The sequence below is a fragment of the Janthinobacterium saanense genome, from assembly GCF_014200675.1.
Lineage (GTDB): Bacteria > Pseudomonadota > Gammaproteobacteria > Burkholderiales > Burkholderiaceae_D > Janthinobacterium.
This window is the reverse complement of the sequence record NZ_JACHCI010000003.1, coordinates 346,029-444,386: the sequence shown is the minus strand read 5'-3', so window position 1 is coordinate 444,386 and position 98,358 is coordinate 346,029. Positions and strand designations below refer to the sequence as shown.

Annotated in this window: 97 protein-coding genes (1 of these 97 cut by a window edge); 37 read left to right on the top strand and 60 right to left on the bottom strand. The window is 59.2% G+C overall.

From position 1 onward, the window contains the following. The first annotated feature begins 193 nt into the window (after positions 1–193). From HDE72_RS07070 to HDE72_RS07055, 4 genes are read left to right on the top strand one after another with little or no spacing between them, the layout of a single operon-like run. Positions 194–784: a phage baseplate assembly protein V gene (locus HDE72_RS07070; RefSeq protein ID WP_183738292.1), complete on the top strand. Its 591-nt coding sequence runs from the start codon at positions 194–196 to the stop codon at positions 782–784. A gap of 5 nt (positions 785–789) precedes the next feature. After that, a complete protein-coding gene (locus tag HDE72_RS07065) occupies positions 790–1,056 on the top strand; it encodes a GPW/gp25 family protein (RefSeq protein WP_409254951.1) in 267 nt (88 codons plus the stop codon). A gap of 28 nt (positions 1,057–1,084) precedes the next feature. Further along, positions 1,085–1,666, top strand: a complete 582-nt coding sequence (locus HDE72_RS07060; RefSeq protein WP_183738288.1) for a hypothetical protein — start codon at positions 1,085–1,087, stop codon at positions 1,664–1,666. A 37-nt stretch (positions 1,667–1,703) separates the two neighbouring features. Then, positions 1,704–2,549, top strand: coding sequence for a DUF817 domain-containing protein (locus HDE72_RS07055; RefSeq protein ID WP_183738286.1), 846 nt, complete (start codon positions 1,704–1,706; stop codon positions 2,547–2,549). On the opposite strand, the gene HDE72_RS07050 is transcribed toward HDE72_RS07055, so the two are convergent. Continuing rightward, on the bottom strand, positions 2,546–3,442 hold the full coding sequence (locus tag HDE72_RS07050; RefSeq protein WP_183738284.1) for a LysR family transcriptional regulator: 897 nt from the start codon (positions 3,440–3,442) through the stop codon (positions 2,546–2,548). The genes HDE72_RS07055 and HDE72_RS07050 overlap by 4 nt on opposite strands. Before the next feature lie 94 nt (positions 3,443–3,536). Between HDE72_RS07050 and HDE72_RS07045 the strand changes: the two genes are divergently transcribed. Beyond that, complete coding sequence (locus HDE72_RS07045; protein WP_183738282.1) at positions 3,537–4,916, top strand: MFS transporter; 1,380 nt, start codon at positions 3,537–3,539, stop codon at positions 4,914–4,916. A 5-nt stretch (positions 4,917–4,921) separates the two neighbouring features. Here the strand turns inward: HDE72_RS07045 and HDE72_RS07040 are convergent, their stop codons facing one another. Next, entirely contained in the window at positions 4,922–5,677 is a 756-nt protein-coding gene (locus HDE72_RS07040) for a hypothetical protein (protein ID WP_183738280.1), read from the bottom strand. Between the two features lie 285 nt (positions 5,678–5,962). Between HDE72_RS07040 and HDE72_RS07035 the strand changes: the two genes are divergently transcribed. Then, the gene (locus tag HDE72_RS07035; RefSeq protein WP_183738278.1) at positions 5,963–6,502 is read left to right on the top strand and encodes a hypothetical protein; all 540 of its coding nucleotides are present in this window, start codon (positions 5,963–5,965) and stop codon (positions 6,500–6,502) included. Between the two features lie 65 nt (positions 6,503–6,567). Here HDE72_RS07035 and HDE72_RS07030 read toward each other — a convergent pair whose 3' ends face one another. The 11 genes from HDE72_RS07030 to HDE72_RS06980 form a co-directional block, all read right to left on the bottom strand. Continuing rightward, positions 6,568–8,724, bottom strand: a complete 2,157-nt coding sequence (locus HDE72_RS07030) for a peptidase domain-containing ABC transporter (RefSeq protein ID WP_183738277.1) — start codon at positions 8,722–8,724, stop codon at positions 6,568–6,570. A 16-nt stretch (positions 8,725–8,740) separates the two neighbouring features. After that, a complete protein-coding gene (locus tag HDE72_RS07025) occupies positions 8,741–9,889 on the bottom strand; it encodes a pepsin/retropepsin-like aspartic protease family protein (protein ID WP_183738275.1) in 1,149 nt (382 codons plus the stop codon). 122 nt (positions 9,890–10,011) lie between these two features. Further along, positions 10,012–10,374 carry a hypothetical protein gene (locus HDE72_RS07020; protein WP_183738273.1) on the bottom strand — a complete coding sequence of 121 codons (363 nt, stop codon included), beginning with the start codon at positions 10,372–10,374 and terminating at the stop codon, positions 10,012–10,014. Positions 10,375–10,619: 245 nt separating this feature from the next. Continuing rightward, a complete protein-coding gene (locus HDE72_RS07015) occupies positions 10,620–11,930 on the bottom strand; it encodes an HlyD family secretion protein (RefSeq protein ID WP_183738271.1) in 1,311 nt (436 codons plus the stop codon). Between the two features lie 1,113 nt (positions 11,931–13,043). Further along, positions 13,044–14,192 carry an SGNH/GDSL hydrolase family protein gene (locus HDE72_RS07010; RefSeq protein ID WP_183738269.1) on the bottom strand — a complete coding sequence of 383 codons (1,149 nt, stop codon included), beginning with the start codon at positions 14,190–14,192 and terminating at the stop codon, positions 13,044–13,046. Between the two features lie 105 nt (positions 14,193–14,297). Continuing rightward, positions 14,298–16,865: a TonB-dependent receptor gene (locus HDE72_RS07005; RefSeq protein WP_183738267.1), complete on the bottom strand. Its 2,568-nt coding sequence runs from the start codon at positions 16,863–16,865 to the stop codon at positions 14,298–14,300. Between the two features lie 96 nt (positions 16,866–16,961). After that, a complete protein-coding gene (locus HDE72_RS07000) occupies positions 16,962–17,942 on the bottom strand; it encodes a FecR family protein (protein ID WP_183738265.1) in 981 nt (326 codons plus the stop codon). Then, positions 17,939–18,466, bottom strand: a complete 528-nt coding sequence (locus HDE72_RS06995) for a sigma-70 family RNA polymerase sigma factor (protein ID WP_311735201.1) — start codon at positions 18,464–18,466, stop codon at positions 17,939–17,941. Before HDE72_RS06995 ends, HDE72_RS07000 begins: the two co-directional genes overlap by 4 nt. 11 nt (positions 18,467–18,477) lie before the next feature. Further along, positions 18,478–18,669 carry a hypothetical protein gene (locus HDE72_RS06990; protein WP_183738263.1) on the bottom strand — a complete coding sequence of 64 codons (192 nt, stop codon included), beginning with the start codon at positions 18,667–18,669 and terminating at the stop codon, positions 18,478–18,480. A gap of 154 nt (positions 18,670–18,823) precedes the next feature. Next, entirely contained in the window at positions 18,824–19,072 is a 249-nt protein-coding gene (locus HDE72_RS06985) for a hypothetical protein (RefSeq protein WP_183738261.1), read from the bottom strand. A 53-nt stretch (positions 19,073–19,125) separates the two neighbouring features. Next, positions 19,126–19,593, bottom strand: a complete 468-nt coding sequence (locus HDE72_RS06980) for a GNAT family N-acetyltransferase (protein WP_183738259.1) — start codon at positions 19,591–19,593, stop codon at positions 19,126–19,128. 111 nt (positions 19,594–19,704) lie between these two features. Between HDE72_RS06980 and HDE72_RS06975 the strand changes: the two genes are divergently transcribed. After that, positions 19,705–20,688 carry an SMP-30/gluconolactonase/LRE family protein gene (locus HDE72_RS06975; protein WP_183738257.1) on the top strand — a complete coding sequence of 328 codons (984 nt, stop codon included), beginning with the start codon at positions 19,705–19,707 and terminating at the stop codon, positions 20,686–20,688. A 144-nt stretch (positions 20,689–20,832) separates the two neighbouring features. Here the strand turns inward: HDE72_RS06975 and HDE72_RS06970 are convergent, their stop codons facing one another. Then, on the bottom strand, positions 20,833–21,681 hold the full coding sequence (locus tag HDE72_RS06970) for an HNH endonuclease (protein WP_221291187.1): 849 nt from the start codon (positions 21,679–21,681) through the stop codon (positions 20,833–20,835). Between the two features lie 237 nt (positions 21,682–21,918). Between HDE72_RS06970 and HDE72_RS06965 the strand changes: the two genes are divergently transcribed. Together HDE72_RS06965 and HDE72_RS06960 are read left to right on the top strand one after the other, a co-directional pair. Continuing rightward, the gene (locus HDE72_RS06965) at positions 21,919–22,959 is read left to right on the top strand and encodes a MerR family transcriptional regulator (protein ID WP_183738255.1); all 1,041 of its coding nucleotides are present in this window, start codon (positions 21,919–21,921) and stop codon (positions 22,957–22,959) included. Between the two features lie 61 nt (positions 22,960–23,020). Next, complete coding sequence (locus HDE72_RS06960) at positions 23,021–24,097, top strand: hypothetical protein (RefSeq protein WP_183738253.1); 1,077 nt, start codon at positions 23,021–23,023, stop codon at positions 24,095–24,097. A gap of 5 nt (positions 24,098–24,102) precedes the next feature. On the opposite strand, the gene HDE72_RS06955 is transcribed toward HDE72_RS06960, so the two are convergent. Then, complete coding sequence (locus tag HDE72_RS06955; RefSeq protein ID WP_183738251.1) at positions 24,103–25,311, bottom strand: D-amino acid dehydrogenase; 1,209 nt, start codon at positions 25,309–25,311, stop codon at positions 24,103–24,105. Between the two features lie 10 nt (positions 25,312–25,321). Then, positions 25,322–25,771, bottom strand: coding sequence for a winged helix-turn-helix transcriptional regulator (locus HDE72_RS06950; protein WP_183738352.1), 450 nt, complete (start codon positions 25,769–25,771; stop codon positions 25,322–25,324). 88 nt (positions 25,772–25,859) lie between these two features. Here HDE72_RS06950 and HDE72_RS06945 point away from each other — a divergent pair, with 88 nt between their 5' ends. Next, a complete protein-coding gene (locus HDE72_RS06945) occupies positions 25,860–27,047 on the top strand; it encodes an MFS transporter (RefSeq protein WP_183738249.1) in 1,188 nt (395 codons plus the stop codon). Here HDE72_RS06945 and HDE72_RS06940 read toward each other — a convergent pair. From HDE72_RS06940 to HDE72_RS06925, 4 genes are all read right to left on the bottom strand, one after another. Further along, positions 27,044–27,739: a Crp/Fnr family transcriptional regulator gene (locus HDE72_RS06940; protein WP_183738247.1), complete on the bottom strand. Its 696-nt coding sequence runs from the start codon at positions 27,737–27,739 to the stop codon at positions 27,044–27,046. The two genes, HDE72_RS06945 and HDE72_RS06940, sit on opposite strands and share 4 nt — an antisense overlap. A 110-nt stretch (positions 27,740–27,849) precedes the next feature. Further along, positions 27,850–28,536: a response regulator gene (locus tag HDE72_RS06935; protein ID WP_183738245.1), complete on the bottom strand. Its 687-nt coding sequence runs from the start codon at positions 28,534–28,536 to the stop codon at positions 27,850–27,852. Continuing rightward, entirely contained in the window at positions 28,536–29,768 is a 1,233-nt protein-coding gene (locus HDE72_RS06930) for a GAF domain-containing sensor histidine kinase (protein WP_183738243.1), read from the bottom strand. Before HDE72_RS06930 ends, HDE72_RS06935 begins: the two co-directional genes overlap by 1 nt. Positions 29,769–29,830: 62 nt before the next feature. Further along, positions 29,831–30,412 carry a DJ-1/PfpI family protein gene (locus tag HDE72_RS06925; RefSeq protein ID WP_183738241.1) on the bottom strand — a complete coding sequence of 194 codons (582 nt, stop codon included), beginning with the start codon at positions 30,410–30,412 and terminating at the stop codon, positions 29,831–29,833. A 205-nt stretch (positions 30,413–30,617) separates the two neighbouring features. Between HDE72_RS06925 and HDE72_RS06920 the strand changes: the two genes are divergently transcribed. Next, complete coding sequence (locus HDE72_RS06920) at positions 30,618–30,917, top strand: antibiotic biosynthesis monooxygenase family protein (RefSeq protein WP_183738239.1); 300 nt, start codon at positions 30,618–30,620, stop codon at positions 30,915–30,917. 141 nt (positions 30,918–31,058) lie between these two features. Here HDE72_RS06920 and pncB read toward each other — a convergent pair whose 3' ends face one another. The 5 genes from pncB to HDE72_RS06895 all read right to left on the bottom strand — a co-directional run bounded on the left by pncB (position 31,059) and on the right by HDE72_RS06895 (position 34,962). Continuing rightward, the gene (gene pncB / locus HDE72_RS06915; RefSeq protein WP_183738237.1) at positions 31,059–32,249 is read right to left on the bottom strand and encodes a nicotinate phosphoribosyltransferase; all 1,191 of its coding nucleotides are present in this window, start codon (positions 32,247–32,249) and stop codon (positions 31,059–31,061) included. 79 nt (positions 32,250–32,328) lie between these two features. Next, positions 32,329–33,192 (bottom strand): cysteine hydrolase family protein, encoded by an 864-nt coding sequence (locus HDE72_RS06910; RefSeq protein ID WP_183738235.1) that lies wholly within the window; start codon positions 33,190–33,192, stop codon positions 32,329–32,331. Between the two features lie 73 nt (positions 33,193–33,265). Further along, the gene (locus HDE72_RS06905) at positions 33,266–33,514 is read right to left on the bottom strand and encodes a hypothetical protein (RefSeq protein ID WP_183738233.1); all 249 of its coding nucleotides are present in this window, start codon (positions 33,512–33,514) and stop codon (positions 33,266–33,268) included. Positions 33,515–33,603: 89 nt separating this feature from the next. Beyond that, on the bottom strand, positions 33,604–33,858 hold the full coding sequence (locus HDE72_RS06900) for a hypothetical protein (protein WP_183738231.1): 255 nt from the start codon (positions 33,856–33,858) through the stop codon (positions 33,604–33,606). A 498-nt stretch (positions 33,859–34,356) separates the two neighbouring features. Next, positions 34,357–34,962 (bottom strand): FMN-dependent NADH-azoreductase, encoded by a 606-nt coding sequence (locus HDE72_RS06895; RefSeq protein ID WP_183738229.1) that lies wholly within the window; start codon positions 34,960–34,962, stop codon positions 34,357–34,359. 146 nt (positions 34,963–35,108) lie between these two features. On the opposite strand from HDE72_RS06895, the gene HDE72_RS06890 reads away from it, so the two are divergent. Together HDE72_RS06890 and HDE72_RS06885 are read left to right on the top strand one after the other, a co-directional pair. Then, complete coding sequence (locus HDE72_RS06890) at positions 35,109–36,026, top strand: LysR family transcriptional regulator (protein WP_183738226.1); 918 nt, start codon at positions 35,109–35,111, stop codon at positions 36,024–36,026. A gap of 52 nt (positions 36,027–36,078) precedes the next feature. After that, positions 36,079–36,306, top strand: a complete 228-nt coding sequence (locus HDE72_RS06885) for a hypothetical protein (protein ID WP_183738225.1) — start codon at positions 36,079–36,081, stop codon at positions 36,304–36,306. Positions 36,307–36,310: 4 nt separating this feature from the next. Here HDE72_RS06885 and HDE72_RS06880 read toward each other — a convergent pair whose 3' ends face one another. From HDE72_RS06880 to HDE72_RS06870, 3 genes are all read right to left on the bottom strand, one after another. Further along, a complete protein-coding gene (locus HDE72_RS06880; protein WP_183738223.1) occupies positions 36,311–36,619 on the bottom strand; it encodes a MerR family transcriptional regulator in 309 nt (102 codons plus the stop codon). 3 nt (positions 36,620–36,622) lie between these two features. Then, positions 36,623–37,552, bottom strand: a complete 930-nt coding sequence (locus HDE72_RS06875) for a DnaJ C-terminal domain-containing protein (protein ID WP_183738221.1) — start codon at positions 37,550–37,552, stop codon at positions 36,623–36,625. A gap of 87 nt (positions 37,553–37,639) precedes the next feature. Then, positions 37,640–38,575 carry an aromatic alcohol reductase gene (locus HDE72_RS06870; RefSeq protein WP_183738219.1) on the bottom strand — a complete coding sequence of 312 codons (936 nt, stop codon included), beginning with the start codon at positions 38,573–38,575 and terminating at the stop codon, positions 37,640–37,642. A gap of 179 nt (positions 38,576–38,754) precedes the next feature. On the opposite strand from HDE72_RS06870, the gene HDE72_RS06865 reads away from it, so the two are divergent. Beyond that, the gene (locus tag HDE72_RS06865) at positions 38,755–39,645 is read left to right on the top strand and encodes a LysR family transcriptional regulator (RefSeq protein WP_260176551.1); all 891 of its coding nucleotides are present in this window, start codon (positions 38,755–38,757) and stop codon (positions 39,643–39,645) included. Here the strand turns inward: HDE72_RS06865 and HDE72_RS06860 are convergent. From HDE72_RS06860 to HDE72_RS06850, 3 genes are all read right to left on the bottom strand, one after another. Then, a complete protein-coding gene (locus HDE72_RS06860) occupies positions 39,642–40,271 on the bottom strand; it encodes a beta/gamma crystallin-related protein (protein ID WP_183738216.1) in 630 nt (209 codons plus the stop codon). The genes HDE72_RS06865 and HDE72_RS06860 overlap by 4 nt on opposite strands. Position 40,272: 1 nt before the next feature. Next, positions 40,273–41,244 carry a beta/gamma crystallin-related protein gene (locus tag HDE72_RS06855; protein ID WP_183738214.1) on the bottom strand — a complete coding sequence of 324 codons (972 nt, stop codon included), beginning with the start codon at positions 41,242–41,244 and terminating at the stop codon, positions 40,273–40,275. Between the two features lie 86 nt (positions 41,245–41,330). After that, complete coding sequence (locus tag HDE72_RS06850) at positions 41,331–42,200, bottom strand: beta/gamma crystallin-related protein (protein ID WP_183738212.1); 870 nt, start codon at positions 42,198–42,200, stop codon at positions 41,331–41,333. Between the two features lie 249 nt (positions 42,201–42,449). Between HDE72_RS06850 and HDE72_RS06845 the strand changes: the two genes are divergently transcribed. Continuing rightward, positions 42,450–43,844: an MATE family efflux transporter gene (locus HDE72_RS06845; protein WP_183738210.1), complete on the top strand. Its 1,395-nt coding sequence runs from the start codon at positions 42,450–42,452 to the stop codon at positions 43,842–43,844. A gap of 229 nt (positions 43,845–44,073) precedes the next feature. Beyond that, positions 44,074–46,287: a S9 family peptidase gene (locus tag HDE72_RS06840; protein WP_183738208.1), complete on the top strand. Its 2,214-nt coding sequence runs from the start codon at positions 44,074–44,076 to the stop codon at positions 46,285–46,287. 72 nt (positions 46,288–46,359) lie between these two features. On the opposite strand, the gene HDE72_RS06835 is transcribed toward HDE72_RS06840, so the two are convergent. The 3 genes from HDE72_RS06835 to HDE72_RS06825 form a co-directional block, all read right to left on the bottom strand. Next, the gene (locus HDE72_RS06835) at positions 46,360–46,545 is read right to left on the bottom strand and encodes a CsbD family protein (protein WP_183738206.1); all 186 of its coding nucleotides are present in this window, start codon (positions 46,543–46,545) and stop codon (positions 46,360–46,362) included. Between the two features lie 172 nt (positions 46,546–46,717). After that, the gene (locus HDE72_RS06830) at positions 46,718–47,386 is read right to left on the bottom strand and encodes a class I SAM-dependent methyltransferase (RefSeq protein WP_183738204.1); all 669 of its coding nucleotides are present in this window, start codon (positions 47,384–47,386) and stop codon (positions 46,718–46,720) included. 51 nt (positions 47,387–47,437) lie between these two features. Continuing rightward, the gene (locus HDE72_RS06825; protein ID WP_183738202.1) at positions 47,438–49,489 is read right to left on the bottom strand and encodes a M13 family metallopeptidase; all 2,052 of its coding nucleotides are present in this window, start codon (positions 49,487–49,489) and stop codon (positions 47,438–47,440) included. Between the two features lie 155 nt (positions 49,490–49,644). Here HDE72_RS06825 and HDE72_RS06820 point away from each other — a divergent pair, with 155 nt between their 5' ends. Both HDE72_RS06820 and HDE72_RS06815 read left to right on the top strand, forming a co-directional pair. Further along, complete coding sequence (locus tag HDE72_RS06820) at positions 49,645–50,472, top strand: HDOD domain-containing protein (RefSeq protein ID WP_183738200.1); 828 nt, start codon at positions 49,645–49,647, stop codon at positions 50,470–50,472. Between the two features lie 180 nt (positions 50,473–50,652). Then, on the top strand, positions 50,653–50,943 hold the full coding sequence (locus HDE72_RS06815) for a flagellar protein FliT (protein WP_183738198.1): 291 nt from the start codon (positions 50,653–50,655) through the stop codon (positions 50,941–50,943). Positions 50,944–51,009: 66 nt separating this feature from the next. Here HDE72_RS06815 and HDE72_RS06810 read toward each other — a convergent pair whose 3' ends face one another. Further along, complete coding sequence (locus HDE72_RS06810) at positions 51,010–52,089, bottom strand: type IV pilus assembly protein FimV (protein ID WP_183738196.1); 1,080 nt, start codon at positions 52,087–52,089, stop codon at positions 51,010–51,012. Between the two features lie 157 nt (positions 52,090–52,246). Between HDE72_RS06810 and fumC the strand changes: the two genes are divergently transcribed. From fumC to HDE72_RS06795, 3 genes are all read left to right on the top strand, one after another. Continuing rightward, complete coding sequence (gene fumC / locus HDE72_RS06805; RefSeq protein WP_183738194.1) at positions 52,247–53,641, top strand: class II fumarate hydratase; 1,395 nt, start codon at positions 52,247–52,249, stop codon at positions 53,639–53,641. A gap of 102 nt (positions 53,642–53,743) precedes the next feature. Continuing rightward, the gene (locus HDE72_RS06800; protein ID WP_183738192.1) at positions 53,744–53,959 is read left to right on the top strand and encodes an RNA-binding S4 domain-containing protein; all 216 of its coding nucleotides are present in this window, start codon (positions 53,744–53,746) and stop codon (positions 53,957–53,959) included. A gap of 123 nt (positions 53,960–54,082) precedes the next feature. Then, positions 54,083–54,373 carry a hypothetical protein gene (locus HDE72_RS06795; RefSeq protein WP_183738190.1) on the top strand — a complete coding sequence of 97 codons (291 nt, stop codon included), beginning with the start codon at positions 54,083–54,085 and terminating at the stop codon, positions 54,371–54,373. A gap of 7 nt (positions 54,374–54,380) precedes the next feature. On the opposite strand, the gene bufB is transcribed toward HDE72_RS06795, so the two are convergent. From bufB to HDE72_RS06755, 8 genes are all read right to left on the bottom strand, one after another. Then, complete coding sequence (bufB, locus tag HDE72_RS06790; protein ID WP_183738189.1) at positions 54,381–56,021, bottom strand: MNIO family bufferin maturase; 1,641 nt, start codon at positions 56,019–56,021, stop codon at positions 54,381–54,383. Between the two features lie 17 nt (positions 56,022–56,038). Continuing rightward, positions 56,039–56,329, bottom strand: a complete 291-nt coding sequence (locus HDE72_RS06785; protein WP_183738187.1) for a BufA1 family periplasmic bufferin-type metallophore — start codon at positions 56,327–56,329, stop codon at positions 56,039–56,041. Positions 56,330–56,567: 238 nt separating this feature from the next. Further along, positions 56,568–56,768 (bottom strand): YjfB family protein, encoded by a 201-nt coding sequence (locus HDE72_RS06780; protein ID WP_183678546.1) that lies wholly within the window; start codon positions 56,766–56,768, stop codon positions 56,568–56,570. Positions 56,769–56,826: 58 nt separating this feature from the next. Beyond that, a complete protein-coding gene (mobB, locus tag HDE72_RS06775; RefSeq protein WP_409254952.1) occupies positions 56,827–57,414 on the bottom strand; it encodes a molybdopterin-guanine dinucleotide biosynthesis protein B in 588 nt (195 codons plus the stop codon). A gap of 33 nt (positions 57,415–57,447) precedes the next feature. After that, positions 57,448–58,866 carry an alkaline phosphatase family protein gene (locus HDE72_RS06770; protein WP_183738183.1) on the bottom strand — a complete coding sequence of 473 codons (1,419 nt, stop codon included), beginning with the start codon at positions 58,864–58,866 and terminating at the stop codon, positions 57,448–57,450. Positions 58,867–59,006: 140 nt separating this feature from the next. Next, positions 59,007–59,645 (bottom strand): general secretion pathway protein GspB, encoded by a 639-nt coding sequence (locus HDE72_RS06765; protein WP_183738181.1) that lies wholly within the window; start codon positions 59,643–59,645, stop codon positions 59,007–59,009. Between the two features lies 1 nt (position 59,646). Then, the gene (locus HDE72_RS06760) at positions 59,647–61,257 is read right to left on the bottom strand and encodes an ExeA family protein (RefSeq protein ID WP_183738179.1); all 1,611 of its coding nucleotides are present in this window, start codon (positions 61,255–61,257) and stop codon (positions 59,647–59,649) included. 63 nt (positions 61,258–61,320) lie between these two features. Next, entirely contained in the window at positions 61,321–61,773 is a 453-nt protein-coding gene (locus HDE72_RS06755) for a hypothetical protein (protein WP_260176549.1), read from the bottom strand. A 464-nt stretch (positions 61,774–62,237) separates the two neighbouring features. On the opposite strand from HDE72_RS06755, the gene HDE72_RS06750 reads away from it, so the two are divergent. Continuing rightward, positions 62,238–62,447, top strand: a complete 210-nt coding sequence (locus HDE72_RS06750; protein WP_183738175.1) for a PEP-CTERM sorting domain-containing protein — start codon at positions 62,238–62,240, stop codon at positions 62,445–62,447. A gap of 68 nt (positions 62,448–62,515) precedes the next feature. On the opposite strand, the gene HDE72_RS06745 is transcribed toward HDE72_RS06750, so the two are convergent. Then, positions 62,516–62,800 (bottom strand): hypothetical protein, encoded by a 285-nt coding sequence (locus HDE72_RS06745; protein ID WP_183678560.1) that lies wholly within the window; start codon positions 62,798–62,800, stop codon positions 62,516–62,518. Between the two features lie 350 nt (positions 62,801–63,150). On the opposite strand from HDE72_RS06745, the gene HDE72_RS06740 reads away from it, so the two are divergent. From HDE72_RS06740 to HDE72_RS06690, 11 genes are all read left to right on the top strand, one after another. After that, a complete protein-coding gene (locus HDE72_RS06740; protein ID WP_183738173.1) occupies positions 63,151–64,032 on the top strand; it encodes a glucosamine kinase nucleotide-binding domain-containing protein in 882 nt (293 codons plus the stop codon). Further along, complete coding sequence (locus HDE72_RS06735) at positions 64,026–64,760, top strand: GntR family transcriptional regulator (RefSeq protein ID WP_183738172.1); 735 nt, start codon at positions 64,026–64,028, stop codon at positions 64,758–64,760. Before HDE72_RS06740 ends, HDE72_RS06735 begins: the two co-directional genes overlap by 7 nt. After that, a complete protein-coding gene (gene nagA, locus HDE72_RS06730; protein ID WP_183738170.1) occupies positions 64,757–65,875 on the top strand; it encodes an N-acetylglucosamine-6-phosphate deacetylase in 1,119 nt (372 codons plus the stop codon). The genes HDE72_RS06735 and nagA overlap by 4 nt, the downstream gene beginning before the upstream one ends. Next, positions 65,865–66,878, top strand: a complete 1,014-nt coding sequence (locus tag HDE72_RS06725) for an SIS domain-containing protein (protein ID WP_183738350.1) — start codon at positions 65,865–65,867, stop codon at positions 66,876–66,878. The genes nagA and HDE72_RS06725 overlap by 11 nt, the downstream gene beginning before the upstream one ends. A 127-nt stretch (positions 66,879–67,005) precedes the next feature. Beyond that, positions 67,006–68,265 carry an ABC transporter substrate-binding protein gene (locus tag HDE72_RS06720; RefSeq protein ID WP_183738168.1) on the top strand — a complete coding sequence of 420 codons (1,260 nt, stop codon included), beginning with the start codon at positions 67,006–67,008 and terminating at the stop codon, positions 68,263–68,265. An 11-nt stretch (positions 68,266–68,276) separates the two neighbouring features. After that, complete coding sequence (locus HDE72_RS06715) at positions 68,277–69,146, top strand: carbohydrate ABC transporter permease (protein ID WP_183738166.1); 870 nt, start codon at positions 68,277–68,279, stop codon at positions 69,144–69,146. Between the two features lie 13 nt (positions 69,147–69,159). Beyond that, positions 69,160–69,996 (top strand): carbohydrate ABC transporter permease, encoded by an 837-nt coding sequence (locus HDE72_RS06710; RefSeq protein ID WP_183738164.1) that lies wholly within the window; start codon positions 69,160–69,162, stop codon positions 69,994–69,996. Between the two features lie 45 nt (positions 69,997–70,041). Beyond that, on the top strand, positions 70,042–71,370 hold the full coding sequence (locus HDE72_RS06705; protein WP_183738162.1) for an MFS transporter: 1,329 nt from the start codon (positions 70,042–70,044) through the stop codon (positions 71,368–71,370). 24 nt (positions 71,371–71,394) lie between these two features. Then, the gene (locus tag HDE72_RS06700) at positions 71,395–72,504 is read left to right on the top strand and encodes an ABC transporter ATP-binding protein (protein WP_183738160.1); all 1,110 of its coding nucleotides are present in this window, start codon (positions 71,395–71,397) and stop codon (positions 72,502–72,504) included. Between the two features lie 173 nt (positions 72,505–72,677). Beyond that, positions 72,678–73,997, top strand: coding sequence for a tetratricopeptide repeat protein (locus HDE72_RS06695; protein WP_183738158.1), 1,320 nt, complete (start codon positions 72,678–72,680; stop codon positions 73,995–73,997). Positions 73,998–74,116: 119 nt separating this feature from the next. Continuing rightward, positions 74,117–75,313: a DUF5009 domain-containing protein gene (locus tag HDE72_RS06690; RefSeq protein ID WP_183738156.1), complete on the top strand. Its 1,197-nt coding sequence runs from the start codon at positions 74,117–74,119 to the stop codon at positions 75,311–75,313. A gap of 3 nt (positions 75,314–75,316) precedes the next feature. Here the strand turns inward: HDE72_RS06690 and HDE72_RS06685 are convergent, their stop codons facing one another. From HDE72_RS06685 to HDE72_RS06670, 4 genes are all read right to left on the bottom strand, one after another. Further along, positions 75,317–76,447, bottom strand: coding sequence for an acyltransferase family protein (locus HDE72_RS06685; protein WP_183738154.1), 1,131 nt, complete (start codon positions 76,445–76,447; stop codon positions 75,317–75,319). Positions 76,448–76,507: 60 nt separating this feature from the next. Then, on the bottom strand, positions 76,508–79,246 hold the full coding sequence (locus HDE72_RS06680; RefSeq protein ID WP_260176548.1) for a TonB-dependent receptor: 2,739 nt from the start codon (positions 79,244–79,246) through the stop codon (positions 76,508–76,510). 144 nt (positions 79,247–79,390) lie between these two features. After that, the gene (locus HDE72_RS06675; RefSeq protein ID WP_183738152.1) at positions 79,391–80,704 is read right to left on the bottom strand and encodes a glycoside hydrolase family 18 protein; all 1,314 of its coding nucleotides are present in this window, start codon (positions 80,702–80,704) and stop codon (positions 79,391–79,393) included. A 117-nt stretch (positions 80,705–80,821) separates the two neighbouring features. Next, positions 80,822–83,542 carry a TonB-dependent receptor gene (locus tag HDE72_RS06670; RefSeq protein ID WP_183738150.1) on the bottom strand — a complete coding sequence of 907 codons (2,721 nt, stop codon included), beginning with the start codon at positions 83,540–83,542 and terminating at the stop codon, positions 80,822–80,824. A 386-nt stretch (positions 83,543–83,928) separates the two neighbouring features. On the opposite strand from HDE72_RS06670, the gene HDE72_RS06665 reads away from it, so the two are divergent. Together HDE72_RS06665 and HDE72_RS06660 are read left to right on the top strand one after the other, a co-directional pair. Continuing rightward, positions 83,929–84,669, top strand: coding sequence for a GntR family transcriptional regulator (locus HDE72_RS06665; RefSeq protein ID WP_183738148.1), 741 nt, complete (start codon positions 83,929–83,931; stop codon positions 84,667–84,669). Between the two features lie 35 nt (positions 84,670–84,704). Beyond that, positions 84,705–85,250, top strand: a complete 546-nt coding sequence (locus tag HDE72_RS06660) for a GNAT family N-acetyltransferase (RefSeq protein WP_183738146.1) — start codon at positions 84,705–84,707, stop codon at positions 85,248–85,250. A gap of 189 nt (positions 85,251–85,439) precedes the next feature. On the opposite strand, the gene HDE72_RS06655 is transcribed toward HDE72_RS06660, so the two are convergent. From HDE72_RS06655 to rpsP, 7 genes are all read right to left on the bottom strand, one after another. Further along, positions 85,440–85,775 (bottom strand): DUF3579 domain-containing protein, encoded by a 336-nt coding sequence (locus HDE72_RS06655; protein ID WP_183738144.1) that lies wholly within the window; start codon positions 85,773–85,775, stop codon positions 85,440–85,442. Between the two features lie 290 nt (positions 85,776–86,065). Next, complete coding sequence (locus HDE72_RS06650; RefSeq protein ID WP_183738142.1) at positions 86,066–87,025, bottom strand: CobD/CbiB family protein; 960 nt, start codon at positions 87,023–87,025, stop codon at positions 86,066–86,068. A 121-nt stretch (positions 87,026–87,146) separates the two neighbouring features. Then, on the bottom strand, positions 87,147–87,806 hold the full coding sequence (locus tag HDE72_RS06645) for a CoA pyrophosphatase (protein ID WP_183738140.1): 660 nt from the start codon (positions 87,804–87,806) through the stop codon (positions 87,147–87,149). Between the two features lie 83 nt (positions 87,807–87,889). Beyond that, positions 87,890–88,273: a 50S ribosomal protein L19 gene (rplS, locus tag HDE72_RS06640; protein WP_099415880.1), complete on the bottom strand. Its 384-nt coding sequence runs from the start codon at positions 88,271–88,273 to the stop codon at positions 87,890–87,892. A gap of 129 nt (positions 88,274–88,402) precedes the next feature. After that, positions 88,403–89,149 carry a tRNA (guanosine(37)-N1)-methyltransferase TrmD gene (trmD, locus tag HDE72_RS06635; RefSeq protein WP_183738138.1) on the bottom strand — a complete coding sequence of 249 codons (747 nt, stop codon included), beginning with the start codon at positions 89,147–89,149 and terminating at the stop codon, positions 88,403–88,405. Between the two features lie 50 nt (positions 89,150–89,199). Next, positions 89,200–89,757: a ribosome maturation factor RimM gene (gene rimM / locus HDE72_RS06630; protein ID WP_221291184.1), complete on the bottom strand. Its 558-nt coding sequence runs from the start codon at positions 89,755–89,757 to the stop codon at positions 89,200–89,202. A gap of 15 nt (positions 89,758–89,772) precedes the next feature. Further along, entirely contained in the window at positions 89,773–90,024 is a 252-nt protein-coding gene (gene rpsP / locus HDE72_RS06625; protein ID WP_076567307.1) for a 30S ribosomal protein S16, read from the bottom strand. A 300-nt stretch (positions 90,025–90,324) separates the two neighbouring features. Between rpsP and HDE72_RS06620 the strand changes: the two genes are divergently transcribed. Continuing rightward, complete coding sequence (locus tag HDE72_RS06620) at positions 90,325–90,759, top strand: TM2 domain-containing protein (RefSeq protein WP_260176547.1); 435 nt, start codon at positions 90,325–90,327, stop codon at positions 90,757–90,759. Positions 90,760–91,012: 253 nt separating this feature from the next. Next, positions 91,013–91,645, top strand: coding sequence for a glycine zipper 2TM domain-containing protein (locus HDE72_RS06615; protein WP_183738136.1), 633 nt, complete (start codon positions 91,013–91,015; stop codon positions 91,643–91,645). A gap of 67 nt (positions 91,646–91,712) precedes the next feature. On the opposite strand, the gene HDE72_RS06610 is transcribed toward HDE72_RS06615, so the two are convergent. The 5 genes from HDE72_RS06610 to alaS form a co-directional block, all read right to left on the bottom strand. Then, on the bottom strand, positions 91,713–93,503 hold the full coding sequence (locus HDE72_RS06610; RefSeq protein WP_183738134.1) for an acyl-CoA dehydrogenase: 1,791 nt from the start codon (positions 93,501–93,503) through the stop codon (positions 91,713–91,715). 91 nt (positions 93,504–93,594) lie between these two features. Continuing rightward, positions 93,595–94,527, bottom strand: a complete 933-nt coding sequence (locus HDE72_RS06605) for an electron transfer flavoprotein subunit alpha/FixB family protein (RefSeq protein ID WP_183738133.1) — start codon at positions 94,525–94,527, stop codon at positions 93,595–93,597. A gap of 39 nt (positions 94,528–94,566) precedes the next feature. Further along, positions 94,567–95,316 (bottom strand): electron transfer flavoprotein subunit beta/FixA family protein, encoded by a 750-nt coding sequence (locus HDE72_RS06600; protein WP_183738132.1) that lies wholly within the window; start codon positions 95,314–95,316, stop codon positions 94,567–94,569. A gap of 254 nt (positions 95,317–95,570) precedes the next feature. Beyond that, positions 95,571–95,798 (bottom strand): sulfurtransferase TusA family protein, encoded by a 228-nt coding sequence (locus HDE72_RS06595; RefSeq protein ID WP_065308091.1) that lies wholly within the window; start codon positions 95,796–95,798, stop codon positions 95,571–95,573. A gap of 244 nt (positions 95,799–96,042) precedes the next feature. Continuing rightward, on the bottom strand, positions 96,043–98,358 hold the 3' portion of the coding sequence (gene alaS, locus HDE72_RS06590; protein WP_183738131.1) for an alanine--tRNA ligase. Its footprint extends 297 nt past the window's final position; only the last 2,316 of its 2,613 coding nucleotides appear in the window; its start codon lies off the right edge, out of view — the gene reads right to left on this strand; it ends in the stop codon at positions 96,043–96,045.

Sequence of the window (98,358 nt, the reverse complement as noted above, 5' to 3'; positions counted from 1 at the left end):
GCGCGGCTATGCAAGGCTTGGGTCATGTGAAGGCTGCTGATTGAGGTTGTCTGACAGTGTACGCAAAACGTATCTGGCTTTGAAGAGCGGCCAGTGACGAGATGGTACATAATCACACGACTCTAGACAACTAAGCCCCATATCAACCCGCCCCCGCGTGCATCCCCACGCGGACTTCGGCAACATGCCATGCATGAACGCCGACCTGTCCGACATCCTCCGCTTGCTGCAAAACCTGATCCGCCTGGGCACCATTGCCGAGGTCGATGGCGCAAAGGCGCGCGTCCAGCTCGGGCCGAATCTCACTACTGAATGGCTGAAATGGGCAACGCCGCGCGCCGGTAGCACACGCACCTGGTCAGCGCCTACCGTGGGCGAACAGGTGATAGTGCTGTCGCCAGGCGGCGACCTGACGCGCGGCACCATCGTGCCGGCGCTGTACTCCAAGGAATTTGACGCGCCCGAAACCAGCGACACCATCCACACCACCTATTACCCTGACGGCGCCGTGGTGCAATACGACCATGCGTCCCACGAACTGACTGCCACCCTGCCAGGCGGCACCGCCACCATCACGGCCGACAAGGTCACGTCGAACGCGCCCAGCACCATCTGCACGGGCGATTTGACCGTCATGAAAAATCTGATCGTCATGCAGGGTGCTACCGTCAAGGGCAGCGTCAAGGCTAGCGGCGACGTGCTGGCTGGCGACATCAGCCTGGCCAAACACACGCACGGCGGCGTCAAGGCCGGTGGCGACAAGTCGGGCGGGCCACAATCATGATGGGCATGAACGCCAGCACCGGGCGCAGCCTGACGGGCCTGGCCCACTTGCGCCAATCGATAGCCGACATTCTCACGACGCCTATCGGCTCGCGTATCCGGCGCCGCCGCTACGGTTCGGAAGTACCCGAACTGATCGACCAGCCTTTGAGCGAGGCCACGCAACTGCGCATCTACGCCGCCACCGCCTTTGCGCTGCGCCGCTGGGAACCGCGCCTGTCGCTGTCCAATGTGCAGCTCAACCTCTCCCGTCCCCCAGCTTCGCCCTTATAATGATAATTAATTAACAACACTTCCTAATATGCGCTTCCCTACCCTGGTCTTCACCCTAGTCACCCTAACCGCTTGCTCCCAAGACCCCGAACCAGCCCCTGCAGCCCCTACCGAAGTACCTGCAGCACCCGCACCCACGCCTGCCCAGGCACCGCCACCAACTGCAATCGAACCCCCAACAGAATTCAAAGCCCAGCCACTTTCACCGGGCGAGGAAAAACGCCTTATCAAAGCTGCGCAGAGCCAGAAAACAGATGACGGCGCAACCGTCTTACAAGTACTACAGCACGCAGAAAAGATGCGCCCAAGGAAATTCAAACTGGCGGGCTTTGACATCTTCTACCAGCACGATGGCAAGCCATCGAGCGTCGGCATTTGCTACTGGATAGGTTCGCATCGCCTTGATGACGATAAATACTGTGATATTGGCTATACAATATCCGCCGACCACCAGACTCTGAAAGCCGACGTCGGCTTAGTCACGCCAGAGGAAGAGCTAGAGTTATCGGTTTCCAAACTCAATCGTGGCCGTGATAGATTCCTGAAAGAGGTCGACGAGCGCTATGAAAATGAATGCATAGACTACGACACCAAGAAGAAACTTTGCTAACCTTCATTAAGTAGCACCCTGCCGCTAAGTCCCCCCCATGCTCACCGCCCTAGACACCCACCTCTTAAACACCACACCCCGCCACCGCCTGCGCGGCTTACCCCGCTTCCTGGCCGAATTTCTCTACTTCGGCATCAAGGAGGCGCGAGCCTGCCTGTTCGTGGGTCTGTTTTTTTCTGCGGTGTTCCTGGTGCCGCGTGCCGGCCTGTTTGGCTTGCCGCGCTATGACGTGCTGTTGCTGGTGGCGCTGGCGATACAGGCGGCGATGGTGTGGAGCGGACTGGAAACCTGGGATGAGTTGAAAGCCATCAGCCTGTTTCATGCGGTCGGTTTCGCGCTGGAGGTGTTCAAGGTGTCGGGAACGATACAGTCGTGGAGCTATCCCGATTTTGCCTACAGCAAGGTGTTCGGCGTGCCCCTGTTCTCCGGCTTTATGTATGCGGCCGTGGGCAGCTACATCATCCAGACCTGGCGCCTGCTCGATATGCGGATTCGTCACCATCCGCCGTACTGGATGGGCGTGCTGATTGCGCTGCTGATCTACGCCAACTTCTTTACCCATCACTACATCGGCGACTATCGCTGGTATCTGGCTGCCTGCGCGTTGGGCTTGTACGCGCGCACTAGCGTGGTATTTCGCCCGCTGGACCGCGACCGCAGCATGCCTTTGCTGCTCGGTTTCGTGCTGGTCGGTTTCTTTATCTGGCTGGCCGAAAACATCAGCACCTTCTGGGGTGTATGGCGCTATCCAAACCAGCTAGGCGCCTGGTCGGCGGTGCATGTCAGCAAGTGGAGTTCATGGTCGCTGCTGGTGGTGATGACGTTCACCATCGTGGCCCACCTCAAGCATATCAAGGCCAGCGTCCACGTTGCTGAATCTTAGGATTGGCCATCAGGCGCGCGGGGTGTCAAATCCCCTGCCCCAAACTCCCCTTCCACCACCTCCGCCACAAACTCGATCACCGCCCTCAGCAACGGTGCATGCCGCAAATCAACATGCACCACCAGCCAGATATCCCTGAAGAATGCCTCGCCATCGAACGGCAAGCGTTGCAGCTCAGGGTCGCTGTCCCCGATAAACGTCGGCAAGTTCGCCACGCCTATTCCTGTGCGAACGGCGACGTGCTGGGTGGTGATGTCGCTGACCTCGCAGACTATCTTGCGTTTTCCAATGGCCGCGAGCAGCCATTTCTGGTTGGGCATGTCGGCGAATTGGGCATCGAAACCGATGAATTCCCAGTTCGCTGGCTCGTCCAGATACGGGTAGTTCCGGCTGGCATACAGGGCAAATGGCATGCTGCCCAGTTTGCGCACCACATTACCCGGTTCGGTCGGCCGAAACAGGCGCACGGCGATATCGGCTTCGCGCCTGTTAAGCGACACGCTTTGCGCCTGGCTGGCGAGCGATAGCTGTATGTCCGGGTGCAGGCGCCTGAAGGCAGGCAGTTGTTTTGCAAAGAAATTGTTGGCCAGCACGGGAGGCACGCTGAGCGTCACCTTGCCCACCATGGGAGCCTGTTCTGCACGCGCCACCCGCTCTACGGCAAAGGCGGCCGCGTCCATCTCCTTGGCGATGATGTAGATTCTTTGCCCCAGCACAGTCAGCTGGCATGAGCGTGGCAGTCGATCCACCAGACGCACCTGAAGCTCCGCCTCAAGCGCACCTAGGCGGCGGCTGACAGTAGCGTGATCGACCTTCAGCACGCGCGCGGCAGCAGACAGGCTACCGGCCTGTGCAACGGCAAAAAAGCAGCGGAGGTTTTCCCAGTCAAACATCTGTGCGTTTTCTCCAGTTTGCTATGCAAATATAGGGAATATTCGCACAGATCAAATATTCTTACACTGTGACCCATATTCCATAGAGGTCACCATGTTCAAGCCATCTCCCTATCATCCCCGTTTTATCCAGATCGCCACCTGCCTCGGCTTCGTACTTGTCTTGATCGACGTCAGTGTCGTCAACGTTGCGCTGGAAGCCCTGCGTACCGCCTTCCATGCCGACCTGACCGGCCTGCAATGGGTCGTCAATGCCTATGCGCTGGTCTTCGCGGCATTATTATTGATGGCCGGCGCGCTGGGCGATCGCCTGGGCGCGAAGCGCGTCTTCATGGCCGGTTTTGCGATCTTCACGCTGGCATCGGTGGGCTGCGGCGCCGCATCGGGCCTGCCCTCGCTGATAGCCTGGCGCCTGGTTCAAGGACTGGGCGCGGCACTGCTGGTGCCCAACTCCCTGTCGCTCTTAAGGCAGGCGTTTCACGACGACCAGCAGCGCAGCCGGGCGATAGGCTGGTGGGGCGCCGGCGGCGGCATCGCCCTGGCTGCCGGACCGGTCATCGGCGGCCTGTTGATCAGCGCGCTGGGCTGGCGCAGCATATTTTTGATCAACCTGCCGGTCGGCCTGATCGGCTTGTGGATGACCTACCGTTATGCGCCAGCCTCGCCCACCCAAGCCGGCCGCAGCCTGGATATGCCCGGCCAAATGACGGGAGCGCTCACCCTGGCAACATTCACGTTTGCCTTGACGCAAGCGAGCAGCCTCGGCTGGCAAAGCCCGGTTATTGTGGGGGCACTGCTGCTGTCGATCCTGCTTGGCAGCCTGTTTATCTGGCTGGAGGCACGCCATCCCTCGCCGATGCTGCCACTGGCATTGTTCCACGATGCGGCAGTCAGCAGCGCAACCGTGATCGGATTGATCGTCAACCTGGTGTTTTACGGCATGGTATTTAGCTTCAGCCTGTTCTTTCAATCGGTGCAGCATAGGACACCGCAGCAGACCGGCCTGGCTTTTCTACCGATGATGGCCATCCTGATGGTGATGAACATTATTGCTGGCAGGCTGGTCAGCCGTATCGGCACACGCTGGCTGGCCGTTACCGGCCTGCTGATCTCTGCCATCGGCTATCTGCTGATGCTGCCGGCGCTGGCGGCACAGTCCTATTTGCCACTGGTCTTGCCCATGCTGCTGGCCGGCAGCGGCATTGCGCTGACGATACCGACCATCACCCATGCAACCCTGGCGGCCGTTCCCAATACGCAGGCCGGTATTGCATCGGGCCTGTTGAACGCCGCGCGCCAGGTGGGTGGCGTGATCGGCGTGGCCGTCTTCGGATTTTTTGTCAGGCAGGGGGAAACAACGCTATTCATGCATGGCATGCATCTGGCCCTATACACTGCCGTGGCATTGCTACTGACCGGTGCAGCCGTGGGATTGGGGGGATTCAAGCGGCACCAGCAAATTCCATCGCTATAAGCCCATCAAAACTTTATCGGACACTTCGACATGCTAGCCTGACCAAACCCGGCCCACCCCGCCTTGGCGGAACCGTTCTCGGCAATACTGGCCTTGTCAGCAAAAAACACACAATACTCGCCCATTGCCGTTGTCACACGGTAGATGCGCTTGGGGTCGTTGGGGGCACTGAACAACTCGATGCGGGCAGCCTCGTTCCACTTGGGGCCCACTGCCGCATGCGCCTCTGCAAATCCTCTGGCCAGGCGCGAACTGGCGGTGTCTGGTGGCGCGGTAAATTCTTGTTTATGTTCCGCACGCAACTGACGGTCTATCGCGCCAACTGCCTTCAAAGCCCGCTGCAGCATGTCGGCAGGCGGCGTACTGGCTGCTGGCTGCGCAAGCAGCGCACGCTCTTCAGGGCTGTCCGCTATCACCGCTGGCGCCGTCTGGGCGGAAGGTGGAACAACCGGGCTGGCTGGCTGCGGTGTGGCGATGGAAGGCGCTGGCGTATGCTGAGGAACTAGCCTGGGCTCCGGGCGTGGATCAAGCTTGGGCTCAACGACGATCTTCCTGGGAATAAATACGGACGGTGTTGGCTGCAGCAGTTGTAGCCACACCCGATTGTCGGGCACTGCGGGTATCTGCGACGGCCGGGTGAACATCCAAAGCAGCCCCAGATGCAGCAATACGACGCATGCAATACGGAACACGGCCTGACGCGGCCAGCCTCCCCCTCTATCGCCAAATACGACTGGGCTTACCGTGGAGAACAGCTTCATTAATGGTCCGGACTCGACTAAACATGATGCTGGATAGTATGGCATTTTCATTGAGGCAATACTATCCAATTATCACCTTCGGACTGTGAGGAGACGCTGCCATATCTGATAGCAAGCAGGTCGAACTTCAACTGACACTAGTTATCAATTGCGCTATAGTTGCATCCCTTAACGCCATTGTCCGGAAACAGCCTGTCGTCTTGTGGCTACACGCACTCTGGCCTCGCGGAATTTTTTATTCATGCACGTACTTATGGTGCTTAGCTCCTCATCCGAAGGGAATTTATGAAGTTTGCAGTCCAAGCCGTACTGGGTTTATCGCTAGTCTTCACCGCCCCCGCCTTTGCCGCCACCACGGTGCCTGCAGCGCAAGCGACGGCAGCCAATCCGGCCCATGTCAAGGCCGTGCAGGATCTGCTGGGCGCGATGCAGATTGAAAAAGTCTTGAAAGGCGTCGCCGCACGTAGCCGCTACCCTACCGAAGCACAGAAGCAGGCCGTGTTCGCCAAGCTCGACAAAACGCCGCCGGCAGAGGTGTACCAGCGCCTGGCGCCTACGCTGACGAGCGCGATTTCCGTGGACACCGCTATCGAGATGACCCGTTTCTATAACACCGCTTACGGCAAGCAGGTCATCTACAAGAAGTACAACTCCGGTGCGCAGCTCATCATGGCGGGCATGACGGCGGCAGTAGCGCCGGAAGAAAAGAAGGAGCGCAAGCGCCCCGCGTATGTCAAGGCAAGCAAGGAACTGGCAGATGCCGAGCCGGCGATCGAGCATGAAGCGTTCAAGCTGCTGCAAGTGATTAATAAGGAAAAGCGATAAAGCGATAGGCCGATGCGTGTTCCTCTAGCGCATCGGCAGCTCCATACAGTTCACGGACTGAATTTTTATGCAACCATGGAATGGCATATCTGATCCTGGCTCAGCGCGCACCCATCACTGCTGACATCTACCGGCTTTATATAAACTGCACGCGTTTCGATTAACTTTCCTTCACTCAAAGTTACTACACGATCGGCCGAATCAATTGTTTCTTTACGATGAGCTATCATGATACGCATTAGTTTTTGTTGCTGCAGCACTTGATTCACTTTTTGTTCGTTATCTACATCGAGATGACTCGTTGCCTCGTCTAATGCAAGTATCTTCGGTTTTTTATAGAGTGCCCGGGCCAATAAAACACGTTGTTTTTGCCCACCAGAAAGACTAGTCCCCATATCTCCGACCAAAGTATGATACCCCATCGGCATGGCTATAATTTCGTCGTGTATTGCAGCTAGTCTAGAGCAGCTTTCCACCTTTTCCTGCGTCATTTGTGGATCAAAGAAACTGATATTATCCCGTATCGATCCAGCCAGTAATACATCATCTTGCATGACCGTTCCCACAAGCTGGCGATATGAACGCAAAGATAGCTGGCTCAAAGGTAATCCCCCGACTAAAACTTCACCTTCGGTTGCCGCGAGCAAACCCAGAATAATTTTACAAAGAGTCGTTTTTCCACTGCCACTAGGACCAACAATTGCAATGCTTTGGCCTGCTGGAATCGTAAGGTTTACCCCATCAAGAACATAAGGTTCTCCTTCTGCATACCTGAAGCGAATATCTTTTAAAGTTATTGTCGCATCAATGCCTGATAAATCACTTTCAGGTGCAGTTTCCACTTCGGATCTCTCAAGAACAATATCAGCAAGCCGCTCTGTATGCATCTCAAGGACTTTAACATTGAAGAAAAGATCAATCAGGTTAAAAATCCTTCCAGAAAATGTCGATGAATAACTTGCAAACGCCATTAGCATACCAATTGTTAGTGTATTAGATATTACCTGTCCAGCCCCAAAATAAAATACACCCAGACTTTGGGCACCGAATATGGCAGTATTACTTAATTTAAAAAAAACTGCGAGTTTTTGTGTCTTGATATCCCGATTTTGAATATCCATTTTCAGATTAAGCCAATTAGCCAGACGTTGTTCCTCCCGTCCAAAAAGTTTAAGCGGCGTAATGGCACGTAATGTTTCTATGAAATGGCTATTTTCTTTTGAGGACAAAATAAGGCGTTCCTGTGAAGCTTCACGAAACGGAAGATAAAATACCCACCGCAAGGTGGCGTATATCATAATAGTTGCAATAATGAATGAAGATAGCAAAGGGCTATATAAGAACATCATCACCATGGCAAGAAGAGCCATGACACTGTCCAGTAAGCTCTCTACTAACAGATTGGTAAGCGTATTCTGTATTGCTCCCATACTGCCGAAACGGGAAACGATCTCGCCCAGATAGCGTTTTTCAAAATATGAAACTGGTAAATTAGCAAGATGAGAGAAAACTCGGGCTCCCCATTGGAAACTAATGTCCATACTCCAACGCATCAAGAACCAACTTCGTGCTAGGGATATACCCGTTTGAATTAGCATCATCAAGGTAAACCCGATGACTAGTACAGTCAACAACTCTCGATCAGCACTAAGAATAACATCATCGATAACGAACTGATTAAATATCGGTGCTGCAAGAACAAACATTTCAAGAGCAATCGCCAAAATAACAGCCTGTACAACTGCACGACGCAATCCGATAATGGGCCCAATTAATTCTCGAATAGCAATTTTTTTTGGAACAGGCTTCTGAGAAAAACTGGGCGTAGGAGTTAACTCCAGCGCAACCCCAGTGAAATGTTGCGATGCATCATCAAGAAAAATACAGCGTTCACCTAAAGCTGGGTCGAGCAAAACAAGATTAATATTACCTCGAAAGTCTTTTGTTATTTTTTTTAATACTACAAAGTGATTGAGATCCCAGTGAAGTATACAAGGTAGTTTTATTTTCGGAATTTCCGCCAGCTCGGCACGCAGCGGTCTGATAGATAAACTCAAAGCGCTTGCATGCCTCATCAATTGAGCAAGAGTTATACCTTTTAAACTGACTGAAAATTTCTGACGAAGATCCGTAAGACTGGTGTGATGACCATAATAACTGGCAATCATGGCCAAGCAAGCTAGTCCACATTCGCTTGCCTCAGACTGCAACTGTATCCTCATTTTTTATTTTTCTTAATTAATTTAAACAAAATTGACTATTTTTAAAATCAAAAGTGAAGTTATGGCCAGCAAAGAATTTTATTCCTAGTGTAACTTTAAAAGTATCATTAGAAAAAGGAGTTCGAACAATCGTATGAGGGGATGTTACTTTACTCAAGGAAATATTATCTTCAAATTCCTCTAGCGGTGTAGTGTTACCAGCCGTATCGATCCCAAGAATATTTAACATTTTTCCATTTTTCCATGGCATGATATCTTTCCCATGCAACAAGACATCGACATTGGCGCCGGTATCTATACGGGCTTTAAACCATTCATTATCAATCATGATATCCACTACCAATCCGGCGGGTATCCGATTTTTATCAAGCGCCATTTCCATGGGAGAGCAATTATCTTTTTTATAATTTAATGAGTTAAACTTTATTACCCCTGAATGTAAATCGACGTTGACGGTGTCAAATCTGAGTAAAAAATCATAGCCAAATAATCCGACCGCATTGATATCTAATTTGGGCAATCCTTCTTTTTTCTTTGCCATCAAATTATTTATTTTAATATCTCCAATAGAAACTTCTTTTGCCGTCGAAAATGCAACAACATCGTTCTTCCCCAATGCCGAAGGACTATTAGCTGGAATATCCAATACATCCAATGTATCTGCGGCAACACTTCCCGCCGGTAGGCTCAGCGTGGCGCCAGTGTCAAAAATAACATCGACAGGCGCGTCATTAACAAGAATCCCAATAAAGACACGTGACTCGACAGCCATGTCTTTTGGTTCATTTTTTGTTCTGGAAGATTTATTTTTTATCTGAATTTGATATTTTTTATTAAAATGCCATGGATTTGTCGGTTTGAGTGATTCTAGATTTTTTACCGCATCAAAGTTTTGGCTTACACCATTTTTATTCGCATATTCTTGCATCCCATTTTCTTTCACCCTATGAGCATAAACTCCCGCATCCCCCAGGCCCATCGCCGGCGCTGCCCAAATAAGGTGGCATTCTAAAGAGGGACATGGTGAGACTTCCTCCAATACATTGGACCATTGGAATTTTTTCAATCGCGACAATAATTGGTCTTCTTCTTTAGCGGCAAATGAAAAATTTGAAAAAACAAATAAAACTAAAAACAACAACGCCGACTTTTTATTTTTTATCATTTATTAATTTGTTTAAAAAATTACTTTAAAGTAAAAAATGAAAATCATATTGAAATATAAGACATATTTGGTGCTCAAGAAAAATCACACTCGAGCACCATCTCAATCACTTTTTAATCACGTTATTCATCGTCATCCGTTGTTATGAACATCTTTTTCTGATTGCCACCGCTGCCACCGCTGCCGCTGCCGCTGTCACTGCTATTATTTCCGCCATTGTTATTTCCGCCATTGTTATTTCCGCCATTATTGCCACCATTATTAACAGTTATACAAGAGGCCAATCCCCCGTTAGTAGTGACCTGAACACCGGCAATTGTTGCAGTAACATTACCACTGACCGCAATCGGAATTGTACCTGGAGGGCAATTAGCCGACGAACCAGTCGGGCCCGAAGTTGCGCTTCCACCGCCCTTTACTGGCGTAGGAGCTGCCGGTCCACCACCACCAATCAGATCAAAAATTTCATTTTCGATTACATACATAATATCCAACCCCTTTACATTTTAAATATTGACATACCATTCGGCATGGATGATTTTCCGTCCTTGACTCAATTAACGGCACGGCCTTCGCATTCCTGGTTCAATAATTCCTGAACCTTCTCATTACGAATCTTTATATATTTTCCCTGATTTTTATTTTAGAAAAATAATTTTATATTATAATTGCGAATTGATTGTTTTCAATAGAACAAAAAATACCACAATATACGATCGCAAAAATATGGCTATCTTTTTGCAATCGCAAGAATTGGCTCCGCAATCCATTCCCAAATTTTTCGCCGCTCTTGAACAATATCTGCTTCTAATGTCATCGCAGGCTTTAAATCTTGGATTTTTCCATATGCCAAGACGCCCTGCTGTTCCAACTTCACTTTAACTCGGTACAAACCCTCAGCGCCGCCGTATCCAGATGTGTTTCTTGATGCGTTACTTAATATGGTACTAGCCAAACTAGGGGGTAATTCATTTGGAGCAAATGGCGTCTTACTAATATCACCTACTATTCCCTTATAGAGGCCGAATTTTTCATAAGGAAATGCATGAAAACGTATTAACACAGTTTTCCCTGGCGATATGAATCCTGCAGTACGACTTGGAACGTAAAGTTGAGCTTCTAATAGCGACTTTCCCGATGAAGATGGAATAAGCATTGCTAGTGTTTGTCCAGTATTAACTACTTGACCGTGCTGACAAATAATTGTGGCTACAATACCTGTTTCTGGGGCTGTAATAAAATTAGACTTACGATCATTGTTTTCTACGATCTGCTGCTCAAGATTCGCCAAGCTCCCCTCAAACTGAGCCTGTTCGCTTCCAATCGTGCGTGCCAGTGTCCGATCTTCATTAGCCAAATCCTGCATATTCTCTTGAATCTGTAAACGATCGCGCTTTAAACTAGAAAGATGTGAAACTGCATCAATCATATCTCCTTCTTTTTGTTGCAATTGAAGTCCTGAAATAAATCCATCGGTCTGCAATGTTTCATATTTTGACATGCTGGACTGTGCGAGATAAACGCGGCGTTCAGCCAATGTTATTTCCTGTTGAATCTGCAACATCTCAGATTCCAGTGTTTTTAGTTTTTTTTTGATTGAATCTCGTTTTTCACTTAAATTAAGCAGTGTGAGTCGAAGTTCTGCCTGCAGACTTATTTTTCGGCTGGATAATTGCTGAGCTACCAAAGCAGAGACCTCACCATGATCACTTTGTCGCTCCGTCGAAATCTCAAACAATGGTTGACCAGCCTTGACCTGTTCGCCTTCATTAACTAGAAATTTCATTACAACACCGCTACTTAATGCAAAAACACCAATATTTCCACCGACAGGTACAGTAATTCCTGTTACTCGATCTTTTCTTGTAACACTGCCACACGTTACATAAATAATAAATAAAAAAATAATTAATAAGGATATAGCTGTGGCTAGCCAACCCGAAATAGGTTGTGAAAGCCTGATTGCACCACGGCTGAGCTGATTCTGAGAAGACGTTACCTCTGGCCTAAAAAAGAATATTTCCTGCTTTTTTTGATGCATGTAACTTATGCCCAAGAAAAAAATTTAATATATCAACTTAATAAGATATGAACATGGTGATATTTTTCAAATCCATTCTGATTGAAGTATTGCAAATAGAAACCCAATTTGACAATGAACAAAATATTACAAATTGGCAATGTCATATTTTTATACGCACCGGAATTGCCAATTAAGAAATTTAATTGATATTATGATCATTATTTTTTTAGATATACAAATGTGAAAAATTTAAAATTTAAAATTTTATTTGGCAAAAACAAATAAACCATCGAAGATTCCAATAGTTTTTTTTAATTTACCTAATTTTTTATTCTCAAGCCCACGTTTCCTCTGGAACCAATTAAAGAACAAACTATCAGGCCATTGTCTAAGGCGTTAAACGTTGTTTTTTGGGAATGGGAGCGATGCATTCGACTTAGAACGTCTAACAGCCGACCTTGCCGCGATCGGTGGAATTGGGTCTTGAGGACGAACGGGATGCAGATAAAGGCGGCACGCTCGTCAATGCGAGCACGTCCGCCTTTGGGGAAGGGACTTGTGCTGGTAGCAAAGGTTGAATCAACGCCCACAAGTCGTCAGGAAGAAGTGCTTTGGCCATGGTGCGGCTCCCGAAAACAATGTCAGGTGGGTTTGACCAGCTTCGGGGCCGTTTGTTTCTCTGAAATACGTTTTGTTAGGCGTTTTAAAAGGAACACTAAGGCTACTGCACTTTCGCTCACCAGCCCCTAGAAAACATACCTTGCACTGATAAGAAAATTTAGTGCGGATTTCAAGTCGCCGGTATCAATATCAAAGTCCGATATCGCCTGCGGATTTATTCGACCACACCATAAAGCTATAGGGAAAACACCAGCCGCGGCATCGCGATGTGGAAGTCGAGTGGCCTGCTCGATTAGAAAGCTACGGAAATTGCCGGTCAAGCTACCAGAGTGCACAGCGGGTACATTCATGGAGATGCATGCCAATACAACTAAGATAGAAGCCATATGCACGCATCTTCGTCCAGTATAGAACAGTGATGCAGAAAGTCAGAAGAACTGCTGGTTTTCCCCAAGAGAGGCGCTTAAGACAGCGTTACTGACCGATTTCCCGCAAGCCCTCACTATTAAATCAAAGCTCACATGCCTTCAACACCAGCCCCGCATACCGCTCACCCATACGCCGGTGCGTAGCCGCATCCGGATGCAAATTATCCGGCAGCGGCAATTCTTGCGCATCCGCCTCGCCATACAATTCACGCCCATCAAGGTAAAACAAATGTGCATCGTTCACCGCGCGTAGCTTGACGATTTTTTCCAGTTCGGCGCGGATCACATTGAGGGTCAGTTTGCCGGAGGCCCGTTCGGCCGGGTTGCCGGCGGCGTAAAAACTCAGCTTGCCGTTACTGAGCGCAGTCATATCGGGCAGGCTTGGGCCGGGCGTGTCTTCGTGGATCGGGCACAGGATCGGCGAGATGATGTGCAGCGGCGTGTTCGGGTGGCCTTCGCGGATGGTGTCGATGAAGCCGTGCACGGCCGGGCCGAAAGCACGCAAGCGCATCACGTCCAGATTGACCAGGTTGATGCCGAGCTTGATGCTGATGATGTCAGCCCTGGTATCGCGGATCACGCGGGCCACAAAAGGGTCGAGCAGCGCGCTGCCGCCGAAGCCCAGGTTGATCAGCTCTACCTTGCCCTGCGCGGCCGCAATCGCTGGCCAGGTGGTGCTGGGGCTGGCCGCGTCCGTGCCGTGGCTGATCGAGCTGCCGTGGTGCAGCCACACCTTGCGGCCATCGTCCGCGATCGGCTCTATCGGCGCATCGGTGCGCAGCGCCAGCAGCTCCGTCGCCTCGTTATAGGGCAGCCAGATCTCGATACGCTTTTCGTAACTCGGCAAACTGTCAAAGCGCACCGTGCCGGCCGGCCCGGTTTCCGTTTTCATCGATCCGGCCGCCATGTCGATGGTCATGACCTTGCCACCGCTGACGCTCTGTTGCGCCACCAGCTGGCCGTCGACGATCAAGTCATACAGCCCGTCAGGGCGCGCCGGCGCGCCCACATACACGCGGCGCGTACAGACGGCATCGAGTTCGATCACGGTCGCTTCGCTGCGAAACACCAAGCGCACGCCGGCTGGCTGGGCTTCCACCATCGCCAGTTGCGGGTCGCTGCACTGCTGGCGCGCCCATGCGGGCAAGCGATGCGGCAGCACGCCCTGGGCGGTCGCTTCGAGCTCGATGGCGCCGCGTAAAATATCGGTGGTGATGGGATGGTTTTGCATGCTGCCTGCCTATGGAAAGTCGATGGGTATGGTTGCGCGCGCATTATAACTTTCCATCGGCAGGCCAGCTGGCAGCCTCAATAAGGCAACCTCAATAAGTCCGCTTCAATAATCAAGCGAATACGTCAGGCCGATGCTGCGGCCACGGCCACGGTAGTCCAGTGCCTGGGCGGCGATCAGGCTGCCGTACAGGATTTTTGAGCGCTGGCCCCAGGTGGTGGTGTAGTCGCGGTCCAGCAGGTTTTGCACGCCAAAGCTCAACGTCCCTTTCGGCAGTTGGTAAGCTCCCAGCAAGTCGAACAGGGCGTAACCGGTCAGGCGCTTGCCGCTGGCGTCGGCCACCGCGAATACCTGCGTGCCCTGCAGGCGCAGCGCCAGCCCGGACTGCTTCCAGCCCACATGCGAAGTCAGTTTCGATGGGCTCGACACCGTCACGTCGCGCTTGTTCCAGTCGCCATTGCTTTGCTGCTGCGTGATAATGGCCAGCCAGTTGGCGCCCGCATCCCAGTGTTCATTGACGCTGAAATTGAGCTGTCCTTCCAGGCCGATATTGCGTACTTTCTGATTCACCACGCTGATGTCAAACGTGCTGCGGTTGACTTCAATCGCCTTGTCCGACTGCGAATAGAACAGCGCCACCTGGGCCGACAATGGCCCACCGCGATGGCGCCAGCCTGCTTCGAGCTGGCGCGTCTTGATGCCGCTCATCGGCGAGCCGCTGACGTTGATGGAATTGAGCAGATTCCAGCTGCCCGCCGCGCCGCCCACCAGCGCGTAATTGCCCTGGCCGTAGTATTTGGCCGGGTCGGCCAGTTCAAAGCCTTCCGAATAATTGGTCCACAATTGCTGTTGCGGCGACAGCTTGTACAGCAGGCCCGCGTTCAGCAAGCTGACGTCGTAGTGGTTCTTGCCACCGGGGATGGCTTGCGCCGAGCGGCCGATGCCGACAGCGATCAAACGCTGCTGCGCCGCCTGCACGAAGTCGTCGACGTCGATATTGGCGCGCTGGTGGCGCAGACCAGCCGACAGCGACAGGACGTTGCTGATGCGCCAGTCAAGCTGGCCGTACAGCGCATAGATGTCGGTCTTGAAGCCAGGGTAGCGGCCCAGTTCTGCAACTGGGTTGAACACCAGGCCACCGCTTTGCAGCGCTTGCGCCGTGTTGAACAAGACTTGATTGCCTTCGAATTTCTCGTGGTCGTAATCGAGACCATAGGTCAGTTTCAGCGCATCGAACTGCCTGGCGAAGACGGCTTTCAAACCCGAGGTATCCGTATTCTGGTGCGAGGCGGCATAGTTCAGCGAGCGCCCGGGTACGCCGCCCGCCACAAAATTGTCGATGCCGGGAAACGGATAAAAGTCCAGCTGTTCACTGCGCGTATAGGCTTGCAGATAAAAGTCCTGGCCACCCACAATATTGGCCGCATGGTAGTCTGCCGACAGCATATGGCGCTTGGTGCGCGGCTTGACGCTAGACGAAAAACCATCGCGCACATCAAGCAGGGCCGGATTGACAGGCGCCGCCGTCAGCTGGATCGCACCGCCCAGGCTCGGCCCCAGATACAGCGCCTTGCCCGGCTGGAAACCCGAGTCGTAGACCTGCGCCAGCAGTTTCAAGTCCTGGCCGGGGGCCAGCTTGATATCGAGGTTGCCAAGGATATCAATCGACTGGTTGTATTGCAGGTCGGTCTGGGTGATGTCGGGGATCACGGCCTTGCCATTGCCATCGTAACTGGCGCCTGTCTTGCCATACACGAAGCCCAGGCGGCCAAACACGTTTTCATTGCCGCCAGCGACCGATTGCGCCACATGCCAGTCCAGGTCTTCGCCATTGCGCAAGCCACTGCGCGCGCCCGCTTCGCTGGTGAAGGCCAGCGCGCTTGACGCCGCGCGCTTGGTGACGATGTTGATCACGCCGCCGGTGGCATTGCCGCCATACAGGGCGCTGGCGCCGGACAGCACTTCGATGCGCTCGATATTGAATGGGTCGATGGAATCGAACTGGCGGCTCAGTGCGCGCGAGCCATTGAGCGACACGCCATCGATCATCACCAGCGCGCTGCGTCCACGCAGGTTCTGGCCAAACGCCGTGCGGCCTTGCGGGCCGATATCGAGACCCGGCACCAGGTTGCCCAGCATTTCCTTCAGCGGTACACCGGCACGCGCCTGGGCGGCGATGCTGTCGCTGCCGATGATCCAGGCCGTGCTGGGAATTTCGGTGATCTGGGTCGGCGTGCGCGCTCCCACTACCAGCACTTCGCTCAGCACGGGGGCGGCTACCGTCGACAGCGGCGCAGCAGCATGCGCCACAGGCTTGCTGGCGGCGCGCTGGACCAGGAAACTGCCATTGATCTGTGCCGTGGCGCTCAAGCCGCTGCCCTGCAATATCGCCTCAAAACCCGATTGCACGCTGTGGCTGCCATTCAAGCCTGCCGATACCTGGCCCTGGACCAGGGCCGGATCGAAGGCCACGATCACGTCGGCCTGCTGCGCGAATTTGTTCAGTACGCCGCTCAAAGGGCCACTGGCGATACTGTATTGTCTGTGTGCCGCGGCGGCGACGGGCGCTTGCGCGTGGGCTGCCGCCGCCATGAAGAGCGGCGCGCCAGCGGCGCACAGCAGTGTGAGTCTGGCCGCCAGGCGCAGCGGGTGGAGTGTGTTTTTCGAGGTCATGTCGGTTCCTGTGGATGAGTGCATGCAATTGGCTCGCTACAGTAACCATGACGAAGCAGAACGGCGCAGGGACAGCAGTCAGGCAAAAATAATTGATTATTTTTTCGGCTTGACCGATACCACCGTCAGCAGCGGCGTGTAATGTTCGACCGTGATCGGCAGCAGCGCCTGCAAGGTGGCCAGCGTGCGGTCGCCATCGTCGAGCGCAAATACGCCGGATATGCGCAGGGCATCCATTTGCGCCGCGTCGTAACGCAGCAGGCCACGGCGGTAGCGCGACAGCTCGGCCAGCACCTGGGACAACGGTGCATTGTCGGCCACCAGGCGGCCGCGCACCCAGCTGGCAGCCTGTTCGCCATCCACCGCTTGCGGCGTACTGACGGCGTGGGCGCTGATGCGCACGCGCTGGTCCGGCAAAACGGTGCGCGACGAACTGCCATCGGCGCTGCCGGCCAGCACTGCCGATTCCAGCACCGTCACCACGGTGGCGCCAGATTCCCGCCGCACCAGGTAGCGCGTGCCGAGCGCGCGCGCCTCGCCATCCCCGGTATGCACGGCGAACCGCTGCGACGCTGGGTCGGCAATATGCGCCACCTGCACCAGCACTTCACCGGCCAGCAAGTCGACGCGGCGTTCATGGCCGTCGTAGCGGATGTTGACGGCGCTGCCGCTGTTCAAGGTCAGCGTGCTATGGTCGGCCAGTTCCACCACCCGCCGTTCGCCTGCCGCCGTGCGGTAGTCGGCGTTCCAATACTGCGCTTGCGGCAGTTGCGATAACAGACCGCCACCGGTGAGCAGCAGCGCTACGGTCAAGGCCAGCTTGATAGCCTTGCGCCGTGGCGGGCGCTGGCTCTCCAGCGCAGCGCGTGCCGGTTCAGCCGGCAAGCCGTCGAAACGCGAAAAGATGCCTTCCATACGGTGCGCCGCCAGCGCGTTTTGCGGGTGCTGCGCGCACCAGTCGCGGTAGGCGCGGCGCTCTTCCTCGCTGGCCAGGCCCGAGCTCAATTGCGTCAGCCACAGTATGGCCTGGTCCACCGCCGCGTCGTCGGGTTCCGGCTGTGCGCTGTTGGCCATCATGCGGCTGCCGGATACAGCAAGCGGTAGCAGTGGCCGAGCGCGCTGGCCAGGTATTGCTTGACCATGCTGGCAGAAACGCCCAGTTCGGTGGCGATCTCTGCGTGGCCCAGGCCATCGAGGCGGCTCAGCAAAAATGCGCGGCGCGGCTTGACCGCCAGACCATCGAGCATGGTGCTGATGGCGTCCAGCGCCTGCACGGCCTGCATGATCTGTTCAGGGGAGTCGGCGCAAACGGGGTCGTCGCCCTGCAAACGGTACAAGGCGTCGAGATAAGTCTGTTCCAGCAGGCGGCGGCGCTGTTCGTCGATCAGGATGCGCGTGGCCGTGGTGACCATGAAGGCGCGCGGCTGTTCCAGCTGGCGGGGATCGGGCAGCAGTAAAATACGGGCGAACGCCTCCTGCACCAGATCGGCTGCGCGGTGCTGGCATCCGGTCTTCTTGCGCAGCCACGCTGAAAGCCAACCATGATGGTTGTGGAACAGCAGGCTGAGAAACTCGTTGCGCTGGATGCTGTCGGCGGACACGCCCACCTCACTCAGGGATTTTGATTGCTGCGTTCATCGGGTCCCTGCCACTGCGCCCGCATGCGGCGAACCACCACGACAAGCGGCGCGGCCAGGCCCACCCAGCACAGCCAGTCCCACACACCATCGCCCAGAATGCCGGCGGCCAGGCCGCCCAGGCTCAATGCCGCCAGCAGCAGCGGCCAACCCCAGGTACCGTTCATGTTTTTCCTTCCCATCCATCGGCCAAGGTGGCCTCGTTGCGGCGCACGACCACCGCTCCGCCAGCCGGAGCGATGTGGAAGGGAATTATAAATGAGAATCATTACCAACAATAAAAATATTGCTGGCATTCAGGCAGCACTGGCGTGACTGGTTTTACGCCTGTCTGCGGCTCAGGGGAACGTATTCACCCGGTAGATGAGCCACTTCCAGGGCGTCCGCAAAGGCCAGCAAAAACTTGGCGGCGCCGTGTTCAGAAAGCAACAAGGAGGCGCCCTTGTGCCGCAGTATCTGCTGCACTTCCTGCAGATGCGCCTGGTATTCGGCGGAACTGCCATACGAGGCCTGGTACATTTCCAGCGCTTCCATCGCCTTGACGGCCAATATGAATTCGGGATTGTCCATGATGTTTCCTCCTCATTGCGTGGGAAAGGCCATCATACGCCGCATTGCATGCTTTACAGCGCCAGCTTGTAGCCTTCATGACTGGCCACAAAACCCAGCCGCTCGTAAAAGCGGTGCGCGTCGGGGCGGCCCTTGTCGGTGGTCAGCTGCACCAGATGGCAGCCGCGCGCGCGGCACTGGGCTATCGCCCACTCGAACATGTGCTGGCCCAGGCCTGCGCTGCGGTGCGTGGCGGCGATGCGCACGGCTTCGATCTGGCCGCGCCAGGCGCCACGGCGGGCGATGCCGGGAATGAAGCTCAATTGCAAAGTACCGACGACGGCGCCATCCTCGACGGCGACCGCCAGCTGCTGGTTCGCGTCCGCGACTATGGCCTGGAAGGCGTCGATATAGCAGGCGGCTGGCGGCGAGCCGGCTGCGGTGACGGTCTCGCGCTGGGCGCCCAGCGGGTCGTCGGCCAGCAAGCCGATGATGGCGGCCAGATCGCTGGCTTGGGCAGTGCGGAAAATGATGTGGTCCATGATCGCTCCGGCAAAAACACGATTGTACGGCGGGCATGGATCAAGCGCCTGCCGTGTCGGCGGGGAAGTCCGGTAACATGCCACCTTTGTATCAAGAAGATGGAGTTGCCCATGCCCCGTTCCCGCTATGCCCTGCGCTGGCTGCGCGCCGCCGCGCTGGCCCTGCCGCTGGTCGGCCTCACCGCCTGCGCCAGCCAGCCCGCCCGCGAGACCCTGTTCCTGGCCACTACCTTGACGGCGCCGCACTCCTTCACCAAGGGTATCGAAGGCCCGGCCGTCGATGCGGACGGCAATGTCTACGCCGTCAATTTCGCGCGCCAGCAAACCATCGGCAAAGTCAGCCCGGATGGCAAAGGGGAAGTCTGGCTGACACTGCCCGGCACCAGCATCGCCAATGGCATCCGCTTCGGCAGCGACGGCCAGATGTATTTGGCCGATTATGTCGAGCACACGATTTATAAAGTCGACCCGCTCACGCGCGCGCTGTCCATCCACGCGCGCGAACCGCGCATGTCGCAGCCCAACGATATCGCCATCACCGCTAGCGACGTGCTGTATGCCAGCGATCCGAACTGGAAGGACAACACAGGCCGCGTGTGGCGCATCGACACTGACGGCACGGTGACCCTGGCGCTGGGCACCATGGGCACGGCCAACGGCATCGAAGTCAGCCCCGACGGCAAGACCCTGTACGTGAATGAAAGCGTGCAGCGCAATCTGTGGGCCTACACTATCGCCGCCGATGGCAGCTTGGGCAACAAGCGCTTGCTGATCAAGTTCGACGATTTCGGCATGGATGGCATGCGCGTGGACGTGGACGGCAACCTGTACGTGACGCGCTACGGCAAGGGCACGGTGGTCAAGCTGTCTCCCGCAGGCAAGGTACTGCAAGAGATCATCGTACCGGGCGCGAAACCCAGCAACATCGCCTTTGGCGGCCCCGATGGCCGCACCGCCTATGTGACGGAAGTGGTGCAAGGCCGGCTGCTGCAATTTCGCGTCGACCGGCCCGGCCTGGAGTGGGAACGGGGGCAGCAGCGCAAGGTGCATGCCGCTGCCGCCATCGCTGTACCAGCCAGTATCAGCGGGGAATAACGCGCTCGTTCTTCAAGCGCTCGAACAGGGCAAAGAGCGTGACTTCCCAGCACCCAAGCAAACTCTAGGGTCGTACCCTCAGGGTACGACCCTGGTACTTTCGCTGTTGGGGGAAAACGGCCTAGCCCCTGGCACGCATCCTTATTAAAAGCCCGCTCGAATACGATGCTTACGTAGCGCCTCGCTATTCGGATGCAGACCTTTTTGAGCAGGCAGTAAGAGATGCTGACCATACATTTGTGCATATTCGGTGGCATGCAATCCCACCGCGACAATAAGTCTCATGTCGTCGTCAATCGCAATCAAACCTAAGTCAAACAAGGTATGTAAATCGGCGCGCAAGAGCAAGCCATTGGTGACATGATTCGTGTGATCGCCAAGATATGGCATGATATGGGCAGCTTCCAGCACGGCCGTCACGTGACTACCCGTGACCGCACAACGCCCTTCGTAGGCTGATAGCAAATCTCGTCGGAATCGTGGCTGGCCCTGCCGCCGCACCAGCGCAGCAAAGATACGCCGCCGACCATCTTCTTCATTCGATGGATCAAAGGTGCCAGCTAACGGTAACTGGTCTGCGACCGCTTGCAAATAAGGCGCCTCGCGATGCAAAATAAAATCTGCGGGTTCTCGCCCTGAGCGTGCAATATGAATGAAGCATCCTTCATAGCGAAACGCCGCACCATCGTGCTCATATTTCCGATCGCGATAAAACACCAGCAGCTCCAAACCACGCTGTACATGTTCCACTATCAGCGGATCTTTCGTGCCCCTAGTCTGCCCTTGCCAATACAATGTGTCTTGATTGAGTTGATCCACATACTGGGTACGGTCGCTGGTCTTATTTTTTGTGATGAACAGTAAAACGGATGCAAAACCCGCTGGCTTAAACACGCCCGTGTTAATCGTCGCATCGTTAGTGTCGAGGGTTTTTTTGAGGTGCTCGCGTGTGTACAAGCGGCCAGGGATCAATAAAGGAGAAACTTGACGCAAGCTTGGTACTTGAACTGCCTCAATGAGAGGGCCAACGAGGTCTACTTCGACTGTGTCTATTAACTCTAATGCAGGGCTTGTCTTGCTAGCGCTCGGATTCAAATTTCCCCTATCATCATGAAGTTGCCAATTTTTAACAATTGTACACCTTGCATCTAATTTATTGTTGAGTCCGCTTGACCCTCACGCAACGTCAGACTCCATGCTGTCTGTACGCCCACAGAAAAGGAGTATTCCATGCTGTTGAAAATCGGTGAACTGGCCAGGCGCACGGGCTTGACCGTGCGCACCCTGCACCACTACGACAGCATCGGCCTGCTCTCGCCTTCGGGGCGCACGCAGGCTGGCTACCGGCTGTACCAGCACAGTGACATGGCCCGGCTGCATCGGATCATGGCGCTGCGCAGGTTTGGCCTGTCGCTGGCCGAGATAGCAACTTCACTGGCCGGTCCGGGCCTGCCGCTGGCGTCTATCGTGGCGAAACAGATCGCCGCGCTCGATCACCAGATTGCGCAAGCCGATACCTTGCGCGGCCGTTTGCAACTGTTGCAGCAGCAACTGGCGCAGGGGCAGGAACCGGAACTGGCCGACTGGCTGACCACGATGGAGCTGATGACCATGTACGACAATTATTTTTCACGCGAAGAACTGCAACAGATACCGATGCTGAGCGATGCCAAGGTGGAACAGGAATGGAAGGCGCTGGTAGCACGTGTGCAGGCCGCCTTGGCACAGGGCGCCACGCCAGACGATGCCACCGCGCAAGCGCTGGCCACCGAATGGATGGTCAAGGTAGTGCAGGACACCAAGGCCCACGCCGGCCTGTTTGCACGCCTGAACACCATGCATGAAACGGAAACGGTGCTGCAGACGTCAAGCGGCATCGATCATGCGTTGATGCAATTCATTATCGCGTCCTTCAATGCCTCGCGCGTGGCGCTGTATCGCCCCTTCCTCGACGATGCCGAATTTATGTTCCTGAAGGCAAACTATGGCAAGCGCGCGTCGGAATGGCTGCCCCTGTTTGCCGCCATCCGCACGGCCATGGATGCGAATGCGGCGCCCACCGACGCGATGGTGCTGGAATTGGCCAGGCAATGGCTGGACTTGTTCCAGTCGTATGCGGGCCGCGACCCTGCCACGCAGTTGAAGTTCCGTATGGCGCACCAGCAGGAAGCACGTTTGATGGATGGCAGTTTCGTCACACCAGCCATGCTGCAATTCCTGACGCCTGCGATGGCTTTGCTGGCGCAGCAAGCGGGAGCATGCCAGTCGTGAGTGCTCATGGTGAATGCAGCATGTAAAATCGGCCATCATTCACGATAGCAAGGAAATACCGATGCGCCGCCTCTTGTTTGCCCTACTCTGCCTGCCCGCTCTTCCCATGATCGGCCAGGCAGCCGCCACGCCTGACAATGGCGAGCTGACTGGCGTCTGGCAAGGCAAGCTGGGAAACTCTGAGATCACCGCCTGTTTCAATTTTCCCAACACCTACGACAACAAGGGCAACTATTACTACACGCGCCACAAGACTTCGATCAATCTGAGCCAACCAGAAGGCAAGAAGCCATGGGTGGAAAGCGTGGATGCGGAAAACCGCAGCGGCAGCTGGGAATTGGATAAGCCGCAGGATGGCAAGCTGAGCGGCACCTGGCATCCCCCATCGAATGGCAAGAGCTTGCCGATTTCCCTGATACTGGTGCGCCCGCCAGCCGGCAAGGAAGAGCCCTGCTCCAGCACCGCCTACAACCTGGCGCTGGAAGATTTTCCTGCTTTGACCACCAGCCGGCCCATGTATCTGGACAAGCGCAAAGACGTGTCCTTCCGCAGCCTGCGCATCGCCGACTCGATCACCGTCGAGCTGACGGGGCCGGGCAAAGGCGTTGCCGCCATCAACCAGCAGCTGCGCACCGAGCTGCCGCAAAACAAGCATGACCTGGCCGACTATTTCGAGCGGCGCCGCAATTTCCTGGGCACTTATGGCATCGCGATGGACGATGAAGTGCACGCCGAGCCCACCTTCTGGTCGGCGCGCTATGTAACGATCAATTTTTACCGCTGGGCGGCAGGCATGGGCCGCAACGGCATCAGCATGCGTTTTCGCACCTGGGATTTGCAGAGTGGCAAGGAAGTCGATGTGTGGCGCTGGTTCGGCAGCAAATCGGAAGAAGGCAGCTACGACGTGAGCGCCCTGCCCCTCAGGCTGCGCCAGACCCTGTTCAAGGGTGTGACCGTCAGCGACGATTGCAAGACCGATTACATGGGACGCGGTCTGTACCACCTGAGCCTGACGGACACGGGGGTGAAGTTCTGGGAAGAATCCTATGGCAGCGGTTGCGAGCAGGAATTCAGCCTGCCTTATGCCAGGATCGCGCCTTTCCTGACGCAAAAAGGCAAGGCGGCATTGCTGCCATAATCAGCTTAGTCCAGCGACGCCGCCACCTGCGCCGCCACGGTTTCGGCGGTGGCGGCTGCCAGGGTCCAGCCCAGATGGCCGTGGCCCGTGTTGTAGAACACGCCCGGCGCCTTGCCTGCCCCTACCTTCGGCAGCATGTCGGGCAACATGGGGCGCAGGCCGGCCCAGGGCACGACCTTGCGCGTGCTGACGTTGGGAAAACATTGCTCTACCCATTGCAGCAAGGGGCGGATGCGGTCGGCGCGGATGTCGCGGTTGCTGCCATTAAATTCTGCCGTGCCGGCCACGCGCAAGCGGTCTACGCCAAGGCGGCTGCTGACCAGCTTGGTCGCATCATCGAGCAGGCTGACGACGGGCGCGGCGGCCTGGCTGGCTGCATCGTCCAGCTGCACGGTGATGGAATAACCTTTCACGGGATACACATTCACATGGTCGCCCAAGGACGCCGCCAGCTTGCGGCTGGCCGTGCCGGCGCAGATGACGACGGCGTCGAACACGCTGGCGTCTTCGTTGGTAGTGATGCAAACACGCTTGTTTTCACTGGCCACCGCCGTCACCGTGCTGCCGTAACGGCAGCGCACACCAAGCCGCAGGCAGGCGGCGGCGAGGCCGCTGGTAAATTTGTGGATGTCGCCGGTGGAATCGCTTTCCGTGAAATAGCCGCCATAAAAGTCGCCCCTCAAGGCTGGTTCGATGGCGTGCATTTCTGCTGGCGTGACGGGATGGCGCAGCAAGCCGCCCTGGGCCAGCAAACGCGACACGCGCGCCGCCCGCTCGAAGCCGGCACGGTCGCGGTAGATATGCAGGATGCCGGCCTGGCGATGATCAAAATCAATACCCTCTTCCGCCGCCCAGGCAAACAGATGTTTGCGCGCCGCAATCGCCATGCGCACGGTGGCCACCGTGTTGTCTTCATAGGACGGCATGGCAGCCAAGAATTCCGCGAACCAGCTCAGCTTGTGCCAGCCAGGGCGAGGGTTGAGCAGCAGGGGCGCGTCGCGGGTCAGCATCCATTTCAGGGCGTTGACGATGGTGGCCTTGTGGTTCCACACCTCCGCGTGCGAGGCCGACAATTGCCCGCCATTTGCGAACGAGGTTTCCATCGCGGCATAACGGTGCCGCTCGATCAGGGTTACATGCACGCCCCGTTTGGCCAAGGCATAAGCAGTGGTCACGCCCGTGATGCCACCGCCGATCACCGCCACCCTGCTCATGGCCTGGTCCTCATGGTTTCAACTTGTGCACGAAGGTATCGCCAGCCTGCAGCACGCGGCCGTCTGGCGAGAGCACCTGCAGTGTGCTCACGGGCGTGCCGGAATTGCGTTCCAGCAAAGTCGAATGCGCTTCGCCCACCTCGAACAGCTGGTCCTCGCTCCACTGGCGCAGCCCCACCACGATGGGAAACAGGCCCAGGCCTTTTTCAGTGAGCACATATTCCTGATAGGCCGTGCCATCGGACGCCGGTGCACTGCTAAAGATACCCTCTTCCACCAGGGTATGCAGGCGGTCGGCCAGGATGTTGCGGGCCACGCCCAGGCTCTTCTGGAATTCACCGAAGCGGCGCATGCCATCGTAGGCGTCGCGCACGATCAGCAGCGACCAGCGGTCGCCGATCACGTCGAGCGCGCGCGCCACGGGACAGGGATCGGTTTTCAGACTCTTGCGCTTGGCCACTGGGTTCTCCTTCAGTTGTGGTTGCATTTTAAAACTATTCGACATAGACTCCAACTAGTTTCATTTTAAAACTAGATTATTCCAAACTATGCGCGATACCGACCCCACCACTAAAACCCTGCCCGCTACCCTGATCTGGCTATTCGCCGCCGCGAGCGGCTTGAGCGTGGCCAATGTGTATTACGCCCAGCCGCTGCTGGCCACCCTGGCCCAGGAATTCGGTTTGACGCAGGCGGCCAGCGGCATGGTCATCACGGCCACCCAACTGGGTTGCGCGCTGGCCTTGCTGCTGCTGGTGCCGCTGGGCGATATGTTGAACCGGCGCCGATTGACCCTGGTCCAGCTCGTGCTGCTGTGCCTGGTCTTGCTGGCGCTGGGCAACGCCACCTCCACTGCCGGCTTGCTGGCCGGCATGCTGATGACAGGTTTGCTGGGCACGGCCATGACGCAGGGCTTGATCGCGTATGCAGCCAGCGCGGCGGCAAGCCATGAGCGGGGCAGTGTCGTCGGCATGGCGCAAGGCGGCGTGATGATAGGCTTGTTGCTGGCGCGTACCTTGTCCGGCATGGTGGCCGATATCGCTGGCTGGCGCGCCGTGTATCTGGTCTCGGCCGGCATCTCGCTAGCCTTGCTGATCTTGCTGTGGCGCATGCTGCCGGCGTCCCCGCAAGCTGAAAAACGCCTGTCGTATGGTGCGCTGCTGGCCTCGATGGCAAACATGCTGGCCCATAACAAGGTGCTGCAGGTGCGCGGTGTGCTGGCGCTGCTGATGTTTGCCGCGCTGAGCATCTTCTGGAGCACGCTGGTGTTTCCGCTGAGCGCGCAAGGTTTCAGCCACAGCGCCATCGGCGCCTTTGGCCTGGTGGGCGTGGCGGGTGCGCTGGGAGCGGCGCGCGCGGGGGCGATGGCGGACAAAGGCCGCGCGCAATGGACTACGGGCGCAGCCTTGATCTTGCTGCTGACTGCATGGCTGCCGCTGGGCTTTACCACGCAATCGCTGTGGGCTTTGATTGTCGGCATCGTCGCGCTGGACCTGGCGGGCCAGGCCATCCACGTCACCAACCAGAGCCTGATCTTCAGGCAAGACAGCGATGGCCATAGCCGCCTGGTGGCGTGCTATATGCTGTTTTATGCGGTGGGGAGTGGCGTGGGCGCGATCGCCGCCACCAGCGTGCAGGCGCTGGCCGGCTGGTGGGGCGTATGCGGCTTGGGCGCGGCCGTCAGCCTGGTCGCCCTGGTATTTTGGCGGCTGACCTTGCCGCTTGAGAAAGCTTAGTTGAGCAGCGGCGTGGCCGCGCCGTGGCGATAGCTTTTCAAGGCGTCGGACTGGATCTGTATCAATGAACCGCTGACCTTAATCAGATGCAAGTCCGTCAACTGGTGCAGCACGCGCGAGAGGGTAGCGGGCGCCAGGTTCAGAAACGATGCCAGCAAGCTTTTCTTCAAATCCAGCTTGACCTCGTTCGTGCGCTGCTGGTCCGATGCCTGCAGCAAATACTCGACCACTCGCTGGGTGGCGTTTTGCACCGAGCAGCGCTCCACATTGCGGATAAAGCCCATCAAGTGATGCGACAGGCTGTTCATCATCTGGCGGGCAATGCGCGGCGACTGGTCCAGCAGGCGCAGCAAGGCGTGCGGCGGGATGCGCAACAGCAAGCAATGCTCGAGCGCTTCGGCGCAGAAGGGATACGGCTCATCGAGGAAAATCATGGCTTCGCCAAAACTTTGTCCCGGACGTATCAGTTCCAGCACTTTGTCCGTGCCTTCCAGCGAAAACACGCTCAGCTTGATGAGGCCAAACACCACCACATAAGCGCCTTCCGCCACCTCGCCCTTGCGGAACAGGACTTTGCCTTTTTCCACTTCGACGCGCACCACGTCGTGGCGCAATTGTTCAAGTTGGGATGGCGAAATATGGCGGAACAGAGCCTGGCTCGACAGCAAGCCGTCGACGTTGACCTTATGCATGACACTCTCTTCTGTAGATTGGCGAATAGCCAAGTGTAGTGTGTCAGCAGCGTCAAGGCCATACGTCAAAGGAACTAGGATGATCCAGGCAAAAACGCCATCGAGATCAATTATTTGCCCAATCCCCGCTCCACGGCATAGACCGCGATCTGCACGCGGCTGCTGAGCTTCAGCTTTTTGAGGATGTTTTGCACGTGGATCTTGACCGTGCTTTCCGCCACGTCGAGCTCGCGGGCGATTTCCTTGTTGCTGAGGCCGCGCGCCAGGCAAGCCATGGCTTCGCGTTCGCGTGGCGTCAGTTTGTCGTAGTCTTCTTCGGGCGCGGCCTGGCCGGCGCGAAATTGCGACACCAGCTTGGCCGTCATGGCGTCGGCGATCACCGATTCGCCGGCGGCGGCGCGGCGTATCGCCTGGCCCAGCTGTTCAGCCTCGATATTTTTCAGCAGATAGCCACGCGCACCTGCGCGCAAGGCCGCGCCCAGGTCGCTGGCGTCTTCCGACACGGTCAGCATCAGCACCACCGTGTGCGGCCATTGCTGCAAGATGTGCTGCAAGGCTGCCAGACCCGAAACACCGGGCATGTTCAAGTCCATCAGCACCACGTCGGGCTGTAATTCCCCCGCCAGCCTGACGCCGTCGAGTCCGTTCGATGCCTCGCCCACCACCTTGAATTGCGGGTTGCGCTGCAGCAGCAGCTTGACGCCGCTGCGCAGCAAGGTATGGTCATCGACCAGCAAAATGTTAATTGTTGCGTTCACTATATCCGTATCTATGTTGATGCTATGTTGGGGGTTCATCAGGCGGCCAGGCGCCGCGCTTCAGGCAAGGCCAGCGACACCGTCGTGCCTTCGCCGGGCGTGCTGGCTACGGTCAATTGCGCGCCCAGGCGTTCCGCCCTTTCCTGCATGATGCGCAAGCCGATCTGCACTTCGGCATGATTGCCGCGCAGGCCGGCCTCGAAACCGTCGCCATCGTCGCACACGCGCAGCGCGAAATCGCGGCCATTGTCCACCCGCAGCAGCACGTGGGTCGCTTGCGCATGCTTGCGGATATTCGACAGCGCTTCCTGCACGATGAACAGCACCTGCAATTGCTGTTCCGGCGCCAGCGGCGCGCCATGACCACGCACGTCCAGCGCACCGGTAATGCCGGTCTGCTGTTCGAAGCGCGCCAGCACTTCGGCCAGTTTTTCCTGCAAGTCGCTGCCTTGCCAGCGGGTACGGAAATTGACCAGCAATTCGCGTACATCCTGATAACTTTGCTCGACACCCATGCGCATCAGCGGCAACACTTCGGCCGCTTCGCCCAGTTCTCCCCGGCGCACGGAATCGTCCAGCATCTGCACTTGCAGGCTGATGAAATTCAAGCTTTGCGCTATGCTGTCGTGCAAGCCTTCAGCCAGCAGGCTGCGTTCGCGGGCCACGGCACATTCTTTTTCACGCGCGATCAAACGCTGGTTTTCAATCGCGATGCCCAGGCTTTGGGCCAGAGTTTCCAGCCAGCCATGTTGCTGCGCACCCAGCTTTTGCGGCCGCGCAAAATGCAGGGAAAAACTACCGACCACCTGCTCGCGCACGATGATGGGAATCACGGTAATCGCACTAAAACCTTCATCCTGGCAACGGAAGCGCTGCTCCGTATCGCCAGGGCGAAATTCGCGGATCTGGATCACGCCTTGCGCCACGGCCGCGCCGCACAGGCAATCGTTATTCGGCATGCAATGCTCTTCTTCCACCATGGCGTCAGAGATACCCTCGTGCACGATCATGTGCACAGTGTCTTGCTGCGTATCGAGGATGCGCACGGTGCCGCCTTCAGCCTGGGCGAATTGCATCACGTGGCGCAAAAAGCCACGGCACAAGGCGTCGATGGCGTGCTGGCCGGCCAGCAAGGTGGAAATATCGTGCAGGGTGGCAAAGTGCCGCTGCTGCGCGGCGCTCAGGCCAGAGGGACTTTGTGCCTGGCGGCGCAAGCGCCAGCGCGAAGCGGGAAGTTGTTTGCGGGAAGGATTGCTACGCGGCGCTTGCATGAAAACTCATCAAAAAGAAACATACCCGCCAGGCATAGACAGCGTGGCGGGCCAGGAAATAATTACAAACGAATTTCGGTACCCAGCAGCTTGACGAACTGCGCCAGCCACGCCGGGTGCGCCGGCCAGGCGGGCGCCGTCACGAACTGGCCATCGGTGACAGCCTCGGTGACGGCGATATCGGCATACTCGCCGCCAGCCAGCTTGACTTCCGGCGCGCAAGCCGGGTAGGCGGAAATGCGCTTACCGCGTATCACATCGGCGGCAGCCAGCAATTGCGCGCCATGGCAGACGGCAGCAATCGGTTTACCCGCTTCGGCAAAGTGGCGCACGGCGGCGATCACCCGGTCGTTCAGGCGCAGGTATTCGGGCGCGCGCCCGCCGGCGATCATCAGCGCGTCGTAGCGGGCCGGATCGATTTCATCAAAGGCGGCATTGAGCGTGAACAGATGGCCAGGTTTTTCCGTGTAGGTCTGGTCGCCTTCGAAATCATGGATGGCCGTCTTGATGGTGTCGCCACTCTTCTTGCCAGGGCAGACGGCATGCACGGTGTGGCCCAGCATCAGCAGTGCCTGGAACGGCACCATCGTTTCATAATCCTCTGCAAAATCGCCCGTCAAAAACAGAATTTTCTTCGCTGCCATTTGGTTCTCCTATGAAAGATCATCCTTGGGTTAGCCCGTGCAAGATACATCGCAAGACGTATCTTACCGCCACTTGCGTGCCAGTTACGAGAATATCAAGATATTTATCTAACAATCCCCGCACGATGGCCTCACAGCCAACTCTCACGCTGAAGCTCAAAGCATGGCAAGATAAGCGCTCTCATCCTCAACAGCGGAACTTTCCATGATTTTTGAAATTGCCCATCTCCAGATCAAACCCGATACCCACGCCGCCTTCGAAGCGGCTGTCGCCAAGGCCGTGCCGCTGTTCCAGAACGCGCGCGGCTGCCAGGCCGTGCACCTGGAGCGTTCGATCGAAAACAGCGAAGGCTACCGCCTGGTAGTGAGCTGGGCCACCCTGGAAGACCATACCGTGCACTTCCGCAACAGCGACGCCTTCCCCGCATGGCGCGGCCTGGTCAGTGAATTCTTCGCCGCCCCGCCGCAGGTGGAACATATGCACACCGTGCTGACCGGTTTTTAAATAAAGAAAACAGGCGTTACAACACCTTACAGTACCGTCGCGAGCGGAAGGGAGAGGTGGCTAAGAAGCGCAACCGTACGAAGGTACGGTGAGCATCGCAGGCCGCCTATACCGACGCGCAGCAGGTACTGTCAGGTGTACTCATGCAGCTGGGTGATGGAATACCTGGCGCAGGTAAGCTAAGAAAGTTTCATCCTTGCACAGGGTCTTGCCCGGCGAATCAGACAATTTCGCCACTGACTGGCCGTTGCAGCGCATCAGTTTCATGACGATGTTGAGCGGCGTCAAGCCAACGTCATTCGTGAGATTGGTGCCGATACCAAAACCCGTCATGATGCGGTCGGCGAAATGCTGGTACAGGGCAAAGGCCTTGTCCAGGTCCAGGCCATCGGAAAACACCAAACGCTTGGTATTGGCGTCGATGCGCAAGGCCGCGTAATGGGTCAGCGCCTTTTCACCCCACTCGACCGGATCGCCCGAATCGTGGCGCAAGCCGTCGAACAGCTTGGCGAAATACAGATCGAAGTCAGCTAAAAAGGCGTCCATACCGACCACGTCCGTCAGGGCGATACCCAGGTCGCCGCGGTATTCCTGCACCCAGTCTTCCAGCGCCGCTTTCTGGAAATCGCGCAGGCGCACGCCGAATGACTGGAACGATTGCATGTATTCATGCGCCATGGTGCCGATCGGCACGATGCCCAGCTTTTTCGCCAGGTAGACATTCGAGGTGCCCTTGAAATACTCGGGCACGGCCTGCGCCAGTGTCAACACCACTTCGTCGTGCCAGGCGCCCGAAAAACGGCGGCGCACGCCGAAATCGGAAAATTCAAACGGATGCTTGCGGCGCGGCAATTTGCCGAATTCCTTGACGGCGACGACCTTGGCCGCCAGGCGCTGACGCCCTTCGCGCATGGCTGCGTCCAGGTCGAAGCGGCGGAAATACAGTTCGTTGATGATGTACAGCACGAAAATCTCGAAACCCATCACATGCACTTGCGGGCCGGCCGCATGCACGACCAGGTCATCGCCATCGGTGCTCACTTCGATGAATTTGCGCTGGAAGCGGAAGACGGTCAGGAAGTCGACGAAATCGCTCTTCATGAAACGCAAGGTGCGCAGATAAGCCAGTTCGTCTTCGGCAAACGACATCGAGCACAGATGGTCGAGCTGCTCTTCCAGCTCATGCTTCAATTCAGCCAGCGGGAACACGGGCGTATTGCGACAGACAAATTCGTATTCGGTATGGGTGTTCGGATGACCGTGCAGCAAAGCTTGCCACATTGTAAATTTATACAGATCGGTTTCCAGCAAACTGCGCACTATCGGGGTCATGTGTAATTTTCTCCAACTTCCTCAAGCCAAGATAGTACGCCACTGCAAGAATTTCAGCAGAGGCTGCCATGCAAATGCGTCATCCCGCTGCATTTTTCTGCAGTTCAGGCAAGACCTCCGCTGCCGTCGCCAGGCGCGCACCACGCGCCTGCATGGCCGCCAGGAAGTCGCGCTGCTGGACTTCGAAGCCGGTCACCGGGCTCATGCAATCGCTCAGGAGCACCAGCCGCGATAGCGCCTGCTTGCCCTGCTGCTGTTCCAGGTAGTCGGCGATATGCTCGGTGCTGGCCTTGACGCAATGGCTGGCCGCCTCGCCGCACACATAGATGCGCTCGGCCGGGATCAAGGTGTCGAGGAAAGCCAGATTCAGCTGCGTGGCCGGATCTTCGCTATCCGGTACTTCCGCCATGACGGCCGAGTAATGTTCGGTCCACGGATTAGCTCCCTTGCTGAGCTTGGCGACTATTTGCAGCTGCGCCACTTCCCAGCCGTTGTAGGCGGCGCGCACGGCCGCGTGGATATTCTGGCCCCAGGAGCCGATCTCGCAATGCACGGGCCACACCATCAGCTGGTAGCGCCCAGCGGTTTCCAGCGCATCGAGATAGGCCAGCGCGCGCGGCAAGGCTTCCGGCCGGCGCGGCTGGTAGCGGCCGCTGCGCACATCGGCGGCGACGATTTGCGTAAATGGCGCCACCACACCGCCATCGCCCGTAGACCAGAAGGTGGGATGGGCGATATCGTAGCGGTGATGGGCGTCCAGGGTCACGCTGATCTGCGTCAGGCCAGCGCCGCCTTCTTCGATCAGGCGCGCCACGCGCAGCATGTCGGCATGTGCGCCGGGCACCGGCAGCGCAGGCGCGGCGCCTTCAGGCAGCCAGGCGGCGGGCAAGTCGCAAAAATCGTTTTGCGGGTCGATGACGAGCAGGTGCAGCGAGCGTTTCATGGTGATCCTCGGGCATGGCGGAAATAAGATGATAAGGGCAAGCTTGGCGCCGCGCCTAGTGTCCGGACAAAGATCAATACTGGTGTGGCTGGCGCAGCCGCTCCAATACCGCCAGGCCCTCGGCATGCGCGGCCTGCTCCGCCTCCGCTTCGGTGGTGAAAACGTGATCGGCCATTACCCGGTGCTTGGGAAACACATTGTCGCGATGCATGGGACTGCCTGAGGGTGTAAAGATGGCGACGTAAGCGCCCCACTGGCGGGTACCACGCAAGGGTTCCGCCGTGTAATCGACTTCATAGTGATCAACAAATGCTATCGGCACAGCACGCCTCCCAGCTGCCTTCCACTGCAGACTACCACGTCTGGGAAACAGTTTCAGTGCAAGGCGCTATGGTGACGAGCCAGGCGGTGTCAGGGATGGAGGTAATAACGGCGCCGGCGGCGCTCGACCAGCGTCACGGCCACCTCGCTGGCCACGGCTATGGCGTCAGCTTCCGTGGTGAATTGATGGTCGGCCGAGACCCTGCGTTTTTTCAGGATATTGGTCCTGTGCATGGGATTGACCGAAGGCGCGTAGACAGCCACGTAAGCGCCCCATAGCTTGCAGCCGCGCAAGGGCTCGGCCATGTAATCCACTTCATAAAAATCAACATGCTTTATTGGCACGATGTTTGCTCCAAAAAATGACCGGCTAGTTCGTCTCTAAAAACTGGCCCGCTGGTGGGTTGGAAACCATGCGATCGCGCTTGCTCAGGATACTTAGCTCAGCTATTTATTTTTTATGACGCGGCACAACTGGGAAAATCGACGATCAGTCCGCCTTGCTACATGAACACACAAGCGCACACAAGCGTGTTGCTTAAATGCATGTAGAAAGTATAAACGATGTAAAAAAAATATTGCAACGCAAGCGGCTATTGAATCAGCCCTTACACCGGTCTGTAAGCTTGCGCTGGATCAATGATTGCAGCAATGTGGTAGCGACGGGAGATGGCGGCGCGGCACGCGCCTGTGGGAAATTTCGGGGCAATACTGCCCTGGCCAGCTTAAGCATGAGGATCTTTCATGGCGAACTGCTCGCCGGACTGATGCGGTGCGCATCGCCGGCAAGCTTATGTCAACCATGCAAGGCTGGCAATCCTCCTAAAGAACTAGTGGATGGCTTCAGGCGGCCAGTGCAGCGATCGAGGCACGGGTCTTGGCCAGTGCATTGGCCAGCGCTTCGTCACCGCGCGATACGCCTTCAGTCTGGATGAAGCTGACGTCGGTAATGCCGATGAAGCCCAGCGCCGTGCGCAGATAGGTGCTCAGGTAATCGTACGATGCCGCCGGGCCTTCGCTATAGATGCCACCGCTGGAGGTAAAGACGTAGGCTTTCTTGCCAGCGACCAGGCCAACCGGGCCCGTCGCCGTGTACTGGAAGGTGCGGCCCACGCGCACGACATGGTCGATCCATGCTTTCAGGGTCGACGGCACGGAGAAGTTGTACATCGGCGCAGCCAGTACCAGCACGTCGGCGGCCAGCAGTTCGTCGACCAGGGTATCGGACAATTTTACGGCGAACGCCGCTTCAGCGCCGCGCTGCTCGGCCGGGGTAAAGAAAGCGCCTATCACTTCTTCCGTCAGATGCGGCACTTGCTGTACAGCCAGATCGCGTTCGACGACGGTACTGCCTTGTGCTGCCAGTTTGGCGACGAATTCGCCCGACAATTGACGCGACAGGGAACTGTTGTTACGTGCGCTGCTATTGATGTAGAGAACCTTGGACATGAATCGCTCCTTCAGAGAAAGTGGATGTGGAATGCCGCAATTGCTGCACTTGCACATATCATAGTTCGGGTCTACTATCGATGAAACCAGTTAAATTTAAATGCTTAGCATCGAATTTGTAGATATCGTATGGGAATGGAGTGGCCATGAGAGAACCAGGACAACCTTCGCTGGACCAGTTGCGCGTGTTCGTCGCCGTCATCGACGCGGGCGGCTTTGCGCATGCGGCACGCCAGCTGCACCGCACGCAATCGGTGATCAGCTACACCATCGCCAACCTGGAAGAGCAGCTGAACGTGGTGCTGCTCGACCGCACCAAGCGCAAGCCCACCCTGACCGATGCGGGCCAGGCGCTGCTGGCCGATGCACGCGCCGTGGCATTGAAAATCGACGCCATGCGCGCGCGGGCCAAAGCCCTGGCGGGCGGGCTGGAAGCGGAAGTGTCGGTAGTGGTGGACGTGATGTTTCCCACCTGCGTGCTGGTGCGCATACTGGAAACCTTCCAGGCAGAGTTCCCTACCGTCGCGCTGCGCCTGCGCATCGAAGCCATGGGCGCCGTGTCGCAGCAAGTGCTCGATGGCCATTGCCATATCGGCGTGGGCGGCTGGATGTCGGCCAATTCGGACGCCATCGAACGCCTGGCCATCGGCTATGTGCGGCTGATGCCGGTGGCCGCGCCCGCCCACGCGCTGGCGCAAATGGAAGGACCGATCCCGATCAGCCTGGCGCGCGAGCACGTGCAACTGGTGCTCAGCGACCGCAGTGCGCTGACGGAAGGGCAAGACTTTGGCGTGCTGGGCTTGCGCAACTGGCGCCTGGGCGACCTCGGTTCCAAGCACGCCCTGCTACGGGCAGGCCTGGGCTGGGGCAATATGCCCGAAGCGATGGTGCGCGAAGACCTGGCCTCGGGCCGTCTCGTGCATTTGCCGCTGATCGTCGACAAGAGCGCCAACTACCCGATCTATTTGATACAGCGCACCGGCACCCCGCCCGGCCAGGCTGGAAAATGGTTGACGGAGCGGTTTGCGGAGCAGTTGCCGCTGCTGCTGGCACAGGGGTATTAGAAGCGTCGTGCGAAGGGTAGAATCCGGGATCAGACACAATGGAGACAATCACATGGCCGGCATCGACGATTTCGTCAACAAGCAAAAACCTGGCGCGCGTTTCGTCATCACGGCGCAAATGCTGCGCATGACGCCGCAGCAATTCGACACTGTGGCGCAGGAATGGATGGAAGACGGCGGCCCCGGCTTTGACGTGGCAGGCATACCGCACCGGGTGGTCGTCGATGGCCAGTTTTACATCGGCAGGATCACCGTGCAGCGGCACGGCGATCCCGACTAGGGCTTTACTCCACGCCGAGCACGTGCAGGCGCCGTTTCAGGCGCGCCACTTCGTCGGACAGATCGACCACCAGCGCCGCCAGGTCGGCATTCGCATCGAACACCGATTCGATTTCGCGCAGGCGGCGCGCGCGCACCAGGTCCAGGCTGGTGAAACGCCAGGCAGTGAGCTGCCCAGGCGGCCCATGGTGCAGCAGCACGCCCGTCTGCACACGCTGCACCACCCAGTCTGGCTCGACGGCGCAGGCGCGCGCCAGTTCGTCCAGGCTCAGGGCCGAGTCTTCCAGTAGCACGCCGATTACATTGCTCGTCATGATTTATGCTCCCAGCTTCTGGCGCGGATTGAAAGCCATCTCGCGCGCCATGGTTTCATACAGTTCGCGTGCCTTCGCATCGTTGGCCGGCGGCAACACCACTTCCAGCAGCAGATATAAATCGCCGGGCTGGGCTGCGGGTATGCCGCGCCCTTTCAGGCGCAGCTTGCGCCCCGTTTGCGAATTGGGCGGCACCGTGACGGACACCGTGCCCGATGGCGTGGCCACCTCGATGGATCCACCCAGCGCCGCTTCCCACGGCGTGACGGGCACCGTTTCAAAGACATCGCGCCCTTCGGCCTTGTAGCGCGCATCGTTCTGGAAGCGGATTTCCAGATACAGGTCGCCGGCCGGCGCGCCACCACTGCCCGGATTTCCCTGCCCCTTCATGCGCAGCTGCTGGCCTTCCGTCACGCCTTTCGGTATCGTCACTTCCAGCGTGCGTTCGCGCGTCACCACGCGGCCTTGCCCATCGGCTTCCGGCACGCGCAGGACGATGGTGCGTTTGGCGCCATGGTAGCTGTCGTGCAGGCTCACTTCGATGGCAGCGTGGCTGTCTTCGCCCTGCATCTGGAACTGGCTGTTGGTGCGCCCACGCCCACCCACATGGGCAAACAGGTCGGCAAAGAAATCGCTGTCGTCGGCACTGGACGATTCGTAGCCCGAGCCCCAGTTCGGCGGCGGCCGGAACGATCCGCCCTGCCCGCCCTGGGCATGTGGCTGGCGTCCCAGTTCATCGTAGGCGGCGCGCTTTTCCGCGTCGCCCAGCACGCCATACGCCTCGTTCAATTCCTTGGTGCGCTTGTCCGCGTCGGGCTCCTTGCTGACGTCGGGATGGTATTTGCGCACCAGCTTGCGGTAGGCCTTCTTGATATCGGCCTCGCTCGCCGTTTTTTCGACGCCTAGTTCCTTGTAATAGTCCTTGTAATCCACCGTGCATGCTCCCCATGGTTGACCCGCCTGTGGAAAGAGTACACGAATTGGCTGGAACACTGCTTGCGCACAATACAAGGCCAGGGATTAAGGCATGGCTTGCTGGCGCGCAGCCAGCCACGCCCGGACGTCCGTGGTAGGGATGCCGTTTTGCGCATTGTAGGTCGCCGCCTTGTCCCACCACATGCCGTCTCCCCGTGCGAAGGCGGTCCGGTAACGCAGCATGACATCGTCCGGCCGCTGCGCCAGTTGCAAGGCCAGCTTTTCACGGCTTAGCAGTTCGCGCTCGAAAGGGCGCCCCGTCACGTCTTCGACGATGTCCGCCAGCTGGCCATATGAAACCGTGTCGCTGGCAACGTAAATCACCTGATTGCGTATGCGCGGCTGCTGCAGCAGGATGTCGGTCGTCAGACGGCCGATGTCTTCCGGCGTCGTCACCGTCACCCTGGTTTCCCATGTTCCCAATCCCCGTACGAGGCCGGCATCAAAATCGACCAGGCCCGTGCCTGGTTCGAACAGGAAGCTGGTGAACATGCCGGTCGAAATGATCACCCACTCGGTGCCCGTTTGCGACCGCAGCAGGCCGCGCACATCGTACTGTTCATCGAACACGGGCTGGCCGCTGCCCTTGCCGATGACGTCGTAGTCCACCCCGAACTGCCATGGAAAATAGCGGCGCACCCTGGCGGCAATTGCAGCTTGCGTCAGCCTGGTCTGCGTGCCCGCGCCTGCCACGAATCCCGTGCAATTGATCACCGTATGAAATTGCCCCAGCAGCGCGATCAAATCGGCATTGCTGCGCCCGGCCAGATCGAAGGGCAACAATTGCACCCCCGTCGCATCGAGTTCGCGCTGGCGCACAAGCTGCATAGGCGTGGGCGAGACCAGCGATTGTGGCGTCACCAGCACGGACAGCGGCGTTTGGGTCGTTTGCAGGCGCGGCGCCAGGCTGCGCAAGACCGCCATACCCAGCTCGCCGGCGCCCAGTACCAGGGTGTTTTCCATCTCGGTGTTATTTTCCATCTGCGATTTCCTTTTCATGGTGTGCAAGCGATTAGTCTGGTTTTTGATTCAGTCTGCACAGTATAAAATTGGCCTGCACTCTGCATAAGTCCCCAAACGCTGCTTTCAGAATTGCAAAATACGGGATAATCTACGCATTTATCAGCCTAAGGGAGAGCGCCTTGGACAGAATTCGTGCCATGCAAATATTTTCCCGCGTAGTGGAATCGCACAGCTTCGCCGGGGCCGCCAAGAGCTTGTCGATTCCCCGTTCTACCGTCAGCCGGACGATCCAGGACCTGGAGGCGTTGCTCGGCGCCAGCCTGTTGCAGCGCACGACGCGCACGCTCAGCCTGACGCCTGGCGGCAGCCTTTACTATGACCACTGCCTGCGTGTCTTGAATGAGGTGGAGGCCGTTGAAGCCCGGTTTTCCACCCATGCGAACCAGCCCAGGGGCAAGCTGCGCATCGACATGACAGCGTCGTTCGCGCGCCAGATAGTCTTGCCGGCGATTGCGCAATTCCAGGCCAGGTATCCCGAGATTGACGTCGTGCTGACGCTGGGCGACCGGACTGTCGACCTGATACAGGAGGGTGTGGATTGCGTGGTGCGTAGCGGCGTGCCCGAGAATTCGGCCCTGCTGGTGGCGCGCAAGGTGGGCAGTTTTGAGTGGCTGGTCTGTGCCTCGCCCGGCTATCTGGCGAAAAATGGCAGGCCGCAGTCTCTGGAAGACCTGCAGCAGCACCAGCTGATTGAATTTCACTCGGGACGCAGTGGCCGTTCGGTCGACTGGCGATTCATCGTCGACGGTGAAGAGCGCACGATCGCCGTGAGGGGCAAGCTGGCGGTGAACGATACCGACGCTTATCTGGCATGTGGCCTGGAGGGGCTGGGCCTGATACGCATCGCCGATTACCTGGCAGCGCCGCACTTGCGCGCCGGCCGCCTGGTGCAGGTGCTGGAACAGTACGCGGGACCAGCCGTCCCGCTGTCGGTGATTTACCCGCAGAGCCGGCACCTGTCGTCGACGGTGCGGGCGTTCGTGGGCTGGATGGGCGACCTGCTACGCGAGGTGGGGCGGCGTACTTAAGGTACCCTGCGCACCGAGGAAATGCGGCGCTCCATGCCGTGCAAGCGGCCGTAGTTGCCCGGCCCCATGATCATGCAGCGGCCATGGTAGTTGGCGTCGACGCAGAATTCCCAGCGGCCGTAGTTGATGACGACGGAAACGGTACGGTCATTGAAGCCGTAGCGGCTCAAGTCGCGCGCTTCACGCTCCAGGCGCACGGGCCGGCCGCGCATGCCGGCATCGGGAAACAAAAGCACGGCGCCACGCATGTCATCGGGCGGCCGTGGCTTGGGAGGTGGCGGCGGAGGTGGCCTATGGCCGCCGTGGCCAGGCTTGCCCACTTCACGGACAGAAGAAATGACATCGTTCATGCCCGGCAGGCTGCTGTAGTAGCCCTGGCGCAGCACGCGGCAACTGCCCCGGTAATTGGCGTCCCGGCACACTTCCCAGGAGCCTGAGCGCACGATGATGCTCGACGCCCTGTCGTTGAAACTCATGCGCGACAAGTCGCCCACGTCGGAGCGCAAGGTGACGGCGCGGCCACGAAAATCGCTGTCCTGGAACAGGGTCATTTCGCCTGCATCGGCAGCCAACGGGGCCAGTAAAGTGGCGGCGCACAGCAGCGCCGGTCGAAAAGATGCCCGCATGTCAGCGCACCCGGCGCACGGAAGAAATCTGGTTCTCCATGCCGTTCAGGCGGCCATATTGGCCAGGTCCAATGATTTCACAGCGGCCGTTGTAGTTCGAGTCGACGCAGACTTGCCATTGGCCGTCATTGACGACGATCGACGAGATCCGGTCATTGAAACCAAACTGCACCAGGTCATCGGCATTGCGGTCCAGCGCCAAAGGTTCGCCGCGCATGTCGCGGTCTGGAAACAGCAAAATAGCGCCGCGCTGCTGATACTGCGGATACTGGGGCTGCTGCGGATATTGTGGGTATTGCGGCTGTTGCGGATACTGTGGCTGATCATACTGCTGGCGGCGCCCTTCGCGTTCATCAACCATGCGCGCCGACGACACCTTGCCGGACAGGCCGCGTCCCAGGTCGTCGTAGCGGCCTGGCCCGAAGATGCGGCACACGCCGTTGTAATTGGCATCGCTGCACAACTGCCAGTAGCCGTTGTAGATGACGATGCTGGTGGTGCGGTCGTTGAAGCCGATATTGACGAAGTCGTCGGTATCGCGGTTCAGGCGCGCCGAGCCGCCATTCTGGCCGGCGCCCGAATACACTTCCAGCATCGAGCCACGGCCATAGCCGCCGCCATTGCCACGGTCAGGATCGCGGCCCGGGCGGCCCGGATTGCCTCCCATTTCACGCACCGAAGAGAGGGCGTCGTTCATGCCTGGCAGCGAAGGATATTCACCCGGTTCGAGCACCTTGCAATTGCCGCGAAAGCCACCGTCGGTACACACTTGCCAGCTGCCTGAACGCACCACGATGCTCGATGCCTTGTCGTTGAAATTGTAGCGCGACAGATCGTCCGTGGTTTCACGCAAGGTCACGGCGCGGCCACGGAAATTCGAGTCTTCAAATAAAGTGATTTCACCGGCAGAAGCGCCGAGATGGATCAGCAAGGACGCTGCGCATAGCAGGCTACGTTTTAAAGGGTACAGCATCTTAACTCCGTTTATGTATATTCATTGCGCATGCAGCGCGATCGCCCGCGTGCGCCTGTGTTCTTTGAGTGTGGCCGGGCAGTGCCTTAATCGATGCGGCGCAGCGAGGAGATACTCTTGTCGAGGCTATTCAGGTCAGGGTAGCTGCCGGGCCCCATCACCTCACACTTGCCGTTGTATTGGGAACCCTCGCACATCTCCCACGTGCCTTCATGGATGACTATCGAGCTGGCCTGGTCATTGTAATTCATGCTTACCAAATCACGGACGTCGCGGTTGACGGACAGGCCTGGGCCCCGCATGTCGCTGCGTGCATACAACACCACCAGGTTATCGCCGCCGCGCGGCCGGTTGGCTTCGCGCGGATCGACCAGCCGCGCCGACGACACACGGCCATTGAGGTCGCGGCCCAGGTCATCGTAGCTGCCGGGACCGAAGACGCGGCAACTGCCGTTGTAATTGGCATCGCTGCAGAGCTGCCAGTAGCCGCGTTCGACGCGGATGCTGTTGGCGCGGTCATTGAAACCGATGGCGACCAGGTCGTCGCGGTCTGCATTCACGGGCGCAGATGCACCCCGCTGGTCGCGGTCGGAAAACAGCTCCAGTGCCGGGCGTGAACCGCCGCCACTGCCGCCGCCATCGCGTCCCGCTTCACGCACGGATGAAATCTTGTCGTTCATGCCATCGAGCGAACTGTAGTCGCCTGGCCCCAGGGTGCGGCACTGGCCGTTAAATTGCGAATCCGTGCACACTTCCCAGGTACCCGAACTGACGCGGATGCTGGACGCCGTGTCATTGAAATTGATGCGCGACAGATCATCGCTGGCGTCGCGCAGCACCACCACGCGGCCACGGAAATTGACATCGGTGTAGAGACTGATTTCACCTGCCTGCGCGGCGGCGTGGGATAGCAGGATGGCGGCACATACCAGAGCGTGTTTCAGTGTACGGTTCATCGGCGGGTCTCCTGTGATAAGAACATGGCAACTAGACGCCAGTGTAGCTGTCGCGCCAAAAAAACGGTGTAACAAAATATGCGAAATACACAAGAAATTGTTACTAAAAGCAATAATTGACGCTCTGACAGCGCCATACCTCTCAAGACCAGGCCCCGCCCTTTCCGCCTGCGCGGGGACAAGTTGCTGCAATGTCAGTAAAATGCCCTGTTCCTTCACGTCTTTCCAGCTTAGTCAGGTATCGTTTCAATGCCCCATACCACCTCGTTTACCGCCCCCGCCATCCGCAATGAAGTATCGTCCTTGTGGAAGCTGGCCTGGCCCATCCTGATCGGCCAGCTGGCCACCGTCGGCATGGGCGCGGCCGACGTGGCCATGACGGGCCACACCAATCCCGAAGAACTGGCGGCCGTGTCGCTGGGCGCGGCCATCTGGTCCATCGTGCTGGTGACGGTGAGCGGCATCATGATGGCGATCAATACCTTGGTGGCGCATGAAATCGGCGCCGCGCGCCACGACAAGGTGCCGCACATCGTGCGCCAGGCACTGTGGAAGGCGCTGGCCGTGGGCCTGGTGGCCTGTTTGCTGACGAATATGGCGGCGCTGGTGTTCGACCATCTGATGCTGGAACCGGCCGTGGCGGCCAAGGCCAAGCTGTTTGTGCACATCATCAGCTGCGCGCTGCCGCCGTTTGCCGCCTACCGCGCGCTGTATGGCTACAGCACCAGCATCAACCAGACCAAGCCGGTGATGGTGATCGCGCTGGCCGCGCTGGGCTTGAATATCCTGGTCAACTACCTGCTGATCTACGGCCACTGGGGCATGCCGAAGATGGGCGGCGTGGGCTGCGCCGTGGCCACCACCACCTGCGTGTGGATGATGCTGGCCGCGATGGTGCTGTGGATACGCCACGCCCCCGTCTACCGCCCTACATATCCGTTCAGCCACTGGGAAGCACCGCAGGCGGCCAGCATCGGCCCCATGCTGCGCCTGGGCCTGCCGATAGGCGTGACGTATTTTGCGGAAGTGAGCGCCTTCGGCATCATCAGCCTGCTGGTGGCGCGCTTTGGCGTGATCCAGGTTTCGGCGCACCAGATCGCCCTCAATTTTTCGTCCGTCGTGTTCATGGTGCCGCTCACCTTCGGCATCGCGCTGGTGACGCGCGTGGGCCACGCCGTGGGCGAAAACAATCTGCGCCGGGCGCGCTTCATTTCCTGGGTCGGCGTGGCCATGTCGCTGACGGCGGCCGTGGTCTCGGCCATCCTGATCACCGTGTTCCGCCACCAGATCGCGCAAGCCTATACCTCCGATCCGCAAGTGCAGGCGCTGTGCGCCAACCTGCTGCTGTTTGCCGCCCTGTTCCAGCTGTCCGACGCGACCCAGGTGGCCGCCTCGTGCGCCATCCGCGGCTACAAGGTAACGCGCCCGCCTATGCTGATACAACTGCTGGCCTTCTGGGGCGTCTCGCTGCCTATCGGTTATGTGCTGGGCCTGGCGCCGCAAGGCTTCTTCCTGTCGCCAGCCGCACCGATGGCCGCCACCGGTTTCTGGATAGGCCTGGTGCTGGGCCTGACGGTGGCCGCCGTGCTGCTGACCTGGTATCTGAACCGGCTATCGCTGCGACGCCTGCACGCAGGGGCCTGAACGCGAAATGGGCGGCGCAATTAAGGTGTGAATTAAGGTGTGAATTAATGCGCGCCGCCTTGACAGCTAAGAATACAAAATATCGCCACTCCTGAGGTTTCGCCGAAGTAAAGAAGGCAATCACGGCCTTATTCCGTGCCCTGCCCTATCGCATTAAATGCCGCGCTCTGGTATCGTTTGTGGTCAGGCCCGAGGCTTGACACCTCCTTTTACCATCACCGAGACATCCATGCGTTTTCTTCTTTGTTTTCTGGCCGCGATGGCCAGCGTTCCTGCGGCAGCTGAAAAGCTGACCCTGGAACGCATCCATGCCGATCCGGCGCTGTCCGGCCCCGGCGTGCGCAATCTGAAGGTCTCGCCCGACGGCGAACGCGTCACGTTCCTGCGCGGCCGTGCCGACAACCAGTTCCAGCTCGACCTGTGGGAATTCAAGCTGAAAGACAAGAGCACGCACCGCCTGGTCGATTCCAAGGCGCTGGTGCCGAATGAAACCATCTCGCCCGAAGAACAGGCGCGCCGCGAACGCGAGCGCACGGCCAGCCTGAACGGCATTCTCAGCTACAGCTGGTCGCCCGATGGCAAGCAGCTGCTGGTGCCGCTGGCCGGCAATCTGTATCTGGTCGATGCGGCCAAGCCGGACCAGGCGCGCCTGGTCGCCAAGGGCAATGTGCTCGATCCGAAAATCTCGCCGAAAGGCCGCTACGTGTCCTTCGTGCGCGACCAGAATCTGTTCGTGATCGACCTGAAAACCAATGCCGAACGCCAGCTGACCACCGATGGCAAGGGCACTGTCCATAACGCCGAAGCCGAATTCGTGGCGCAGGAAGAAATGGGCCAGCGCACCGGTTACTACTGGGCGCCGGACGATAGCGCGATTGCCTACAAACGCTACGACGAAGCGCCAGTGCCGGTAGTGCGCCGCTTTGAAATCTTCGCCGACCGCACCGATGTCGTCGAACAGCGCTACCCTGCCGCTGGCGACCCTAACGTGCTGGTACAACTGCGCATCGTCTCACCGGAAACGGGCGTACAGCGCCAGATCGACCTGGGCACGAATCCCGATATTTACCTGGTGCGCGCCGACTTCAGCGCCGACAGCAAGTCGCTGGTGTATCAGCGCCAGTCGCGCGACCAGAAAACGCTGGACCTGGTGGCAGTCGATGCGGCCACCCTGGCGCAACGCACCTTGCTGACGGAAACCTCGACAACCTGGGTCAGCATCAATGACGACCTGCGCTTCCTGTCCAACGGCACCTTTTTGTGGTCGTCCGAGCGCACTGGCCGCAACCATCTGTATTTGTACGACATGAGCGGCAAGCTGCTGCACGCTGTCACCAGCGGCGAGTGGGGCATCGACAATCTGCTGGCCGTCAATGAAAAGACCGGCAAGGTCTACGTGTCGTCCAACCGCGACGCCGTGATCGACAAGCAAACCTACGCCCTGGCGCTGGACGGCAGCACGGCCGACAAGCCGCAGCGCGTGACCCGCGCCGACGGCTGGCATGACACGACCTTTGCCCGCAATGGCGCGGTCTTTGTCGATACCTATTCCGATCCATCGACGCCGCCGCAAGTGAGCATCCGCCGTCCTGACGGTTCCATGGTGGGCTGGCTGGAAGAAAACGCCCTGAACGCCGATCATCCTTACGCCAAATACAAGGCCGACCACCTGCCGACCGAATACGGCACGCTGAAATCGAACGATGGCCAGACCCTGTATTACTCGCTGGTGAAACCGTCGAACTTCGACGCTTCGAAACACTACCCGGTCTTCCTGTCGACCTATGGCGGCCCGCATTCGCAGCACGTGGCTCGCCGCTGGGGCAACACCTTTGACCAGTACATGGCGCAGCAGGGTTTTGTGGTGTTCCGTCTCGATAACCGTGGTTCTTCGCGCCGCGAACGCGCTTTCACCGACGCCATCTACCATAACCTGGGTGCAGCGGAAGTGGCCGACCAGGTGGTCGGCATCGACTGGCTGGCCAAGCAAAGCTTTGTCGATCCGAAGCGCATCGGCGTATTTGGCTGGAGCTATGGCGGCTTCATGACCTTGCGTTTGCTGTCGGCTGCCTCGGACAAGATCGCCATGGGCGTGTCGGTAGCGCCCGTGACCGACTGGTCGCTGTACGACACCCACTACACGGAACAATTCCTCGGCCTGCCGAAGGAAGACGCAGACGGCTACCAGAAGAGCACCGTGTTTGCCCACCTGGACGGCTTGAAGTCGCCACTGCTGCTGATACATGGCATGGCGGACGATAACGTGCTGTTTACGAACACCACGCGTCTGATCGATGCGCTGGTGAACCGTGGTGTACAGTTCGACCTGATGACCTACCCGGGCGCCAAGCACGGCATTTCGTCGCGCGCAGGCCAACGCCATGTGTACGCGAAGATCGCCGGCTTCTTCAAGAAAAACCTGGGTACGGAGGCAGCGAAGTAAGCTGCTGTCGCCCCAAATAAAAACCGCCGCCTGTCTCGCGACAGGCGGCGGTTTTTTTCATGCGTGCCGGACTTATGGCTTGCGCGTGACGGTGTCGACCGCATCTTTCACGTCGCCAACTTTCTTTTGCACTTTGCCTTCAGCCTGGTTAGCCAAGCCCTTGGCTTGTTGCTCCTGGCTGCCGACCAGTTTGCCAGCTTGTTCCTGAATTTTGCCGCCGACTTCTTTCAGTTTACCTTCGACTTGATCTTTGTTCATGGTGAACTCCTCGTTGTAGTTGGTACATCTGTGGGTATATCTCTGTCCAGCCCAAGGGCCGGTACCGCGGCTCACACGCTGCTTGCTGCGTGTCGATGTGTCCATACTACGCTTGAGGACCTGAAAGTTCTGTTCGGTTCCTAACACATGCCCAAATGTATTTATTTTCGGTTTACTCACCCTTGCGCCATACGCTGGCCAGCCACGGCTGCTGTTCGCGCGGCAAGCCGGCGGGACGGTAATAATGTTCGAGCAAGGTAAAACCGGCCGCCTGCAGATGGGCGAACCAGGTGGCTTCATCGTAATAACTGCCGTAGCGCGGGCCATTCCAGCCTTCCTGGTTCTGGCCGCGCGGGTTGGAACTGAAGAGCACGCCACCGGGCTTCAAACAGCCGTGCAGCGCCCGCAGCACGCCAGGCAAGGCGGCGCTGGGCACGTGGAACAGTACGGCGTTGGCAAACACGCCGTCGAAGTGGCTGGCGGGCAGGTCGAGGTCAACAAAGTCTTGCTGCCAGACGGTGCAACCGCTATACGCGCGCGCCATCTCGACAAAGCGCTGCGAGCCATCGACGCCGGTGGCGTGGTGGCCCAGCGCGGTGAACGCTTTCAGGTCGCGCCCCGGGCCACAGCCCAGGTCGAGGATGGAAAACGGCGCGCTGCGCCCATCAGCTTGAATCGCGTTCAGCAGCGCATTGATATTCTGGCGCACGTCGTGGTCGCGCGTGCCTTCAAAGAACTGCTCGGCGCTGGCGTCGTAATGGGCCAGCGTGCGCTCCGTGATAGCGTGCAGCGCATCTTGCGTTTCCTGCTGCGAGGGGGATAGGGAGGGCTGGTCGTTCATGGTATTCCTGTCTGAGGTTTTCCTGTTGCATCAGCCCTCCATTTTAGCGTGCTACCAGACTCTTACGCGCTGCTCCGGCGCCAGGTACAGGCGCTGGCCCTGCCTGACGTCGAAGGCCGGGTACCAGGCATCGAGATTGCGCACGGTGGCGGCGCGGTATTGCGCCGGTGCGTGGCCATTCGTCAGTATCTGCTGGCGTTCGGCCGCTTCACGCGCCTTGTTGCGCCAGCTGATGCCATAACCGGTGAAGAACTCGCGGTCCGCGCCAGGCTGGACCGGCTTGCCTTGCTGCGACAGGGTAAACGCATCGTAGGCAGCCGACAGACCGGCCAGGTCGGCCAGGTTTTCACTGAGGGTCAGCTGGCCATTGACGGCCAGGTCGGGGAAGGGCTGGTAGGCAGAGAACTGCGCCACCAGCTGTTTCGAAGCAGCCTGGAAATGGGCCAGGTCGGATGGCGTCCACCAGTCGCGCCACTTGCCCTGGGCGTCGAACTGCGCACCCTGATCGTCAAAACTATGGCTGATCTCGTGGCCGATGGTGGCGCCGATACCGCCATAGTTGGCTGCATCGGAGGCGTTCGGATCAAAGAATGGCGGCTGCAAAATGGCGGCCGGGAAGTTCAGCGCATTTTGCAGCGGCAGGTTGACGGCGTTGACCAGTTGCGCCGGCATCGCCCATTCGGTGCGGTCGACCGGCTGGCCCAGCTTGGCCAGTTGCTGCTGATAGTGGAACTGCTCGGCGCGCTGCGCATTGCCCAGCGCATCGCCGCGCACCACTTGCAAGCCCGCATAGCCGGCCCAGTGATCGGGGTAAGCCACGCCCACGTACAGGGTCTTGAGTTTTTCCTGCGCCTGCGCCTTGGTGGCGGGCGCCATCCAGTCCAGCTTGTCGATGCGGCGCGAGAAGGCGGCCACCAGCTTGCTGACCATCTCCTGCACTCTTGCCTTCGATTCAGGCGAGAAATAGCGTGCCACATACAGCTTGCCGACGGCGTCGCTGAGCGCGTCATTGGTAGCGGCCAGCGCGCGTTTGCTGCGCGCCGATTGCTGCGGCGTGCCGCTCAGGGCGCGGCCATAAAAGGCGAAGTGCTGATCGGCGGCGGCGCGCGGCAAGGTGGTGGAGAAATGGTTGATGGCGTGGAAGGCCAGGAAATCCTTCCAGGTCGCCAGCGGCACGGTGGACGCCAGTGCAGCGCTGCCCTTCATGGCGCTCGGATGCCAGACGATGAAGTCTTTTTGTCCCGACAATCCTGCACCGTCAAAGAAGGCGGCCCAGTCCAGGCCCGGCGCCTTGCTGGCGAAGTCCTGCGTGCGCCAGACGTTGTTGCCCTTGGCGACATCGGCCGAATCTTCGCGGCTGGCGTGGCCGGCGGCGATCTTTTGTTCCAGCGCAAACACGCGCGCGGCGCGGCCTTGCGCATCGCTGTAACCGGCCAGCTTGAACAGGGTAGCGATATGTTTCTGGTACTCGCCGCGCAATTGCTGCATGCGCGGGCTGTTGTCCAGATAGTAGGCGCGGTCAGGCATGCCCAGGCCGCCTTGCAGCAGGTAGGCCACGTTGCGCGTGGTGTCGTTCAAGTCTTGCGCCACCCACAGGCCAAACAGGTTTTCAGTGAAGAAGTTCGTCGAGTTGAGCGGATCGACATCGGCGCGCAAGCTCGCGCCCAGCGCACGCGCCAGGCCAGCCTGGTCGTGCAGGGCGTCGATTTTCTTCAGCAGCGGTTTCAAAGGCGCCCAGCCTTTCGCTTCGATAGCTGCTTCGTCCATATAGGAGCGGTAAAAATCGCTGATCTGGCGCGCTTCGGCGTTTGGATTTTGTTGGCTCTCCAGTCCTTCGACCAGGCCGATGATGCGTTTATTGGTCTCGTCGGACAGCGTGGCAAACGAGCCCCAGCTGCTGCGGTCCGCGGGAATCTGCGTGTTGCGCACCCAGTCGCCATTGACGTAATTAAAGAAGTCGTCACCGGGCAAAACAGCTGCTGGCGCTGTGGCGGCAAGGGCTGTGGCAGGCGCAACAGGAGCAGCATGGGCCGGCACGGCCAGGGCAAGCGCCAGGGCGGCGGACAGTGGTGCAATACGCCAGGATGGGCGGGTAGCGGGCATGGAATTCCTTTCGGGGATATCGGCAAAATCGTGGCTGAAATCATAGCTTGTTTGGCGACAAAAAGCGTTGTCGATATATTTTGCATCCGAACAAAAAAACGGCATATAGTTTCATGACAGCCACACCGATTGCCGCGCGAACAAAGGAGAGTGCCATGCAACTTGAAGCGCTGTTTCAACACCCTCACGCCTTGCCCACTGCCCCAAAAATCGTCGATGAACTGGTGCGCAGCTTCGACAACCCTTCCATTTCCACCGAAGAACTGGCCCGCAAGCTGGGCGCCGACCCGGCCCTGAGCGCCAAACTGCTGCGCCTGGCCAACTCGGCCTATTACCACGTCTCGCGCAGCATAGGCACGGTGGAAGACGCGGTGCTGATGCTGGGTTTTGTGACCGTGCGCACCCTGGTCATCAGCTCGGGGCTGGTCAGCGGCTTCAAGGTCGTGCCGGGCTTGAACCTGCAGCAATTCTGGCGCTACAGCCTGCATAGCGCCGTCTCGGCCCGCTGGATCGCCAGGCAGACGGGCGAGAACACGGAACTGGCCTTCACCATCGGCATGATGCACGCCATCGGCCAACTGGTGCTGCATGCAGCCGCGCCCGAGCAAGCCATGCAACTGGACAAGATCACCCCACCCTTCGACGCCCGCCGCATCGATGCCGAAAGGGTGTCGCTGGGCTATTGCTACGCGGACGTGGGCGCAGAACTGGCGCGTCGCTGGAAGTTTCCACCCGTGTTAGCCGACACCATCGCCGCCTTTCCCGCTCCGCTGGCCGGCAAACCCCTCAATCGTCTGGCCGCCGTGCTCCACCTGGCCGCCTGGCGCGCCCGCATCGAGGAAAATGCGCTGAATAACGAAGAAATCATCGCCTGCTACCCCAACGAGGTGGCCGAAGCGCTCGGTTTAGCACCGTCCATCATGGTCGACAAGATGCCGCCACCTGCCACGCTCAGCGCCGGTCTGGAAGAGCTAGTACGCTAAATATTACCCTCAGCACAAGATGCCATCACCAGCATCCATGCGGCTTGCCGGGGAGTTTGCCGATTTGATGTCTGTTTGAACACTACTTACACTTTCTTTCAAAAAATCACTCAAGATTTCAGCAGCTTCGCCGTTATGCTAGCCATGTAGCACTTTTCCTTCACTTAACTGGAGAGGCTCATGACTCCCAACGAGGTTCTCGCGATGTATGAAAATATCGCCGGATTGACCAATAAAATGGTCGTCGCCGCGCGTACGCATGACTGGGATGGCTTGAGCAGTCTGGAAAAACTATGCTCTCAAGAATCGCAATCAGTCCAGGCTGGCGCCTTGCCGCCGCTGTCTGCCGCAGCGCGCAAGCGCAAGATTGACTTGCTGAAACAAATACTGGCGAATGACCGTACCATCCGCGACATGACGGTGGGCCCGGTCATGCTGGTGCCCAGCGCCGTACAGGGGTTGCCAAACTGAGCATCGTAAAAAAAGCGCCTCGGGCGCTTTTTTTACGTCTGTTCAAGACAACACTCACCACCTCACTCAACGCGAGAACGGCGATGGCTCCGCTTCCGCCGGCGCGTCATCCGCCGCTTCCCTTGCGCCGTCCACTGTTTCCGTCAAGACAGGCACCGGCGCACGGCGAAATGGCTTGCGCAGCAAGACCCAGTACTTCGATGGCGGCCGGTCTGTACCCTGCTGCTTGCGCTTGCGCCAGATATACACGATCACTGCCGTCAGCAGTAAAAAGATCAAGGTGCCGAGTCCCAGCCACCACAGGCCGCCGCCAGGTGGTTTCTTTTCCTTGGCGGCCGGGGCTGCATGCAAGGGCTTGGGCTTGGCATGTGGCGCTTCCGTCACGGCGACTGGCGGGGCAGCAGCAGGAACAGGAGCAGCCGGCACGGCCAGCGCCTTTTGCAAAGCGCCAACCTTGCCTTCCAATTCACCCAATTTATCGCTCAAGGCTACATTCTGTTGATTGAGCGCCGCACACGTTGCATCGGGCGCGGCAGCCACTTGCGGCGCGCAAGATGCCGCTGGCGCAAGGGCACGGCGCAACGGCGGCCGCGTCATTGCTACGGCGGGAGGCAGGAACACGGCCGGCGGACGCACCATGCCTTCGGCACGCGCGCGGGCCGCCAGCGCGGCGGCATCGGGTGGCGGCGCAACCGGCTTGGCCGGCAATATGGGGGCAGCTGATGGTATGGCTGGTGCGACAAAAGGCGCCGGTGTCAGCCAGACCGTTGCCAGGCGCACATTGGCGCCGCTATCGCTGCCCAGCACAAAATACAGGTGCACATGGCCGGCCGTGATGACTTGCTGCGTACTCACGTGCACATAGCGCCGGCCGTCGCGCACGGTCTGGCTGAGGGCCAGTCCTTGCAGGGCCGGGTCCATCGTGATGCCGCCACCCTGGTACACATCGATTGACGCCAGGCGCACGGCCACGCCGCCGCTGTCCTCGGGCGCCAGCGCCGTCAGTTCGATATCGGCAGACAGGGGCTGGCCCACGTGCGAGAGCGCGCTGATATCGCCAAGTTCGGCCGCAAAAGCAGCAGGCGCAGCCACGCTGCCGGCGATACAGGCGATCAGGATCCGACGGAAAAAGACACTACTGTGCATGGGTGAATCGCTTTGACAACAGGGAAAAGGGAGTACGTCCCATATTAACGGCAGGAAATACGCAAAATAAAGGCTGAGCAGTACAGTATGGCCACGCCCTGTGCGTTTTTGGCGTCTGGAGTACACTCGAAGGACCAAAATCGATGAAAGGGATGCCATGAGTAGCAGAATCGAACGCGATAGTTTCGGCCCGATCGACGTAGCTGCCGGTCAGTTGTGGGGAGCGCAGACCCAGCGCTCGCTGGAGCACTTCCATATCTCCACGGAAAAGATGCCGCCCGAATTGATCGCCGCCCTGGCCACCGTCAAGCGCGCGGCCGCCCACGTCAACCTGGACCTGGGCTTGTTAAGCGGCAAGAAAGCCGTTGCCATCACGCAGGCCGCCGATGAAGTGCTGGCCGGCAAACACCCGAGCGAATTTCCGCTGGCTGTCTGGCAAACGGGTTCCGGCACGCAAAGCAATATGAATATGAACGAAGTGCTGGCCAACCGGGGTTCCGAACTGATGGGCGGCCTGCGCGGCGCCGAGCGCCTGCTGCATCCGAACGACGATGTGAACCTTGGGCAATCCTCGAACGATATCTTCCCTACCGCCATCCACGTGGCTGCCGCGCTGGCCGTCGCCAACACCGTCTTGCCCGCCCTGCGCCAGCTGCGAGCCACGCTGGACGCCAAGGCGGCGCAGTTTGCCGATATCGTCAAGATCGGCCGCACCCATTTGCAGGACGCTACGCCGCTGACCCTGGGCCAGGAATTTTCCGGCTATGTGGCGCAGCTGGACTTTGCCGAACATATCATCACGGCATCATTGCCACCGCTGTTGCAACTGGCTGCCGGCGGCACGGCCGTGGGCACGGGCTTGAATGCCCATGCCGAGTTTGCCGACCGCATCGCTGCCGAACTGGCGCGCCTTACCAGCCAGCCCTTTGCCAGCGCCAGCAACAAGTTTGCCGCCCTGGCGGCCCACGATGCGCTGGTTGCCTCGCATGGCGCACTGAAAACCCTGGCCACGGCCCTGATGAAAATCGCCAACGACGTGCGCTGGATGGCGTCCGGCCCCCGCTCCGGCCTCGGTGAAATCACCATACCGGAAAACGAACCGGGCAGCTCCATCATGCCGGGCAAGGTCAACCCCACCCAATGTGAAGCGCTGACCATGCTGTGCTGCCAGGTCTTCGGCAACGATGTGGCCATCACGGTGGGCGGCGCTTCGGGCAATTTCGAGCTGAATGTCTTCAAGCCCTTGATTGCGCACAATTTCCTGCAGAGCGCCCGCTTGCTGGGCGATGGCATGCGCAGCTTTGACGAACATTGCGCACATGGCATCGAAGCAAACCGCGAGCGTATCGCCGAACTGATGGAGCGTTCCTTGATGCTGGTCACGGCCCTGGCGCCGCATATCGGCTATGACAAGGCAGCACAAATCGCCAAGCAGGCGCAGCATGAAGGCACGACCCTGAAAGCAGCTGCATTGGGCCTGGGCTTCGTGACGGAGGAACAATTTGCAACATGGATCGTGCCACTGGAGATGACGCGCCCCAACAAAAGCTGACACCCCGCCTGCATCCCTGACGGCTTGATGTAAACTAGGCGTAAGAAATTGGTAGACGTCGTCATCCAGTGCCAAAAACATATTATTGCAATAAGGGATACAATGCAAAAAGTAAGCTTTGATTTAAGCTCCGAGTTCATCGAACTGAACCAGCTGCTCAAGCTGGTCGGCCTGTGTGACAGCGGCGGCGCCGGCAAGATCATGGTCGACAGCGGCGTGGTGAAGGTCGATGGCAAGAAGGAATTGCGCAAGACAGCCAAGATCCGCGCAGGACAGGTGGTCAGCGTGGCCGACATCCGCATCACCGTCGTCGGCTGATGAGCAAAGCCTGGGGCGCAGCCGCGCTCCCGGGCAAGCGCCGCGCTCAGCGCCTGATCGGTGCATGATGATAGAGACTTTCAGTGTTTCATATATTCATCGATATTGCGGAAGGGGGAAGCCATGGACCATCCCGAGCACGGCACGCACGATCAGGAACGCCTGATTGCTGACTTGCGGCAAGTCATAGAAAATGCGGAAGAATTGCTCCGCAACACAGATAAATACACGAGCACCTTGTATCAGAGCGCGCGCGCCAGGCTGGAAATCGCACTGGTGGCCGCCATGGCGGAACTGAGCCGTTTCGAGGAAGAACAGCTGACGCGCATGATGGCGGCAACCGAAGCTGCCAACGCCGTATGCCACGATCAGACGGGCGAAGCACGCCTGTTGCGCGCCTTTAGCCAGCCTTGACGACGTTTTAGCGCATTTCCGTCAATACCGCATGGGCCAGCCAGTGGCGTAGCTGGGCGCCCAGGTCGAAGACGTCATCGAGCTCAAACGCCGCATCGAGCGCGGCGCCAAACACCTGCCCTTGCTGCAGTAGCGACAGCGCCGCATGGCCAGCCGCATCGAGCGTCACCGCCTGCGCCTTCCATTGCGGCCGGCACACCAGCACATAGCTATCGCCAGCGACTTGCTCGGGAAACACGCCCTTGCCATCACCTTCCTGATGCGCTTGCCACAAGGCCAGCACTTGCCATGGCGAAGCGATCAGGGCGCACGCCGGATGCAAGCTGAAGCTGCTCGCTTCGAGCTGCTCAGGCGTCAGTGTTGCCAGGGTGCTGGCCGGCAAGCCCGCTGCATCGGGCGCGTAATGGGCCAGATGCAAGGCCCACTCCAGACGCGCCATGTCTGGCAGATACGGCAACTCGGCGGCAGGCGCAAAGTCGTCGAGGAAAGTCGCAAACCGGGCGCCGAACTGGTTCAGGTCAGGATCTTGCGAAGGATAGGCTCGGCCATAAGCACCTGCCAGGCCACCAAAGAATGCGTCACCCACCAGCGCCAGCACGACAGGATAGGCATGGCCCAGGGTACGCCGCCAGGTGGCGCCCAGGTTGCCCCGGTACAAGGCCAGGCGCTCGGCGCGCGCTACTCCTTGCATTTGCGGCAAGACCGCCTCGCTGTGCGCCATATCCAATAGCGCGGCGGCAAACGCTTGCTGGCCGGCCTCCAGCGTAGAGTTCGGCAGCGCTGGCGTCATTGGCACACTTGTAACTTGCCAAGGCGCAGGCGGCTGATGGGGCTTCATGAGGCTGCGTGCCTGGTCCGCTTCCTCCAGCAAGACCTCCAGCGCGGGCACATCCGTATCCCATTCGATCAGAGTCGGCACCTGCCCAAAGCGCTGCAAGGCGGCTTGATACAAGGCCCACACAGGCTCGGCAACGCGCGCGCCGTGATGGTCGATCACGGCATGCGGCGTGACGAGGTGGCCAGCAAGGTGAAATTCGCCCACGCTGCCTGGTGCGATGGCTTGCAGGGCAGCCAGCGCATCTTCGCCGTGGTTACACTGGTTCACATACAGGTTATTGATGTCGAGCAGCAAGCCACAGCCGCTGCGGCGGGCCAGTTCGGCCAGGAATTGCGCTTCGCTCATGCTATCGCCCTGAAAGCGCAGATAAGTGGAGACATTTTCCAGCAAGATCGGCCTTTGCAAGGCATCTTGCACCCTGCCGACACGCTCGCATAGCAAGTCCAGTGCGGCACTATCGAGGCGCAGAGGCAGTAAATCATTGAGCTGATGCCGGGCGACGGCGCCCCAGCACAGGTGTTCCGACACCAGCGCCGGCTCTATCTCTTGCACCAGTTGGCGCACGCGCTGCAGATGCTGCTCGGAAAAACCCTGGGCCGATCCCAGCCCCAGGCCCACGCCATGCAGGCTCAGCGCATAGTCGGCACGCAAGGTCGACAACACTTGCCAGTCCCAGCCCGAACGGGCCAGATAATTTTCCGTATGCACTTCCAGCCAGTCCACAGCGGGCCGGGCCGCAAGGAAGTCGCGGTAATGGCTGGCGCGCAAGCCAACGCCCACACCAGCGAGCGCATGGGTAGGCAGAGGCATGCGGGCAGCAGTGATGATTACTTGGCCTGCTTGGCGGCCTTGACCGGTTTCAAGGAACCGCCAGCCTGGGTGCACGTGCCCTTGGCAACATAGGCCCACTCGCCAGGCAAGTTATCTTGTGTCGCCTGTCCGGCGCAGGAATGGGCGCCATCGGCCGAGGCGCAGTCATTCTGGCCTGCTTTGGCGACGCCGTAGCATTTTTCCTTGTCGCCGGTAGTGGCAGGCGCATCGTGCGCCGCTGCGCTGACGGCACTGGTGGCGCACAGGCCTGCGAGGGCAGCGGCGACGAAGGCTTGACGTTTGTTCATGGTATTCCTCTTGCAAGTGATAGATAAATGGGAGCAGACGCATGCCGCACCGGGCAGCCATGCCGCCATCGGCACAGTGATTCTACTGAATTGGCGGCGGCGTGGCGAACATTCCGTTTTTTTATGGCCACAAGAGGAACAGGCAAAAAACAAAAAGCCCACCGCCACCGTCAGCAACGGTGGTGTGGGCGGGCAAAAACCAGCTCAGACGCAGAGGATGGCGCCTGGTGACGCGCACTCAGGCAGTGGTATTGATGCGGTTACCCAGGTGAGCAGGCAGATTCGGCGCTGCAGGCACAGGTGGCAAGGCGGCCAGCAAGGCGGTGGCGGTGGAACTCTGCACTTCCTGTGCTTTTTTCAGCACAGACAAGCCGACGGCTTGCCGCGTTCCTGTCTCCGCCATCGTGGTTGACAGTTGAGCAATGCTTCCGACGTCCATGGCGTTCTCCAGTAATGGTCTACCTGTATTAACGGGCGGCACGAGCAATACTTTAGGCTTATTTTCGCAGCCAGTCTGTATGCCACTGCAGCAGCCAGCCCAGCACGTCATTGGGGGCATTCAAGTCCAGCCAGACCAGTCCCTCGCGCAGGTCGTCCGGCGCCGGGCTATCCGACGCCACGGCGATCACATGCACATCATGTGGATACAGCGGCACTTGCCCCACTTCAACACGAAATACTTCCAGCTTGGGGATGGCATCTTGCTTGAAGCCCTCGACCAGGGTCAGGTCTGCCGGCCCCATGCGGGCCAATTGCTGGGCCAGGGTCGGTTCGGGCGCGCCGCGCAACTCATGCACGATGGCATAACGATAGGGCGAAGCCACCATCACTTCGGCCGCGCCAGCCAGGCGCAAACGGGCGCTATCTTTCTGTGGCGGCTCCAGCGCCAGGTCATGGTGGCTATGCTTGACCAGGTTGACACGCAGACCACGCGCCGCCAGTTGCTGCACCACGTACTCCAGCAAGGTAGTCTTGCCACTGCCGGAACGGCCTATGACGCCCAGTACCGGGTGCGCGGGCATGGATGCTTGCATGATGGTCGTCCTCTTTTGTCGGTGGGGCTGCTTACAGTGAGTGCAGCTTATTATACGCAGCCACCTGACAGTTTCTTTCCAGACTCAGCCACTGCCCTCGCCATCGTTCAGCAGCGCCATCCTCGCTGGCGCCAGCACATGCCCATCGGAAGGACTTTTATTTTTCCGCCGCCGGCCGAGCGACTGCGGCCCACTCTTGCCACTTTTACCATTGGCTGCCAGTGCATTTTTCGCGCCACGGGCCAATTGCCGATGGGCGGCGATCGCGCCCGCCTCGGCATCGGACATAGTCGCCGCAGACGATGCGCCCAAGGCCACGGCCTTGTCCACGGGCGCGAAATCGGCGGCGCGCAGCTCCGCTTCCCAGCACGCGCGCTGGGCTTGCACACTGTCGGGCATGGCAGGCGCTGGCCGCGGCTGCGTCAGCGACAATGCCGCGCCCAGACTGCCTGCAGCTGCCACGCGCGCGCCCATGTCGGGCAAGGCGCCGTCCACGCCCTGGCAAAAGCGCTGCAAGATGGTTTTGATGATGGACGTGTGGTCCAGCAAATCGTGGCAGACGCTCCCTGGCGGCAGCAATGGCGACACCAGCAAGGCCGGCACGCGCGCTCCATACTGGCGAAAAGCAGGATCATCGTCTGCGGCCGGGCCGGGCAGCACGTGATCGAAAAAGCCGCCGTGCTCGTCATAGCAGAGGATGAACAAGGTGCGCGGCCAGGCAGGACCCTGCGACAAGGCCTGGTAGACCTGCGCCACCAGCGCCTGGCCGGCGCGGATGTCGGCTGGCGGATGGTCGTCATCGGCAAAGAAATGGGGATCGATCCAGCTGACCGAGGGCAAGGTACCCGCCAGCGTATCGCCGATGAAGCCATAGCGGCGCTGGCGCGAACCGAAAGGTTCATAGCATTCGGATGAGCGGTAATGGTCGTCCGTCAGGGCCAGGCTCCAGGGTTTCCAGGCGGAATAAAATTTCCAGCTGACCAGGGAACGCTCCAGCTGGCGCACAAAGGATTTATTCGCATACAGGGGCACGCGCTTGCTGTCCTTGCTGCCGGCCGCCCTGCCGCTGATGGCGTACAGGCGGTTGGGCCAGGTCGCGCCCGGCACCGAACTATGCCAGCGGTCGCAGACGCAAAATTGCTGCGCCAGGAAGTCATACATGGGCAAGTCGTTCGCGTTGTAGTAACCCATCACCAGATCGACGTCAGGGTCGCCAGGATGCGTTTGCGCATAATCGTCGACAAAACCGCCATTCCTGTTTTGCAGCTGCGCCGCGACGGACGCGCCTGTATGCGATGGATCTTGCTCTGCGCCCAATGCCGTGCGCTGCAAATGATGGATGGGATAACTCACGCCACCATGCGTGTTGGCATATTCGGCGCGCAAGCCGTCGATATCGCTGCGCCCGCCCTCCAGGCTCAGATAGCCCAGCATATGGTCAAAGGAACGGTTTTCCATCATCAGCACGACGATATGGTCGATCTGCGCCAGATTGCTCATCATGATAGAACTCCCAAGCCAGAACTTGCGGCCTGCCTGCGCCTGAGGCACACAGCGGTGCCAACAGCAGTTCGACCCAGGCCAAGCTAGCGGGTTCCCTTGGCCTTGGCCTGGCTTGATATGCAACAACGACCGGGCTGCAATCAATACGGCATCTTGTAGCGATAACCCTTGAAGTTGAAGATGGCTGCCTTGGGCTGCAGCTTTTCCAGCACCAGGCCCGGCGCCAGTTCCTCGCCTTCATGGCGCAGCACTTTGTCGATCAGCAACAAGCGGTCTTCCGGATTTTTGGAATAGATGTAGCCACCCAGGACGATGGGTGGAATTTGCTGCCGTATCGGTTCGGGCAAGTCGCGCAGGCCGGGTATCACTTCTTCCGATGGCGCGCTGGCTGGCGCGGCCGCTTCCGCCCTGGCGACAGCTTGTGGCTTGGGTTCAGGAACGGGCACGGGCGCCGCCTTGACGGGCGCGGGCGCTTGTGCAGGCGCTAGCGGCGCAAGCACTGGCGCAGGCGCAACGACGACAGGAGCAGGAGCAGGAGCCGGGGCCGTGACCGGGGCCAATACAGCAGCCGGCGCTGGCTGCTGCCAGGGCCGCCACCACAGCAGCGCCGCCAGCACGGCCAGCACGGCCGCCCCCAGCGCCAGCCACACCGGCAAGTGCCGATTGTCAGCCACGCCGTGCGCATGATGTAACGGCAACTGGGGCGCGTGGATGGATGGCAACTCACCCAGTTGACGCTCGGCCTGCGATTTTTTCAGTGCTTCCAGAATATACGACATCTTATTTCCCCGCGACCAAGGCCGCTGTGGCTGCTGTAGCTGCTGTAGCACCCGACAGGCGCGGCTCTGTATTGTTATCACCCAGTTGCATCAGGCGCATGAAAGTCTTCGGTCCGGCCAGGCCATCGGCCTTCAGCTGCTGTTCTTGCTGGAAGTCGCGCAGCAGCTTTTGCATCGCATCATCCAGCGGCAGGTTGTCGGCCGGCGGCGGCAAGCCATGCAATTGCGCCAATCTCCGCGCCAGCCAATCGACGTCGGCACCACGGGCGCCGACCGGCACTTCATCGCGCCAGCCGCGCGGCGCGCGCCAGAAGGTGACGAAACTGCCATCGCTGCGCTGTGCCAGTTGCGCCAGCGGCAAGCTTTGCTGTTTTCCATCGACCAGCACGCTGGCCTGCTCACCGTGCAGACCGGTCAGCACGGCCAGTTGCTCCACGCCGCCATCGCCGGACAAGCTCAGCATGGCTGGCCGGTCCAGCACGCGCAGCTCGGCGATGCCGCCCCGGCTTTGCAGGCAGCGCAAACCTGCGCGGGCGCCCGCCTGGCAGGCGTCGCCCGCCGGCAATTGCTCACCCCACAAGCTGGCCAGCTGGCGCAGGACGGCGTTGCGGTCCAGCACCGCCACCTTGGCAGCGGGTATGGCAGCAGGCTTGGGCGCGGATGCCACTGCGGCCAGCGGCGCCGGTGCGTGCCGGGGCACTGGCGCAAAATGCCAGGCCAGCGCAGCCGTCACCACGGCGCCGGCCAGCACGCCGGCCGCCACTTGCGGCCAGCGCCAGTGCGACGATGGTTTAGCGCCCTCTTCCGCAAACACTTCCTGCGCCGCCCGGCGCAAGATCTTGCGCGTCACTTGCCGCTGGTTTTCCACATAGGCGCCCAGCAGCGCGCGGTCGCACAGCAGATTGATGCGGCGCGGCACACCATGGCTCAACTGATGAATTTTCGCCATCAGGCTGGCAGCGAATGGCTGCTGCGCCGTGCTGCCCGCCACCGCCAGCCGGTGGTGGATATAGCTGGCCGTCTCATCGGCCGACAGGGAACCCAGGTGATAGCGGGCGATCACGCGCTGCGCCAGTTGCTCCAGTTCCGGCCGGGCCAGCATGGTGCGCAATTCGGGCTGGCCGATCAAAATGATTTGCAGCAGCTTGCGCTCGCTCGTTTCCAGATTCGTCAGCAAGCGCAATTGCTCCAGCACCGCAGCCGACAGGTTTTGCGCTTCGTCAATAATCAGCACATTGTTCTTGCCCTGCGCATGGCTGGCCAGCAAATGCGTGTTGATCGCATCGACATAGCCTTTCACGCTGGACACGCCGGGCGCCAGGCCGATGCGGAATTCCTCGCAGATCGAGTGCAGCAATTCTTCCACCGACAGCTTGGGATTGAAGATATAGGCGAGCTGGCAATTCTCGGGGATCTGCTCCATGAAACAGCGGCACACGGTGGTCTTGCCGGCGCCGATTTCCCCTGTCAGCAAGACAAAGCCGCCGCCGCTGCCCACGCCATACAGCAAATGGGCCAGCGCTTCGCGGTGGCGTTCGCTCATGAACAGATAGCGGGGATCGGGGGCGATCGAAAACGGCGATTGCTTGAGCTGAAAATAATGCGTGTACATGAAGACCCTGCGGATGGAGAATCAGGTGGCACAGTCAGGCGCAGCAGCAAACAAGCTGCACGCTCAACGGGTATGCTTGGGCAATGGCTTGTATCTGGCGCAATAGACTTTTGCCTTGCTACGAAAGTAGACGATTTTACTGCCAGGCACGGATGTTCGGACAGGAAATGCGGAATTATCGGCCTTGCTGAAAGCCATGCCCGACGCAGCGCGAATGGCCGGCTCCAGTTTTTCCGGCGTGGTGTCAGCCACCACGCCCATGAACACGAGCGCACTGGTATCGTCGCTGACGATCACGTCGGTGACGGGCGCGCCCCACAGCGTGGCGTCGGTGCGGAACCAGTAGGCGCCGCCCTCATGCTTGTAGGCCGGGCCGAAAGCCGTCAGCAGATAGGCATAAAAAGCCTTGTTATCGAGATGGTCGACGCACAGCACCGCATTGCCCACCACCTGGCCGAAGGTGCTCGGCGGCGCCTTTTTCTGCGCCACCGCACTGACGGCAGGCAATAGTGCCATGGCGGCCATCACGGCAAGTCTTGTCAGGTGGCGCATGCGCATACGAGCTATGCGCCTACCGCTTGCGCTCTTCTTTCTTGACCTTCTTGGCTTCCTTTTTTTCCTTCATGGATTTCGCGGGCTCCTTCTTGCTTTCCTTCTTGCTGTCCTGTGCCTTGCTCATCATCTGCTCCATACGCCCGGGCGGATTGCCCAGCCCATTATGACACTGCGCCGTGAAAATGCCACGTCATTTCCCGGCCAGCGCCAGCCTATCCCTCACTCTTGGCGTGCAATAAAAACAAAAATGCATTCCAAATTTATATGTATTGTGTTTAAATACAGCGAAAGCATAAAAAGATATGAAGCCATCATGTGCGGGCGCAAGCCCCTCGTCTTGGACAAGACTACACGCTGGAGACAAGACATGTGCCGAGATCATTTCGGCCCTGCGTATTCAGATTGCAGCCTCGAACGGACACGCCATGATGAAAAATTTGATACTGCTGACAGCAGCCCTGACCCTATCGGCCGGCAGCAATCTCGCCGGTGCAGATTCCACGCGATACAACCTCAGCAAGCCGCCCACCCCACACCCCTACGAACCGAGCACGCCAGCGCTGCTGCTGATTGCTGCCGGCCTGCTGCTCTTGCGCATACGCAACTCCAACAACGACACCTTCGTTGGCAAATAGATTCCAGACAGACAAACGACCGCACCAGGCGGCCGTTCTGCTGACTGCTTCTTTACGCCCCCACTACATCAGTGCAGGCAAAGGCGTCGGCGCGTCTTCTCGAGCAGCGCCGTATCGTAGGGATACAGGCACTCGGTAAACAACATTTCCGTTTCTGCCTCGTCTTCCAGGCACATCGCCAGCATGGTCGGACCATCGTCCAGGCGGCCGAGGAATTCCTTGGGCCAGCGATTCTTGCGATGGGCGCGCATCACTTCCATGCCCAGTGCCGCCAACGGCGCTGGCACGCCGGCGGCCAGCGCCTCGCTCTGCCACTCGTCCCAATATTCGCTTTTTGCTGCCTTGTCGTTCATCTGCTGTCTTCCAACTGAGGTCTAAAAGGCGGACTGTACTCCTGATGACCAGGCTTGCCAAGCATGCTCCCAAGCAAACTGCGCGCCTCAGCCATGCTGTGCCTGTAGAAAATTGGCATTAAACAAGGCCAATTTCAATACCATTCACAATGACAATAAACACCTTTACTAACAATGACTTATAGAAACACCTTCGGCTAGCCACACAAACTTTTTGGTGCTTTTATCAATACCACTTAAATACCTGTTGACAAGCCATCGGGCCGACAATATAGTGCCTTCAGCTTTTCCCGCGCTATCAATAAAAGACAGGGAACAGGCGCAATCAACCATAGCCGGACTGCATACACATGATCGAATACATAATCGGCGTCGACGGAGGGGGTAGCGGAACCCGCGTACGCCTGGCGCGCCCTGATGGACAAGAACTGGGGCAGGGACAAAGCGGGCCTTCCGGCCTGGCACACGGCATCGACCGCGCCTGGACTTCGGTGGCGCACGCCGTCACCCTGGCCTTCCGCGCGGCCGACCTGGCGCAGCCGCCCTTGCAGCAGATAGCCATCGGCCTGGGCCTGGCCGGCGTGCACAACAAGCAGTGGGCCGCCAGCTTCATCGAACACAATCCCGGCTACGCCCACGTGGCGCTGGAGTCCGACGCACTGACCACCCTGCTGGGCGCCCACAGCGGCAAGCCGGGCGCCATCGTCGCCATCGGCACCGGCAGCGTGGGTGAAGTGCTGCATGCGGACGGCAGCCGCCATGAAGTCGGCGGCTGGGGCTTCCCGTCCGGCGACGAGGCCGGCGGCGCCTGGATCGGCATGCGCGCCATGGGCCATGTGCAGCAAGTGGTCGATGGCCGCGTGCCTGGCAGCGCCTTCGCCACGGCCATCATCGACGCGTGCGGCGGCCATCGCGACGCCATGCAGGCCTGGCTGGCCAGCGCCTCGCAGACTACCTACGCGCAACTGGCGCGCCTGGTGCTGGAGCATGCACCGAACAACGCCGTGGCGCGCAGCATCCTGGCCGAAGCGGGCCAGCAAGTCGCACTGATCGCCAGGGCGCTCGATCCGAACGCCAGCCTGCCGGTCGCCCTGTGCGGCGGCCTGGCGGCGCCCTTGTCGGCCTACCTGCCGGCTGAACTGCTGCAACGCGTCGTGCCGGCTCAGGGCGACTCGGCGGCAGGCGGCCTGCGCCTGATACGCAACCATCTGCGGGAAACAGCGCCATGCTAGCCAAACTCTCCAGCTTCAAACCCAATCCCGCCAGCGACACGCCGCTGTACATGCAACTGGCGAACATGCTGTCGGACGGCATCGCCAACGGCGACTGGCGCGCCAACCAGGCCCTGCCCTCCGAGCGCGTGCTGTCGGACCTGCTGGAAATCTCACGGGTCACGGCGCGCAAGGCGATCGACATGCTGTGCGACCGCGGCATGCTGACCCGCAAGCGCGGTTCGGGCACCTATATCACGCCCAAGCTGGAGCAGCCGCTGTCGCGCCTGACCAGCTTTTCGGAAGAACTGCGCCAGCGCGGCTTCAAGGCCGGTTCACGCTGGCTGCAGCGCGACATCGGCGTGGCCGCGCCGCTGGAACTGCTGTCGCTGGGCCTGTCGCCGCATATGCCGGTGGCGCGCTTGCGCCGTTTGCGCACGGCCGACGAAGTGGTGATGGCGATAGAAACGACCACTATCCCGGCGCTGTACATGCCGGACCCGCAGCAGGTGAGCGATTCGCTGTACGGCTACCTGGAGTCGCGCGGCACCATCCCGATGCGCGCGCTGCAGCATATCCGCGCCGTCAACGCCACGGCGGAACAGGCCAAGCTGGCCAATATCAAGACGGGGGAAGCCATGCTGCACATCACCCGTGTCAGTTATCTCGACAACGGCGCGGCAGTGGAACTGACCCACTCATATTGCCGCAGTGATTATTATGAATTTGTAGCGGAGTCGCGCAGATGAGCGATGTATTGAATATCCAAGGTAATATCCTGACACCAGGCGGCTGGATCCATGGCGCCATCGAATTCGATGAGCGCGTCAAGGCGATCACGGGCGACTCGGTCCACCCCTCCCAGAACGGCGACGATTACATCATCCCGGGCTTTATCGACCTGCACGTGCATGGCGGCGCCGGCAAGGACGTCATGGAAGGCGGCGAAGCGGTCTACGCGATTGCCGCCATCCATGCGCGCCATGGCACCACCAGCCTGCTGGCCACCACCATGACGGCGCCGCCGGAAGACATCGACGTGGCCCTGACGGCCATCGGTATCGCGGCCAAGAACCGCCGCCCGAACACGGCGCGCGTGCTGGGCGCCCACCTGGAAGGCCCCTACATCAATTCCGGCAAGCTCGGTGCGCAGCCCAACTATGCGCGCGCCGCCTCGCTGGCAGAAATCGAACGGCTGCAAACCCTGGCCAAGCTGCGCGTGATCACGGTGGCGCCGGAAATCGCCGGCCACCTCGAGCTGGTGCGCGCGCTGGCCGACGCCGGCGTGCGCGTGCAGATCGGTCACTCGCTGGGTTCCTACGAAGACGGCGTGGCCGCACTGGAACACGGCGCGGTCGGTTTCACCCACCTGTTCAACGCCATGAGCGGCCTGCATCACCGCGAGCCGGGCATGGTCGGCGCCGCACTGGCGCACGCCGAATACGCCGAGCTGATACCGGACCTGCTGCACGTGCATCCGGGCGCCATCAAGGTGGCCCTGCGCGCCATCCCGCGCCTGTACTGCGTCACCGATTCAACCGCCGCCACCGGCATGCCGGACGGCGAATACATGCTGGGCCGCCACGCCGTGCAGAAATGCATGGGTGGCGTGCGCCTGCCCGACGGCACGCTGGCGGGCAGCACCCTGACCCTGGACCAGGCGCTGCGCAACCTGGTAGGGCTGGGACTGGACCTGGCCGACGCGTCGCGGCGCGTATCGACCAATGCCGCCGATTACCTGGGCCTGGAAGAACGTGGCCGGCTGGCCCCCGGCACTTACGCCGATCTGGTGGTACTCGATCGCGATCTCAAACTCAAAGCTGTGTATATAGAAGGAGAAATCTGTGACCTCAATGATGCTTAAAGAAGCCGTTTCCGCCGCCGAATGCGTCGCCCTGCAACTGGCCAGCGACACGGAACGCTACGCGGAACTGGGCCGCAAATTGAGGAGTACCTCGTTCTCGACCGCGCTGACCATCGCGCGCGGCAGTTCCGACCACGCCTGCAATTATGTCGCCTACCTGATCATGGCCCGTCTGGGCCGCGTGGTGGCGTCCCTGCCGATGTCGCTGGTCACCCTGAACAAGTCGCCGCTGCTGACGCGCGATACGCTGGCCATCTCGATTTCGCAATCGGGCCAAAGCCCGGACGTGGTCGAACCGATCCGCTACTTCCGCGACGGCGGCGCCACCACCGTGGCCCTGGTCAACGACATCGATTCGCCACTGGCGCACGCCGCCGAGTGGGCGATGCCGCTGCGCGCAGGCAAAGAACAAAGCGTGGCCGCCACCAAGAGCTTCATCACCAGCCTGGTGGCCGGTGCGCGCATGGTGTCGCAATGGCAGAACGACCCGGAACTGCAAGCGGGCCTGGAAGCGCTGCCTGAAGCGCTGCTCGCAGCGACCCGCATCGACTGGTCGCCCGCCGTCGAAGTGCTGGCGCCGGCCCGCAACATCATGGTGGTCGGCCGTGGCATCAGCTTCCCCGTGGCGCTGGAATCGGCACTGAAATTCAAGGAAACCTCGGCCATGCAGGCAGAGGCTTTCAGCGGCGCCGAAATCAAGCACGGCCCGATGGCCCTGATCGAAGACGGCTACCCGCTGCTGATTTTTGCAACGCGCGGCGCTACCCAGGCCAGCTTGCTGCAGCTGGCCGCCGAAATGCGCGGCCGTGGCGCCAAGGTCTTGCTGGCGGCACCGGACGACGTGGCAGAACGTGACCTGACCCTGCCCGTGTCGGCCACGCCTGACCTCGACCCTATCGTCGCGATCCAGTCCTTCTACGTGATGGCGGCACAACTGGCGGCGGCGCGCGGCATGAACCCGGATGCACCGCGTCACTTGAACAAGGTCACTAAAACGAACTAAGCGTAGTACCCGGCAGCGCCGCCCCCGGCACGGGGCAGCGCTGCCACCCCACACGATAAGCGACGGCAAGGGCATGTACCCGCGCCGCGGATTCATAACGATGGAGCCACGCCGCTCCAGGACAAGCATGATGATCAAGAGACTGTTGGCAGCCGTTGCCGCCGTGGCCCTGTTGGCGCCGCAGGCCTACGCTGTCGAAAAAATCGAATTCTGGACCTTCAGCATGAAGCCCAAGTTCACGCCGTATTTCAATGCGGTGGTAGCCAGCTATGAGGCGCAGAATCCCGACGTCAAGATCGAATGGATAGACTTCCCCTGGGATGTAATCCAGACCAAGCTGGTCACGCGCATCGTGGCCCGCACACCGCCCGCGCTGGTCAGCCTGAACGTGCCATGGGCCGATGAATATGCGCGCGACGGCTTGCTCACGCCCGTCGATGCGCTGCTCGGCGAGGCACGCGCCAACTACCTGCCCAGCGCCCTGGCCGACCTGGCTTTCAAGGGCCGCACCTATGGCTTCCCGATGTACAGCAATGTCGCGGTGATCGCCTTCAATACCGCCATTTTCAAGCAGGCCGGCCTCACGCGCGGCCCGGCCAGCCTCGATGAACAGCTGGCGTTTGCGCGGCAAATTGCGCAGCGCACGGGCAAGGCCGGCATCGCGCCGGCACTGTCGAAAATCGATGGCCTGTTCATGCAGCAGGGTTTGCCCGTGATCGTCAATAACAAGGCTGTTTTCAATTCGCCGCAACATGTGGCGCTGGTGCAGAAGCTGGCCGACACCTATAAAGTCGGTGGCCTGCTCAAGGAAAGCCTGTTCGCCGAAGATAATTTTCCGGCCGTGATCGACGCCTACAAGGGTGGCCGCCTGGGCATGCTGCTGGCGCCGCCAACAGCCATGCAGCGCATCCGCAGCGACGCCAAAGACATCTACGCCATCACCGACGTGGCGCCGGCGCCGCTGGGCCCGACCGGCATCGCCGATGGCGGCTGGCTGGTGCATTTTGCAATTCCCAAAGGCGTGTCGCCACGCTTGTTGCCGGCGGTGGGCAAGTTCGCCCGCTTCCTCACCAATGACGACAACCAGCTGGCCTTTGCGCGCCAGGCCAGCGTCTTCCCGACCACCATCAAGGCGGCGGCCGACCCCTTCTTTTTATCGACGCCGAAGAACGCAGGCGCGGCCGAAAAGGCCGTCGCTGCCGGCGCGATGTCGATGAACCACTCGCGCACCCTGTACGTGGCCGGCATCGACGATTACGATGAATTGCGCCGCTCGCTGGTGAAAGCCGTCGAGGCGGGTGTGACGGGCAAGCAGGATGTGAAGCAGGCGCTGGATCAGGCAGTGGCCATCTGGAACAAGAAACTGGCCACCTTGGCGCAGCATTGAGAAAGACGCAGATGAAACCCGTTCACCGCCGCACCCTGCAAGCCTGGCTATTTTTGACCCCGGCCCTGTTGCTGCTGGCTGCCTTTTCCTTCTGGCCCGTCGGCTACGGTTCCGTGCTGGCGTTCACCGATTACAGCTTGATACGCGAGACGCGTTTCGTCGGCCTCGATAACTTCCGCTACATCTTCAATAACGAGATGTTTGTCTCGGGCCTGAAAAATTCGCTGCTGTTTTTGCTGATGGTGCCCTTCGTGCAGATCGGTGCGATCTCGCTGGCGGTGCTGGTGAATAACCGCCTGCCCGGCATCCGTTTGTTCCGCGCCGCCTTTTATGTACCGGTGGTGACCACCGTGTCGGTGGTCGGCATCATGTGGGGCTTCATGTTCCACGAACAGGGCGCCTTGAACTACGTGATGATGACCTTGAAGCTGGTGAATGCACCGGTGGGCTGGCTGTCCAACGACAGCCTGGCGCTGTTTGCCGTGATGTTTGTCACCCTGTGGCGCGGCCTGGGCTGGTATATGGTGATGTACCTGGCCGCCCTGCAATCGATCCCGTCGGACATGCAGGAAGCGGCCATGCTTGATGGCGCCAACCGCTGGCAGCGCTTCTGGAAAATCACCGTACCGATGCTGCGCCCGACCATCATGCTGTGCTCCATCCTGTCCGTGCTGGCAGCCTTGAAGGCGTACCAGGAAGTCGATGTGCTGACACAGGGCGGCCCCATGAATTCCACCTTCACGGCGCTGTACTACGCTTACGACCAGGGATTGAAACACTTGAAACTGCCGCGCGCGCTGGCGGCCAGCTTTGTCGTTTCGCTATTCTGCATCGGCATCGCCCTGCTTTGCCTGCGCTATCTGAAACCGAAACACCGCTGATAAGGGAATGACCATGAAAATCCGTTCCCGCCCATTGAAGACGCGCTTACAAGTGCTGGCCCACTATGGCGTGCTGTGCGCCATCGCCGTGATCTGCGTCTTCCCCTTCTGGTGGACCCTGGTGACCGCCATTTCCACGGAAGGCAATATCTTCGCGTTTCCGCCCACCTTCTGGCCGAAAGCGCCATCGCTGGAAAATTTTATTGAAGTATTCAACGCGATTCCCATCTGGTCCTTCTTCAAGAACTCGGTGCTGATCGCGGTGTTCACGGTCTTCTGGAAATTGCTGCTGTGTTCCCTGGCAGCCTATCCGCTGGCGCGCCTGAAATTTCGCGGCCGCAAACTGGTGTTTGGCCTGATCCTGGCGACCCTGGTGCTGCCGTCCGAAGTGAACTTTCTGGTCAACTTCATCACCATCACGCAAATGAGCCTGGTCGATACCTACACGGGCGTGATCCTGCCGAACGTGGTGACGGCGGTGGCGATTTTGCTGCTCAAGCAGGCCTTCGAAGAAGTGCCGCAAGACCTGATCGATGCGGCGCGCGTCGATGGCGCTTCGGAGTGGGTGATTTTCAGCCGCATCATGCTGCCACTGATCACGCCATGGCTGGCCACGGTGGGTATTCTGACAGCCGTCGAATCGTGGAATGAATACATCTGGCCATCGATCGTGATGAGCAAACCCGATGAATTCCCGCTGTCGGTCGGCGTGCTGTATTTGCGCGGCACTTTCGGCAGCAGCACGCGCGTGGTGGCGGCCGGCACGCTGATCACCATCGTGCCAACCCTGCTGGCGTTTTTGTTCACGCAGCGCTTCTTCATGCGCGGCATGGATGGCGCGGTCAAGTAATCCCCCACAACATTGATACACCCACTGGATGCACGGAGACCTTGAATGACAGAGTTAAGTAAAAACGGTAAAAGCCTGCGCAGCCCGATCACCTGGGTTCCCACGCTGTACTTCGCCCAGGGCTTGCCGTTTTACGCGGTGGCGCTGGTGGCCGGCCTGATGTTCAAGAGCCTGGGTGTGCCGAATGACCAGATCGCGCGCTGGACGGGCCTGATCGGTTTCGCCTGGGTCTTCAAGCCCTTGTGGAGTCCCTTTCTGGAGCTGGCGCCCAGTAAAAAAACCATGGTGGTGCTGTTCCAGTTCCTCGGTGGCCTGAGCCTGGGCATGATCGCGCTGGCGCTGCAAACGCCGCTGTGGTTTGCTGCCTGCGTGGCGGTGCTGGCCGTGGCGGCACTGGCGTCGTCGACGCATGACATCGTCTGCGACGGCCTGTATATCGCCAGCCTGTCGAACAAGCAGCAAGCGGCCTACGCGGGCTGGCAAGGCGCCTTCTTCAATGCCGGCAAATTCATTTCACTGGGCGGCCTGGTGATACTGGCCGGCTACCTGGAAGACCATATCGGTAAAAAAGAAGCATGGTCGGTGATCTTCCTGATCATCGGCGCCATCATGGTGTCGCTGGCCGCCTACCATATCTGGTCGCTGCCACAAGTACGCAATACGGCAGTCAAGGACAAAAGCATCGCCGGCATCAGCAACACCCTGTGGGAAGTGCTGGTGGACTTCCTGAAAAAGCCCGGCATCTGGGGCATGATCGCCTTCATCATCCTGTTCCGCGCGGGCGAAGCGCAAGTGCAGACCATCGGCCCGCTGTTCCTGCGCGAAGCGCGTGAACTGGGCGGCCTGGGCCTGTCGACGGTGGAAGTGGGCGCCGTGTATGGCACGGCCGGCACGGTGGCCTTTTTGCTGGGCAGCATAGGCGGTGGTTACTTTACGTCCTGGCTGGGCCTGAAACGCGCCATGTTCTTCCTGATCCTGGCCATGAACTTGCCGAACCTGGTGTTTTACTACCTGAGCCACAGCCTGCCGACCGACCTGACCCTGATCACGGCCGCCCTGAGCGTGGAAATGTTTGGCTATGGTTTCGGCTTCGTCGGCCTGATCCTGTTCATGATGCAGGTGGTCTCGGTAGGTAAATACCAGACCGCCCACTATGCCTTCGCCACCGGCGTGATGCAGCTGGGTTTCGTGCTGTTCAAGATGATCAGCGGCGATATCCAGATGGCGCTCGGCTACAAGAACTTCTTCCTGTGGGTGCTGGTGTCGGCCATCCCCGTGCTGGTTCTGTCGCGCTTCATGCGCGTCGGCCCGAAAGAGAGTGCGGAAAAGCCTGCAACGGCCGAGTCCCCATCCGCACCAGCGAGCGCAAATTAAGAGTCAATCGGAGTCACGACGTACATGGCACAAATCGTTTTAAACAATATCGTCAAGCTGTATGACGACAAGCACCCGGTCATCCACGGCATCGACCTCGACATCCGCGATGGCGAATTCGTGGTCTTTGTCGGCCCGTCCGGTTGCGGCAAGTCGACCCTGCTGCGCATGATCGCCGGCCTGGAAGACATCAGCGGCGGCGAGCTGCATATCGGCGGCAAGCTGGCCAACGATATCGCGCCGGCCGAACGGGGCCTGGCAATGGTATTCCAGAGCTATGCCCTGTACCCGCACATGACCGTGTTCGAGAACATGGCGTTTGCCCTGAGCCTGGCCGGCCATAAAAAGGCCGAGGTGCGCGCTGCCGTGGAACGGGCGGCCGATATCCTGCAGATCACGCCGCTATTGAAACGCAAGCCGAAAGACCTGTCGGGCGGCCAGCGCCAGCGCGTAGCGATCGGCCGCGCCATCGTGCGCAAGCCGCAAGTGTTTTTGTTCGACGAACCGCTGTCCAACCTCGACGCCTCGTTGCGCGTGCAGATGCGCGTTGAAATCTCGCGCCTGCACCAGGAATTGAAGACCACCATGATCTACGTCACGCACGATCAGGTCGAAGCGATGACCCTGGGCGAGCGCATCGTGGTGTTCAACGGCGGACGCATCGAACAGGTGGGCAGCCCGCACGAGTTGTATAACAATCCGGGCAATCTGTTCGTGGCCGGCTTCCTTGGTGCGCCCAAGATGAACTTTATCCCCTGCACCGCTGTGGCGGGAGATGCGCACAAGGTCAGCGTGCGCCTGCCCGGCGGCGCCGTCATCGATATCGCCGCCTGTGGCAGCGCCATCGCAAACGGTGACAAGCTGACACTGGGCGTGCGCGCCGAACACCTGGGCCTGCGCGGCGCGGCAGATAGCCAGGACAATCTGGTCGACGCCCAGGTCAGCCACGTCGAATACCTGGGCGACGTGGCCATCGTCTACGCCAGCGTGGCGGGTGTACCGGAGATGCTGGCCGTAAAACAGCCGGCCGAGGGGGCGCTGCTGCAGGCGGGCGACGCCATGCGGCTATATCTGCCGCCCCAGCGCTGCCTGCTGTTTGATGCAAAAGGGAAAGCCCTAGCGCGCACCGTTTAAGACCTGCAGCGGCCGTTTATGTGACAATAGCCGCTGTTTACCATGCTGGCGCCCTTTAACTTGTGCGCCCGGAATGGCAGAATACGTGTTTTTCAAGCTAGCCTGGCCCCTTGTGTTGCCGCAGCAGCAAGCAATGCCAGCGCATACTTTTGTTATTGATTGAAGGATTGACCATGTCCCAATTCCGCCTCGCCCGTCTTAGCCTGCTCCTGGCCGCCATCGGCCTGAACATGCTGCCCGCCCTGTCGCACGCGCAGGATGCGCAACCTGCCGCGCCTGCCGCAGGCGCGCCGGCTGCCGCCCCTGCCGACACGGTGCGTCCTGAAGTCTTCAAGCTGCTCGATCCAGCCGTCGTGAAAGCGTCGATGGATGCCAAGAATTATGCCGACGTACAAAGCCGCATCGACCAGGTCGCCGCCATCCCGGCCCTGACGCCGTACGAGCTGTTCGTGCTGAACCGCCTGCGCGTGGCCCTCGCTTCGACCACCAACAATGCACCAATGGCCATGACGGCGCTGGAAGCAGTGATCGAATCGGGCAAGCTTGATAAAAAAGCACAAGGCGACTTTATCCAGGCACTGGCGAATTATCACTACAACGCCAAGGACTACAGCAACGCCATCAAATGGTTCACCCGCTACCAGACCGAGACCGGCGATGTGGCCGGCGTGCGCCAGTACATCATTCGCGCTTATTATTTCAACAACGATTTCGCCCGCGCGAAACAGGAGTTGATGAGCGATATCACAGCCAAGCAGCAAGCGGGCCAGACGCCATCGCTGGAAGAACTGCAATTGCTGGCCAATACTGGCTCGAAAAGCAAGGATCAGGCAACCTATCTGATCGCCATGGAAAACCTGGTGCGCTACTACCCATCCGATGATTACTGGTCCGACCTGCTGGGCCGCCTGCAAGGCAAGGCTGGCTACTCGGACCGTTTCGCACTCGACGTGCTGCGCCTGCAAAACCAGGCCGTGAAAACCATGTCGCCGGAAGACTATAGCGACATGGGTGAAATCGCCCTGCAAAACGCCTTCCCGACCGAAGCGAAAAAAGTGCTGGACGCCGGCTTCGCCAAGGGCGTGCTGGGTACCGGCGCCAACGCCGCCAAGCACAAGAAACTGCGCGACCAGGCCAACAAGGCCGCCGCCGATGACGCGAAAGGCATTGCAGCTGGCGAAGCATCGGCCCTGAAGAGCAAGGACGGCACGGGCCTGATCAACCTGGGTTACGCCTATGTGACGATGGACCAGTTCGACAAAGGTATCGACCTGATCCAGAAAGGCATCGCCAAGGGCGGCCTGAAGCGTCCTGAAGACGCCAAACTGCGTCTGGGCTACTCCTACGCCATGGCTGGCAAGAAAGATGAAGCGATCAAGGAACTGGAAAGCGTCAAGGGCACCGACGGCGTCAGCGACCTGGCCCGCTACTGGATCTTCTGGCTGAACCGTCCAGCGACGGCAGCAGCGGCAGCGCCTGCAGCAGCACAGTAATTTGCACGCTTAACGCATACAAAGCGGTTCCCGGCATAGTCCGGGGCCGCTTTTTTTTCGAGCTGGATTTTATCTTTTTCTCAACTTTTATAATTTAAAAATAGGATCTGACCACAACCATGCCGCCAACCACCGCTGCGACCACACAAGAACGCTTGATCAGCCTGGACGCCTTTCGCGGCTTCGTGATCCTGGCGATGATCTGGGTCAACTACCTGGGCGGCATGCCGGACATCCCCTACTGGCTGGAACATGCGGGGCCGCGCGCCGACGGCATCACCCTGCCCGACCTGGTCTTTCCCGGCTTTTTGTTCATGGTGGGCATGGCCATCCCGCTGGCCTTGCAGCGTCATTGCGGCCAGGTCACTCCGGCCCTGCTGGGTCGCTTGCTGTGGCGTTCGGCCAGCCTGATGCTCGCTGGGGTGGTGCTGGTCAACGCCTACCGCTACGATGCAGCAGCCAGCTTGCTGCCGCGCGCGCCGTATTACCTGCTGTTTTATGTGGCGATGATCTTGCTGTGGCGCCAGGGTTCCGGGCGTTGGGAGCTGGCGGCGGGCGGCGCACTGATGCTGTTTCTGCTGGCCACTTTCCGTGGCCAGCTCAATGATGAATTTAACAGTACCTGGCTGCAGCCCAGCTGGTGGGGCATCCTTGGCATGATAGGCTGGTCGTATCTACTGTGCAGCCTGATCTACCTGGCGTGCCACGGCAAGGGCACGGCCCTGATGGGCGCGTTTGCCGGCCTGATCGTGCTGTACATGGGCGGCACGGCGGGCAGCCTGGACTTCTTGCCAGCCGGCATCAGCAAGCTGGTCAATGTGCCGCAGCTGCTCGGTTCCACCGCTGCCAACGTCATGGCAGGCACGCTGGTGGGACGCCTGTTCCTGCGCGATGCTGCACTGAGCAATAAACAGCGCATGGTCTTCATGGCCTGGTTCGCGGCCGGCCTGTTTGCCGCCGGCCTGCTGCTGCGCCCGTATCATCAGATCAACAAGATCTTCGCCACGGAATCGTACACGCTGGTGTGCAGCGGCATCGTGCTGGCCATGTTCCTGCTGTTTTACATCGTGATCGATATCTGGCGCTGGCGCGCCTGGGCGGCCCTGCTGCTGCCGGCCGGCGCCAACGCCCTGTTTGCCTACATCGCCCCCGACCTGTGGGAACAATTGGCAGCTACGCTGCATTTGCCGCGCTTCTGGTGGCCCTGGTGGGAAACGGGCGGCGCCGCCGGCCTGTTGAACGCCGCCGTCGTCACCGCCCTGATGCTGCTGCTGACCGTACTGGCCAGCCGCTATCGCCTGAAGCTGAAGTTCTAACGCTTACACCTTGATGTAGATCTTGCGCTTGTCCATGCCGTAGGCGATCAGCCAGCACAGCAGCATGAAGCTGGTCGCAAACAGCAGGGACGCCAGATGCGGCGGCGCCCAGCCCACGAACAGGGTGCGGTACAGCCAGTCATACCCGTTCAGGGAGCCAACGCGCACCGTAAACGAAATGATCACCAGCAGCATCGACAGCAAATAGATGAACAGGGTATTCTTGCCGAACACCTCGAAGAAGTAAGTCCAGCCTGTCATGCGGCGCACATCAATGATGAACATCAACGCGACCAGCAGCAACACATCGAGGCCGATGCCCAGCATCACATAAGAGCTGGTCCACAGCTTTTTATTGATGGGGAACACCATATTCCAGCACAGGGCCACGGCCACGCACATGACGCCCGCCACGGCCAGCTGGTACAGGCTGCGGCGCAGCTGCGCCGGCGCCGTCTGGCGTAAAAAGCTGCCCGCCAGGTAGCCGGCGATCACATTGACGATGGAGGGCAGAATGCCCAGTATGCCTTCCGGATCGAAGGCCATGCCTTCGCCGTGGTACAAATGATTCTCGCCCAGCAAGAATACATCCAGCTTGGCCGGCACATTGCCCTGCAGCGTATAGTCGCCCCAGTGCGCCAGGATGGCCCAGTAGCCCAGCAAGGCCACGGCGGAAAACAGCAGCGCGCCGCGCGCCTTCCAGTAATGCAGGATCAATGCGGCGGCCAGGTAACACACGGCGATACGCTGCAGCACGCCGGGGATGCGCACCTGCGACAGCGGCGTCCAGGCGAACTGGCCCGCCTCATCGATCTTAAAGAAGGGAAACCAGTACAGGAAAAAGCCCAGCAAGAAAATCAGCGCGCTGCGCCTGAACAGCTTGGCCAGCACCGCGCCATGGCCCAGTTTTTCATACTTACCCAGCGCAAATGCCAAGGCATTGCCAACCACAAACAGAAAGCTGGGAAAAACCAGGTCGGTCAAGGTAAAGCCGTGCCAGTCGGAATGCAGGAATGGCGCATAGACCGTACCCCAGTCGCCCGGGGTGTTGACGACAATCATCAGCGCCACGGTCAGGCCGCGCAAGACGTCGAGTGCGAGATAGCGTTGAGAGCTCTGCGTTATAGTTGTCATGGTTCAGCAATTCAAAAAGAGAAACCGGCTTCCATTGATGACAGGAAGCCGGCAAAAAACTTACAGCTTGGCGCGCAGTCCAAAATAATATTGGCGGCCGTTCGAATACAGCGCCGTCGGCTGGTCCTTGTTGGCGCCGTAATACTTGAGCACCGGGTTGTTCAGGTTCAGCGCATCAAAGGTCAGCGAGTAACGTTCGTTGATCTTGTAATTGATCGACGCCGCCAGATTGCCCACGCCATTCACATACTGCGGTGAACTGCTGAACAGGCCGGCCAGGAAGCTGGAACGGTAGGTGTAAGCGAGGCGGGCACTGAGGCGGTCGTCCTCGTAATAGCCTTCCACGTTATACGTGCCCTTCGAACTGCCCACCACGGCGGCGCCATCGGCCGCCTTGCCATTGGTATAGGTGTAATTGCTCACCACCCCGAAGCCGCCCCACAAACCTTGCTGGTAACTCAATTCCACACCCTTGTTGGTGGCGCCGATATTGGTCGGCGACTGGATCACATAGGTGTTGAATTTCTTGAACGTATTATTGTAATAGGTGGCAGGCGCCGTGCCGAAGGTCACATAGGACTTCATGTCCATATAAAACACACCGGCAGACAACATGGCCTTGGGCGCGAAATACCATTCCAGCGTGGCGTCGTAATTAGTCGAGCGTATGGGTTTCAAGTCAGGATTGCCGCCCGTGCCCGTCAGCAGCTGGTCGTTCAGGTTGACGGCCCCCACCAGCGCGCTGTAATCGGCGCGCGCCATGGTTTTCGCTACCGCTGCGCGGGCCACCAGATCCTTGCTCAGGTCAAACTTGAGGTTTGCGCTGGGCAATACATCCGTGTAGCTGTGCTTGACGACGGTGGGCGTGTACGTGCCAAACAGATTGTCCTGGCCGATAGGATTCGGTCCGCCCGGCACATTCGTCACCGTCGTCTGCTGGGTGCGCACCAGCCGCACGCCCACATTGCCGCGCCATTTATTGCCGGACAAATTAGCCATCACATAGGCCGCGCTGTCTTTTTCCTTCACGTCCAGTTCGGCTGGCCAGTTACGCGAATTCGGTCCGCCGGTGGTGTCGTACTGATTGGCCCAGGCCACCAGGTCGGCAGGGCTGAGCTGCCAATAGCGGCCATAGCCGCCACCACCCAAGCCCTTGCCATAGTCGCCCGGATAAGTGGCGCCGCTCCAGACCGGCAAGGGTGCGTTGGTGGTGCCGTCGCACAGAGCGCAGCTGCGGTTTTCAGGCCACGACACATTGCGGTGATGCTCCGCGTAGCGGGCGCCGAATTTCAGCGATTCCAGCACGCCCAGATCCATGCTCAGTTCGCCATCGAGCTGACCGTATTTCTCCGTATCCAGCGTCTCCACGTGCGAACCCCAGGCCGAAGCCGTGACGGCATTGCTGAACTTCGACACATCGAGACCAGGGAAGGACATCTTCGCCGGCGACAGGCCGTTCAGCTGATACGACACGCCGATGCCGCTCAGGCCCGCTTCATAACCGAGGTCGACCGGCGTCTCGCCGATGCCGCGCGTGTAGCCCAGGCTGCCGCTGATGCGCAGCCGGTCGCTGGCGCGGTAACTGCCATTGAAATCGATGTACGCGGTCAAGGAATTCGAGCCGGGACGGTAGATCTGGTCCACCAGCGCGGGATACAGCTGGCCGTTGTAGGGCGTAGTGCCGGCAGCCGGGAACTGCGAAGCAGGAAAATCGGCCGCCACCAGGGTATTGTTCTTGACCGTGAAGGCGCTGGGGATCACGCCCACATGCTTGCCGTCATTGTCCACCGCATTCAGGTTGGCGCCCGGCTGGTTATAAAAGCTGCGGTTGTAATTGGCTGCGTCGAGCTTGGAATAAAAACCGTTCACGTCCAGCATCAAGTCATTGCTCGGCTTGAACTGCAGATCGATGCTGCCGCCTTGCCGCTTGCGCACCTGCTCGAACAGGGCCGAATTGATGCCCAGCGGCGCCAGCACACCGGCCAGTTCCGGATATTTCTGTGCGGCCGGGCTGTTCGCATCGATGGCGCCATAACCAAAGAATTCCTGGCCATCGCGGCGCTCGTGGCGTTTCTCGGAAAACACCTGGAACAGCACACCCATGCTCTTGGCCTCATTCTTCCAGTTGAACAGGGCATTCATCTGCGGATCGGTCTTGCCAGGCAAGTCCGCATAAATCGCCTGCACCGCCAGTTCGGCCGTGAACGGGTCCTTGAAGCTCAGCGGCTTGCGCGTCTCGATATTGATCGAGCCGGCCACGCCGCCTTCCACCAGGTCGGCCTGCGCACTTTTCTGCACCGTGACGCGGCTGACGATTTCCGACGGCAGCAGGGAAAAGCTGACGCTGCGCCCCACCGTGCCCACCTGGTCCGTGACAAACCAGTCGCCCGTGCCCACGGCATGGCCATTGATCAGGGTTTGCGTCAGGCTGGGACTGGTGCCGCGGATGCTGACCCGGTCATTTTCGGAAAAGCCGCCCTCGCCACCGGCCGACGATGAAATGTTGACGCCCGGCACGCGCTGCACGGCGTCGGCCACGTTCTTGTCGGGCAGCTTGCCGATATCTTCGGCGCTGACCACATCAATCACCGAATCGCTGTTGCGCTTCTGGCTCAGCGACTGTTCCAGCGAAGCGCGGATGCCCGTCACCACCACGGCTTGCATGGAAGGGTCGGTGGCGACAGCCTGCTGTGCCTGCACCGCCATGCTGATCGATAGCAGGGCGGCGGCGGCGGCAACAGGACGCAAGGTGGTGGTAAAAGCAGGGAAAGGAAATACGGCATGCAAACGACTATTCATAAGCTCCTCGATTTATAGGTATACCGCCGGTGGCGGGGTGTTTTATATGAATACAGAAAGCAAACAGCGAGGGGACAACGGTAAAACAGGCGCAGGCAAGCCACCGAGAGTGGTGGCTTGCCTTTAGAAAACACTGGTGCTGCGTTATGGCTGCGTTGACAATATCGGCGACAGCGCCGTGCCTAGGGTGTGCTGATAGTCGCCGCTCAATTCCCAGAACATGCCGCCGCGTAAGCCTTTGGCGCGGATATAACGCACTTTCTCGGCCACCGACTGCGCGTCTTCGTAGGTGATGAATACGCCGCTATCGCGGTTGTAGAGAGATGGCACTCGGGATTGTGCATTCCAGTGGCGCTGGAAGCCGCGCGCGCCCTTGCCATCGACCAGATAGCCTTGCTCGACCAGGTGGCTGTAGGTAAAGGTGGGCGAACCGTCGTTCCCGCTGGCGGCGCCCTGGCATGCCTGGTACAAGCCATCGCCGCGCGGACCGGCTGCACATTGTTTCCATCCGTAACCATAGAACGGCAGGCCCAACACCAGCTTGCCGGACGGTACGCCAGCGCGCAAGAAGCGCGTCACGGTGGCGTCCGAATACAGGGCCTTGTCATGCAATGGATCGGCTGAATCCGCATACAGGGGCGCCAGTTCGCCATTACTGGCATCCCATACGCCGCGGTAGTCATAGGTCATCAAGTTAATCCAGTCCAACTGATCGGCCAGGCGCAGCACCCAACTGGTCGGCGCATCGCTATCGTCGACCAGTGTGGCATGCGCCCCGGCGGCAATCGTGATCAGATAATGCCGCCCGCCATCCTGCTTGCCGGCCAGCTCGAACGCGCTGCGCAGCTCGCTAGCCAGGCGCACATAATTTTCCTTGTCATCGACGCGGTGGCAAATTTTGCCTTCGATACAGGGGATGCCGCCCTTGGCCGGATGTTCCCAATCGATATCCACGCCATCGAGACCGTGACGGCGCACAAGTTCCAGCGCCGAAGCGATAAAAGCCTGACGCGCGGCCGGCGTGGCAGCCATGTCCGAAAAGCGGTTCGACCAGATCCAGCCGCCCACCGACAACAGTACGCGCAAGCGTGGATTGTCTTGCTTGAGCGCATTCAGTTTGGCCAGATTGGCGGCATCGGCCAGCGGCGCCGGTAGCACAATACTGCCATTGGCCGGCTTGGCGTGCTTGCCGTCCGCATCCAGGCAGGCGCTGACGCCACCACCATCGGGGGCGGGATTGCCATGCTCGCCATCCCAGCAGATATCGGCAAACGCATACTGGATCAGGCTGACATGACGCGCGCGAATATTGTCTTGATTGACGGGAAACTGCGCCGACTTCCAGCCAGGATAATAGGCCACCACTTCCGGCGCAGGCGCCGGGACAGCGGCGGCCGCCAGCGACCAGGAGCAAGGGAAAGCGCAAGCCAAGGCGGCCAGCATTGCGTGTAATTTCATGTAGGGGTCTCTCTCAAGAAAACAAACCGGAGAATAAAAAAATGGCGGAGCCAGCTGCGCTCCGCCATTTGTCACGCCAGCCCGGGTATCCGGGAGGTGCTGACTGCATCAAATGCCTTACATTTTGCCTTGCAGGGCCAGGTAGATCTGGCGGCCGTTCTTGTAGAACGCGCCTGGCATGTCATCCGAGCCAGGTGTCTTGACGACCGAGCGCGACAACGGATTGTTCAGGTCCTTGCCATCCAGCGTGATGGCAAGGTTTTCCGTCAACTGGTAAGCGATCGAGGCCGACAGAGTACCGATACCGGCCTGGTACGCCGCACCGCGACGCGAAGTACCGTTCAGGAATTCCGAGCGGTAGCTGTAGGTCAGGCGTGCGCTGAACTTGGCATTTTCAAAGAAGGCGCCAATGTTGTACGCATTTTTCGAGGTGCCGATCATCGTGCAATCGCCCTGATCGCCGCAAGTGGAACCGGCTACCTTACCCGTTTCCTTACCATCGGTGTAGGTGTAGTTTGCATTCACGCCGAAGCCATTTGGCAGCGCTTGTACGTAAGCCAATTCGAGGCCACGCACTTCACCGGTGGTATTGAGTGGCGTGGAGGTATCGTATTCCGTGTACTTCTTCTGCAATTGATTGTAGAAGGTCGTCTTGCTCTTGCCATAGGTCACATAACCATCGAGCGACGAATAGAAGAGATCAGCGGACAGCATCGATTTCGGTGCAAAGTACCATTCAACACCAATGTCGGCATTATTGGCATAAATCGGACGCAGGTTCGGATTACCGACGTTACCGTCCAATTGGTTGTCGCGCAGATCCAGGCCAGCCATCATGCCCAGTTCAGGACGTGCCATCGTGCGGCTGATACCGAAACGGCCAACGATATCTTTCGTCACGTCCAGGCGCAAGTTGGCGCTAGGCAAGAAGTCGTTATAGATACTCGTGTAGTTTTTCAAGCCATATTGTTCTGGCGCCGTGATCTCGTAGCGATTCACGTCTTCCTTGGTACGCACATAACGCAGGCCAAAATTACCGGAGAAGCCTTCAGACCCAAAGTTTGCCATGGCGTACAGTGCCTGGGTCGGTTCCTTGATCTGGAATTCGGACTGGAACTGTTCCTTGCCATTGTAATCGCTGTTCGCTTTCAGCCATTGATTGACAGAATCTTGCGAGAATGTCCAGTAACCTGCGCCATTGACACCCAGGTCATTGAACTTTCCTGGGAACGAAGTCAATCCATTCATCGGCAGATTGGCCGGATTCGATAACGATGCATAATCATTGATCGCGATCGAACGCAGATCACGTTTATGCTCAGCAACACGGGCACCGAACTCGATCGAATTGATGACAGTATGGTCGAGTTTCAAGATAGCGTCGACCTGGCCATAGGTTTCCTTGTCGTTCGCGGTGACATGCGAGCCGTAGGTATATGGCGTAGCCTGACGGCCACCCATCGAGAACTTGTCCGCACCCGGCGTATCGTAGATCACGCCATGGTCGGCGCCGTTCTGGGTATAACCGCCACCGGTCCATGGCATCCAGATACCAAGCGCACCACTTTGCGTATTGCCGACACCTTTCGTCGTTCCCACTTTACCGGAGACTGTCAGGCGGTCATTGACACGGTATTTGGCGTCGACGTTGAAGAAGTCAGATTTACTTTCAGCCACAGGACGGCTGAACTCTTCCTGCACCGCGCTGGAATAGCCGTCGCAGATGGTGCCACAATTCGCTGGAACCGTCGTATGCAGGCCGGTGACGATACCGCCACGATAGGTGCCGTTGACGTTGCCAACTGGATAGCCGCCCTTGCTACCCGTTTCCAGGCCCACGGTCTGGATAAAGTTATGGTTGATGTTCGGTGCGTCAAGTTCGGAGTGGAACAGGCTAAAGTCCAGCATCAGGTCGCTCGATGGCTTGACTTGTACATCAAGCAAGCCGCCCTTGCGGGTACGAACTTGTTCAAACCACGCGGTACCGCCCATGTAGTTGACCCGGCCACCAGCCGATCCAGGGATCGCGCCAGCAACTGCCGAATCCGGCTTGACCTCGTCATACCAGACACCATTTTCTTGGCCGACACGGCTCAGGCTGCGTTTTTGATAAAAGCCCTGCAACATCACACCCAAGGTGTTGGTATCGTTTTTCCAGTTCAACATACCGCTGAACTGCGGATCTTTTTTACCCGAGTTGGAGGAGTACACACCGCCCAGACTGACTTGACCGCTGAAGGGTTTCTTGAAATCCAGTGGTTTGCGCGATTCGATATCAATCACGCCTTCGGCGCCACCTTCCAGCAGATTCGCCTGCGAACCTTTGTGTACAGTGACCCGACCGATCAACTCCGATGGGAACAGCGAGAAGCTGACGCTGCGGCCACCGCCGATAATATTGTCGGCAAACCAGTCGCCGCTACTGACGGAATGGCCATTGAAAGTGGTCAGGGTCAGGCCGAACGGCGTGCCGCGCAGGGCAACGCGGTCATTCTCGCCAAAGCTGCCTTCATTGCCGCCGGCGGCAGCGACGCTAACGCCTGGAATACGTTGCAGGGAGTCAGCAATGTTTTTGTCTGGCATCTTGCCGACGTCTTCCGCCGTGATCACTTCAATGAAACTGTCGGAATTACGCTTTTGATTCAAGGATTGTTGCAACGAAGCACGAATACCGGTCACTACCACTTGCGGGCCTTCAGCGCCATCGGCCGCGTCAGCAGCAGCGGCAGGCTTGACTTCTTTTTCAACGGCGTTTTGAGCATATGCCGAAAAACTTGCACCTGCCATCAACATGGCCACAGCAACGGCGATAGGCTTTACTGTCAAATTGCGTTTCATGTACTCCCCCTTGATTTTGGCCCCAGGATGGAACCTTTTCATTTTTAACGTAGATCTTCTTGACAGTGGGCCCCCAAACTGGCTGCCCCTGTAGATCCTTCTGCCAACCACTTACAAACCAATTCAACTCCAATATACTACTAACCAATACCACAGCACTACCAGTTGAAACATTTTTTTTATAACGTTGTTTGAAACACACAGACCACTTTGTCTCTATTCCGTGCTTCACTCTGGAACCACGATAAATACCAGCTGTGATTTCCACGCAATTGCCGCCTTGACCATGAAAATTGGTTTTATCACGGCCTTTTTTGGTATTATCCAGCGACGAAAAACACATGCAGAGCGCGTCCATAACGCGCCATAACGGAGACGCCCACCGTATGACTACCCTGGCTCAAATCATGCAAGGCCTGGGGCAAACCAGCAGCCTGCCCCTGTACCAGCAATTGCAGCGCGCACTGCGCGAAGCGATCGACAAACGCATCCTCGGCCCCGACGAAGCACTGCCGGCCGAACGCCAACTGGCGATGGACCTGGCCGTATCGCGCATCACCGTGCGCAAGGCTATCGATGGCCTGGTGAATGAAGGTTTGCTGGTGCGGCGTCCCGGCTCCGGCAATTTCATCAATACCCGCATCGAAAAAAACTTCGCCAAGCTGACCTCGTTTTCCGAGGACATGCGGGCCCGCGGCCGTACGCCGCGCAGCGTCTGGCTCAAGCGTTCGGAAGGCACCGTCACGCCGGAAGAAGCGCTGCGTTTGCGGCTCTCGCCCGGCGCGCCCGTGTACCGTTTTCACCGCATCCGCTATGCGGACGAGGTGCCGATGTGCCTGGAGTACGCCACCATCGTGGCAAGCTGCCTGCCGGCGCTTGAAGCCGTGGATATTTCCATGTACGACGCGCTGGAACAGGCGGGCAACCGCCCGGTGCGCGCCTTGCAGCGCTTGAGTGCGCTACTACTGACAGGCGAACAGGCGAGCCTGCTGCAAGCCGAGGAAGGCGATGCCGGCTTGTCGGTGGAACGCCTGGGTTTCTTGCGCGATGGCCGCGCGGTGGAATTCTGCCGCTCCTACTTCCGGGGAGACATGTACGATTTTGTGGCAGAATTAAGTACGAGTTAAGTAGCCATCGATTCCAGCCGCCACAGGAGATATGCATGCCAGCTCCATCCCTGCCACCCTGCAACCATCCGCTGGTCGAAATCCGGCCGCTGCTGGCGGCCGACATACCACACTGGTATGCCTATTTACGCGATCCGGAAGTCGTCCGCCACACCAGCTGGCAGTTGCGCGACATCCATGATTTATATGCGCTGTTCAATAGCTACCAGATAGCCGGAGCGGAAACACCGCTGCGTTTTGCGATTGCCGAACGTTGTGCAGACGGCAGCACGGGCCGCCTGATCGGCACCGTGGGATTCAACCAGCGCTCGGTGCAGCACCGCCAGGCGGAAATTGCCTACGACCTGGCGCCAGCATGGTGGGGACGCGGCATCGCCACGGCCATCTGCGTGGCAGCGGGCGATTGGGCATTGCAATCGCAGCGCTGCCTGCGCGTGCAGGCTTGCGTGCTCGACACCAATGCGGCATCGATACGCGTGCTGGAAAAAGCGGGATTCGAACGGGAAGGCTGGCTACGCTCCTACCGCATGGTGCGCGGTGTGCCGGGGAATTTTTTCATGTATGCGCGCGTAGCGGCATAAAGCCAGATTTCCATGCCCTCCATCTACCACAATGACCTGGACAGATAGTACATGCATGTCCCGTTAAACGAGTTGCAACTCCAGCATTTTCAGGCGAGGGGATTTGATTGAGTGCGCGTTGGCAGTGTGTGCGGACCAACACCACCCTTGCCCACGGACGCGGGCTGGCGGCATTGTCAGAATGAGTACTTACTTCTCGTCTGGATGCGGCAGCAAACAGGCTTCGACGATTTGCAGGTCGTTATCCTTGGCGAACTCGCGCACGAAGTGAAACGCCATCGGTTCGATTTCCCGCAGCTTGGTATTGACCACCACCGATTTCACGCCATTGACCAGGGTCGGGCGTACATAAGGCGAATATTGCAGGTGCGCATTGCGCCCGCCACCTTCGGGATTAAAACAGGACATCACTCCGCACAGGCGCTCGGCCCAGTCGCTGGGGCGAAACTGCTTGCCATTGCTGGTGAGACCTAAGATAAAGAACTCGTCTGAGAGTTCTCCGTTGTTTTGAGATAACTCGGCCATGTGGCTTGTCGGGACTGGATTGCGTGAATGGCCCCGGCAGCGAAACCGGGCTGGTATTTCAATTGCATCAACTTATTGCGACTGCCTGCGATGACGCTTGCAGCGCTCAGTCAGTATTATATCTTATAGAAGACCTGGCTTCTAGCCCGATCTGAACTGCAGATGTAAGCAGATATGAACGAACATGAAAACAGGGGCTGGTGCGTACCACGCGCCAGCCCCTCATTTTACCTCTGTTCAAGCCCTAATGCGCATACACAGACGCTATGTGAATGCCGCCATCCCTGCTATTAACCGAGCCAGACAGCGCCTGACATCAGCAGCAATAACAGCATCCACAGCAGCAAGGCGCGCCAGACCAGGCCCACCGTGCTCTGCAAGGCGCGCGCGCCAGGCTCTTCGCCGGGCAGGATGTCGCTTTCGCTGTCGCTGTCATCGACCGCCATGTCCGGCGTGACCACCACGCGGGCCGCCGTTTCAGCTGGCGTGCCCAGGCGTACGCCCATGGCGCCGCCGCCTGCCGTCAGGATGATGCCGATCGCCTCATTTTGCCAGCGGTGGGCAAAGTTGCGCCAGGCATAGATCGCATCTTCAAAATTGCCCACCACCGCAAAGGCCACGGCCGTCAGGCGCACGGGGATCCAGTCGATCCAGTAAAAAGCACGCTCGGCAAACTGGCCGAATGCTTCATTGCGCATGTGTTCCGGTTCATTCCAGGCGCGCGCCAGGTATTCGGCCACGCGGTACATCACGGCGCCAGCCGGGCCGATCGGCATCAGGAACCAGAAGAAGACGCCAAACACATTGCGATGGGTGGTGATCAAAGCCTTTTCGACGGCGATGCGCGAAATTTCACTCACTTCCATGCCCACCGTATCTTGCTTGGTCCACTCGGCCAGCAAGGTGCGCGCGGCAGCCTCGTCGCCTGCGCTCAAGGCCAGCTGGATCGAGGTGAAGTAATGGCTGTAGTGCCGGAAACCCAGCGTCAGGTAAACGATCAGGATATTCCAGGCGAAGGCGACGAAGGTCAGCTTGTAATACGACAAGACCCAATAAATGGCCGCCGTCGGCACCATCAGCATGGCCAGCATCAAAAACCAGCCCATGCGGCCATGGCTGGCATGGCCGGCATTGAACCAGGTCTCCATGCGCATCGCCAGGCTCTTGATCTCGGCGTAGATAGGATTATCCGCGCGCAAAGGTTTGAGCTGCTCGATCAGCAATGCGCAAAGTATGGAGAGAAATGTCATCAAACGTCCTTTTTGTCTTTTTCAGCAATACCGCAATGCCCGCTACGATAGCGCAGTGCCGTGCTGGAATCAAACTTATTACGTGCAGCACGAATTTTCAGCACGGTTTTTTTAATCGCCCTCAAGCCCGCAAGAGGTGAAACAGGTTGCGCAGCATGCCTGCCGTGGCGCCCCAGATGAAGAACCGCTCATACGGCATGGCATAAAACGAGCGGCGCCTGCCCGCCAATTCCACCGACAAACGCTGATGATGCGCGCCATCCATCAGGAAGGCCAGCGGTACTTCGAAGATTTCCGCCACCTCGGACGGATCGGCACGCAAGCTGAATGGCGGCGTGACCAGGCCCACCACCGGCGTGACCCGGTACCCGGTGCCGGTCAGGTAATCAGGCAGGCAGCCCAGCACTTCGATATGCGCGCGCGCCAGACCCACTTCTTCTTCCGTTTCGCGCAAGGCAGTGGCCACCGGGGTCACATCGTAGACTTCACTGCGCCCACCGGGAAAACTGATCTGGCCAGCATGGCTGCTCAAATGATCGGTGCGCATGGTCAGCAACACGCTCAAGCCCTGCGGGCGCTGCACCAGGGGAATCAGCACGGCAGCCGGAACGGGTTCAGCGCGCGTAGACAGCGCCGTTTCTGGCAACTCTGCCTGCCAGGCGGGTGGAGCAGCCAGGCGCTCACGCAGCCAGTCCGGCGCCAGGCGCGCAGCATCGAGCGCCGCTTCGCCAGCGATGGCATCGACAGCTAATTGCTGTGGATCAAATGTGAGTGTCGTCATGCAGTCCTCCTGAACATGCATTCTGCGCTGAAATAAAAAAGGGGGTACCGATGGTACCCCCTTTTCCAAGGCAGACGCTGATATTACGCGCTTGCTTTCGCCACAACGCGGCGATTTGGCAGTTTTTCTTTAATACGAGCCGATTTGCCCGAACGCTCACGCAGGTAGTACAGCTTGGCGCGGCGAACATCACCACGGCGTTTCACTTCGATCGAAGCGATCAGCGGCGAGTACAGTTGGAACGTACGCTCAACGCCTTCACCCGACGAGATCTTGCGAACGATGAAGTTCGAGTTCAGGCCACGGTTACGACGGGAGATAACGACGCCTTCGTATGCCTGGGCGCGCTTGCGCGTGCCTTCGACTACGTTGACGTTGACGATAACGGTATCGCCAGGTGCGAATTCAGGAATGGTTTTACCCAGGCGGGCAATTTCTTCCTGCTCTAATTGTTGAATCAAGTCCATTTTATAACTCCGAAAACCATCATGCCGGCGCACTGTGGATAGCGTACTATCCGCCCGGTAGAGGATGGGTACTACATATGGGCAACATGCCCGGCACTACAACCACCCTGCTTGCCTTCCGAAGAAAGCTTACAGGCTGGCCAAAAATTGTTCGTCGGACTTGCTCAGCAAGCCGGCGGCACGCGCGCCGATCAACAGATCGGGACGCTTCTTGGCGGTCGCTTCCAGCATGCGCTGGCGGCGCCACTTGACGATCTCGGCATGGTTGCCACCCATTAAAACGGGCGGCACAGCCACGCCTTCATACGTTTCAGGCCGCGTGTAATGGGGCGAATCGAGCAAACCATTGACGAAGCTGTCCTCGATCGCCGAGGCCTCGGTATTCAAGACACCGGGCAACAAGCGGATCACCGCATCCATCAAGGCCATGGCAGGCAATTCACCGCCCGACAACACGAAGTCGCCGACGCTGATTTCTTCATCGACACAACGGTCAAGCAGGCGCTGATCGACCGCCTCATAGCGGCCACACAAAATCACCAGGCCAGGTTCGGCCTTCAGTTGCGTGACTTTTTCATGCGTCAAGGGACGGCCTTGCGGCGACATGAATACCACGCGCGGCGCGGCCAGACCAAGCTCCGTCTGGCGCTGCTTCGCGGCATTGATCGTCGCTTCGAGCGGCCTGGCCATCATCACCATGCCGGGGCCGCCGCCATAGGGGCGGTCATCCACGGTACGGTGATTATCCGTCGTGAAATCACGGGGATTCCACAAGGACAAGCCACATTTCTTTTGTCCGAAGGCACGCCGGGTCACACCCGACTGCGTCAGCGCGGCAAACATTTCCGGGAACAGGGTGACGACATCAAATTGCATCGCTGGCCCATTCCAAAAACATTACGCGGCGCAAAGTGAGCGCAATCGGCTTAATAATCCAGGCCCCAATCGACCGTGATCTTCTTGCCGGCCTTGTCAACGTTAATGACAAACTGGCCAACAAACGGGATCAGGCGCTCAGGCGCCTTGTCTAGCGAGTCATCCGGGTTCTCGACTGGAGCGATACGCAATATCGATTGCGGACCATTGCTCATCATGTCGGTCACTACGCCGAGGCACTCGCCTTGTAAATTCTCAACTGTCAGCCCGATCAGATCGGACCAATAAAACTCATCGGCATCCAGCGTAGGGAAATGGCTACGCGGAATTTGCACAGAGACGCCTTTCAGCGCTTCTGCGGCATCCCGCCCTACCACACCCACCAGCTGGGCCACGACGTCGCCGCCGTGCAACTTCGCCTGCCTGACGTCAACGTCATGCAAGGTCGGTTTATCAAGCCACCAGGTTTTAACGCTTAATAATGCATCCGCGTCGTCGGAGAAAGGAGTGATCCTGACCCCGCCAGCAATGCCATAGGCACCGGAGACATAGCCTACCTGTACCAGGTCATCGGGGACTTTCACCCCGGATGCAGTCTTGACCGTCAAACCAGTGATCTGATATTAAGCTGCTGCTTTGCCGTTGCTGGCAACCAGACGAGCAACGGTTGGCGACAATTGTGCGCCAACGCCTTGCCAGTAGGCCAGACGGTCTGCGGTGATACGCAGTGGAACTTCGCCACCTTGCGCCATCGGGTTGTAAAAACCGATACGCTCAATGAAGCGACCATCGCGGCGATTGCGCGAATCAGTAGCGACGATGTTGAAGAACGGGCGCTTCTTGGCGCCTCCACGAGCTAAACGAATAACGACCATAATATTTCCAAAAAGTGTGCTGAGGCGGAAAAAGCCGCAAATTATAGCGCGCTTTACCGCCAGGCAGCAAGCGTTATGATGACGGGCGTGTAATTTGGGCTAATCAAACATTATGACCAGACATCGCCAAAGACGCAATACCCGTCTGCACTTATCAGGCTTGCGCAGCCATAAACCGTGCATTTTATTGTTATTTCGCATGCCGTTTTAATACTATTTACGCTACACAAAAAGCTATGCCTCACGCAGCCTTATGCACCATACTGATAATCTTTCCCGATAAGCAATCCTGGAGTTCTCATGAGCAGCACGACCATGACGCCGTCCACACACAAGAACAAGGCTTTCACCACCCTGCTGGCGTTTCTTCTGGGTACGCTGGGCCTGCACCGCTTCTATCTGCATGGCGGCAAGGATCGCTGGGGCTGGCTGCATCTGGCCGCCCTGCCCGCTAGTCTGGCACTACGCCTGGCCTTGCCTGACGCGGACTGGTTTTACCAGAGCCTGCCCTTGATCGTATCGGGCCTGATCGGCTTCCTCGAAGCGCTGGTGCTGGGACTGATGTCCGATGAAAAATGGGATGGACACTACAACGCGGCGTCAGGCCAGCAATCCGATACGGGCTGGCCGCTGGCCGTGGTGCTGGTCGCTACCCTGATGCTAGGCGCCGGCGTGTTGATCGCCACCATGGCGCGCCTGTTCGACCTACTCTACACCGGTGGCGCCTACGGCTAGGGACGCCTATCAAAACCTACTGCGCGTCGGTATAGGTAGCCTGCGATGCTCACCGTACCTATCGTACGGTTGCGCTTCTTAGCCACCTCTCCCTTCCGCTCGCTACGGTTTTGTTAGGCGTTGTTAATTCCCCGGCAACTCGCATCGTCAAAACCTTGCGCACCGCACGCGCAGTGGTGTGGGCAAGCAATTATGCTTTTCTCTATACTGGTCTCAAGACCAGCGCTGCTGGTGTTTTTTAATGGAGAAGATCATGATTCGTCGCCCTTTAATCCTCGCTGCAGCCGTCGCCACCCTGTTCAGTGGTGTGGCCACTGCGCAAAACCTGTCGCCCAAGGCGCAATACACCTACGATACCAGGCAGGCGAATACACGCTATGCGGATGACAAGAAATTGTGTGCCGACGAGACCACCTCGAAAGCGCGCCTGCAATGCCTGCGCGACGCCAAGAGCGAATACGACCAGGCCATCATCAATGCCAAGGCCGCGCAAAAAGCCGCGCTGGCTGGCGGCTCGACCCAGTATCAGCAGCCACAAGCCCAGCACCAGATCTGCGCCGATTGCGGCAAGGTACTGGCAGTCAATGTGAGCGAAAAAGCCGGTGAAGGCGGCGCGCTGGGCCTGATAGGCGGCGGCGTGGCGGGCGCCTTGCTGGGCCGCCAGGTCGGCGGCGGCACCGGCCGCGACCTGGCCACCCTGGCCGGCGCAGCGGGCGGCGCCTATGCCGGAAAACAAGTCGAAGGCCACTACAAAAACGCCAAGGTATGGACCGTTACCGTGCAATATGAAACGGGCGCCAAGGCTGATTTCAATTTCGACCAGGACCCGGGCCTGACGGCCGGCGACCTGGTGCGCAACTCCGGCAACGGCATTGCCCGCAGATAAGCCAAACCCAAGAACAAACGCCGGGGTCGGACCCTGAGGGTCCGCCCCCAGTCTTTGCTTCTGGGGCTTAAAACTGCGCTTCATCCAGCGCCATCACGCCGGCGCTGCCATCGATGATAGTGGCGCGCAAGCCCGGCGCTTGCGACAGGATATGGTCGGCAAAGAAACGCGCCGTACCGATCTTCGCCTTGTAGAACGCCGCATCGCCGCTGCCCTCGCCCAGCTTTTGCTGCGCCACGATGGCCGCGCGCGCCATTTGCCAGCCGCCCAGCACGATGCCAGCCAGCTTCAGATAGGGCACGCTGCCTGCAAACACGCCCTTGATATCGCTCTTCACGTTCGCCAGCACATACTCGACGACAGCTTCCAGCGCGGCGCTGCCTTCGGCCAGGTGGCGCTGCATGGCCTGGAAGTCGGCGCCGGTGAGTTCGCCCAGCTGGGCTTCGGTGGCGCGCACCTGGGCGATGATGGCTTTTGCCACGGCGCCGCCGTCGCGCACGGTCTTGCGGCCCACCAGGTCATTCGCCTGGATGGCGGTCGTGCCTTCGTAGATGGTGAGGATCTTGGCGTCGCGGTAATGCTGGGCGGCGCCCGTTTCTTCAATAAAACCCATGCCGCCATGCACTTGCACGCCATCGCGGGCCACGTCCTGCGACATTTCCGTCGACCAGCCCTTGATAACCGGCACCAGATATTCATAGGTGGCCAGGCTTTCCGCACGCACGTCCGCATCCGGATGGTGATGGGCCACGTCGCTGATGGCCGCGCCCACATAGGCCAGCGCGCGCGCCGCCTCGGTTTGCGAACGCATCGCCATCAGCAGGCGGCGCACATCCGGGTGATGGATGATGGAGACCGGGCCAGGCGAGCCGGCCAGGTCGCGCGACTGCACGCGGCCCCTGGCGAAAGTGACTGCCTGCTGATAAGCGCGCTCGGCCAGGCCGATGCCTTGCAGGCCGACGCCGAAACGGGCTGCATTCATCATGATGAACATGTATTCCAGGCCACGGTTTTCCTCGCCCACCAGGGTGCCGATGGCGCCGCCATGGTCGCCGAATTGCAATACCGCCGTCGGGCTGGCCTTGATGCCCAGCTTGTGCTCGATCGAGACGCAGTGCGCATCGTTGCGCGCGCCCAGGCTGCCATCGGCATTGACCAGGAATTTCGGCACGATGAACAGGGAAATGCCTTTCACGCCAGCCGGGGCGTCCGGCGTGCGCGCCAGCACCAGATGGACGATATTCTCGGCCATGTCGTGTTCGCCATAGGTGATGAAAATCTTGGTGCCGAACACTTGATACGTGCCATCACCTTGCGGTACGGCGCGCGTGCGCACGGCGGCCAGGTCGGAACCGGCTTGCGGCTCGGTCAAGTTCATGGTGCCGGTCCACTTGCCCGACACCAGATTTTCCAGATAGGTGGCTTTTTGTGCATCGCTGCCCGCCGTCAGCAGCGCTTCGATGGCGCCATCCGACAGCAGGGCCACCAGCGCGAACGAGATGCTGGCCGAGTTGAGCATCTCGATGCAGGGCGTGGCCAGCAGTTTCGGCAAGCCTTGGCCGCCGAATTCGGTCGGATGCTGCACGCCTTGCCAGCCCGCTTCGCCATAAGCCTGGAAGGCTTCCTTGAAGCCTTTCGAGGTAGTGACGTTGCCGTCATGGAAAAAGCTGGGTTCCTTGTCGCTGGGACCGTTCAATGGGGCTACCACGCCGCTGCAGAATTTGGCGTTTTCTTCCAGCACAGCCTCGGCCGTATCCGGCGTCGCGTCTTCACAGCCAGGTAGCGTATGGATTTCGGCCAGGCCGGCCAGTTCGTTCATGACGAACAACATGTCTTTCAGCGGGGCTTGATAGCTCATCTTATTTCCTCCAAGAAAAAAGCCACGCGCGGCTCGCCGTGGTGGGCGGGCCGGCGTGGCTTTGAATAAACAAAACCGGGATGGGCTTGATTTAGCCCAATTCTTTCACCAGTTGCGGCACGATCTCGAACAGATCGCCCACGATGCCGTAGTCCGCCACGGCAAAGATCGGTGCTTCCGGATCTTTATTGATCGCCACGATGGTTTTCGAATCTTTCATGCCAGCCAGATGCTGGATCGCGCCCGAAATACCGACCGCGATGTACAGCGATGGCGCAACGATCTTGCCGGTCTGGCCCACTTGCCAGTCGTTCGGCACGAAGCCGGCGTCGACCGCAGCGCGCGAAGCACCCATGGCGGCGCCCAGCTTGTCAGCCAGCGGTTCGAGGATATGGAAGTTTTCAGCCGAACCCATGCCACGGCCGCCCGATACGATGATTTTCGCGGCGGTCAGTTCAGGACGGTCGGACTTGGCCACTTCGCGGCCCACGAAAGCGGACTTGCCATTATCGGCAACGGCAGCGATGGTCTCGGTGGCAGCCGAACCGCCGGTGGCGGCAGCCGCGTCGAAACCGGTGGTGCGCACGGTGATGACCTTGATCTTGTCGCCAGATTGCACGGTGGCAATCGCGTTACCGGCGTAGATAGGACGCTCGAACGTGTCCGGGCTATCGACCTTGGTGATTTCCGAGATTTGCGCTACGTCCAGCTTGGCCGCCACGCGTGGCAAGATGTTTTTGCCGTAAGCGGTGGCTGGCGCCAGGATGTGGCTGTAGTTGCCGGCGATCGCCAGCACTTGTTCAGCCACGTTTTCAGCCAGGCCGTCAGCGAAATGCGGCGCGTCGGCCACGATGACCTTGGAAACGCCGGCGATTTGCGCAGCGGCCGCAGCGGCGGCAGCTGCGTTCGAGCCAGCGACGAGCACGTGCACGTCGCCACCGCAATGAAAAGCTGCGGTCACGGTGTTGAGGGTGCTGCCTTTTAAGCTAGCGTTGTCGTGTTCAGCAATAACTAATGCGACCATGATATGTCCTGTAATTGTTCTGGAGAAGCGGCAAGCCGCTTAGATGACTTTGGCTTCGGTACGCAGCTTGGCGACCAGCGTGGCCACGTCCGGCACCTTGATACCGGCCGAGCGCTTGGCTGGCTCGGCAACTTTCAGGGTTTTCAGGCGTGGCGTAACGTCGACGCCCAGGTCTTCCGGCTTGGTGATGTCGAGCGGCTTTTTCTTGGCCTTCATGATGTTAGGCAAGGTCACATAACGCGGCTCGTTCAGGCGCAGGTCGGTGGTGATGATCGCTGGCAGGGTCAATGCCAGGGTTTCCAGGCCGCCGTCGACTTCGCGGGTGACGGTCACTTTACCGTCTTCCAGCACGACTTTCGAGGCGAAGGTGGCTTGCGGCCAACCGAGCAGCGCCGCCAGCATCTGGCCGGTCTGGTTGCTGTCGTCGTCGATGGCTTGCTTGCCCAGGATAATCAGTTGTGGCTGCTCTTTATCGGCCAGCGCTTTCACCAGCTTGGCCACGGCCAGCGGTTCCAGTTCGGTCGTCGTTTCCACCAGGATGCCGCGGTCGGCGCCGATGGCCATCGCGGTGCGCAGGGTTTCCTGGCATTGGGTCACGCCGCAGGAGATGGCGACCACTTCAGTCACCTTGCCGGCTTCTTTCAGACGCGTGGCTTCTTCCAGCGCGATTTCATCGAAAGGATTCATCGACATTTTGACGTTGGCGGTATCGACGCCAGTGCCGTCACTCTTGACGCGTACTTTGACGTTATAGTCGACCACGCGTTTGACGGGTACCAAGACTTTCATAGCTATGCCTTTGGGAAATTATAAAAATGACGGATCAAGTGCTGATTGTGACTTCGATTATAAGAGAAATTTGAATCTTGAACCGAATTTAAGCACGATCGTGCGATTTTTTGTTAGAGCAATCCATCTAAATCAAGATGCTGCATGGATTTCAAGGGTAGATGCGAAGACGCTGCAGGGCAGCAAAAGCGTAGCAGCAAGGGGTGCCAGCCAGGCTGGCCAGGCCGTACTGCGACGGCCCCGGCCCATCAGATTTACTTGCGTTGCATCAAGAAAACAAACTCCGTGCCCGTTTGCACATGCGACAGCAGCGCATTGCCGGTTTGTTTGGCAAAGGCCTGGAAGTCACGCACGGAACCGGGATCGGTTGCCATGATGCGCAGCACTTCACCGCTTTGCAGCTCTGCCAATGCTTTTTTTGCTTTCAGAATCGGCAAAGGGCAATTCAAGCCCCGCGCATCGAGTTCTTTATGAAATTCCATAATCTCGGTATCAAGTAGTGTGTCGCTCATCAATATCCCACCATTGTTTTGTTGTACTGATTTTCGACATAGTACTCCAATTAGCGGCCCATGACGCGCTGCACCAAAATAGTTCAACAGCTGTTGTGGGGTCACAACGAGAGGACAAATAAAATAAGGGCCCGCAAACCACGTTTGCGGGCCCTTTTGGCAAGGCAGCGGAGCTAACACCCCGCATGTCTGCTGGCTTTCAGCGTAGATAGCCTTATTTTGCGCGTTCAGCAACCCAGGCAGGGACACCTGCCAAGGCAGTTGACAAACCGCTCGGATCAGTGCCACCAGCTTGCGCCATATCAGGGCGTCCGCCGCCTTTTCCGCCCACTTGTTGTGCAACGAAGTTCACCAGTTCGCCTGCCTTGACTCTGGAAGTGGCGTCTGCCGTCACGCCGGCGATCAGGCTGACCTTGCCGTCAGTGACGCTGGCCAGCACGATGGCGGCCGTTTTCAGCTTGTCTTTCAGCTTGTCCATGGTTTCGCGCAAACGGGCTACATCGGCGCCGTCCAGGATGGCAGCGAGCACCTTGATGCCATTCACATCGACCGCTTGCGTGACCAGCTCATCGCCCTGGCCGGAAGCCAGTTTCGATTTCAGCGCGGCCAGTTCCTTTTCCAGCGCCTTGACGTGGTCTTGCACCTGGACTATGCGGGCCGTCAGCTCTTCCGGCGGCGTTTTCAAGGCGCTGGCGGCATCGAGCAGGCGGCGGTTGATGGTTTGCACCAGCGCCAGCGCGCCTTCGCCCGTTACCGCTTCCACACGGCGGATGCCGGCGGCAACGCCGCTTTCAGCGATGATCTTGAACAGGCCGATATCGCCCGTGCGTTGTACGTGCACGCCGCCGCACAGCTCTTTCGAGCTGCCGATGTCGAGCACGCGCACTTCGTCGCCGTATTTCTCGCCGAACAGGGCCATCGCGCCATGCTTGACGGCATCGTCAAACGACATGTGATGCGATTGCGTGGCGTGGTTTTCCAGGATCTCTTTGTTGACGATGGTTTCCACGGCAGCGATCTGATCGACCGTCATCGGCGCATTGTGGCTGAAGTCGAAACGGGTTTTGTCCGGATCGACCAGCGAGCCTTTTTGCGCCACGTGGCTGCCCAGCACTTCGCGCAAGGCCTTGTGCATCAAGTGCGTGGCCGAGTGGTTGCGAATGGTGCGGCCGCGCTTGGCCTGGTCCACTTCAGCGGCAACCGCGTCGCCCACTGTCAAGCTGCCCGAGGCCAGCACGCCGTGGTGGCCGAATACATCAGCCTGGATTTTCAGGGTGTCGCTGACGGTGAAAGTACCCGTACCGGACGAAATCACGCCCTGGTCGCCCACCTGGCCGCCCGATTCGGCGTAGAACGGGGTGGTATCGAGCACCACGATGCCAGCCACGCCCGCTGTCAGTTCCTGCACGGCAGTACCGGCGGCGTACAGGGCCACCACTTTGCTGTTGAAGCTCAGTTGATCGTAGCCGACGAATGTGTTTTTCTCGCCCGTGTAGTCGACCTTGCTGTCTTTATGCGTCTTGCCGCCCTTGCGCGACAGCTCCTGGCTTTCTTTCAGGGCAGCATCGTAGCCCACCTGGTCGAAAGTGATGTCGCGTTCGCGGCAGATGTCGGCCGTCAGGTCTGGCGGGAAGCCATAGGTTTCGTACAAGGTAAACGCGGTGGCGCCATCGATGCCGGTGGCATCCTTGGCCAATTGGGCTTCCAGCACTTTCATGCCGGTTTCCAGGGTTTCGCCGAAACGCTCTTCTTCGGCTTTCAGCATTTGCGCGACGTTGTGCTTGGCTTCTTCCAGCTCGGGATAGGCGCCGCCCATCTCGATGGCCAGGTCGGCCACCAGCTTGTAAAAGAAGGGCTTGGTCTGGCCCAGCTTGTGGCCGTGGCGCAGCGCGCGGCGGATGATGCGGCGCAAGACATAGGCGCGGCCTTCGCTGCCAGGAATGACGCCGTCGACGATCATGAAGGCAGCCGAACGGATATGGTCGGCGATCACGCGCAGCGACTTGTTTTCCAGATCAAGCGCGCCGGTTTCGCGCGCAGCAGCCTTGATCAAATGCTGGAACAGATCGATTTCATAATTCGAATGCACGTGTTGCAGCACGGCCGCCAGGCGCTCCATGCCCATGCCGGTATCGACGCATGGTTTTGGCAGCTTGTGCATCACGCCCGCTTCGTCGCGGTTGAACTGCATGAACACCAGATTCCAGATTTCAATGAAGCGGTCGCCATCTTCGTCGGGCGAACCCGGTGGGCCGCCTGGAATGTCGGCGCCGTGGTCGTAGAAGATTTCGGTGCAGGGGCCGCATGGGCCCGTGTCAGCCATTTGCCAGAAATTGTCCGAGGCGTAGCGCGCACCCTTGTTGTCGCCGATGCGGATGATGCGTTCGGTTGGCACGCCGATTTCCTTGGCCCAGATGTCATACGCTTCGTCATCTTCGATATACACGGTGACGGTCAGCTTATCGGCCGGCAAGCCGTACACCTTGGTCAGCAATTCCCAGGCGTAATGAATCGCATCGCGCTTGAAGTA

Bases quoted from the DNA above. Each gene is read 5' to 3' on its own strand.
- HDE72_RS06985 (WP_183738261.1), bottom strand. From the start codon at position 19,072: ATGGACAATCCCGAATTCATATTGGCCGTCAAGGCGATGGAAGCGCTG.
- HDE72_RS06925 (WP_183738241.1), bottom strand. From the start codon at position 30,412: ATGGCAGCGAAGAAAATTCTGTTTTTGACGGGCGATTTTGCAGAGGAT.
- HDE72_RS06615 (WP_183738136.1), top strand. From the start codon at position 91,013: ATGATTCGTCGCCCTTTAATCCTCGCTGCAGCCGTCGCCACCCTGTTC.
- HDE72_RS06800 (WP_183738192.1), top strand. From the start codon at position 53,744: ATGCAAAAAGTAAGCTTTGATTTAAGCTCCGAGTTCATCGAACTGAAC.
- HDE72_RS06815 (WP_183738198.1), top strand. From the start codon at position 50,653: ATGACTCCCAACGAGGTTCTCGCGATGTATGAAAATATCGCCGGATTG.
- HDE72_RS06605 (WP_183738133.1), bottom strand. From the start codon at position 94,527: ATGGTCGCATTAGTTATTGCTGAACACGACAACGCTAGCTTAAAAGGC.
- HDE72_RS07005 (WP_183738267.1), bottom strand. From the start codon at position 16,865: ATGACCTCGAAAAACACACTCCACCCGCTGCGCCTGGCGGCCAGACTC.
- HDE72_RS06695 (WP_183738158.1), top strand. From the start codon at position 72,678: ATGTCCCAATTCCGCCTCGCCCGTCTTAGCCTGCTCCTGGCCGCCATC.
- HDE72_RS06795 (WP_183738190.1), top strand. From the start codon at position 54,083: ATGGACCATCCCGAGCACGGCACGCACGATCAGGAACGCCTGATTGCT.
- HDE72_RS07050 (WP_183738284.1), bottom strand. From the start codon at position 3,442: ATGTTTGACTGGGAAAACCTCCGCTGCTTTTTTGCCGTTGCACAGGCC.
- HDE72_RS06715 (WP_183738166.1), top strand. From the start codon at position 68,277: ATGAAACCCGTTCACCGCCGCACCCTGCAAGCCTGGCTATTTTTGACC.
- nagA (WP_183738170.1), top strand. From the start codon at position 64,757: ATGAGCGATGTATTGAATATCCAAGGTAATATCCTGACACCAGGCGGC.
- HDE72_RS06870 (WP_183738219.1), bottom strand. From the start codon at position 38,575: ATGGAAAATAACACCGAGATGGAAAACACCCTGGTACTGGGCGCCGGC.
- HDE72_RS06745 (WP_183678560.1), bottom strand. From the start codon at position 62,800: ATGAACGACAAGGCAGCAAAAAGCGAATATTGGGACGAGTGGCAGAGC.
- HDE72_RS06930 (WP_183738243.1), bottom strand. From the start codon at position 29,768: ATGCAAGCGCCGCGTAGCAATCCTTCCCGCAAACAACTTCCCGCTTCG.
- HDE72_RS07065 (WP_409254951.1), top strand. From the start codon at position 790: ATGAACGCCAGCACCGGGCGCAGCCTGACGGGCCTGGCCCACTTGCGC.
- HDE72_RS06860 (WP_183738216.1), bottom strand. From the start codon at position 40,271: ATGCGGGCATCTTTTCGACCGGCGCTGCTGTGCGCCGCCACTTTACTG.
- HDE72_RS07040 (WP_183738280.1), bottom strand. From the start codon at position 5,677: ATGAAGCTGTTCTCCACGGTAAGCCCAGTCGTATTTGGCGATAGAGGG.
- HDE72_RS06945 (WP_183738249.1), top strand. From the start codon at position 25,860: ATGCGCGATACCGACCCCACCACTAAAACCCTGCCCGCTACCCTGATC.
- HDE72_RS06705 (WP_183738162.1), top strand. From the start codon at position 70,042: ATGACAGAGTTAAGTAAAAACGGTAAAAGCCTGCGCAGCCCGATCACC.
- HDE72_RS06700 (WP_183738160.1), top strand. From the start codon at position 71,395: ATGGCACAAATCGTTTTAAACAATATCGTCAAGCTGTATGACGACAAG.
- rplS (WP_099415880.1), bottom strand. From the start codon at position 88,273: ATGGACTTGATTCAACAATTAGAGCAGGAAGAAATTGCCCGCCTGGGT.
- HDE72_RS06920 (WP_183738239.1), top strand. From the start codon at position 30,618: ATGATTTTTGAAATTGCCCATCTCCAGATCAAACCCGATACCCACGCC.
- HDE72_RS06965 (WP_183738255.1), top strand. From the start codon at position 21,919: ATGCTGTTGAAAATCGGTGAACTGGCCAGGCGCACGGGCTTGACCGTG.
- HDE72_RS06880 (WP_183738223.1), bottom strand. From the start codon at position 36,619: ATGACGAGCAATGTAATCGGCGTGCTACTGGAAGACTCGGCCCTGAGC.
- HDE72_RS07020 (WP_183738273.1), bottom strand. From the start codon at position 10,374: ATGTATGTAATCGAAAATGAAATTTTTGATCTGATTGGTGGTGGTGGA.
- HDE72_RS06735 (WP_183738172.1), top strand. From the start codon at position 64,026: ATGCTAGCCAAACTCTCCAGCTTCAAACCCAATCCCGCCAGCGACACG.
- rpsP (WP_076567307.1), bottom strand. From the start codon at position 90,024: ATGGTCGTTATTCGTTTAGCTCGTGGAGGCGCCAAGAAGCGCCCGTTC.
- HDE72_RS07055 (WP_183738286.1), top strand. From the start codon at position 1,704: ATGCTCACCGCCCTAGACACCCACCTCTTAAACACCACACCCCGCCAC.
- HDE72_RS06685 (WP_183738154.1), bottom strand. From the start codon at position 76,447: ATGACAACTATAACGCAGAGCTCTCAACGCTATCTCGCACTCGACGTC.
- HDE72_RS06820 (WP_183738200.1), top strand. From the start codon at position 49,645: ATGCAACTTGAAGCGCTGTTTCAACACCCTCACGCCTTGCCCACTGCC.
- HDE72_RS06725 (WP_183738350.1), top strand. From the start codon at position 65,865: ATGATGCTTAAAGAAGCCGTTTCCGCCGCCGAATGCGTCGCCCTGCAA.
- HDE72_RS06720 (WP_183738168.1), top strand. From the start codon at position 67,006: ATGATGATCAAGAGACTGTTGGCAGCCGTTGCCGCCGTGGCCCTGTTG.
- HDE72_RS07060 (WP_183738288.1), top strand. From the start codon at position 1,085: ATGCGCTTCCCTACCCTGGTCTTCACCCTAGTCACCCTAACCGCTTGC.
- HDE72_RS06650 (WP_183738142.1), bottom strand. From the start codon at position 87,025: ATGACATTTCTCTCCATACTTTGCGCATTGCTGATCGAGCAGCTCAAA.
- HDE72_RS07000 (WP_183738265.1), bottom strand. From the start codon at position 17,942: ATGATGGCCAACAGCGCACAGCCGGAACCCGACGACGCGGCGGTGGAC.
- HDE72_RS06835 (WP_183738206.1), bottom strand. From the start codon at position 46,545: ATGAACAAAGATCAAGTCGAAGGTAAACTGAAAGAAGTCGGCGGCAAA.
- HDE72_RS06780 (WP_183678546.1), bottom strand. From the start codon at position 56,768: ATGGACGTCGGAAGCATTGCTCAACTGTCAACCACGATGGCGGAGACA.
- HDE72_RS06620 (WP_260176547.1), top strand. From the start codon at position 90,325: ATGAGCAGCACGACCATGACGCCGTCCACACACAAGAACAAGGCTTTC.
- HDE72_RS06990 (WP_183738263.1), bottom strand. From the start codon at position 18,669: ATGAACGGTACCTGGGGTTGGCCGCTGCTGCTGGCGGCATTGAGCCTG.
- HDE72_RS07030 (WP_183738277.1), bottom strand. From the start codon at position 8,724: ATGAGGATACAGTTGCAGTCTGAGGCAAGCGAATGTGGACTAGCTTGC.
- HDE72_RS06740 (WP_183738173.1), top strand. From the start codon at position 63,151: ATGATCGAATACATAATCGGCGTCGACGGAGGGGGTAGCGGAACCCGC.
- HDE72_RS06660 (WP_183738146.1), top strand. From the start codon at position 84,705: ATGCCAGCTCCATCCCTGCCACCCTGCAACCATCCGCTGGTCGAAATC.
- HDE72_RS06760 (WP_183738179.1), bottom strand. From the start codon at position 61,257: ATGTACACGCATTATTTTCAGCTCAAGCAATCGCCGTTTTCGATCGCC.
- HDE72_RS06895 (WP_183738229.1), bottom strand. From the start codon at position 34,962: ATGTCCAAGGTTCTCTACATCAATAGCAGCGCACGTAACAACAGTTCC.
- HDE72_RS06785 (WP_183738187.1), bottom strand. From the start codon at position 56,329: ATGAACAAACGTCAAGCCTTCGTCGCCGCTGCCCTCGCAGGCCTGTGC.
- HDE72_RS06840 (WP_183738208.1), top strand. From the start codon at position 44,074: ATGCGTTTTCTTCTTTGTTTTCTGGCCGCGATGGCCAGCGTTCCTGCG.
- HDE72_RS06600 (WP_183738132.1), bottom strand. From the start codon at position 95,316: ATGAAAGTCTTGGTACCCGTCAAACGCGTGGTCGACTATAACGTCAAA.
- HDE72_RS06595 (WP_065308091.1), bottom strand. From the start codon at position 95,798: ATGGAATTTCATAAAGAACTCGATGCGCGGGGCTTGAATTGCCCTTTG.
- HDE72_RS06955 (WP_183738251.1), bottom strand. From the start codon at position 25,311: ATGAGCAGGGTGGCGGTGATCGGCGGTGGCATCACGGGCGTGACCACT.
- HDE72_RS06665 (WP_183738148.1), top strand. From the start codon at position 83,929: ATGACTACCCTGGCTCAAATCATGCAAGGCCTGGGGCAAACCAGCAGC.
- HDE72_RS06980 (WP_183738259.1), bottom strand. From the start codon at position 19,593: ATGGACCACATCATTTTCCGCACTGCCCAAGCCAGCGATCTGGCCGCC.
- HDE72_RS06935 (WP_183738245.1), bottom strand. From the start codon at position 28,536: ATGAACCCCCAACATAGCATCAACATAGATACGGATATAGTGAACGCA.
- HDE72_RS07070 (WP_183738292.1), top strand. From the start codon at position 194: ATGAACGCCGACCTGTCCGACATCCTCCGCTTGCTGCAAAACCTGATC.
- HDE72_RS06885 (WP_183738225.1), top strand. From the start codon at position 36,079: ATGGCCGGCATCGACGATTTCGTCAACAAGCAAAAACCTGGCGCGCGT.
- HDE72_RS06865 (WP_260176551.1), top strand. From the start codon at position 38,755: ATGCAAATATTTTCCCGCGTAGTGGAATCGCACAGCTTCGCCGGGGCC.
- bufB (WP_183738189.1), bottom strand. From the start codon at position 56,021: ATGCCTCTGCCTACCCATGCGCTCGCTGGTGTGGGCGTTGGCTTGCGC.
- HDE72_RS06890 (WP_183738226.1), top strand. From the start codon at position 35,109: ATGAGAGAACCAGGACAACCTTCGCTGGACCAGTTGCGCGTGTTCGTC.
- HDE72_RS06680 (WP_260176548.1), bottom strand. From the start codon at position 79,246: ATGAATAGTCGTTTGCATGCCGTATTTCCTTTCCCTGCTTTTACCACC.
- HDE72_RS06910 (WP_183738235.1), bottom strand. From the start codon at position 33,192: ATGAAACGCTCGCTGCACCTGCTCGTCATCGACCCGCAAAACGATTTT.
- HDE72_RS06855 (WP_183738214.1), bottom strand. From the start codon at position 41,244: ATGCTGTACCCTTTAAAACGTAGCCTGCTATGCGCAGCGTCCTTGCTG.
- HDE72_RS06690 (WP_183738156.1), top strand. From the start codon at position 74,117: ATGCCGCCAACCACCGCTGCGACCACACAAGAACGCTTGATCAGCCTG.
- pncB (WP_183738237.1), bottom strand. From the start codon at position 32,249: ATGACCCCGATAGTGCGCAGTTTGCTGGAAACCGATCTGTATAAATTT.
- HDE72_RS06750 (WP_183738175.1), top strand. From the start codon at position 62,238: ATGATGAAAAATTTGATACTGCTGACAGCAGCCCTGACCCTATCGGCC.
- trmD (WP_183738138.1), bottom strand. From the start codon at position 89,149: ATGCAATTTGATGTCGTCACCCTGTTCCCGGAAATGTTTGCCGCGCTG.
- HDE72_RS06845 (WP_183738210.1), top strand. From the start codon at position 42,450: ATGCCCCATACCACCTCGTTTACCGCCCCCGCCATCCGCAATGAAGTA.
- HDE72_RS06655 (WP_183738144.1), bottom strand. From the start codon at position 85,775: ATGGCCGAGTTATCTCAAAACAACGGAGAACTCTCAGACGAGTTCTTT.
- HDE72_RS06670 (WP_183738150.1), bottom strand. From the start codon at position 83,542: ATGAAACGCAATTTGACAGTAAAGCCTATCGCCGTTGCTGTGGCCATG.
- HDE72_RS06645 (WP_183738140.1), bottom strand. From the start codon at position 87,806: ATGACGACACTCACATTTGATCCACAGCAATTAGCTGTCGATGCCATC.
- HDE72_RS06755 (WP_260176549.1), bottom strand. From the start codon at position 61,773: ATGGCACTATTGCCTGCCGTCAGTGCGGTGGCGCAGAAAAAGGCGCCG.
- HDE72_RS06960 (WP_183738253.1), top strand. From the start codon at position 23,021: ATGCGCCGCCTCTTGTTTGCCCTACTCTGCCTGCCCGCTCTTCCCATG.
- HDE72_RS07010 (WP_183738269.1), bottom strand. From the start codon at position 14,192: ATGCAAAACCATCCCATCACCACCGATATTTTACGCGGCGCCATCGAG.
- HDE72_RS06765 (WP_183738181.1), bottom strand. From the start codon at position 59,645: ATGTCGTATATTCTGGAAGCACTGAAAAAATCGCAGGCCGAGCGTCAA.
- HDE72_RS06830 (WP_183738204.1), bottom strand. From the start codon at position 47,386: ATGAACGACCAGCCCTCCCTATCCCCCTCGCAGCAGGAAACGCAAGAT.
- HDE72_RS06710 (WP_183738164.1), top strand. From the start codon at position 69,160: ATGAAAATCCGTTCCCGCCCATTGAAGACGCGCTTACAAGTGCTGGCC.
- HDE72_RS07045 (WP_183738282.1), top strand. From the start codon at position 3,537: ATGTTCAAGCCATCTCCCTATCATCCCCGTTTTATCCAGATCGCCACC.
- HDE72_RS06940 (WP_183738247.1), bottom strand. From the start codon at position 27,739: ATGCATAAGGTCAACGTCGACGGCTTGCTGTCGAGCCAGGCTCTGTTC.
- HDE72_RS06825 (WP_183738202.1), bottom strand. From the start codon at position 49,489: ATGCCCGCTACCCGCCCATCCTGGCGTATTGCACCACTGTCCGCCGCC.
- HDE72_RS06770 (WP_183738183.1), bottom strand. From the start codon at position 58,866: ATGATGAGCAATCTGGCGCAGATCGACCATATCGTCGTGCTGATGATG.
- HDE72_RS06850 (WP_183738212.1), bottom strand. From the start codon at position 42,200: ATGAACCGTACACTGAAACACGCTCTGGTATGTGCCGCCATCCTGCTA.
- HDE72_RS07015 (WP_183738271.1), bottom strand. From the start codon at position 11,930: ATGCATCAAAAAAAGCAGGAAATATTCTTTTTTAGGCCAGAGGTAACG.
- fumC (WP_183738194.1), top strand. From the start codon at position 52,247: ATGAGTAGCAGAATCGAACGCGATAGTTTCGGCCCGATCGACGTAGCT.
- HDE72_RS06810 (WP_183738196.1), bottom strand. From the start codon at position 52,089: ATGCACAGTAGTGTCTTTTTCCGTCGGATCCTGATCGCCTGTATCGCC.
- HDE72_RS06675 (WP_183738152.1), bottom strand. From the start codon at position 80,704: ATGAAATTACACGCAATGCTGGCCGCCTTGGCTTGCGCTTTCCCTTGC.
- HDE72_RS06975 (WP_183738257.1), top strand. From the start codon at position 19,705: ATGCCCCGTTCCCGCTATGCCCTGCGCTGGCTGCGCGCCGCCGCGCTG.
- HDE72_RS07035 (WP_183738278.1), top strand. From the start codon at position 5,963: ATGAAGTTTGCAGTCCAAGCCGTACTGGGTTTATCGCTAGTCTTCACC.
- HDE72_RS06610 (WP_183738134.1), bottom strand. From the start codon at position 93,503: ATGAGCTATCAAGCCCCGCTGAAAGACATGTTGTTCGTCATGAACGAA.
- HDE72_RS07025 (WP_183738275.1), bottom strand. From the start codon at position 9,889: ATGATAAAAAATAAAAAGTCGGCGTTGTTGTTTTTAGTTTTATTTGTT.